Source organism: Marinibactrum halimedae (genome assembly GCF_021234875.1).
Classification (GTDB): domain Bacteria; phylum Pseudomonadota; class Gammaproteobacteria; order Pseudomonadales; family Cellvibrionaceae; genus Marinibactrum; species Marinibactrum halimedae.
Genome location: NZ_JAJQVM010000025.1, coordinates 1 through 87,422, shown reverse-complemented (window position 1 = coordinate 87,422; position 87,422 = coordinate 1). Strand labels below are relative to the sequence as shown.

Sequence of the window (87,422 nt, the reverse complement as noted above, 5' to 3'; positions counted from 1 at the left end):
GAATAGCGGTCCCGTATTTGGTACTCTATCTGATCATCGGATACATTGTATAAGTGCTGAAGTACGAGTACTTTGAACATCAGTAGCTCGTCATAGGCTTTACGACCCGCATTGCTTTTTCGGTTTGACTTTCGTATTTCCTTTAAGGTCGGACGAAAGGCTTCCCAAAATATCAGTTTGTTGAGATGAACTAATGGATCTTTTTCATCTAACTTGCGATACCTGTCATCTAAATCAAAAAAGCCGGGCTGAGACATAGAAGGAAACTCTTGAAATTTTTGAACAGTGAGATTATATCAAAGTTGGGCTATTTTTAGAGGTGCCCTTAAGTGAAATCTTGGATTTTATTTTCTCTCTTAATATTAATAACAGAATGATGAGATTTCCTTGCCATTTCCCTGTTGGTTTATAGGATAAAAAAACGGGTTCGTATAATGGTTTCCATCTTTCCATCCAAGTTGTTCCTGTCACAAAACTTACACGTTTAATAGCAGAGTCTTCAATAACAGAATTGAGAAGATCTTCTAACAATAATTGGCCTGGGCTGAACTCGGAATAGTTTTCATTGTAGCCAATTTTTAACAAATATAGTGTTCCCTTCATATTGACACAAAACTGTGAGGCGATGGGCTGATCATTGAGGTACAGTGTGTTTATTTGTAAATGCCCAGTATCAGCGTAGCCACGTAGTAGTGTCTCATAGTGCTCACGCTTTTTTTTCTGGGAAAAAATGCTGGTACCATTTTTTCCTTTCCAGCCAGTATGCTCGACCTGTAGTAACTCTTGAAATGCGTTATTCAAATCAGAAGCTTGTTGATAAGTTTTAAATTGAAGAGAGCCTTGAGTAAGTGCTTTTTTTCTCAACCGACGTAGATTACGTTTAAAGTTTTTTGAGTATTGCTCCCAAAAGATAGTTGGTGATGGGGTGTCGACATCTAAATATTTGCTGTTGTGACTTATTTTTTTAAAATCGATTTTATGGGGTATGTTTAGTTTTTCGAAGTGAGAGCGCAGAGGTGTATGCTGAAGGCGTAAAAAATAAGAATTAGGGTATGTTCTTTGTATTGAGTGGATAACCAACTCCCAAATGTTGTCGTTGTGGTCGGCGAGTGAATAGATATCACAGATACCCATCTCATTACTATAAAAAAGTTCAACGAATGAAAGTGTGCATCCATATTTTTTTATTCGTCTTCTTTGTAGAGGAATTACAGTATGCAACTGTGAATGACTATATAGGGCAATAAAAAACACACAATGAGGCTTTTTTAACCCTGCTAACTGAGCTTCATACCAATTAGGATGGTGTACAAAATTTGAGCCATGTTGTTTTATAGATGTTCTCCAAGGCTCATAAAGTTGGCGTAAACCATTAATGCCACTAAAGACTTTTGCAGTAAGTGAAGCATCAGCTGTTTTATCAGGTGAAAAAAAGCCAGTATGAGCTTTATTTGTAGGTAACTGTTGTATCATTTGCGCATTCAGTGTCTGAGGTAATGTTTCTTACTTCTGCAATGGGGAGTAACTGTAAATTAATAATGTTGGCTACGTTGTGAGCATGTTGTGCAGAGACCATGCTTATATGCTCTCCTTCTGTTTCCGTAATTTCTAGCTTACCCACAATTATTTTTTTCCAGCCGTAATCTTCCTTTAAGGACTTGAATTTCGAAGTCTCTATGCGATGTTGTGCCTTAATTAGAAATATTTTTGCGAATAAATCTATTTCTTTCTTGTCAAAATAAAACATGGTTTCTTTTAAGAAACTAAATTGTCTTTCTCGTGCCTTCTTTAGGGGTTGGCAGATGCTATTGTCAATACTTGTTAGTATTTTTCGCTCTTTTCTTGCGATTTGTGTTGTAGCATTTTTGATTTTGTAGATGATTTTTTTCCAGTCCATTCTCCATGCGTTGGGCAATACAGAATCCAGCATAAAAACATTTCGTACCACCATGGATTTTTTTTCTAGCTTTTTGGCAATAACAGTGGCCAATATTCCACCGAATGATAGTCCACAGAGACTAAGGTTTGATATGTTGAGTTTTTGTATTTCCAGTACATAACGATCAGCGAGTTTTTCTATGGTTTGTCGGTCTTTATAGGAGTGTTCTTTACGGGAGAATAATTTTTCTTCTGCTTCAATATAGATGGCATGAGCTTCAATGTTGGGGGATAATCGATTAGTGATGTCTTGATAAATATTGATCCCGCAAATAAAAATGAGGGCGGTATGACCATTGCTCTCACGAGCTGCTTTGTTTAATGGAATGCTTGTGCAAAGTGAATGCGCTTCATATTCCTGATGAATGTGTTGATCGAGCTTTAATGAACTCACATAGTTTGAAAAGGTAGAGTATCTAAAGATAAGACCCAAAGACACTTTTTTCCTAACTATGTCTTCAACTCTTTTGGTCAGCATGAATGCTAAAATGGAATGTCCACCCAAATCAAAAAAATCATCTTTATTTGAAATGTGCTTAATATTTAAAGTGTCGCACCATATGTGTCTAATCTCTTCTATGACTTTGTTTGAGTTGCTTTGATGTTCAGTATGGTCAATTTTTTCTTCTGAAATAAAATTCAAAATAGCCTTTCGATCAACTTTACCATTTGTATTAAGAGGAATGTTATTTAGGGTAACTATTCGAGATGGAATCATGTAAGTGGGTAAATGGGTCTTAAGATACTCTCGTAGCGGATGAAAATGGCTAGTCTGTTGATTTTCAGGGAGGATACATAACACTATGATTTGTTCGCCATAATGATCCTCTTGGACTGTAGCAATACATTCTGCAACATTGGGGAAAGCGGACGCAACGGCTTCAATTTCTTGCAGTTCTATACGATAACCTCGTATCTTTACTTGAAAATCGATTCTTCCGATGTACTTGAGCTCTCCGGTTTTGGACATGATGGCTTTATCGCCCGTACGATAATAACGCTGTAAACCATGACCTACGTTTTTCCATACAAATTTGTCATCAGTCTTGTCTTTATCGTTATAGTAACCATCGGCTAAGCCGAGGCCTGCGATCCATAATTCTCCCTCTGTTTCGTGGGGTACAATTTGATCATTGTCAATTATGCAGCAACTGGTGCCTGCAATGGGATATCCAATAGAGACTGTTTTGTCTTGGATTATACGTTTACAAGTAGACCATACGGTAGCCTCTGTTGGCCCATACATATTCCAAAGCTCGTCGGTATACGTTAAAAGCTGAGTGGCTAATTGAGGGTTGAGCTGATCTCCTCCACACAGTATTTTTTTTATTGGTTGAGAGTGTCTCCAGCCGCTTGCCATCATTAGACGAAAGTGGGCTGGTGTCGCTTGCAATAATGTAATGCCGCTGTCTTGTAATTGATTTGCTAGAAGCTCACCATTTTTTATTGTCTGTTCATCAAATAAGTGGATCTCTGCACCGGTTATCAAGGGTAAATATATTTCTAGGGCAGCAATATCAAATGATACTGTGGTCAGAGCGGCTACTTTATCAGTTTCGTTGCATCCTGGTTCATGGGCAACCGCTTGTAAAAAGCGACAAAGGGACTGTTGAGAGACCTGAACACCTTTGGGTTGACCTGTCGAGCCAGAGGTAAAAATGATGTAGGCTGGCAATGAAGGTTGTGACAAGTCAACAGGCGGATAAGCCGAGGTGATTTTTTTAGAAAAACTTTTTTTGTTATGAAGTTGTTCCCGGATGTGTAATGACCGGACAGTGCTCTCTTTTTTCAGTACTAATGAGTGTTCATCATAAATCATTAATGTGGGAGTGGCGGATTCTAAAATCTTTTGGTTTCGGGAAGCGGGATGTGTGGTATCTAAGGGAATATAGGCTGCACCACATCGAAGAACGGCAAGAAAAATAGGAATCAAATCGATAGAGCGCTTTATACAGATAGCAACTCGATCTCCTGGTGATACACCATGGTCAATAAGCGCTAATGCCATTTGATGAGAAACTTGTTGAAGTGTTCCATAATCGTAGGCGTGATTGGAATGATAAACCGCAATTTTTTGAGGCGTTTTTCTGGCTTGTTGATCAAATAAATGAATGACGCTTAATGCTGCTCGTTGGTTCGCTAATGGCGGGGTGGCAATAACACTGTTTTGCTGCTTTTGACGTTTCTCAATCAGATTTGTGTTTATCATTGGTTTTCCAACCGTTTTCTCTGAAGTGCAGAAGTTATCTTGTGCTGTCTATCGTTATTTTTAGAGTTGGATCACATGAAGAATGCCAGATTCTTTGTAAATCAAGTATGGATATTGTTGTTCATAAAGGGTGTTTATTGTGTCCAATGAGTAAATGTATGGTTTGTTCAAACAACTAATCTAGTCAAAAGCTAAAAATACGGCAGCTTTTTTTAAGATAATACTGAATGGTTTGTATTTTTCGATTAATGTTTTTCTCATTGTGCTGGTCGTAGTCTTTATTTCTCATTTTTGATAACTGGTACTAAATTGAACGTTTAGTCTGGAGTGGGTGTGCCATGGCTTGTCATGCTGCATAAAAAGCTCAAAAAATATCGAGAAGATGATGGTGGGGGTAGGAATAAGGGGTGGCATTTTTATATAAATTCAATGGTATATAAGAAAAATTCTATTTGTCTTTGGGTGATATAAGTTTCGGTTTTATAGTGACTCTCATCATATTTCGGTAATTTTTTTGTGAACCATTTATCAAAAAATGCCGGGTAAGCGGCTACTTTTTCCTTTGGAATCGACTTATTCACCGTTTGTCTGTTGTCTCGTGAAAAGGTGAGGGGCTCCCGCTAAGGTTCGAATATCAAATCATTTTATGTTGGATATTCGAATGTTTTCATATCTTCATGCTCACCAAAATTCTTCACACGAACGAGGCTTTACTCTGATTGAGCTCCTGGTTGTGATGGCAATTGCTGGTATTTTACTAGCGATTGGCGTGCCATCCTTTACACAATTAATTCGAAATAATGAGTTGACCTCTGTAACGAATCAAATTCAGGGAGCTTTGACTTTTGCACGCAGTGAAGCCATTAAACAGGGGCAACCCATTATGTTCGGTGCACGTCAAGGTAATTGGGCCAATGGTGTAGTGGTGTGGGAAGATGGTGATGATGATGAGCAGTGGGATGTGGGGGAAGAGCTGCGCCTATGGGAGCCTTTACCGGAGACTTTAGACGTAACGGGGTCTGTTTCTGTAACAGAATTTACCTTTACCGCCCTGGGTGAGGTCGATACTGCGATTGTGCTTGATGTCTGTGATGATCGAGTCGGTGAAAATGGGAGTCAGGTCACGCTTCTTGTTTCAGGTGTGTCGGCGGCATCGGACTTTGTCTGCCCTTAGCTTTATCGCGTTTTTACTCGTGAAAGTATTTTTCATTATGGGTGACTAGAATGAACGTTTTTTCCATACAGTTACGTAAACCTTTTATATCGTCGAAGATTTATCAGCGTGGTGTTACGCTCATTGAAATTCTTGTAACTATCGTGATTTTAGCCGTAGGGATGCTTGGTTTAGCGGCAATGCAAACAATGAGTTTGAAAAATATTAATAATTCACAGTATCGAACCTTAGCAACTATTTATGCCTATGACATGGCTGAGAGAATGCGCTCAAATCAAGCTGGCGTTCAAAATGGTAATTACAATGACATTGAAGGGGAAGAAACGAACCCTAGCTGTTCGCCTTGTTCTTCGGTTCAAATTGCTCAGCTAGATGCATTTCAATGGCAACAAGCTATTCAGCAAGCAGCTGCCGATGGCGGATTACCTGCAGGAGCGTTGGGAACAGTAGAAGATGTGGATTCTATTGCTAATGCTTTTGATATTTCCGTATCGTGGCCTGAACAAACTCAGGATGAGACGGGCAGCGTTATGGATACTCAAGAATATGTTTTTAGGATACAGCTATGAAAAAATACTTTAATTACAGCTGTTTTCAGAAAGCGGAATTATTGAAAAATCAGAATGGTTTAAGCTTAATAGAATTAATGATTGCAATGAGCTTGGGTGTTGTCCTGTTATTTGGCGTATTGCAAATTTTTGATGCAAATCGTGCAAGTGCTAATGTTCAGCAGTCTTTTTCTGAAGTTCAGCAAAGTGGGCGAATGGCTGTTGAATTTTTGGCTCGGGATATTCGCATGGCGGATTATTATGGTTGTTCGCCGGATACTATTTTTAATTGGACTGATATTACCAATCCAGCCGATCCCAATTTTGGGTATATCGTTAATATTGTTAACCAAGCGGGGTTAAATGCCGTGAATGATGCGGTTGGGGTAACGATAGGAACGATAAATGTTGTGGATGGGACGGATGTAATTACGTTAAGAGGTTCAAATGCATTAAGTAATGCCCGAATTCAAGCTCCTTTTATGCCGACAACCTCTGCAGCGCTACAAGTGAATGTAGGTAATGATATTGAGTTAGGTGAAATATTATTGTTAACCGATTGTGAGGATGGAGAGTTGTTTGCCAATACGGCAAATAATGTGCAAACCAGTGGGACACTAACCCATAACTCCGGCAGTATTTCTGGGGTCAGTTATCAAAATACAACTCAAACGTTTAGTAAGACCTATGATGGATCTGCCCAGTTATTGCAGCCCTATGAAAAAATATATTTTGTTGGTGAGAATGTGGTGGGTGGTCAATCCCTTTATCGCGCTTTGAATAATCAAGTGGATGAATTAATCAGAGATGTTGAAGATCTTCAATTTTTATTTGGAGAAGATGTCAATTCTGATGGGTCAGCTGATGTTTTTGGTGATGCGGATGTTATTGGGAATTTAGAAAATGTGGTTTCTGTACGTGCGAATATCACCGTCTCTAATGTGGATGGTGACTTTACACGAAGTTATCCTTTTACGGCAAATATACGTAATCGCAGTTTATAACTTCCATGACAACTGGGTATGGCTATGTCAAGAGTTAGAGTAATTCGTTTTTCGAAAGATAATATTGTCGATTATGGTAAGCAGCGTGGTGTGGCTTTAGCCGTCAGTTTGATTATTTTATTGGTGCTAACCCTGGTGGTGTTGTCGGGAAATCAGAATGTGTTGCTTCAAGAGAAAATGACGGCCAGTGTTCGTGAAGCGCATTTATCCCTGGCTGCAGCCGAAGCAGGCATTGTTGAAGCCGAAAATTTTTTGGGATTGATCATTAATGTTACTGGTTTTACCGATACGGGGGCTAATGGGCTTTATTCTGAAGGTAATGGCCCTATTGATATTTTTGCTGATGCCACATGGCAAGCAGGCCAATTTAGAACGGCAACGGCAATGAATGGTGTTTCTGCTCAGTTTTACATAGAGCATGTGGGTGATATTGAAAACGACGATACCGCTCAAGGATTAAATCTTACCGGATATGGCCAAACTACTGGCGGTGCCTCCTCTGAAATCTTCAAAATAGTCTCACGTTCGACAGGAAGGGATGGTAATTCTGAACGCATTGTGGTGAGTTATTTTGGTGTGAATCTCTAATTAACTTTTAATTTTTCGGCATTTCAATATGTCGTCAAACGTGAAGTTTCTGATTTTTCATTATCTTTGCCTACAGGCAGAGGGTAGTATTATGTTGACAAAAAAATGGTTAAAAATCTCTTCGGTTTTTTCTTTCTCGGTATTCATGACATTCGGCACTTTAAGTAGTGCTGCCGAGTTGACCTTGTCGTCAGATCCGCTGGTTGTGGCATCGGCAGTCCCTCCAAACCTTATGTTTCTTATTGATGATTCGGGCTCCATGACGACAATTGCACCTGCTGCCCCTTTTTCTGAAGGAACGTTTTCCTTTGATTGTCCTGAGCGATTTCAGATTGATCCTTCTTTATATATCGTTACAGGAGGAGATGAAGATAATGATCAAATATTTATTTTGACGAGGACTAGCCCATTTTCCTTTAACCGTAATATTTTTGTATGGGGAACGGATCTAACTCGAAATTCACCTTATGCAGTGAATAAAATGTGCTTTGACCCTAATGCAAATTATGAAGCTAGTTTACAAGGCTTTTATGGAACTTATACGGGTAATTACCTCAACTGGTATTATTCTAATAGCGATCAGACGTCCTTTGATTATTTTTCTGGAGCCGGCGTAAAACCAGAAGCAAAAACTCGTATGGAAGTGGCAAGAGAAGCCGCTATAGATATCATTTCTGGGTTGGATGATATTCGTGTTGGTGTTATGTCATTTAACGGTGGTAGAGGGGCCAACGTGGATGTTGGCCTTACGGATATGACAGACAGCCATCGAACGCGCTTGATCAATGGTGTTAACAGTCTAAGTGCTGGAGGTACCACCCCTCTGGCCGAATCATTGGAAGGTATTGGACGGTATTTTATTCAAGGATTTCAAGATAACCGTTTACGGTTGCATCCTAATAATGGCGCAATTAATAGTTCTGATAATTATGTCTCTGGTAGTAGTATTTTTAATGATACCCCTAGTTATTGGTCTCCTGTTTTAAGGCAAACACAATCGACGCCAACCGCATCTGATCCTATCATTCAGTATTCTTGCCAGAAAAATTTTATTGTGTCTTTAACCGATGGATTACCAACAAGCGATAATGATGTTAGTACCTATTTACAAGGTTATGACGCAACTAGCCCAATTACTGGTGATTATCCAGAAGATGTGGCATTGGCGCTTTATGAAATGGATTTACGTCCGGATTTAGATAATTCCGATGGCTCAGAGGAAATTAATAACATTAAATCTTATTTTATTGGATTTGCCGATCAAGCATTATTGGATAGCCCGTTGCTGCCCAGAGCGGCGACGAATTCCGGTACAACCTATATTACCGCTGAAGATGCGTCGGAATTACAAAGTGCGTTGAACAGTGCCATCTCTGATATTCAAGAACAAATCGGTACACTTGGGTCAGTCGCGTTTAACTCGGCAGAGTTAACGACGGATAGTGCAGTATTCTTGGCGCAGTTTAATACAGCACGTTGGTCGGGAAATCTTTTTGCTTATGAGTTGAGCCAAACAGGAGAGGTGTCTAGTACGGAGTCTTGGGATGCCAGTGATAAAATAGACAGCCAACGCCCAGGAAGTAGAAATATATTGACCTATAACCCCGAAAGTGCGGAAGGGGTTGAATTTAGGTGGGCCAATTTAACGGCGAGTCAGAAGAATGATTTGGGTTATGACGGTTCAGGTTCCAGAGATAATTCACTTGGACGAGATGTCCTACGCTATTTAAGAGGAAATCGAACCTTAGAAGGAAATGATGCAGGTGATCTTCGCATTCGCTCCAGTGTATTGGGTGATATTGTTAATTCTACCCCCGTTTATGTTGGTGCCCCTCAGTTAGATTACCCCAGCTATAGTGATGATAGCCGTTTTGGGGGCAGCGGCGATGACTATAACAGTTTTAGGCAAGGGGTTGCGGCTTCACGAACACCGGTTCTCTATTTTGGGGCGAACGATGGCATGTTGCATGGTGTGGTGGGTAATTTAACCGGGAGCAATGCAGGCCAAGAAGTTATTGCGTACATTCCCAGTCAGCTTTATGACAGTAGCGCTCTTGATACCGGTTTACATTATCTTGCAAATCAAAAGTATGAGCATACATTTTATGTTGACTTAACCCCCAGTATTTCTGATGTCTATATTCCCAGAACCACCAATGGCAGTGAGGCGTGGAGAACCGTCTTGATTGGTGGGTTGAGAGCCGGTGGGAGAGGTATTTTTGCATTGGATGTAACCGACCCTACTGAATTTTCCGATGAGACTTTGGCCGATGAATTGGTACTCTGGGAGTTTGATTCTGATGACAATAATAATCTTGGGTATGTCTACAGCCCTCCAACCATTGCAATGATGCAAAATGGACGTTGGGCAGCCATTTTAGGAAATGGTTACAACAACACTGGTCAAGGTTTTGCCGATTTATTCATTTTGTATTTGGATGGTGGATTAGATGGCGTTTGGACTGAAGGCTCGGATTATCTGCGCATCAGTACTGAATCGAAAGCAACCCGCGTTACGAATGGATTGTCCACTCCTCGTGTTATTGATATAGATGGCGATATGGTGGCAGATCGGATTTATGCCGGAGATCTTGACGGGAATATGTGGGCGTTTGATGTCTCATCTACGAACGATAATAATTGGGGCGTTGCTTCCTCTACGTCTGGAGGTCAATCTCCTTTACCACTGTTCACCGCTAAAAATGACCGTGATCAGCGGCAACCCATTACGGCGGCACCCATTGTTGATTTCAACACTAATGTGACAACTGCTGAGACTGGTCCTAATGCCAATGTCCCTAATGTATTGGTATTTTTTGGTACGGGCCGTTTTATTCAACCTTCAGATGTGAATAACTATACCGATGAGCAAAGTTTTTATGCTGTGTGGGATCGAGGGGCTTTTGAATTAGATCGTTCCACGTTTGCAGAGCGCACGTTGGTTTCCAGTGGTGGCTTACGGACGGTGATGGAACAACCGGCAACGGATGTGAATGGAAATCCTGTAAATGACAACATCCTGAATTGGCAAACTCATAATGGTTGGTTCGTTGACCTCAATATGGGAGGGATTCTTGAGGGAGAAAGGGTCGTTTCCGATGCTTCAATTCGTGGTAGCGTGTTATTTTTCAATACCATTATTCCTGATACGACTGCTTGCTCTGATGGAGGAAGAGGCTGGTTGATGAGTGTGGATTTACTCACAGGTTTGTCCCCTCAGGAAGGAATTTTTGATGTGAATAACGATGGTCAATTTGATTACCCTTATGTAGGTGAGGCATTCTACAATGGGATTCCGAATCAGTCTGGGTTCTTGGGAGGTAGGCAGTACACGCCAGGGTCTGATGGTACGATTCAGGAGCGGCAAGTGAATGTATTTGGCGATGGTAGAGCGGGACGATTGCTGTGGGAAGAGCGTATACCAAATTGATCGCTTGATCGTTTCATAGAGAGAAAAAATCGCGGCAGAGTAGTCGCGATTTTTCAGAACGCTTTATTTTTGTATTTGATTTTAATACTCACATTTAACTCGCACTTACGAGCATTGAATATCCTTCCCATTGCTTCTTTCTTCAATGCCATTGTTGTTGCTGTCGACACCACGATAAACACGCCCGGCTTTATTAATAATCATTGCCCATCCCAAGTCAGGCGTTTTATTTGCTGGGCAGTAAACGAAGGTGCCATTTTGGTTCGCCGTCACTCCTTCACGCGTAAACGTTAAGTAGGTTTTACGTTGGAAAGACGACCAAATGAGCGAGTGCTCTTTTGAGGATAAAGTGAACTCTCTGAGTGGAGTTTCAGCGTTGTCGATACTGCCATTTCGGTTTTTATCCGTAAATACCAAAATGCCATTGGTCCAATCGGTTCCACAGGTGTTGGGAGTTTGTTTAGGGCAGAGGGTGGTGTGTTCTCCTTGAGAAATGGCTTGCATACGAGCAAAGTTCACTGCACTAAGCAGAGCATTATAGCTGATGCTCTGTGTGTTCCTGTCCTGAAATGCTGACCAGCTAGGGAGTGCCATGGAGACCAATATGGTAGCAATGCATAGCGTAAAGAATATTTCGATGAAGGTGTAACCCTGTTGATGTTTCATTTTGACAATCCTTTGTCGAAGGAGGCGACGATAATATTGAGTAATCCAAATTATTTCGTGGTGGTATGAAGCTATTCAATAAAAGGTGCTTTCTGTAAGGAGAAGCATCTCTCCGGTGTGAAAGAATCTTTCCATTATGAAAGGCATCTTTTCGTTATGAAAGTACATTCGTAACCACCGAAAACGTTATAATAAAGAGTTTATAGTTTTTTGGCGCGAAAATCATCACAAAAATAGTCTTTTGTGATGATTCTTTACTCAGTTGAGGATTAATCTTCTTCCAGCCCCAGTTTTTTCAACCGGTAGCGCAAAGAGCGAAAGGTGATCCCTAGGGATTTAGCGGTTGCGGTTCTATTCCAGCGGTTTTGTTCAAGGGCATTGACGAGAATGTCTCGCTCAATATCCGCCAGGTATTCGTCCAAATTCTGAATTTCTGCCACATTGATGTCGGAAGGAGTACTCTTGGGTTGTTGTGAAGGGGGCTCGTTTTTCCGGTTTAGCTGTAAATCATCGATGGTGATGATATCGCCATCACACAAGGTATAAGCTCGCTCTAATATGTTTTCCAATTCACGCACATTGCCCGGAAAAGTGTATTGCTCAAGGGTCGTTAAGGCATTTTTTTGAAGTTGAGCCGGGTTACATTGCATTTCTTCAGCGAACTTTTCTAGGAAGAACTCAGCCAGTAATTGAATATCCCCCTTTCGATCACGCAGTGGCGGTACATCAATTTCTATGACATTGATTCGATAATACAGGTCAGAGCGAAAGTCACCATTGCTGACCGCATTGGCCAGGTTTTTATGAGTCGCACTGAGAATACGCACATCAATTTTAATCTCTTTGGCATCTCCGACCATACGGATGGCTTTTTCTTGAATGGCGCGAAGTAATTTGACTTGCATATCCAATGGGAGGTCTGCCACTTCATCTAAAAATAAAGTGCCGCCATTGGCTGCTTGAAATAACCCTTTTTTGTCTTGATGTGCTCCGGTAAAAGTGCCCTTCTTATGACCAAAAAATTCGCTTTCCATTAAATCGGTGGGAATAGCACCGCAGTTGACAGCAATAAAAGGGCTTTCTGCTCTTGGCCCATGGTTGTGAATGGATCTTGCTACTAGCTCTTTTCCGCTACCGGATTCACCACTGATAAATACGGGTGCTTGTGAGCGCGCGAGTTTTGTAATTTTTTTTCTCAAAACTTTTACGCTTTCGGCCTGGCCCTTAATTAAGTCATCATTTATTGGTGAGTTAGTCGTTGGTTTGCTCATTGAAAGGGCGGTATTCACCAACTGTCGCAATAATTCGAGGTCAACGGGTTTGGTAATGAAGTCAAAAGCACCGGCCTTCATTGCTTCGACAGCGGTATCCATATTTCCATGAGCGGTAAAGACGGCGACGGGAAGGTTTGGGTAATCCGTTTGTAATTCTTTTACGAGATCAATACCGTTACCATCGGGTAATCGCATATCTGTCAGGCAAAAATCATACTGGTTTTCCTGAAGCTTGGTCCGAGCGTTGGTTAAGTTAGGGGACTTATGGGCTTTCACGCCCATTCTTTCAAGGGTAATTTCCAGTAATTCAAGAATGTCCGGTTCGTCATCGATAATGAGTGCTGTGTGTGTCATTCGCTAAAAAACCTGTTGGGCGTGAGCGAAGCTGATTTGAAAATAGCTTTTTGAGACGCCAGTGTGGATGTAATGGAGAGACGCTTGATTAGATTCGCACAATTCACGGCAAATATAGAGTCCTAATCCAGAGCCTGTATTTTCGGTGGTATAAAAAGGTTCAAAAATGTGTGCGATATCCTTTTCATCGACTCCGGGCCCTTCATCAAAAACTTGTATTGCGGTAAATTCGTCGCCGGAAGTTTGTGTCAATAAAATGAGTAATTGTTTTCGACCGGTGGCCATTTCACTATAGCGAATGCCGTTATCAAATAAATTCGTCAGTATTTGTTTGAAGTGATGAGGGTCGATTTTGATGTTGGCAAGAGTGCTATCGGTAATATCATCGCGTAGTGTAATATCACAATCCCCCCCTTCTTGGTATTCACGGATAAATTGTGGAAGCCATTCATTGAGTTGCAGCATTTCTGGTTTGGACTGATTTCGCCGTGATAATTGCAGCGTATTTTCAATGATTTGATTAACGCGTTTGGAGTGATTAACAATAATTTCTGTCAGTCGTTGATTACCATTATCTAAGTCAGGTGTCTCGGCCATGAGCTGAGCGGCATGGCTTATCGCACCAAGTGGGTTTCGTATTTCATGGGCAATACTGGCAGTGAGTTTACCTAGTGAGGCAAGTTTGAGTTTTTGTGCCTCCTGTGCCAATTGTCGGTTGTCTTCAATAAAAATGAGGACGTCCGAATTATCAGTCTCGCCCAAAAAGGCAAAATTGATTCTCACCTCACGATTACTTTCAGGAATATAAATGGGTGTGGTGGCTTTGCGAGGGTTTTTCTTCCATTCGTGAAAACAGTTAAAAAGGATAGGGCACTGGCTGATTGCCTGATAGTGTAAGCTATTCGCATCGTCCAAACCCACAAATTTACATGCGGCATCATTAATGAGTTGCACATAACCTTCAGAGGAAATCACGATCACCCCGGTTCGCATTCGTGAAATGATTTGTTGAGAAATCACTTTGGCGTGGGCTGCTTGTTGAGCCTGTAAGAGTGCTTCAGCACTGCTTTCTCTGATTTTCTGCGTTAAGTACTGAAAAAGCAAAGCGGTGATAAATAGTAAAATGCCCAATGTGCCGGCAGAGAAAACAGAACGGCTTCCGACATCTGTGGTGAGAGCAACAATAGTAGTTTCCAAAAGCACAGACACCGTTGCCATGGCGGCAATAAACACCGTCATTTGTCCTTGGAGGAAAATAGAGCCTGCGGCGACGGTAATAATCAATAAATAGCCAATTCCACTTTGTATGCCACCACTGGCGTGCATCATGAGGACCAGTGCGACAATGTCGATGATGAGCAAAGCGATTAGCCGCGAGAGGCTCGTCTGAGATTGGTAGCGCCACAGCCGAAACAGAGTGCCAATATTAATAATGGAGTAGCCGATGGCAGTGTAAAAGAAGAGCTTTCCATTTTCGCTGCCCAAGACTTGAGTTGCGATTCCCCAGCTGTACATACCTAAAAAAAGAACACCTAAAACGGCCCTATAATAGGTGTATACACGCAGTAGGCCGTAATTTTGGAAAACCACACTATTGAGTTTTTGTGTGAGTTGTTCTTTTTTTGCACGCTCTGAATAAGCGTCAGTCACGATGATTTCCTTCTGTAAAGTAGACGAGTGAAAAATCGTGTTGTAAGGGAACGAGTGGGTGTTTTTCGATCAATGACATAGGCCCAAAGGTAACGTAAACGTGGGTGGTTAAATGGGTTCCAATACGACATAACATAATTTTCACATGGTATAACAATTCTGAGCCAATCGCTGTTGTAATCCGAGGTGTTGTTAACCATATGTGCTTTTGCGCTTCATTGCCTTTTTGCGGACAATGAGCGTAATTTCGATAATGTACCGAAATCTCAAGAATCAAAGCAAATCGAACTCAGCGAATTAACAGTGGAAAGCAGTATGAAAAGATTATCCGTTGTGATGGCCCAGTTGAATTTTATGGTGGGTGATATTCACGGTAATACAGAGAAGGTGATTAATGAAGCAAAGCGTGCGGTGGCAGATCATGGTGCGGATATTATTGTTTTCCCTGAATTAACGTTGACGGGTTATCCACCAGAGGATTTGTTACTGCGGCCCAGTTTAGAAGGGCGTATTGATGAAGCATTAACCTCAATTGCCGAGCAGACCATTCAAGCAACGATTGTATTGGGTTACCCCAAGCGTGTTGCTGGGCGTGTGTTTAATATGGCAGGGGTATGTACGAAGGGGGTATGGGTGGGCGAATACGCTAAACAGTGCTTACCCAACTATCAAGTCTTTGATGAAGAGCGTTATTTTGTTTCGGGTGATCAACCATTGGTGGTCGAGATTAATGGCATACCTACCGCTATTACTGTATGCGAAGACATCTGGCATACCGAACCCATGGCACAAGCAAAACGTGCTGGGGCGAAATTGATGTTGAACCTTAATGCCTCACCGTTTCATCGTGGTAAGTCCCAAGAGCGTCAATCTCTGTTAAAAGTTCGAGCACAAGAGGGCGACATGCCCGTTGTGTATACGAACTTGGTTGGGGGGCAAGATGAGTTGGTGTTTGACGGTGGTTCGAAAGTGGTTTCAGCAGACGGTGAGTTGTTTGCTCAAGCCCCTTTGTTTGCGGAAGGGTTGTTTCCAATTGAGTTGCAAATAGATGAAAACGGGAGCGTTTCGCCGGTTAAACAGCCGCTTTCTACCTTGCCCACTGATTTGGATGCGGTTTACCAGGCATTGGTTTTGGGGGTAAAGGATTATGTGAATAAAAATGGGTTTAAAGGGGTGGTACTGGGGCTGTCAGGTGGGATTGATTCGGCGTTAACCTTGGCCATTGCTGTAGATGCGTTGGGTGCAGACAGAGTTGAGGCGGTGATGATGCCATTTCGTTACACCTCGGACTTATCGAAAAACGATGCGGAAGATGAGGCTCAGCGATTGGGGGTTCGATATCAGTCATTGAGCATAGAACCTATGTATGAGGCGTTTATGGCGACGCTCTCGGAAGAATTTGCCGGAACGGCTATCGATACCACAGAAGAAAACCTTCAGGCTCGGTGTCGAGGCGTTTTGCTGATGGCCATTTCAAACAAAAAAGGCTATCTCGTTTTAACCACTGGCAATAAAAGTGAGATGGCGGTGGGGTATTCCACCTTGTATGGTGATATGGCGGGTGGCTTTGATGTTTTAAAAGACGTGCCCAAAACATTGGTATTTGCGCTTTCTCGTTATCGCAATACGTTAGAAGAAGTCATACCCGTCAGTGTGATTGAGCGACCACCGTCTGCGGAGTTGGCACCGGATCAAAAAGATGAAGACAGCCTGCCGCCTTACGAGGTGTTAGATCAGATTTTGGAGCGGTATATTGAGCAAGACCAAAGTGCAGATACCATTGTGGAAGCCGGTTTTAAGGTAGAGGAAGTGCGACGGGTTCTGCGATTAGTGGATATCAATGAATACAAGCGTCGGCAAGCACCTATTGGAGTGCGAATTACTCAGCGTGGTTTCGGGCGAGACCGTCGGTATCCGATTACCAATGGTTGGAAACTGGGCAGTTAGGAAGCTTTCTCTGACGTAAAAAAAGCGGTCATCAATTGAGACCGCTTTTTTCTATCTGGGTGTTTCTCTTTCTTGATATTTCTCTACCTTGATGTTTCTTTGTCTGCTGAATGTACAGACAGATAAAGTCTACAGTTAAATTAATCAATTAAACCAAAGCTAATGCGATTTAACCAACCGCGCTCTTTTTGCTGTGGTTCATATTTTTCCTGAGCGACTTGGGTATCTTCAAAGTAGATAGTGTTGTAGATCTCACGAGTATCAAACGAGGGAGAAACTGGGCTATCAAACAATCCAAAAGTGACTGTGCTTACCCACGATTTTTCATCTTGCAAGGTGCCGTAGGCATAGTCGAATTGGCCACTTTCCATTAAAGCCGGGTATTCAGGATAGTTGGTGTGCAGAGCGATTAAGTTTTCGCTGGCCAGTTCATCCATACCCAGTAGCTTATAAGCCTGAATCATGACCGCCAGACCATCGGGTACCGCTGGCGTTTGTTGAAAGTTTTCAACCACGTAACGACCACGGTTAGCTGCCGCTAGATAAGCGCCACGTTTGAAATAATAGTTGGCTACGTTGATCTCTGCCCTTGCTAACATGTTGCGTAAATAGATCATGCGTTTGCGCGCGTCCGGCGCGTAGGGGCTGTTGGGGAAGCGCGCGAGCAGTTGGGAGAAGTGCGCGAAGGATTCTCGTGATGCACCCGGGTCACGCTTGGATTGATCAGTAGGAAAGAAGCGGTCAAACGAATTACCGTTGTTGTTAAAGGTAGCGAGCCCTTTAAGGTAGTAGGCGTAATCGACTTGCGGATGCTGTGGGTGAAGGCGAATGAAGCGGTCGGCAGCGGCAATGGCTGCGTCGGGTTGGTAGCTGCGGTAGTAAGCGTAAACCAGTTCCAGTTGGGCTTGTTCGGCGTAATTACCAAAAGGAAAGTTTTCTTCAAGTAATTGCAGGTTGCGGATGGCCGGTTCCCATTGGCTGGCTCTTAACATACGCTGAGCGTTGTCGTAGACCATCTTTTCGGTGGTGTTTGGGTCGACCCCGGACTTATCTTCTTTCTCGTCATCAGACCCGAATATAGAGCAGCCACACATCGCCACTAGGGAGGCCACTAACGCTAATTTTACCAATACACGCATAGATATTTCGCTTATCACTCTACTGTTGACTTCCGAACCGGCGCTTTTTCTACAAATAGAGGAGCTTTCCATTTCGAAATGAGAACACTGCCGGGTTACACTAGCCATTGTTAACCTCATGCAATGCGGCTACAGGGCGCTATTTAAACACAGAGGGTGCCCAGACCAAAGCTTTGTGCGGGTTTGTGTGCCTCTAATGGTTCATCTCGTGCTGCGCCCATTGTGACCTTACACCGACTGTTTAGTTTGTTTTTCGTATGTCTCAACACATTCAAACTCAGGTGATTGTGCCTGATCACTGCTCTGGTCAACGCTTGGATCAAGTGGCAGCGCAATTGTTCCCTGAATTTTCACGATCTCAGCTTCAAAGCTGGATTAAAAACGGTGATCTTACCGTAGATACTCAATCTGCCAGGCCTAAGGATAAGCTTCTCGGTGGTGAGAATTTGCAGTTAGATGCTCAGTTGCAACCCCAAGGAGAGTGGACGCCACAAGCCATTGAGCTGGATATCATTTATGAAGACGATGACATTATCGTCATCAATAAACCCGCCGGGCTGGTGGTACACCCTGCAGCAGGCAACCGAGATGGGACGCTTTTGAATGCCTTATTGGCTCATTGTCCAGAGCAAGAAAATTTACCTAGAGCGGGCATTGTCCATCGCCTCGATAAAGACACCACCGGGCTTATGGTAGTGGCGAAAACACTGCAAGCCCATAACGAGCTGATCACTCAGCTGCAAGAGCGCAGTGTGAGCCGGGAATACGAAGCGGTGGTAATTGGCACAATGACTGGTGGTGGCAAAATCAATGCTCCCATTGGGCGTCACCCCAAACAACGTAAATTGATGGCTGTGGTGAACGTAGGTGGAAAAGAAGCCATTACGCATTATCGTTTACTTAAGCGATTCCCCAATCACACGCATGTGCGAGTCAAGTTGGAAACGGGGCGCACTCATCAAATTCGCGTACATATGGCACACAATCGCCACCCCCTAGTGGGCGACAGTGTTTACGCCGGTCGTTTCAAGATCCCAAAAGGGGCGTCACCTGAGTTGGTGGAGCAATTAAAACGTTTTCCTAGGCAAGCCTTACATGCGGCCCAGTTGGGGTTGTTTCATCCAGAATCGGGTGAATACATGCAATGGCAAGCCCCGTTGCCAGAAGATTTTGATGCGCTTTTATCTGCATTAGTGGACGATGCGGCGCAAGGTGACTCGTTACCATAAAAATTTAAGACGTGAAAAGCGTACATAATAAAAAAACATAGACAGCAAAAAACATAAACAACAAAGGAGATGGGTGTGGCATCCAGCTTAGTGTCAACCGATGAAGCGGGAATAGATGTTGCGGGAATATTGGTACCAGAATGGCCCTTGCCGGCTGGGGTTAAGAGTGTCGTCACCAATCGCAAAGGTGGGGTCAGTGTCGCCCCTTGGGATGCCTTCAACTTGGCCGATCATGTGGGAGACAGTGAGCTTGCTCTACAAAACAATCGGTCGCGTCTGCAGGCTCACATGGGCGAGGCGGTTTCAATACAGTGGCTAAAGCAAGTTCATGGCACTGCGATGATCGAAGCTTCTGCAGACGATACCGTCCGTACCGCAGATGCCGCCTTTACTCAGGAGAGTAACCTTGCCTGTGCAGTATTAACTGCCGATTGTTTACCCGTACTGCTTTGTAATGAAAGCGGGACAGAAATTGCCGCCATTCATGCTGGCTGGCGTGGGCTAGCCAAGGGTATTCTTCGACAGTCCATTGATTCCTTATCCAGTTCCGCCGAATCGTTGATGGTCTTTCTCGGCCCCTGTATTGGCCAAGAGTCTTTCGAGGTAGGGGTGGAGGTTATGGAGGTCTTCTTTGAGTCCGCCACCAGTGATCAACATTTATCTTCTATTGCAAAGGCATTTAAGCCCAGTGCAACCCCCTTGCATTTCTATGGTGATTTGATCGCTTTGGCTCGTGCTGAGTTAGCAGAGCTGGGCATATCCAAAATTTATGGTGGGGACATATGCACTTATAAAAACACGAATTTTTATTCCTATCGGAGAGAGAAAGAAACGGGTCGTTTTATCAGTGCGATTTGGATAGAGCGTTAAAGTGACGGTGACGATAAAGTCATTGAGGGCTAAGTCATAACAGAAAAGGCATGTTTAGGTTTGTCAATAAGGCCGCTTCTAGCGACTTGGCAAGAACTTGATATAATCCGCGCCTAAATTTTTTATGCGCCTTCATAGTACATGTCAACGTGTGTACACAGGTGTGTACACAAAAAGGGTAAATAGAGCGTGTCTTCTGATTTTCTTCAACAAATTCAACAACGTAGAACCTTTGCTATCATCTCGCACCCTGATGCGGGTAAGACCACCATCACCGAAAAGCTGTTGTTGTTCGGAAATGCCATTCAGTTAGCCGGCTCTGTTAAGGGTAAAAAAGGCCCTCATGCGAAGTCCGACTGGATGAGCATGGAGCAAGAGCGTGGTATCTCGGTGACCTCATCGGTCATGCAGTTTCCTTACAAAGAACGCACCGTTAACCTCTTAGATACCCCAGGACACGAAGATTTTTCTGAGGATACCTATCGTACCCTCACGGCAGTGGATTCCGTATTGATGGTGATTGATGGCGCCAAAGGCGTGGAAGATCGCACCATTAAGTTAATGGAGGTTTGTCGTCTTCGGGATACGCCGATTTTGTCTTTTATTAATAAAATGGACCGCGATATTCGTGACCCCATTGACGTTATGGATGAAATCGAAGAGGTTCTGAAAATTTCCGCCGCCCCAATTAACTGGCCTATTGGTATGGGGAAGGAATTTAAAGGGGTGTATAACCTGTATACCGATGTGATTCATGTATTCCAGCAAGGCATGGGGCACACCATTAACGATGACATTCAAATTAAGGGCTTAGATAGTCCAGAAGCGGATGAATTACTAGGTGCATACGCTGAAGATGTGCGCGAAGAAATCGAGCTGGTGCGCGGTGCTACTCATGAGTTTGACATTGAAGAATACCTAGCAGGTCGGATGACTCCGGTGTTCTTTGGAACGGCGTTGGGTAATTTTGGTGTTCGTGAAATGCTCGATGGTTTTGTTGAATGGGCGCCTTCACCGTTAAACCGAGAGACTCGCCAACGTGAGGTGGACGCTAAGGAAGAGAAGTTTTCTGGCTTTGTTTTTAAAATTCAGGCCAATATGGACCCTAAACACAGAGACCGTATAGCGTTTATGCGGGTGTGCTCAGGTAAGTACACGCAAGGCATGAAAATGAAGCATGTGCGCTTAGGGAAAGACGTTAAAATTGCCGATGCGGTGACCTTTTTGGCTGGGGATCGAAGCGCGGTGGATGAGGCTATTTCCGGTGATATTATTGGCCTTCATAACCACGGGACCATCCAAATCGGCGATACTTTCACCCAAGGGGAAGAGTTGAAATTTACCGGTATTCCTCACTTCGCACCGGAACTGTTTCGTCGTATTCGCTTGAAAGATCCGTTAAAAACCAAGCAACTGCAAAAAGGCTTACAGCAGTTGTCGGAAGAGGGCTCTACTCAGGTGTTTTTCCCGGTAAACAATAACGACATTATTGTTGGTGCGGTGGGGGTGCTTCAGTTTGAAGTAGTGGCCTATCGTTTGAAAGACGAATACAAAGTGGAAGCCATTTATGAGCCGGTGAATGTACAAACGGCTCGCTGGATTGAAAGTAGCGATACCAAAGCGATTGACGAAATTAAACGCAAAGCCAGTGACCATATCGCGATAGATGGTGGTGGCCATTTAACCTATCTCGCGCCGACTCGTGTGAACTTGAATTTGGCACAAGAGCGTTATCCTGATGTAGAGTTTTGGTCAACGAGAGAGCATTAATTGATAAACCTGAATTGATCAATTTTAGTTGATAGAAGGCCGCCTTCCTTTGCAAGGCGGTTTATTGAGAAGAAGTGTTGTCACAAGATTTATCCATGACAAAAACTAGGAAGTACACCGTACCATGCTTGGCGATTTGAACAGCATTAAACAGCAAAAAAGAATCAATGTTGCGGATGCTGAAATTCCTGAAAATATGCCAAGAATGGGAAATACATTGAGCCGCTGGTGTGGGCGTACCCTATTGTCACTCATGGGCTGGAAGCTTGTGGGTGAAATACCGAATGAAAAGCAGCTTGTTATTGCGCTTGCACCTCATACGTCAAATTGGGATTTTCTTACCGCCATGCCGTTAATTATGGCGGTGGGGGTGAAAGTCTCCTATTTGATGAAGAAAGAAGCGTTTTTCTGGCCATTCAAAGGCGCTTTTATGGCGCTGGGTGGTATTCCCACCGATCGATCTAAAGGGCGTTCTATCGTCGATCAAATTCAAACGTGGTTTTCCACTCATGAGAAGTGTTGGGTGGCGATTACACCTGAAGGCACCCGCAGTAAAGTGTCACGTTATAAAACGGGTTTTTTGCGTATTGCTCATGGAGTGGATGTCCCGGTTTGGTTTATCGCATGGGATTATTCAACGAAGACGTTTTATTCCCTAAATACCTTCCAAGCAACAGAGCACTATGAGCGAGATGTTGAGCGGATCAAAGCGCAAATCGACGCGCATTTTGTGGCGAAGCGAGTAAAACGGCAGTAACCTTAACGTAGTTAAGACATAAGTAGTTAAGACATAAGTAGTTAAGACATAAGTAGTTAAGACATAAAGGCTTTCTTTTTAAAGTTGTTCGAAAATATCCGTTATCAGTGACTGGCAACTTTTCATATCCACTTTGCCATTGCCCAGCCTCGGGATACGTTTAACGTGCTGTAAGCGATGAAATGTGTCAGATTCACTGGGCATGTCTTTTTTAATTTCCTCGCAAAATTCCCGTAGGCTCGATGTCGCTTCAGAGGTTTCCTCGTTGTCATCATGAAACGCCGTATAATCAATATTGCTTTCAATCAAAATAACAATTTCATCCTGATGTTGTTGGGTTGCCGAAGCATGAGTGAGCGCAACAATTTGATAATTTGGGTCTGCTTTATTTTCGGTGGGGTTTCCAAACTTTGCTAACACTCGGTCAATCGCAACAGAGGTGGCTTCTTCAAGGTGAGACAAGCTAATTGCCTTGTCGTTAATAGTGGCAAACCGTGATTGCCGATCCACAATGGTTAAGAAGCCTTCTGCGGTTAAAAATCCGTAATCTCCGGTTTTGAACCAGCGAATATCGTCGTCATAAATAAAGACATCGTCTTCTGAATTTTTCTCATTGGGTAAACCCTCTTGAGAAGAAACGTAATCTTTCATTACCTGATTACCGGCAACGGTAATTAAACCTTCTTCTCCGGCGGCCAATGGGGAATACGACTCTGGGTCAACGATGCGTACACTGGTGCCGGGGAGGGGTAAGCCTACCGTTTCTTCTCGGTTGCCAAATTGCACCTGCCAAGAATGTAAATCCAATACATTGGGAATGTTAACGCTGATCACCGGGCTGGTTTCGGTGCAGCCATAGCCTTCATAAATGACTTTATTAAATTTTTTCTGAAACGCTTCGCGGGTATGTGGCCGTAACTTATCACTGCCACTGATCACTGCTCGTAATGATTGCAACATAAGTGGGTCGATTTTTTCATTAAACGAAAGTTTGTGAAGCAGTAAATCGGTACTGAATAACAAACTTACTTGATGGCGAGCGATGGCTTTAGCGTGCTCCAGTGTATTGGTTGGGTCTGCCTGACACACCACAGGTATCCCTTCCAGTAGCGGCATTAACGTCGTAACGGTGAAACCAAACGCATGAAAAGGCGGAATATTGGCCAGAATAGAATCTTCTTCTTGAACGTTTAATACGTCGCTAACCTGTTTGCAGTTGGTTAAGACATTGCGGTGAGAAAGTTGTACGCCTTTGGGCGCAGATTCACTGCCGCTCGTGTGAATAATCACAGCGGTATCGTTGGGGCTGGGTAACGGGTCAAAAAAGTTACCCGAAAACATTCTCAGCAATAAAGGATTGGGCATAATGCGAGAAATAGCATCGATAAGCCAAAAGCTGGTTGGGCGGAAGCGTCCGATAAGGTCTTCAATATTGGAAAACACAAACGCCTCTTGCAGTGGTGCAAGAGAAATCCCTTTTTCTTGCAATTGTTCGAGGTATTGATCGCTGGATAACACCATGGTTACCCCGGCTTCTTTTAAGCTTTGAATGGTAAAGTGGGTATCCAAATGGGGGTTAATATTCACCACCACTTCTTGGCTCAGTAAGGCGCCAAAATTCGCGCAGAGGTTAGCGCAGCTTGAGGGTAAAAGAATCCCGATAGACGCCGGTTTGGAGGCCTGGCCTGTGCTGTCTCCTTTGCCTCGGTAACGTCCAGACAACGAACGCGCCACCAATAAACTCAGGACTAACAATTTTCGGTAGCTAACGTGCTCGCCGTCGTAGTCCAGCGCGGCGGTACTGCGGCTAAATCGTCGTGCGGTCATTAGCCACTGTTCAGCTAGAGTGGGGAGGGCGCTGGTGTACTCTTCCCAAGCGGAAATAGACAGCTCGAAGACTTTGGGTTTGAGTTCGGTCGCCGTGGTGCTGATTGGCAATGGTTTACCAAAGGCCACGATCAAGTCACGGCGTCGACCGACGGGTGCGCGGGCCTCTCGTAACTTCGGTGTGGAGCGTGAAAAGCGACTTCCCCACAACCCATGGAGGTAAAACGGCACCACTACGGCTTGTTCGTCGGTGAGCCCTTTGGTGGCTCTTTCAAAACCCGTATGGAATTTGCCCAATTGGCCATTGCGGCTGATTGCCCCTTCTGGGAATAAACATACCACTTCACCGTTGGCCAGCCTTTGGTTTACCGTCTCTAGTGCCTGTTCGCTGTAGCCTTTGGCGATGGGGATGACGTTGAACATACGCAAAATGGGTTTTAACACCGGGTGCTGATAAATGGCTCTGAGCATCACGAAATTCACCGGGCGGGGGCTGGCAATTTGCACTAAAGCCCAATCAATCCAGCTGATGTGATTACCCAATAACAGTACCCCACCGGTAGCGGGAAGGTTACGAAACCCCTCTACTTGAATGCGGTAGCGCTGGCGGAAAAAGGTACCGGCCACAATACGTGCGCAGGAGTGCGGTAAGCGTCGCACTGTATGCCCGGCACCGAAGAACGCCACCACGGCAAGCAGCGCAATAATGTACTGGCTGGGTACGTTCAGTGCGGCCAGCGCGATGGTCAGGAACAAAAAGCCCAACATGCTGACGTTTTGTATCCAGTTATTCCCTGCCAGGACGGTGCCCATTTCCTCTTCGTGGGCGTTGTACTGAATTAAGGCATTTAAGGGAACAATAAACATACCGCCCATCACGCCCACCAATAAAAAGGCCAGCGCCATCGACGTGAGGCTGCCGAGTGTGGGTATCACCAGCAATAAAATCGTAATGCCTGCCGCACCCACCGGGATTAGCCCAGTTTCAATATGGCGTTTCGACATTCGCCCAGCAATGGTCGAGCCGATAATAATCCCCAAACCACTGCAAGCGAGAATGCCCTGTATTTTGAGCGTATTGGTTTCGGCGAGCACTTCTTTAGCAAAAGCGGGAAAGGTGGCCAGTAGCACCTGAGAAATCGCCCAAAACGTGGCCAACCCGATAATGGCCTCCCAAATACTGCGTCGCCCCGTAAGGGTCGATAGGTTACGTTTTAAATAGGTGAGGTTGGCGTAAGACTGAATTGAAAAGGTTTTGGATTCATCCAATTGGCTTTTTTCGGGTAATTTTTGACTAAGCACAAATTCCACCACCGATAACGCCACCAGTAACCAACCGACGGGGGCCACGTGCGTCATGATGTTGCTGGTGTCTTGAATTAGGGGCTTGGGGATTAGAAACTCAAAAAAGCCCGAAAAGACGAACGTGCCTAATAAAATGCCGGTGATGGTAATGGCTTGCACTGCGCCGTTGGCACGGGCTAAGGGCTCTTTGCCTACCAATTCGCGAATGTAGCCGTACTTGGCGGGGCTGTAAATGGCGCTTTGCACAGCCAGCGCCAACGTTAACCCAAAAGCCGCCCAAAACCACCCAGAGTAATAACACACGGTAATCAAGAGGGTAATCACCACAGCGGCGGCAGCGGAAAGCTGCATAACACGATGCTTGGGGTACTTGTCTGAAATAAAACCGGAAGGGGAAAACAGAAGAATGAAAGGCAGCAAAATAAACGCGTTGATAATGGCGGTGAGTACCACCTGTGTGCTGCCATCGTAGACTTTAAAAATGGTGTTTTGGATGAGAATCTTATGGCCAAGATCCACAAACGCATTAAGAAACACAATCGTAACGAACGGCAAAAACCCTTTAAAGTCCAGCAAACGTGGCATAAACATTCTCCTTTGGTCGCCTAGGTTTTTATTTTTATCAATGATGAATTTTTTACGTCTTAAAAATTATATTGTTGAACGTGTGATAACTATCCATAGTTTTAGTTCATTTGAGTCAATCCTAGCCTATTGCGTTGTCTACTAAGTGCGCTACTCGATGGTCTGCTAGATGCCTTACTAAATGGTCTGTTGAACTGTCTGTTTAATAGTCTACAGATTAATAGTCTACTGAATTGATCAGTTCCTCTGAGAACACATCGTTCATTTCATTTGAGCCGGGAATACGGCGGTTTTCACTGGCCCACTCCCCCAAATCAATCAGCTTGCAGCGCTCAGAACAGAAAGGGCGGTTCGGGTGTTTTTCACTCCACTCAATCTTGGTTTGGCAAGTGGGGCATTGTACGAGGGTGGCTTTGTTACTCATGTTAGTTACTCACGTTGCTATTCATGTTCTTACGAGTTGTTCATGAAGGGCTTTTACTTGTTCTGCCAGTGCGTCGAATGAGCCCCTGTTATCCAGAATAAAATCCGCTTGTTTGCAGCGGGCAGTGCGATCTATTTGGCTATCTATGATTTTTTGCACCAATTCTTGGTTACTACCATCACGGTGAACGGTCCGTTGCAGTTGAACTTCGACTGGCACATCCACCACCACGACTTTGTCCACCATTTTCGTTTGCTGAGTTTCAATCAATAAGGGTGAGGCCAATACACAATAATGGGGGTGGTCGGTGTTTAAAAAAGTGCTGATGCGTTGGCGAATTAACGGGTGCAATAATTGTTCAAGCCACGTTTTTTTATCTTTGTTGGTAAAGACTAACTCACGTAAAGCTTTGCGGTTTAACTCGCCATTGTCTAATCGTAAATGCTCACCAAAGTACGCAAAAATACTTTCCAATGCGGGTTCACCGGGCGCAACGACGTCGCGTGCCACATCGTCTGCATCCATCACCGGTATACCGAGTTTAATGAATTGATCAACCACCGCCGACTTACCGCTGCCAATTCCGCCGGTTAATCCAATTTTTAAAGGCTGTAAAGAATTCATAAAATACGTTAAGAATGGATTAGAACTTGGAAACAGGCGACTTCCCTTTCAAGACACGCTGTAAATACGTCCTTGTACGCTCTGCGTCGGCGTCCTGCCGACGAAGGTCTTGAAAGGAAAGCCACCTATTTTATGTTTTTATCAGTATGCGTTCGATATGAAGGTTGGGTTGATGCGGAGTGGGTTTACCCAACCTGCGCCATCTGCAAATAACGGGTAATAATTTCCTCTCCCCACAGTAAAGCAATCCAGCCGGCAATGGCTAAATACGGCCCAAAAGGAATGGGTTTGGCTTTATCGCGGCCTTGCAAGAGTATCGCACCAATACCCAAAATCGCGCCCACAGCAGACGACAGTAAAATAATCAGTACCAAATACTGCCAGCCCATCCAGGCGCCCAACGCGGCCAGTAATTTAAAATCGCCAAAGCCCATGCCTTCTTTTTTGGTAATCAATTTAAACAGCCAATACACCGACCATAGTGATAAATACCCCGCCATCGCCCCATACAGCGAGCTGTGCAAATCCGTAAACAAACCCACACCAAAAAACGCGCCGCTGTTGAGTAAAAGGCCCAACCACATTAACGGTAACGTCATAGAATCTGGCAGTAATTGATGGTCTACATCAATCATCGTCAGGCTGATTAACGTCCAAGTTAATATCAATACCGCCAACAGTTGTGGAGTAAAGCCAAAATACAATGCGGCAAAACCACTCAGTACTCCGGTGGCTAATTCCACCAAGGGGTAGCGTATTGAAATCTTTGTTTTGCACTTACTGCACGCCCCTTTTAAAAACAAATAGCTAATCACGGGGATATTTTCCCAAGGGCGAATTTTATGGCCACACTCTGGGCAGGTGGAGGCGGGGAAAAGTAAATCAAAACGTTCGTTTTTTTCAGGCTTGGGTTGCTCTAATAAATCACAGCATTGATCTCGCCATTCGTCTTCCATCATTTTAGGCAGTCGATAAATCACGACGTTTAAAAAACTGCCAATCAGAAGGCCCAAAATAAAAACCGCTGGTACTAAGACCAGCGGTTGAGAAAGGTAATACGACATGAAGGGGCGTTATCCTATCGGTTGTAGTCGGTATCTATTTTTGTAGTTGTAGTTATAGGACTTGAGTTATACCACTTGGCCCATTTGGAAGATAGGTAAGTACATGGCCACCATCAGTCCTCCCACTAAAACACCCAATATGGCCATAATCATCGGTTCCATTAAAGTGGTTAAGTTATCAACGAGATTATCAACCGACTCTTCATAAAACTGGGCCACTTTGTCGAGCATTTCATCCAAAGCTCCGGATTCTTCACCAATGGCTGTCATTTGTAAGAGCATGGAGGGAAACATATTGGTGGCTCTCATAGAAGCGTTTAACTGAATACCGGTAGAGACTTCGTCTTTTATTTTCAAAGTTGCTTCTGCATAAAGCGCGTTTCCAGTTGCACCTGAAACAGATTCTAGGGCGTCAATTAATGGAACGCCTGCCGCAAAAGTGGTGGAAAGAGTTCGTGCAAAGCGAGCAACGATGGATTCATAAACTATTTTCCCCATAATGGGAACCTTTAATATATATTTATCCACTGCATAAGAGAACGCTTTGGAACGTTTCTTAGCCTCACCAAAACCAAATCCAAAAGCAGTGACACCAACTAAAATAATATGCCACCATTCTTGGACTGACTCGGATAAGCTTAATACAAATAACGTAAATGCCGGTAAGTTTGCTCCAAAGCTAGAGAAAGTTTCTGCAAATTGCGGTACTACTTTTACCAGTAAAATACCGGTAACAATAAATGCGACCACTAAAACAGCGATTGGATAGGTAAGAGCTTTTTTAATCTTAGCCTTCATTTGCTCTGTTTTTTCTTTATAGGTAGCAATCCTATCGAGCATGGTTTCTAGCGCACCGGATTGTTCACCTGATTCCACTAGGTTGCAAAATAACTCGTCGAAGTACTTAGGTTGTTTCCGTAAAGCGGATGCAAAACCGTTACCTGCGGCCACCTCCTCTTTAATTCCTAAAACTAAGGTTCTGAGGCTTGGATTCTCTAAGCCATCAGCAACAATATCAAAGCTTTGTACTAAGGGTACGCCAGCTTTCATCATGGTGGCCATCTGACGAGTAAAAATTGCAATATCGATAGGCTTTATGGGCTTTCCACCATTGCCAAATAAGGGTTTGGCCTTTTTGCGTACCTGCCCAGGTATAATGCCCTTTTTACGCAATTGGGCTTTTACCAATGCTGAGCTGGCGCCTTTGACTTCTCCTTGTATTTTGTTGCCTTTTTTGTCTATGCCTTTGTAGGTAAAAACGCTGTCGGTTGCTGCTGTTGCCATGTGGCTTAATCCTTAGTAACTCGGTTAGCTTCTTCTAGGCTTGTTAATCCCATGGCAGCCTTACGAAGTGCGGAAATACGTAAATTATTAAAGCCTTCCTTGCGTGCTTGGTCGGCAATCTGAATGGAATTACCTCCCTCCATTATAAGGCGAGAAATCTCATCCGTAATGCGAACAACTTCATACACACCAACACGTCCCTTATAACCATTATTGCAACTTTCACACCCAACCGGGTGATAAAGCTCGAATTCTTCTCGGGGGATGCCTATATCATCAAACCCTTCTTCTGTGAGAATGTGGTCAGGAATATCGTCCGCCGGTTTTTTGCACTTACTGCATAAACGACGAGCTAAGCGCTGGGCAATAATCAGACTTACCGAGGTGGCCACGTTAAAGGCAGGTACACCCATATTTAACAGTCGAGTTAACGTTTCTGGGGCGCTGTTGGTATGGAGGGTAGAGAGCACCAAGTGACCGGTTTGTGCAGCTTTAATGGCAATAGAAGCCGTGTCGAGGTCGCGAATCTCCCCGACCATTACAATATCCGGGTCTTGCCGTAGGAATGAGCGTAAGGCTTCAGCAAAAGTCAGCCCCACTTTGGTATTAACGTTAACTTGGTTAATACCCTCTAAGTTAATTTCTACCGGGTCTTCGGCGGTGGAGATATTACGTTCTTCGGTATTCAAAATATTTAGGCCGGTATAGAGCGATACCGTCTTCCCAGAGCCAGTTGGCCCTGTCACCAAAATCATCCCTTGGGGTTGGTTTAAAGCATCCATATACAGTTGTTTTTGATCGTCTTCGTACCCCAGTGCATCAATTCCCAACTTGGCACTGCTGGGGTCGAGAATTCGCAATACGATCTTTTCCCCAAAGAGCGTCGGCAGTGAGTTCACCCGAAAATCGATGGCCCGTGTCTTCGAGATCTTCATTTTAATACGACCATCTTGCGGTACACGCCGCTCAGAGATATCCATTTGTGACATCACTTTTAAACGAGCAGAAATACGAGTCGCCAAGTTACCCGGGGGTTTAGCCACTTCCAGTAATACGCCATCTCGACGAAAACGCACCCGGTAGGTTTTCTCATAAGGCTCAAAATGGATATCTGAAGCGCCAGACTTAATAGCATCTAACAGCACCTTGTTAATAAATTTAACAATGGGGGCTTCATCCACTTCGGCGTCATCGTCTTGTTTATCGTCGTCGCCCCCTTGCACATCTAACGACTCTAACCCTTCTTCGTCTAAATCGCCTAGGGCGTCGCCAATTTTAGAGTCTTCGTCATTCAGGTAAGTCTCAATGGCTCTTTCGAGTTTATCGGGCTCAACTAAGATGGCATCCGTACTTAAGCCGGTATTGAATTTTATTTCGTCAATGGCGTGTAAATTGGTGGGATCAGCAATGCCAATAAATAAACGATTACCACGCTTAAAGAGTGGGAGTGCCTTGTGTTTGGCGATGAGTTTGGAATCCACCAAATCTTTCGGGATGGCGTCTTTTCGTAATACGCTGATATCAAATAAAGGGGAGCCAAACTCTTCAGAAGCCGCTTGGGCCACTTGGGCAGATTTCATAGTGCCAGATTTAACTAGGTGCAACGCCAAAGAGATATTCTCAGCTTTAGCGCCTTCAGTGGCTTTTTGTGCATCTTCGGCAGAAAGGTGACCATCGTTGACTAGGCGTCTGGCAAGGCCGCTTAGCGTTAGCGTAGTTTGATTCATAAGTATCGGCGCATAAAGTGAATTAATGTATTAGGGGCAGCTAATGACCTTAATCTTATAAGGTTTGTTCGTCATAGTTCTACCCTAAAACCAGTGTAGGTGTTTTTACACCGTATAGTTAGTTTAGGTGGTTGTTTGAGGTGCCGCACAAGGTGAATGTGACGTATTTCGTCAGTAATAGACGGCTTTTGAAAGAAAAAAAGGTGGGTATTGGTTGTTTTTGCATGACGAAGGTGGATAACAATGTGTGCAAGCCTTAAAAAATAAGCATTGTAAAAGCTGGCATTGTATTTGTATAAGGCTAGGTAAGCTTGCTTGGGCCAGCGCCTACACCGCAGGTGGTACCAAACCAATATCTTATGAATGTGGAGTTATACACCATGAAACAAGTACAACAAGGTTTTACCTTAATTGAATTGATGATCGTTGTTGCCATTATCGGTATTCTGGCAGCGGTTGCTTTGCCTGCATATCAAGATTACACCGTTCGCGCAAAGATTTCTGAAGGTGCTATTGCGGCTAGCTCCTTAAAACTCGGTGTAACCGATTTGTTTGCGGATGATGGTATGGACGGAATTGCCAGATACTCTGCTGAAGTTGCTGCTGATCAAGCTGCTTTCACAACTGAAAAAATTAGTGCCGTAGCCGTAACTGCCACAACAGGCGCCATTTTAATAACGCTTGGTAACATTAATCAGCTTGGAACGAATAATGTTTTAGCATATGTTCCCACTATTGGTGGTGCAGCTCTATCAAATACAAACTCAGCTGGGACTATTAGATGGGATTGTAATACCACTCAAACAACAATTGAAAACAACTTTTTGCCTGCTGAGTGTCGTAAAGCAGCAGCTACTACAGGACCTTAATTTTGTATAATTGATTAGAGTGGTTTAAAAAAGGGGCCGATAAAGCCCCTTTTGTTTAGTGGGTTTTTGAGGTGCTTGATATATGAGTTCAAAGGCTCAAAGTGTTTGTTTTCGTAACCCTTTTTTTGATAGCTTTTTTGTTGTTATCCTACCTGTTATTGCGATTTCTTCAGCAGTATTTGTCTCAATTAACCCCAGCTATTTTGATTTGGTATTATTGCTAGATCTATCATTGTTAGGCTATCATCACGTCATTTCTACTTATACTCGCTTGGCTGGCTCTTGGGAAAGCAATAAACTAAACAAAGCGCTAACGTTATATTTACCCCCTTTTGTACTATTCGTGGTGTTTTCTCTTGCTTTAATTGGTTCGGTTTGGCTAATCGCTACTGTATATTTGCATTGGCAATGGTGGCACTATACGCGGCAGAGTGAAGGGATTGCGAAATCTATAAAGTACAAGTCACAAAGTACTGAGAGCGGCCCTGTATTATTTCACCGTTTGGTATTTTATATCACACCTATCACCACCTTTGCTTATATGTCTTCTCTACAGCCAGATGCTTTTTTGTATATGGATGTAGTGACATTGCCAATACCTGCCGAGATGGTTTATGGTCTCGCAGCTATTAATATTATTCTGATGATCGCATGGGGGTGTTGGCTTATTTGGGCGCTCTATTCTCAGAAGGTATCTTTAAATTATGCTTTATATCATCTCTCTCATCACGCCATTTTCGTAGTGGCCTATGTGGCGATTTCCAATATAAATTATGGTTGGTTAGCCATTAATATATGGCATAATTTTCAATATATTTTGTTTGTATGGCATTTCAATACAAAAACCATTAACAATACTGTTAACTCGGGTAATAAACTTTTATTTTGGTTATTTAAACCGTCTAGATGGTATCTCTATTTTGGTGTCTGTCTTGTCGCTACGGCGTTATTTTATGGCTTGGTGGATGCGGGTATTTCAGTGTTAACGGTGTATACCACTCTTCCTTTAACTGTTGTTGTGTACATGGCGATTAATTTTCATCACTATGTTGTAGATACTTATATCTGGAAGTTAAGGCAGCCTAAAATTAGATCGGTTATAGCGGCTAGTGCATAGTTTTTTTGTTGGGGCTATCAATTGGTTAGTCGGTTCCCCGGGTAGGATATCCGCTCTTGATGGATTAAGAGCAATTGCTATTCTCTTTGTTTTGCTGCGTCATGGCATTAGGGGAATGGAAGAATGTTGTTTTAAAATACAAGATCAATATTCCACACTCTATCATTTTATGCAGAATGGGTGGGTGGGAGTTGATCTTTTTTTTTGTTTAAGTGGCTTTTTTATTGGTTATCACCTGTTGGGTGTTTGGCCAGATAGAGCATCAATAATAACGTTTTTTGGGAAATATTGGATAAAACGTATTCTTAGAACGTTTCCGCTCTATTATGCGACAATTGCTTTGATCGTGCTCGGTGTTTTTCCGGGAGTGTATTATTCCGGTGATGACCTGTTTTCCGAGATGCAAACTCATATTATTTTTATGCAGGATTATAATGGTACAGAGTTTTTGGCTCCATTGTGGTCGTTAGCAGTAGAAGAAAAATTTTACTTTGTATGCCCTTTTTTGATATGGCTCCTTTTGAAGTTTGATAATAATAGGGTGTTCGTTGTAATTGTTTTACTTTCAATCTCAACTTTACCTCTTCTTTCTCGCTTATTTACTATTCAAAGTTACAGTCCTGGAAATTATCCTGAATTTTTCTGGAGTGTAAGAGCCCCATTTCATATGGCTTTTGATGGATTGGTTTTAGGTTTAATGTGGTCTTGGTTATATCATTGGGATGTGCTCTCTAACTTCTTTAAAAAATACGCTTTGATAGGCTTTTTTTTAGCCTTTTTGATGTTGGTGTCTGTTCTTTGTTACAAAGATTGGATGGCGGTGGGTAATTGGCAGAATACGGCTTGGGTGATTTACTTTATATCGATATTGTGTTGTATGATGGTCAGTTGTGCCAGTTTTTGTAGTGGCTATCTAAATGCTTTTTTAAGTTGTAGGTTCATGCGCTTAATCTCCCGCTTATCATACAGTTTGTATTTATCTCATATGCTTGTTGCCCCTATGGTCGGTAGTTTTTTTCTTGGGGTATTGAATAAAGATTTTGTTCAAGGCTTATTTGGTGAAATTTGGTACGCTCTTTATTTTTTAATTTTTTTGTTCTTTAGCTTTTTGATCGCGTTAATTATGCATATTATGGTAGAGAAGCCTTTTCTTAAGTTGAAGGATGCCATCTCGATGAAGCAATAATACTAGAGTTTTGGTAGTGTTTATCAAGCACCAACAACACAAGGTATTTCCAGCTGATACTCACTCAACACATTTTGCGTATCAACAACCAGCGGTAGCGAAAAAATATTTTCTAAATTTAAATCATCGTGCGGTGTCGCCAACACCCCCGCATCAAATCCCCGAAGATTCTCTTCCGTAATTTCAACGCTTTTCAAATCAAACTGATGGTCCCGCATTTTAGGAAACACCGGTATGTGCGGGTCGCTGTATTGCACATCTGCGCCTTTTGCTCGAAGAATTTCCATAATTTTAATGGCAGGGCTTTCGCGGGCGTCGTCGATGTTCTTTTTGTAGGCAATCCCGAGGATTAATATTTTACTGCCTTTTAACGCTTTGCCTCTGTCGTTTAAGGCGTCCATTAATTTACCGACGACCCACTCGGGCATGGCGCGGTTTATTTCTCCGGCCAATTCAATAAAGCGGGTATTGATTCCGTATTCCTTGGCTTTCCAAGTCAGGTAAAACGGGTCGATGGGTATGCAGTGGCCACCCAAACCGGGGCCGGGGGTGTATTTTGTGAAGCCGAAGGGTTTGGTGGCGGCGGCGTCGATCACTTCATGAATATTAATGCCCATTTTATCCGCCACAATTTTCATTTCATTGACGAGGCCAATATTCACGGCGCGGTGAATATTTTCCAGCAGCTTGGTCATTTCGGCGGCTTTGGTGGAGCTGACCGGCACCACTTGTTGGATGATGGTTTCATAAAAAGCAATGCCATGGCGGTTGCAGGCCTCGGTAATGCCACCGCAGACTTTGGGAATGGTCGCGGTGGAATGGTGTGGGTTGCCTGGGTCTTCCCTTTCGGGGGAATACACAATAAAAATGTCTTCGCCCACCGTTAACTTCATCGATTCCGCCACGGGCACCAGCAATTCTTCCGTGGTGCCGGGGTAGGTGGTGCTTTCCAATATCAGCATCGTGTTGGCGTGCAAGTGGGGTTTTATCGTCTCAAGGGTTTGGGTGATAAAACGCATATCCGGTTCACGATGCCGGTTCAGTGGGGTGGGCAGGCAGAGTATGACAATATCGAGCTCGCCAACGACAGAAAAGTCGGTGGTGTATTGAAAGCCCAGTTGGTTGGCGTTTGCTATGCGGTCGCTTTCCACCGTGCGTAAATAGGTTTGATTATTGGCGAGCTTTTCGATTTTTTCCGGGTCAATATCCAAACCCGTAACGTGTTGGTACCCGGCTTCCACAATGGTCAGTACCAGTGGCAACCCCACGTAGCCTAAACCAATCACACCAATGTGAGCGTGGCGAGCGGCGATTTTTTCTTCCAAAATTGACATCATAAGAGTCGCTTCTTTATTCATTTCAACCTATTGGTTTCTGTATTTTAGGGCCTCTATCCATTCCGACTCTATCCATCAGGGGTCTATCTATTAGAAAGCGCCCGTTAAAAATCCACTCTCATGGACAAGTCCACGGCTTTGCAGTCTTTCGTTAAGGCTCCAATCGATACGTAGTCCACTCCGGTTTCGGCGATGCGGCGTAAGGTTTGGTCGGTTACTCCGCCGGAGGCTTCCAGCTTGGCTTTCTCGGTTCGATTCTGGTTAGCCACGTGGTTGGCGTTAATGTGTACCGCTTCGCGTAAGTCGGCCAAGGTGAAGTTGTCGAGCATGACGATATCGGCCCCGGCATCCAACGCGCATTTCAGCTCTTCGATGTTTTCCACTTCCACCTCTACCGGTTTGCCAGGGGCGTGTTGTTTCGCCGTGGTGATGGCTTCGGCGATACCGCCGCAGGCCGCGATGTGGTTTTCTTTAATTAAGAAGGCATCAAACAACCCGATGCGATGGTTATAACACCCCCCTTGGGTAACGGCGTATTTTTGCGCGGTGCGCAGGCCGGGCAGGGTTTTGCGGGTATCGAGCAATTTAACGTCGGTGCCGTGCACGAGGTCTGAGTAGTAGTGGGCCACGGTGGCGGTGCCAGAGAGCAGTTGCAAAAAATTGAGCGCGGTACGCTCGCCGGTTAATAAGCTGCGGGCATTGCCTTTTAAGGTAAACAGCGTGGTATTGGCTTCCACTTTATCGCCATCGGCCACATTCCAATCAATGGTCACGCCGGTATCGAGCTGATGGAAGGTTTCGTTTACCCAGTCTACCCCGCAAATAACGCAGTCGTCCCGCGTAATCACGGTGGCGGTTGCCTGATTCGACTCGGGTATCAATGCCGCCGTAATGTCACCGTCGCCAATGTCCTCTTTCAGTGCCAGCGCCACGGCGTGGCGGATGTCATCGGGTAAGGTGGTGATGGGGGAGTCTGAACTGCTCATGAAAGGCCTTCTCTACGGTGGCGAAAATGGCGCCAAATCTGAAAAACCGAGCTGCAATGGGGGGTATGTTTATTCTGTATACACCACAGGTCAACACGGACGATACCGGCAATTTTAGCAGTTTATAATAAAGGGGGAAGGGGCTTTGAAGGTGGGGGAGGTGCGTGAAGTCGGGTGAAAATAGGTTGTTTTCCTCAGAGATACTTCGCTCAGATGCCCCCATAAGCCGAAGTTAACCATGCAGGGTTTTCAGTGCATGTTTAGGGTCGGCCTCTACAATACGTAAAAGTGCCTTGGCGGGGCCGGTTGGTTGCCGCCTGCCTTGTTCCCAATTTTCTAACGTTCGTTTGCTTACACCAATTAAGGAAGCAAAGCGCATTTGGGATAATCCCGTCTTTTCACGGATGTGCTTTACTTCCGGCTCAGGAAATTCTGTTACCTTAGCAGCGGCCTTTTTGCCTTGGACGACGTCGTCCATTTCTTGCACACTGGCCAGTAACTCATCAAATATTTCATCTTTCATCTGACCACCTCTCAACGATTGTTTTCAGTGCTTTCTTTTGTTCTGATGTTAGGTCTTCTTGCTCACTTTTCGGGTAGACATACAGCATATAAATTTGTTCATCTTCCGTCATCCAATAGTAAATTGCTCTAACACCACCGCTTTTACCTTTGCCTTCAAGTTTCCAGCGTACTTTTCTCAAGCCGCCGGTGCCTTGAATTATTGTGCCCATACTAGGCCGGTTTACCAAGGCTTCTTGCAATGCTTTGTACTCGTCATCGTTCATCAGTTCTTTGATTCGACGAGTAAACACGCTCGTTTCTATGATAATCATAGAGGTGAGTGTACGTCATTGGCGTATATTTTCAAGTGGAAAGGGCTATGGAGTATGGCGTGACGCTTGCCCACTGCGAGGTTTTTTAGCGGCTAAAAGGGGAAGTGATGACGGTGCCAATAAAAATGCCGCTGCGGATTTGCAAGCGGCATGACATAGGACAGAGCAGCTTTTTTTAATATGCAGCCCTCGGATTACGATTATTGCTGATCAAATTTGCTCTTTACTCCACACGATAGTATTAGCACTATTCCTATTATGAAGCTTCCTAAGCAAATTTTGCCTAAAATACTTAGTAACCCTCTAAATTTTTCCATAAAAATAAAATGATCTATGACCGATAAAATAATCAAAAAAGTTAATATGGAAATAGATATATAAACAATATTTTTTGCTATTTGAAAAATTTTCATCTTTCAGTTATTCACTTTGTTGGCATGTGCAGCTACTATTTACGCCAGCATATGCTCCAGCAAGAGAATTTTCAGCTGTTGATCCTATGCCAGCTGTTACATTGGCCCTTAACGCAGTATTGGTATCTATCATCTTGGGACCTAAGATACCAAGCTTTTCTCCAATACGTCCGAAAAATCCTCGCCTCACCCTAACCATATTCTTGGGAACAAGTACACCAGACATTTTACCAACAATACCACCAGCAACTGCAAAGCTGCCATTGACAATAGAGTTAGGTATATCTACTGTCCCACAATCTAATTTAGACCTAAGGGCGCTGGCTCCTGCTGAAGCGCTAAACCCTAAAAATAAGGAGCCTCCACCACTAATAAATCCCGCCGCTCCAGCCTGTAGTCCATCAAATGCTGCGTCACGAAAACTGTTATCATTTACAAAATATGAATATCCAAATCCCACTACTAAACCGGCTGCACCTCCTACTGTTTGTGGAGTGAAAAAAAGGCCTGTGGGGTCAGAAGAATTTATCGGATTTTGATGTACGTAACTGTAGGTATTCGGCCCATCATAAAGCCCTAATAAATCTGACTGGATATAACGACCACACTCAGCACAATAATCTCGGTTCCAATTATAAGAATACCCCGTCACCGAATCATAATACTGCCCCGGAAAGCGAAGTTTAAAATCAACATCCACTTCATCACTTTCCGCAACGATCGCACCAAACGGCTCATATTCTGCCGACCATACCACACGTTGTTCAGCATTAGTAATCCGCTGGGGGGTGCCGAGGTGGTTGGTGTGGATGTAGTAGAGGTTTTCGGCGCCATTGTTTTCGTAGGTGGCCAGTGCGATTAATTCGGCGCCAAAATAAACGTATTCCCGCAGGGTTTGACCAGTGGCATCGGTGATGGCGATAAGTTGGCCGTTTTCATCGTAGTGATGATACGTTGCCACGCCATTGGTTTCCCATTTCACCCGTTGGCCCATGGCATTGTGGGTGACGGTTTGGGTTTGAGTGCCTTTGTTAAATTCCACCGGGCGATTATTGACGCCGTATTCGATGGTGAGCGGTGTGCCGTCTTGGGTGTCTTCGAGGGTGTTGCCGTTGGCGTCGTGCTCGAAGGTGCGGGTGGTTAGCTCGCCGTTGTTATCGATTTCGACGGTTTTTAATTGATTGGCGTTGTCGGCATAGGTATAACGTTCGCTTCGAACTTGCTCATTGTGAGTGTGGGTTAATTCGATGCGATTACCGACACCATCGTAATCAAAACTTTGCGTGCCGTAGAGATTGCCTTCGGCGGTGCTGAGTCGATCTAATCGGTCGTAATCGAAAATTTCGTTGTGCTCACCATTGGCATCGGCAATGCTGGTGATGTTGTTGGTGAGGTCATACACGTAATTGCGCGCCAGTGTGGTGGCGTTGCCTTCAATCACGAGGTTTTCTAAGCGGTAATCCAAATCGTAATTGAGGGCTTTGGTTAAGCCGTTGCCGTATTCGAAATGGTTGACGGGGCCGAAAGGTTGGTAACGGGCGCGGCTAAGTAACGATTGCTCATCGCTTAAAGCCGAAGTTTGTGTGGTGAGTTGATTAACTCGCCCTTGAGCATCGTAACCAATATTGATTACTCGGCCCGACGGGTAACGAGTTTGAATTTTCTGCCCTGCTGCATTGTAAGCGTATTCAGTGTGATATTCGTGATTGCCTATTTTTAGTTGTTTTTCGGTAAGTAAACCAAGATGGTTGTAACGGTACTCTGTCGAGCCAGCCTCATCGATTACGTTGGTTAATTGGCCGATGCCAAGGTTACCGTTTTCGGTTTGATCATAACGGTAGATAATATTTTGGCTAGCATCACTGGGGTAAAGAATATCGGTTAAACGATTTAATGCATCGTAACGATATTCGGTGCGAATGCCGTTGGCGTTGGTTTCTGCGATTTGATTGCCAGCGTTATCGTACTCAAAAACCGTGGTGCCGGTATCGGGGCTGATTAATTCAATTAAATCGCCAAAGCCGTTGTAGCGGTATTCGGTTTTTAAGCCACGCTGATCGGTCACGCTGGTGATGCGATCTTGCGCGTCGTAAGAATACGTAATTTCACCGCCGTCGGCGTCGGTGGTTTTTTGAAGGCGATTTAAGGCATCAAACGCTTGGGCCGTGGTATGCGCTTTGGCGTTGGTATTTTCAACGGGGTTGTTATTGCCATCATAACGAATATCGGTACTTTGGCCGTGGTTGCCCGTCGTGGTCATTAAACGGCTTAACCCATCGAACACTTGAGTGTGGCGATAATGCAAAGTGCTAGAGTGATCTTGAATGGTTTGTTCAAGAATATTGCCTTCGGTATCTAACGTTAATTCGATGCGATTGCCGTCGCCATCGGCCATCGCCGTTAAACGACGGTTGGGGTCGTATTCGTAATGAATGATGGCGCCGCTGGGCTGAATCGCAGTAATTAAATTACCGTTGAGGTCGTATTGATATTCAGTGGTGTTTTCAAGCTCGGTATCGACGGCCGTTATCACATGCGTTAAACGCTGCACCGCATCGTACATAAAACGATGTTGAATGCCGTTTTCATCTTGCAGCAATGTCACGTTGCCGTGGGCATCGTATTCCAGGTAGTCCACTGTGTGCCCAAGGGCGTTGCGCATTTGTTGTAAATCTCCCGCCTTATGAGTCGCGCTGGCGGTGTCGTAATAAGTGTAAGTGGTGGTGGCGTTATCAAAAGTGCGTGTGCGAGTTAACGGGTTGCCCAAGGCATCATACGTAAATACCCATTCGCGCGCGGCAGTGGCAGGGTCAAGTTCAGCATCAAAGGCATTTTCGCCATTTAGGTCTTGTGTTGCTTGTTGTACCTCACGGCACAATAACGGCAACACTTCATCCCCAAATGGGGCGGGGCTGCATGAGGCGATGTCGTTATTGTTAAAGGGGTCTGGCTGACCATTGTAGACGTAAGTGGTCATCACCCCCGGCGCGGCCACCGCAGTGGGTTTTAATAAATTCAAATCCCATTGGGTGGTGGTTTTTACGGCGCCTGCGGGTAAAGTGACACGGCCTAAAAACGTGCCTCGGCTACGTGGGGGCAACCCCTCAACGCGAGTTTGTTCAAAGCCGTGAATGGAGTGATACGCGTATTCTGAGATATTGCCGTTAGCATCGGTTTTTTTTGTGATGCGGCCTTCGGTGTCGTAGGTGTAGCGGGTGTGGGTTCGTGAGTTACTGATACTCGCATCAGTGGCGGGCACGCGTTTTTCTGTTAAACGACGGGTGCCATCTTCTAGGGCCGAATTAAAAGACCATCTTTCTGAAAGCCCTAAGCTATTCTGAATGGTGTAACTTCTAGATGTACCGGTTAAACCAGAAATAGAAATTTTATTTGCACCATTAAATCCCTCGGTGGAGATAGCTCGACTATTCGAAGAGTTATAGTAATAAGTGCCAATACGATTACCGAAAGAATCAAATTTACCCGTAAGGTAACGAGCCCGATCAGTATTGCTGGGGTCGCCACCAAAGTCTGGTTCATTGTAGGTATAACGAATTGATTTGCCATCTGGCCATGTTACGGTATCAATTAAGCTGTAATTTACCGCACTTTCGTCTTCTCCAACGTAACGGTAATGAATAAAACCCCCGGTGGGTAGCTGGACTTGCTTTAATTGACGATGTTGGCTGTAGTGGTAAACCAGCGAGCGGCCTGTGTGATCAGTTTTTTGTTTTAATAAACGATTTTCGTATTGGTATTTTACGAAGCCACCATTTAATTCATAGGTTGCTAACGGAAAGCCTTTTTCATCAAAATAGGTGCGGTTACCGTTGCGGTGATTAAGTAGCCATTCGGCATTCGGTTCGGCATCAATGCTAATGGGTTTAACTTCTAAACGACCATTGTGGCCACCTTGTGGCTTATAACTATTTCCTTGTTTTTGGAAGTTGATAAATTCCCCATTTAACCAAACGTAAATCGACTCTCCTAAATAATAGGAACGGCAGATTTTTCTGGGAACTCTGACTATGTCATAAATTTCAGGTGTACTTAAATCGTACTCAGTAGTTACATACGTCGTACAGTATGAAAGAGCATCAGATTCATTGGCAAAACGGCTTAATACTAAACGAGGCTCGGTTTTAAAATTCCACCCTTGATGCTGATTACGATAAGAACGCTGTAAATTTAATAAACCGGTTTTTGATTGATAATCCGTTTCGAATTCGTATTTATCACCAGAGGCCACGTCAATAGGGTTACCCATTCGGCACGATTGATACTCTTGGCGTTCGCACCATTGTGTCCGACTATCATCATCATTTTGTTCGGTAACTTTTGAGAACCCTTCGGGGCAAACATTCCAATGCCGAATACCAAGGCGTCCCCATTCTATTTCGAAATTTTCTCGTTTATTGTAAATTGTTCCATGATGGCCATATAAGTCATACTCAACTGCTTTTCCGTTGATAATTCTAGCGCCTTCTGTTGCCCAGTAATTTTCAAGACGATACCAGTTGCAACCCCAATCTCCATCTGTATTGCCACTATGACGTTGCATACAAGCATCAAAGTTTGTTTGATCATTGGCATTTCGGTGAGCAATTAGTTCATCAATGCTAAAATGTTGAGTACTATCTCCAATAATCGAATAAATTTCTATCGGCTCAATTCGGTTAGTATCGGCACTGATATGGCCCGATAACCCGATGAACATCATCATCGAGAAAAATAAAAAAAGTCGTTTCATAAAAAGAAAACCCTACGCTATCCGTAATAAACCCTTCCCACCCATCAAGTCGAGCATACACGAAGAGTATGCTCAGGCTGGTATTGTGAATGTATATTTAATCAGGGGCGGTTTTGTACACAAAAAGATCGATAAGATCAACCAAGAAAAGACTCTGAGCGCCATGGATTTTTCAAGCGATTAATTCATTTGAGAACAGGCGGGCGGGGGTTTTCTTTTTTGATTATTTTTTAAACTAAAAAAAGAGAGAAGTTTAGAAGCAACATGGCTATTCACGCCAAGGTGGTTGCAAAGTGGTCAAGTTAAAGTACGTAGACTAAAAAGAAACCATTTTGATAAGTTATGTAAAGAAATCTGAAGATTTCTTTAGTGGGCCTCATGCGAAGTGTTATGCCTGAAGGGCGTATAGATGTGGCTTGGGTATTGATATTGTATTGTATGAGAGTGATTTGTTGTTATTTTTACCGTTTTTATTTGCGCATTAAAAATTTAAATCCTACTCTTAAAACCCGTACTGCTCAAAATCAAACAATGTAATTTTGTTGGGTAGAGCAGTAATGTCTCATAAAATTTCTATTACAAGTGTTGATGGCTTACTTTGGTGTCAATGGCATCAAAGTGTATTTTTCTAGTTCAATCGTGAAGTGCCTCTTGGATGTCCTTGGTAATGAGTGTCACAGCTTTGTGACTTTTTTGTTGCTGTACATTGATATTTTCAATACTTAATTTAAGGGGGTGTTTTTATGAATAAGCAAAAATGTTTTGATACTTTTTCTCTTTCTGTTGCGGCAGTAATATCAATAACTCTGTCGGTGTCGGTTAATGCGCAAGTAATCAATAAAGTGGAGTTAGATGGCCGTTATAGTTCTGGTGCTGCTATTGCCGATATCGATGGGGATGGTGACCTCGATTTAATTATTGCAGGCAGGAAAGATGAATTGCATTCAGATACGATTGTTTACAAAAATAACGGCAGTGGTACTTTTACAGCGAATGCATCTGAGAATATTCCTGTTACGTGGTTTGCCACCATCGAAGCAGAAGACTTGAATAATGATGGACTTATTGATGTATTCATGAGTGCAAGGTCTATTCGGTTTCGAAGCATTATTAATGCTTTCCTTGGTGATGGGGAAGGTGAATTTACTGCCCAGGATAATCGATTTATTCGTCTGCCAACTGCCTCTAAAATGCGATTGGGTGATTATGATGGGGATGGAGATTTTGATGTTTTGGTTTTCGGTATTTACGGATTCCCAGACAGACGCACACAGCTTTACGAAAATGATGGTTCAGGGAAATATTCGCTGGTTACCGATTCCTTTTTTGATGGCGTGAATGGGGATGCATTATTTGGGGATTTTGATTCTGATGGTGACGAAGATATTCTCCTTGCAGGGTTGCGAGCCCTTGGTGCGAGTGCGGACGATATTGTTGGGCAATTTTATGAGAATCGTATGGGAAGATATTCTGTAGAAAATGAGCGTGCTTTTGAGCCCGTGAGTTTCGCGGTAATGGACAGTGGTGATATTGATGGTGATGGCGACCTTGATATTGTTGTGTCGGGATTGGATATCAATAATAATCATACAACAGTGCTTTACACTAACGATGGCTTAGGAAATTTTCGACGTGTTTTCAATGGTAATATTGCTCAATTAGTGTATGGGGATGTTACCTTTGCGGATGTTGATAACGACGATGATTTAGATCTTCTGCAAATGGGGCGTAATGAGCGCGGTGCGAGTCAGACTTTTCTTTATTTAAATAACGGCAGAGGCATTTTCACTCCTTATAACCGAGTTTCTTTCGAGGGGCTTGAGAGGGGGACGATTGATGTTGCCGATATTAACGGAAACGGAACGCCAGACGTATTGTTTACAGGCATTAATAATCGAGACAGAGCGAAATCGACGATTTATTTTGATGTTATGGAGTAGATGTTCAACTGACAATATTTTAGTTTAAAGGTTGGCGTTTTGAAGGTGGCGCCATTAAAAATGGAGGATTATCGCATGGATGCTGGTTTGGTCGTGGTTTGAAATATTATTTTTTGCATTTTCTGCCTTCAATACTTTCCCCCAGTTTTACTCTCCACTCGGAATATCTTTTTTCTTCTTTCGATTTTTCCTCCTTTCGTCAGTGTGATAGAAGTTTATATTTTAGTGGCGCATAAAATTTCAATCAATTATGTGTGCCAAAATAAAGGCTCATATTTTTAAATATGTCTTTATGGCGTAATATTATTTTCTTTCTATTGGTGGTTGAATATTTTAAGAGAGTGATATGGAACCTTTTTCTCCTTCCGATTTAAAAACCATTTTGCATTCAAAACGAGCCAATTTATATTACTTGGAGCATTGTCGAGTATTGGTAAATAGCGGGCGTGTTGAATATTTAACTGAGCAAGGAAAAAACGAACTGTATTGGAATATTCCTATTGCCAATACGACGTCTATTTTGCTGGGCACCGGTACATCCATTACGCAGGCGGCAATGCGGGAATTGGCTAAAGCAGGAGTATTGGTTGGGTTTTGCGGGGGTGGGGGAACCCCTTTGTTTTCCGCGAATGAATGTGAAATGCCGATCTCTTGGTTAACCCCACAAAGTGAATATCGCCCAACCGAGTATGTGCAGCAATGGGCAAAATTTTGGTTTGATGAAGACAAACGCTTGGAAGCCGCAAAACGATTGCAAATAGGTCGACTCACTTTTTTAAAAAAGCAATGGTGCGAGAGTGGTGTTATTGACCGCAGTTCATTTTTGTTTGAAAGGGAATCGTTAGATCGCATCATTCAAACAACGACAAAGAATATTCAGGAAGCGCTCTCTGTTACAGAGCTATTAGCCAACGAAGGCCGTTGTACAAAACAATTGTATAAATTAGCGGCGCAAGCTGTGGAATATAACGATTTTACGCGTCAACAACGGGGAATTGACCCTGCTAATCGATTGTTGGATCACGGTAATTATCTTGCCTATGGGTTGGCGGCCACAGCCACTTGGGTGTTAGGTATTCCTCATGGGTTTGCCATTTTGCATGGCAAAACGCGACGTGGTGGTTTGGTGTTTGATGTGGCCGATTTAATTAAAGATGCATTAATTTTACCTCAGGCATTTATGAGTGCCCTCTCTGGTGATGAAGATAATCAATTTCGTCAAAAGTGTTTACAGCATTTTCGTAAAACAGATGCGTTGGATTTTATGATTGACGAATTAAAATCGCTCGCCGCTGATATGAGCGGTGAAACATCATGAATATTTTGATTGTTTCTCAATGCAATAAGCGTGCTTTGCTCGAAACCCGACGTATTGTCGATCAATTTGCAGAGCGCTGTGGAGATCGTGTTTGGCAAACCGCCATTACTCACGAAGGGTTAAAAACATTAAGGCAGCTATTGCGTAAAACGGCTAGGCGAAACACAGCGGTGGCCTGTCATTGGGTACGGGGGAAGAATAATACGGAGCTGCTCTGGTTAGTTGGGAATGCAGCAAAGTTTAATGACCAAGGGCGTGTACCCACGAACACCACTGAACGCTTGATTTTACGAGCCCATACAGAAAATCAATGGCACACCTTAGAAGATATCGCTTTATTAGCCGCTATTGCCGCTTTATTTCATGATTTTGGTAAGGCTAATGTGCTTTTTCAGAAAAAACTCAGAGCCAAAGTGTATCAACTTACCTCCGAGCCTTATCGGCATGAGTGGGTATCGTTACGCTTATTTGAGGCATTTGTGTTGCGTCTTACCACGAAAGTGTCTGGCACGTTGCTGGATCAGCACTGGCTGGAAGCGCTGGCGAATATTACTACCCATGACGAGGCGGATTTATTAGATCATCTTAAAAAAGACGATGGAGGCAAAACGCCACAACCGAGCCCTTTTAAACGATTACCACCGTTGGCGCAGGCGGTGGGGTGGTTGATTCTCACTCATCATCGTTTACCTAAAGCACCAACAAACGGTGATTCTCGGTCTGTCGATTATATGGATTCTTACTTGACGAAGGCACTTCGGCCAAATTGGATTTCTCCACAATTAATGGCGCGATTATGGAAAGAAGACGAGTTTGAAAAGGTATGGCAGTTTAGTAAAGGTACACCGTTGCAAAGTCATGCATGGTGCGCTCGTGCGCGAAAAGTGGCAGAAAGAGCCCTTAAACGGTCGAGTTTTTATCAATCCTCTTCATGGATGAATGATGTTTTTACTTTGCATATGGCGCGGATGAGTTTAATGCTGTCTGATCATCATTTTTCTTCGTTGGCCAGTGAGAAAAAATATTGGAGCACACTGTACCGAGATAAACAATATAAAGTATTTGCTAACACCCAACCCAATCGAACACTTAATCAACGACTGGATGAACACTTGGTGGGTGTGTATCGAACCAGTTTGCAGTGGGTGCGATTTTTGCCCCTTTTACGGCAATCGTTACCGTCTATTACACGTCATTCGAGTTTGAAAAAACGCGTCACGGATAAGCGATTTCTTTGGCAGAATAAAGCCTATGATTTAGCCAGAAATCTCAGGGAGCAGGTGGCAACGCAAGGTTTTTTTGGACTCAATATGGCCTCTACTGGTAAAGGAAAAACTTTTGCTAACGCTAAGATTATGTATGGCTTGGCGGATGAAAAATTAGGGTGTCGATTTTCCGTGGCATTGGGTTTGCGAACTTTAACCTTGCAAACTGGCGATGCCTATCGTGATTTTTTATCGTTAGATGACGATGACCTTGCGGTATTAATTGGTTCACAGGCGGTATTGCAATTGCACAATTTGGCTGAAGAATCGAAGCAAAAAATTGAGGATAAAGACGCTAAAAGTAAGCCCTCCGAAAATAATACCATTGAAAAGTGCCCCGGTTCGGAATCGGCGAATGAGTGGTTTGATGAATCGACTTATGTGAAATACGAAGGTGCGGTAGGTGATGGTATTTTGGGGCAATGGTTGGGGCGACAAGGTAAGGTCAATCAGTTGGTGAGTGCGCCTGTGTTGGTAAGCACCATCGATCATTTAATGCCGGCAACGGAGTCGTACAAGGGCGGGCGACATATTGCACCGATGTTGCGATTGCTCACATCCGATGTGGTATTCGATGAGCCGGATGATTTTTCAGCGGAAGATTTACCCGCGTTATCTCGTTTGGTGTATTGGGCCGGTTTACTAGGGGCCAAGATCGTATTGTCGTCGGCAACACTGCCGCCTTCCATTGTCGAAGCCTTATTTTTAGCGTATCAATCTGGGCGAATGGCGTTTAATCGTGCTCGGGGAGAAGTTGCTCAACAAAATGCTTCTTCGATTACCTGCGCTTGGTTTGATGAATTTTCCAGTGAGGCGATGACGGTTAAGAATAAAGATGATTTTTGTCAGAGCCATCAAACTTTTATTCAGAAGCGCGCCGAGTTTTTAGAAAAGGCGCCAGCGCAACGGTTGGCTGAAATTGTTTCTGTTTCCGACCTTGTGCAGATGCCGAATCATAATGCGCTTTCAAGCGAAGGCGATTCAGGAGTATTTGAGCGAGTCGCAAATCGTATTTATCGCAGTATTCTAGCGTTGCATCAGCGTCACTTTGTGGTTCACCCTACCCAAAAAACTAAACTCAGTATTGGGTTGGTACGCATGGCCAATATTAATCCGCTAGTGGCGGTGGCAAAGCGGTTGATTGGTTTGAGTCCGCCGAAAGGCACGCAACTTCATTACTGTGTTTATCACAGCCAGCTCTTGTTATTGCATCGTTCCAAGCTTGAGCAGCAGTTAGATACAGTACTCAATCGCAAGAAAGACGATGCTGTTTGGTCTCATCCGTGTATTCAAGAGGCGATTGATCGGCACCCTGAAGATGAGCATATTTTTGTTGTGCTGGGCTCACCCGTAACCGAGGTGGGTCGAGATCACTCTTATGACTGGGCGGTGGTCGAGCCTTCCTCAATGCGATCCATTATTCAATTGGCGGGGCGAGTATTGCGGCACAGTGTTCATATTCCTAATTCTCCGAATATTCATTTGTTTAATGAAAATGTAAAAGCACTTCGGTTGGAAAATACATCGAACTCCTCTTCTTTGAGAGGCTCCTTTGTTTTCTCGCGGCCAGGATTTGAATCTTCTTATTATCAGTTGTCATCGAAGCAATTAACGAGTGCATTGAATGAAGATCAATACCGCGTTATTAATTCCGTACCTCGATTATGTGAGCGAGAAACTTTATACCCAACAGAAAATCTAGTGGATTTGGAGCACGCTTATTTGAAAGTAATGTTACTAGAGAACGCAGAAAGGCCGCTTTATGCCGCACGCTGGTGGCAACACCCGGCCCATTGGACATATGAATTACAGCGTCAAACCCCTTTTCGACACTCGACGCCAGATGTGCAGTACGCGTATGTAATAGACGATGAGCTGAGCGACCCGGTTATGCATTATTGGCACTCTAATGGTGAGTTGAAATCGTGTTCTTATCAGTTTGTTCATGAAGCTAATACCGTGCAGTGTGCCAATGGCGTCAGTTTTTGGGGAGCAGTAGATTACCTTGAGGCGTTATATCGGTTGTATGACAACAGCGAAAGCGACTTAAAAGCCCTGAGTGTGCGTTTTGGTAGTGTGACACTACCTGAGCTAAGCGATGAAGCGAAATGGGCATTCTGTTCAGTGATGGGGTTTTACAAGCCCCTAGAATAGGGGCTTGTAAAGCTGCCTGTTCGGCAGTGAAGATATCTCTTTTCTCTTTAAATGTAGCTACATTTTCTTAGCTGCTTATTCAGCAGTGGTATGATAATGGTGAAAACTGAGAGTAAAATCAAATAGTTACTTCTCCTTTTATCTATTTTAGTCCATGTAAATACAATTATATAGATACATGATTGACCATGTAACTTCAATTATATAGATTGTAAGTGTTGATGTTTTGATCGGGGTGGGATATCTTAGGTTTATATCAATTGAACTTGAAAGGGTCTGTAATGAAACGAAAGAAAAGCTCTTCTGCTGGAAGGTGGATTAAAATTGGTATTCAAATAATGGTAGTTAAAGTGGCTTCCATGCTGTTTTCGTTATTGGTCGGCACTTTGCCGTTTGATGATTTTTATATTGCACCTGAGTTTTATGCAGAAAATATGCGCATGGCTGCATTATAAGTTCGATTTTTAGGTTTATGAAATGCAGTCAAGGTTAGTGGTTTTTGTTTAATCTCTATCGGTTAAATTTCCCGTTGCTTGCAGCGGGACAGTTTATAAATGGGGTTTTAGCAATGTTTGGCAGAAGACAAGATCATATAAGAACAGAAGAAAAGTATCGACTGCTAAGGGAGATAACTTATGAATCTGTTATGGAGGAATATCCTGGAGTTGTTGCAAAAGGAATTACGATGCAATCTGCTTATATGGCAGATAAATGGAGTGAAGTAGTAAGTGACTCTGCCCGAAAGCAAAGAGCGCCTTGGGAGTGGGTAAAAGAATTTCCTTACTATCAAAGTCGCCCAAATCGATTCGAAATATCTCTTTGGGGTAATAATGAATTGGGTGCCCTATGTTATGGGCAAACCTCTGTTAGAGGTACGAAGGTCAGAATGAACCTTATTGAATCGACACCTGTCCGTCCAAGCCCTTTGGGTATGAGAGCTTTACCTATTTTATCATTTGCGGCTGCCATATTTGCGGACATTGTGGGTGCGGATGAGTTATGGATACTAGACCCTGATCCTCGTCTTGAAAATTTGTATATGGATGAAGGCTTTGAATCTAGGTCTATTTATCATGGAAGACGGGTAGGGCAAAGGAGAATTTTATAATGCTTGATCCAACCACAAAAGAGGGGCGTGAGGAAATTGAACGTCGAATTAAAAAGCGGAAAAGGGAAGCAAGTGAGGCCCGAGAGCGAGCGCAGAAAGATATAGAGTCAGAGCCTTCTGGAAAGTTAACTTCTCCAAATGAGTTGGATTTAATGAGGGATAGGAAAAGTGAATAGTAAAAACCCTGCGGAAGAAAAAATGAAAATTAAGCAAAATTTAAAATCTAAGAAATTTGAAATTAAAAAGTCGGCACTAAAGATAGAGGAAGCTATAAAGAAAATTAAAAAGTGATGTTCGTTGAGTGGTTTGTAGTCTATAAAAAATCTTAGAAATCTATAAGAAGAAAATTTTGGGGTGCGATTTGGAAGAAAAAATACTTTTATTACAAAAATCCGTTATAGAATACATCGAAAAACGCAAGTTGGATAAGCTTGAAAAATTAGAAAAAGAATCGACAAAAGCAATAAAAAATGCCGCGCCGGAGATGCTGGCAAGTGTTGAGGCAGAAGCTCAAGAAAAGCGTCACGCACTTGAAGCCGCTTTTCAGCCAGCGGTATGGTTAGGTGATGCCGCAGAGCGGGCGAAGCAACTGAATGTCGTTACTCATGGAATTAAATATCTTCATTCTGATGCGAAAGGCTCCAGTTGGTTTTCACCTGGTAGTGAAGACAATACGCGTTATGTGAGTACCGCATCCATTCCACAACCAGAATTAGATATTGTTGGTAATGCAGCGGCGCTGGATGTAGGCAAACTTTTGCAGCTTACGGTTGAAAACCTTAGCGTTATGGATGTGATTCGAGAAAAGCAAGCTGTCTTATTTGACGGAATTGCCGAATCGGAGGCTCAAGCTCATGAATGGATAGAAAAGTTTGGTGCCGTCATCTCTGCAACGAATCCATCTACGCATAAATTGGCTAAGCAGGTTTATTGGCCTATTGATGAAGGTTATCATTTGTTATGCCCGTTATATGCTACTTCACTGACTCATGCCATTTACGAAAAAATCCAATCTTCTCGATTTAGTGAAACCTCGAAAGAGCGCCGTAAAGCACGCAAGAAAAACCAGTATGCTGAAGGTGATGATCATAATTATGTGAATGTGGCTGTCCAGACGTTTGGGGGTACGAAACCGCAAAATATTTCTCAGTTAAATTCTTCTCGTGGTGGCAAATCATATTTGTTTTCTTGTGCGCCTCCGCAGTGGGAAACGCAAAATCAACCCCCGTATCGCGTTCGCAGTGTTTTTAATGGCCCTCTTTACCCAATTTTGTCTGGGCCAATCTACGGGTTGAGAAAATTTCTAGAGGCGAACTTCGATGCTCGTTCAACATACCCTATTCGACAAGAGTGTGCGCGGCGTATCATTCATATTATCGATTTGGTTATTGGCTACACACAGGAGTTAAAGCAATTCTCCCCTGGGTGGAGCGCCCACCCAGATTGTCGATTATTGCGTCATCAACGTTTGTGGTTAGATCAACGACGCTACCTTTCGGATGAAAAGTTTGCTCATGAGTTTGATCAAAAAACATGGCAAGCGAAGGTGGCAGAAGATTTTTCACGTTTTCTTAATAAGCAATTGGAAAAAGGCAAAAAATTGGCCATGAGCGACGTGGAATTTGTACAGTGGAAAGTATTGAGTGAACAAGAATTTCGCTTAATTACCGATGATATTAAAGAAACGCCGATGTGGAATAGAGGGAATTCGTAATGGAATCATTGGTTGTATTACCTCATCTACATGTTCAAAATGCCAATGCGATAGCCGGCATTACTTGGGGGTTTCCTGCTGTCACCCAATTTTTAGGGTTTACTCATGCACTTCAGCGGCGATTGAGACAATCGCTAAAAGAGGCTTTCCCCTCAGATGCAGCATGGCTCACTTCGGTTGATGAAATTGTTTTCCAAGGGTGTGCAATAATTTGTCATCATACGCAGCATCACGCTTATCAGCCTACGCCCTATTCAGACTCGTTTTTTTCATTAACCCGTAACCCGTTAACCAAAGACGGTAAAACGGCCGCATTTAATGAAGAAGGTCGTATGCATATGGAAATTACGTTAGTGATTGCCGCTGTGGGCACAGAAAATTTTGACGATGAAGAAGAGGCGATTTTCACTAAAGTATTGACAAGTGTAGTGCCGACCATGCGTTTGGCCGGTGGAATCATTACTGGTTGGCAACCGCCTAAAATATTGCACAATGCCCAAGCCTCTTTCCATAATGAAAAAGAGAACAAACAGTTTTTAAGGTCATTATTGCCTGGTTTTGTTTTGGTGAGTCGGCAGGATATTTTAGAAAAACATACGCAGAAATTTGGCGGTGATGCATTGGAGGCGTGGTTGGATTTTTCTCGGCTGACCTATCGTGCCACAGAAAAGTCACCAGAAGTTGATGTGCAAGAAGAAAGCACTGCGGAGAAAAAAAGAGACAATCAGGAGAAAGGGGATACCCAATGGGAGTTGCAACAGCAGTATGGTGGTTGGATAAAACCCATTGCGGTTGGGTATCGTTCGATGTCGCCATTGTATGAGCCGGGAAGTATTTGTAATGCAAGAGACACTGCCACGTCCACTCGATTTGTTGAGTCGATTTATTCTTTAGGGCAATGGATGAGTCCTCACCGAATGATGGAAGTATCGCATTTATTTTGGCAATACGATTACGATGAAGGTTCTCATAGCTATATTTGTTCAAATGCTTATCAAGAACCGCCAGTGCCAGATGACATTGACCAAGCCGTAATTGAACCTGTTGTTGATTAATAACGAATAGAACATTCATTATAAAAGTGATTGAAGGAGACTTAAGATGGCTACCTTAAAAGTGGCTTCTGTATTGGCGTTTGAGCGAAAATTGGCAAATTCAGACGCCGAAATGTTTGCAGGGTGTTGGAAAGAAAATGTGCAAGAAATGTTTGCTGACAACGCTTGGCAACCCATTTCATTGCAAGAAAAATCGGTACGAGGCACGATTTCGAATCGACAAAAAAATGCCATTATGAGTGACCCGGCTAAATTGGATCAGGAAGTACAAAAAGCGAATTTACAAACGGTGGATGTCGCCGCTTTACCCTTTGATACCGACACCTTAAAAGTCAAATTTACCCTTAGAGTGTTGGGAAATTTGGCAATACCTTCTGCGTGTAATGACCCGGCCTATCAAGAAAAGCTAGAAGCGACAATTAATCACTATATTGAAACTGAAGCGTTTACAGAATTGGCCTATCGCTATGCTACGAATTTGGCCAATGGTCGATTCCTGTGGCGTAACCGGGTAGGGGCAGATGCAGTTTGTATTCGTATACAGTGTGCCACAACCGGTAAAGAATGGGTATTTGATGGTCTGTCTTTTTCTCTGCGGAATTTCTCTGAACGGAATACGGATTTGGCAGCCTTATCGGAATCCATTCGTTTAGGTCTGTTGGAAGAAAAGCCGTGTTTTTTAACGGTGGAAGCGTTTGTAAAAATTGGTCCGGGGCAAGAAGTCTTTCCATCCCAAGAACTTATTTTGGATGATAAAAGCCGCAAGAGTAAAGTGCTTTATCATGTTAATAATATTGCGGCCATGCACTCTCAAAAAATTGGCAACGCTCTACGTACCATCGATGATTGGTATCCTAATTCTGATGAGTTCGGTCCAATTTCTGTTGAGCCGTTTGGTTCGGTGACGAGTCGTGGGCAAGCCTTTCGTCAGCCAAAACAGAAAGTCGATTTTTATACCTTGTTTGATCAATGGGTGACAAAAGACAAAGCGCCCGAGATTGAGCAACAGCATTATGTGATTGCCACGTTAATTCGTGGTGGAGTATTTGGTGGTAAAAGTGAGTAGGGGAGCGTATGGATTATTATACTGATATTACGCTCATACCAGATCCTGACTTTTTACCACCGATGTTAATGAGTGCGTTGTTTAATAAATTTCATCGTGGGTTAGTTAGCCAAGGCCTTGGTAAAATTGGTGTAAGTTTTCCTAAATTAAAGACGCATCTAGGGGAAGTTTTACGTCTTCATGGCACGGTTGAAGCACTGGATGGCTTTATGGCTCAACCGTGGCTGACAGGAATGCGCGATCATTGTCGAGTGGGTGAGATATTGCCTGTTCCCGATTCTTGTGAGTATGTAACGGTGAGCCGAGTGCAGAGTAAAAGCAACGTTGATCGATTGCGTCGACGAGCACAAAAGCGGCATGGGTATACTGAGCAGGAAGCTCAAGAGCGCATACCCGATGGCGTGGAAGAGGCACTATCACTTCCTTTCGTGAGGGTTTCTAGTCAATCTACTGGCCAGCGTTTTTGTTTGTTTATCCAACAGACAATATCGCAACAGAAGTCAGAGTCTGGCAAGTTCAGTGCCTACGGGCTTTCTTCTAGCACGACTGTCCCTTGGTTCTAACCCTTTTTTTAGCCATAAATATAAGTTATTGATATTTATGGCTTTTTCTTTTGCTTGTAAAAAGAGGGTAATTCAAGCCATAAACGCAATAGTTCTTTAACAATCAGATAGTTAGCAATGCTATACTCTAGTTCACTGCCGAATAGGCAGCTCAGAAAAAACCATCGTGCCGATGGCTGGCAATGTACTTTGTTCACTGCCGAATAGGCAGCTCAGAAAAAACGGATCGATGGGCCATGGGCGTACCAAGTGTTCACTGCCGAATAGGCAGCTCAGAAAGCGCACGCCTACGCAAAATCGGCATCGATATCGTTCACTGCCGAATAGGCAGCTCAGAAAACTCTATCCGCTTTTGACTCAACAGAACAACTGTTCACTGCCGAATAGGCAGCTCAGAAAGACACGCTTGCCCGGCGGCACTTCAGGCGGGGGTTCACTGCCGAATAGGCAGCTCAGAAAGTCCGCCCGTCGAAACGAATTTGAAAACCTGTGTTCACTGCCGAATAGGCAGCTCAGAAATCGCCCCGGCGCATACTCGCGGCTAGATAGGTGTTCACTGCCGAATAGGCAGCTCAGAAATCTAACGGCGTATTGCCTTCAAAGCTGGGGTTGTTCACTGCCGAATAGGCAGCTCAGAAAAAGCGGCAGCCATTCAACCGTCACCACCTTATGTTCACTGCCGAATAGGCAGCTCAGAAAGTACTCCAAACGCAGGACATTGGCCGCCGATAGTTCACTGCCGAATAGGCAGCTCAGAAAAACGGAGTTTTGCAGCTACAAAGAGTTTAAAAGTTCACTGCCGAATAGGCAGCTCAGAAAGAGATTTAATGAGGGGCAGCTCTGAATAATGGGTTCACTGCCGAATAGGCAGCTCAGAAAGGGTGCGGATTTATTTATGGGTTTATTTTTATGTTCACTGCCGAATAGGCAGCTCAGAAAGGACGGTTCGCGGGGCCAGGTCGTCGGTGTGAGTTCACTGCCGAATAGGCAGCTCAGAAACGCAGCGTCAGCGTGCGGCGGCGCTGAAGATGGTTCACTGCCGAATAGGCAGCTCAGAAATCATTTTCGAAGCCTCCTAATTTTCGCTGCGCGTTCACTGCCGAATAGGCAGCTCAGAAACGCTAAACGAACCGGGGATTACTAGGTCTAAGGGTTCACTGCCGAATAGGCAGCTCAGAAAAGACTCCGACACCGGCGAAAAAGTGACATTGTGTTCACTGCCGAATAGGCAGCTCAGAAACTTCAGAGCCTTCGAAAGCTTTATTTCTGTTTGTTCACTGCCGAATAGGCAGCTCAGAAAACTCCGTGAAAAAGCCGATTTTGAGAATCTGCGTTCACTGCCGAATAGGCAGCTCAGAAAGTCTTGGGGAAATATTTTCCGGAAATATAATAGTTCACTGCCGAATAGGCAGCTCAGAAAATTAGATCAAGTCGCAAGTTGTTGTAATAGTCGTTCACTGCCGAATAGGCAGCTCAGAAAATAGAAGAATCCACCACGGAACTCTCCACCACGTTCACTGCCGAATAGGCAGCTCAGAAAGTAAAACAAATTGATCCATGGTCACGTTATGAGTTCACTGCCGAATAGGCAGCTCAGAAAGCCGAGGTTGCACAGTGGAGGGAGTCCCTAGGTGTTCACTGCCGAATAGGCAGCTCAGAAATCAGGGGGCTAATGGTGGAGCAAGTTGGTTTTGTTCACTGCCGAATAGGCAGCTCAGAAACAATCCACCAATGGTGGCGGTGGCTCGCAACAGTTCACTGCCGAATAGGCAGCTCAGAAAATCAGGCGGCAAGCAAGATCAAAAGCATTTCTGTTCACTGCCGAATAGGCAGCTCAGAAAACCGGAATCACAATCCGGCAGTTTTTCATTACGTTCACTGCCGAATAGGCAGCTCAGAAAAACGTTTGGAACGAAGACGAAGAAACCATTGTGTTCACTGCCGAATAGGCAGCTCAGAAATCCATGACTTTACCGATTAATTGTTGTGTAGCGTTCACTGCCGAATAGGCAGCTCAGAAAGCAGCGTAGCGAGGACACGGCCCCTTTACAGGGTTCACTGCCGAATAGGCAGCTCAGAAAAAAAGATGATCAGTAACGGTATTTATTCACCCGTTCACTGCCGAATAGGCAGCTCAGAAATCTTAAAAACAGCGAGCAGCGGTTTCACAAATGTTCACTGCCGAATAGGCAGCTCAGAAATATTTGTTCAGAGTCTCGTTCCTGCCGGTGCGGTTCACTGCCGAATAGGCAGCTCAGAAATCTTGCGCTTTTCGCGGGCCTCTTGATGACGTGTTCACTGCCGAATAGGCAGCTCAGAAACGGCACAAATCTTAAATTAAGTGTATGGCTCTGTTCACTGCCGAATAGGCAGCTCAGAAAAGCTCCTGTGGGACTATTTCCGATACCAAAACGTTCACTGCCGAATAGGCAGCTCAGAAATTGAAGAGTTGCAAATGCTTAGACATGAAAAAGTTCACTGCCGAATAGGCAGCTCAGAAAACCGGCTTTTCAATCTCAGCGTAACACGCCGCGTTCACTGCCGAATAGGCAGCTCAGAAAGTGACACTTTCAATAGCTCTCTCACCAAAGCCGTTCACTGCCGAATAGGCAGCTCAGAAAAAACTGCGCGAGGCCACCTGATCTTTTCGCTGGTTCACTGCCGAATAGGCAGCTCAGAAATCAGAATGGACTTTTTTAATATTGGTCGTACAGTTCACTGCCGAATAGGCAGCTCAGAAAGTCCACCCTTGATCAGGCGCCCATGTTGAGACGTTCACTGCCGAATAGGCAGCTCAGAAACAGTACGCAAACATTTGTAGTGCTTGTTCATTGTTCACTGCCGAATAGGCAGTTAAAAAATTAGTTCAGGGAGAGTACCTTACCATTTACAAAGTTGTCATTAAATTAAACATAAGCTGCGCTTAGTCCAACTTTTATTTTGTGAAAAAACAGTACAATTTTTCTCTTATTGTACTTAATCGTCTTAATTAAAAAGTCATTATGTTGGTTGAAATCAGTGTCATAAAGGACGGGTGCACGATGGGTAAAGCTTGTGAGGATAAGTGCGTTGGTCAGGTTATTGCTGCCACTATTACGTTAAATGGAATGCCGAGTTATGTTGAAGACCAAAAGGCCATTCAACAGGTCTTATCGAAAGCGATTAAAAAAGCACAAAAAGTAGCTGAGGAGGACGCCGCCCGAAAACAGAATGAAGGTATTCCAACTTTATCAAGCGATGTGAACAGGGAAATTCAGATTGAGGAGATATTAAGCACCGCAAGCTCAGAAGAGCGAGCAGAGATGATCGACAATGGCGTGATGTGCGCGATAAGCTGCTGTTGTGATCGCAACCCTGCGAAGGGAGTAGGAGACCAAAACTTAAAGCAGCAATGTGTTGATGGTGTCTTGAAAGAAGCAGATAAAGCCATGAATTACAAAAGCCGCTATAAGTCTGAAATTTGGTGGAATATGAATATGGAAACCACAGGAATACCCACCCCTTTCATGCATAGGGATAAAAACGGCGCGGATACCACAGAACCTTCTCACTTCCCAATGGGGAGGATTAAAGAGATAGAGGGCTTTGAGCCGAGTCAGGGTTATTTACGTCGAACCGATGTGGTTATCGTGTCTGATTCGGAAAGACCGCCGGGTGAAGACAATATTGATAGTGTAGTTGAGATGAAGTTCGGTAAAGATTCGAGGGATTTCAAGCAAGATCAAGCTTACATTGAAATAGCGGGAGGCAAGGACAAATACCAAGTCTACCGAATTGGTGAAGAACCTGAAGAAGATGAAGAGCGTTTATGTAATTGCCATTCACCGATGCTCCCCCTTGAATGAATTCTGTACTTAAGGAGATAAAATGTCAGTATCACCAAAAGAGCTTAGCCTCAAACCATTGGTCTATTTTGAACGTAGCGGTGAACCGGCAGCTGTTCTTGGGCTCTCTATGACTTTCTATTTTGGCGCCCAAGGAAAGCGTGAGCGTCGTTTAGGTCTTATAAAAGCACTTGAACAGTTTTGCCAGCAGTCGGAAGGTCAACTCTGTCAGTACATGATTGATGGCGATAAAAGTTATCGAAAGCTAAACCACGGAGAGCGGCCAGATTTAACATTGCTATCTCCAATGGTGGATGAAAAGCCCGATTTTCAATTTAATGCGGGTAGCGCTTTGGAGGGAATAGCATCACCTTGGTCAACAGTATCTTTGGCCCTTAAGGTAATGCGAATTAACCGCTTAGGTTATTTGTTGTTGACTTATCCTTTGTCTATTTTGGATCAAATAGGGAGTAATGGTTTTATTCGTCAATTTGCAACGATTTGTAATGATCTGGAAGTTGAGCACGCTTATGCTGGGCTGAGTCCCGTTTTTCCTCATGGAGTTGGTGGTCAAAATGCAGCGTGCAAGCTGATAGGCAATACACTAATGAATTATCCTGGACTAGATGCGTCTGATTTAAATACAACCGCTCTAGGTTTCGGCGATGGAATTAAGTCTATCAATTTCTTAACGGCGGTCTCCCATCGTTTACTCGAAAAAGCCGGTGGTGCTCAGGCTATTTTACCGGGCCTTGACTCAAGAATTTGGCACTGTGACTACAGTAACGGTATTATTTTTCAAGCTGGTGAGAAACCAGAGCTTGGTTCGTTGAATCACCCTCCCGCTGCTTATGTGGCCTTGGGTAAGGCGCTAAAAGGTGTCCGTGCAGATTTCAATAAAACCATGTTTTATGATCCTGAAGGTAAAGACCATAAAGCCTTTAGTCAGCGTTGGTTGAGTCGATTTGATGGATAAGAGAAGGAGATAGATACGCCCATTAATGGCGTATCTATTGTAAGGTGAGCTTTGTTTTTATATAGGAATGGGGTGAAAAAACAGAAGGTGAAAAATTACATCACTCGCTGACCCGGTTTTGCCCCTTCGTGGGGTTCGAGTAAATAGATTTCTTTCCCACCCGGCCCAGCAGCTAGAACCATGCCTTCACTCACGCCGAATTTCATTTTACGTGGTGCAAGGTTGGCCACCATCACGGTGAGTTTGCCTTCTAAATCTTCCGGTTGATACGCACTTTTAATACCCGAGAAGACGTTGCGGGTTTCGCCGCCTAAATCCAACGTTAAACGCAATAATTTATTGGCACCTTCAACGTGTTCGGCTTTGGCAATTAAGGCCACGCGCAAGTCTACTTTAGCAAAGTCATCAAATTGAATTTCATCGGCTAGGGGCTCTTCTGCCAATGGGCCGGTAGCTTTGGGTTGGGTTTCCATTGTTTTTAAGGCTTCTTTAGAGGCGTCTACCATGGCGTCGACTTTTTCTTTCTCGATACGGGTTAATAATGGTTTAAATTTATTAATGGTGCTATTGGTTCTGAATTGAGGTGCGCTTTCCCAGGTGAGGGTTTCACCTAAGAAGGCTTCTGCACGCTCAGTCAATGTTGGTACAACGGGTTTTAAGAAGGCAATTAATGCGCGGAACATGTTAATGCCTTGGGTGCAAACGGCGACGACTTTATCTTCGTTGCCGTCTTCTTTGGCCAGTGCCCAAGGTGCTTGTTCGGCAATGTATTCGTTGGCTGCATCCGCCAAGGCCATAATTTCGCGCACGGCTTTGGAGAATTCCCGTTGCTCAAAGGCATCAGCAATGGTTTTTTCGCCGTCGATAAATTGCTGCCATAATGGTTCGTTATCGATATTGCTCGATAAATTTCCGCCGGATTTTTGAATAAATTTGGCGGTACGGCTGGCGATGTTAACGAGTTTACCCACTAAGTCTGAATTGACCTTTTGGATAAAGTCTTCCAAGTTTAAGTCAATGTCATCAACGCGGGCGGTTAATTTACTGGCGAAGTAATAGCGCAAGTATTCTGGATTTAAATGATCTAAATAGCTGCGAGCATTAATAAAGGTGCCGCGCGACTTGGACATTTTGCTGTTATTAACGGTTAAAAAGCCGTGTACATTTACTTTCGTTGGCGTGCGGAAATCCGCCGAGTGCAACATGGCTGGCCAAAACAGCGCATGGAAATTCACGATGTCTTTACCGATAAAATGATAAAGCTCGGCGGTGGAATCTTTCGCCCAGTAGTCGTCGAAATTTAATCCGTCGGTACGATCACATAAGTTTTTGAAACTGGCCATGTAACCAATAGGAGCGTCTAGCCAGACATAAAAATATTTGCCGGGCTCGCCGGGGATTTCAAAACCAAAATACGGTGCATCGCGGGAGATGTCCCATTCTTGTAAACCGCTGTCGAGCCATTCGGCCAACTTATTGGCCACTTCTTCTTGTAGGTGGCCTGCACGAGTCCATTCTTTTAAGAAACTTTCAAACTCTGGCAATTTAAAGAAAAAGTGTTCAGATTCTTTTTCGATGGGAGTGGCACCACTGATGGCCGAAATTGGGTTGATCAGTTCGGTGGGGGAATAGGTTGCGCCACAGGCTTCGCAGTTATCACCGTATTGGTCGGGCGCTTTGCATTTCGGGCAGGTGCCTTTGATGTAGCGGTCGGCCAGAAACAGATTTTTTTCGGGGTCATAGGCTTGAGTGATGCTGCGTGTGGCAATGTGACCATTGGCTTTTAGGCGCTCGTAAATTAACCCTGAAAGTTCACGGTTTTCTTCTGAGTGCGTCGAATAGAAATTGTCGAAGCCAATACCAAAATCGGCAAAGTCTTTTTCGTGTTCGGCTTTGACGTTGGCAATTTGTTCTTCCGATGAAATGCCGTTTTGTTCAGCTTTGAGCATGATGGCGGTGCCGTGGGCATCGTCGGCACACACATAGGTGCATTGGTGGCCCCGCATTTTTTGGAAGCGCACCCAGATGTCGGTTTGAATGTATTCCACTAAATGACCAAGATGGATAGAGCCATTGGCGTAGGGAAGGGCACTGGTCACCAAGATTTTTCGGGGCTGTGTCATAGGGCTTCCAATTTATACAGTATTAAGTGAATCGGGTTAACACGTTACTGGGTAACGCTGTTATTGAGTAAAGCTTTTTGGCGGGCGACTATACCACAACCTTGCATTTGATTTGAGGGTGGGCTGGCCCAATCATAAGGTTAAATTTGGGTGCTTTTGTTCCCAAAAGCCAGATTGTTCGGTGTAAGCCAAGAGGTGGCTTAACCGCCCTAAAACAGGAGTATTAATCGCATGTCTGTACCGTCTGATTCGAATTCCCCTCGTGTTGATGAAGCTCAGCTTTGGAAAGCCTTGGAAGGTGTGTATGTTGAAGATTTTGATGCCAATATTGTGGAGGCAGGCATCATTGATCAGCTGCGCATCGATGATGATCAAGAGGAGGAGAAAAGCAAAATCAATGTGGTGTTGAAGATGCCTTACGCTGGCAATTCGGAAATTCGTAATTTAGCCCAAGCGGTGTGGAATACGCTGTATCAACTGCCAGGTGTGGAAGCCCTTGGAGTGGATTTGGATATGGAGATTCCTCATGGCCCTGAAAATAAAGAGCTGCCGTTTTTAGCGGGGGTAAAGCATGTGATTGCGGTGGCGTCGGGTAAGGGTGGCGTGGGCAAATCTACGACAGCGGTGAATATTGCTTATGGGCTTGCTGCTGAAGGGGCGTCGGTGGGCATTTTGGATGCCGATATTTATGGCCCTTCTATCCCGCATATGCTGGGGTTGGGTGACAAGCGCCCAGAGATGGTGGACGGCAAAATTTTCAAACCGTTGGAGGCCCATGGCGTGAAAGCCATGTCGATGGGCTTTTTGGTAACGGAGCAAACCCCGATGGTCTGGCGGGGGCCAATGGCCAGCGGGGCATTGCAACAAATTTTGACGCAAACCGACTGGGGTGAGTTGGATTATTTGATTGTGGATATGCCACCGGGCACGGGAGACATTCAATTAACGTTGGCTCAAAAAATTGCCTTAAGTGGTGCGGTGATTGTGACCACGCCGCAGAATATTGCCTTGCTGGATGCGCAAAAAGGCATTGAGATGTTCCGCAAAGTGGATGTGCCGGTATTGGGGGTGGTGGAAAATATGTCGACCCATATTTGCTCTCAATGTGGTCATGAAGAGCCGATTTTTGGCACCGGCGGTGGCGATCGTATTGCCGAAGGCTACGAGACACGTTTATTAGGTCAATTGCCGTTGTCGCTGAAGATTCGTGATCAGGCGGATAAAGGGAAACCCGTGGTAGTGTCGAATCCATCGTCGGAGTGGGCGGAGTCTTATCGTAAAGTGGCTCGACGTGTGGGTGCTCAGGTGGCGATGAATTCCATGGCGGCGAGCTCTTTGAGTTTGGAAATTACGGATGAATAGCTTGGCTACATCCAATTCGATAATTCGAAACCAATACCAATACTTTCTGTACTGACGTCATAGTCGATTAAGCTTTCACCGTATCCGCTGAAGGCTTTTACAAACCCATCGATACGGGGAGTAAGAGGAAAGCTCCAAGTCATTTCAACAGAGCCACGATTATCAGAGCGTAAATTATTTCTCACAATCATACTGATTTCTTGTTGGCCGAATTTGTAGGCAGTACCGAAATCAAAATGGCCCACATAAAATTCCAAGTCGGGGTTGTCATCACCAGAGGGGTCTCCTTCAAATTTGTCTTCGTCTTCTGGGATGCGGTACCAAGGGCGCAGTGAGAGGGCTAAGTTTTCACGCTCCCAAACGGTTTGCGCAATGATGCGGTTCCAACTGCGTGATAAATCGCCACTGCGTCCGTTAGATTGGTGGTTAAAGCCAATTAAGTTGAACACATTTCGAAAGCCAAACAACTCATAGTCGTTTTGAAAAGACAGCAGAATTTCGGGCTCATGATTGGTTTCGCGAAATGGAGCGGAAATATCACTGTTGTAAGCCTGCCAAAATGAGCGGTTGGTGTAGGCAACCATGATGTCGCCGCTGGTGCCGAATATATTTTGTGCAGCGATGACTTTTAAGCTCAGTTGAAACTGAAATTCCGTTGAATCCAATTCACTGCCATAAATTTCATCAAACGGTTCATTATTGGGGGAAGGGTTGAACACAAATGGCAGGGCATAGTTTGGGTTATGCGGTGATAGCGCAAAAGGGTTCGCCATGGCTTTTTGTTCAAGTTGTATACGGCGTTGAACCAGACCAGGCTTGGTGTGATCTGTTTGGCGTGTGGTAACCGCTCCCTCTTTATTCGTCTCTTCAATCACTGTTTCTTCAATCACTGCCTTTTCAATGGCGTTAGTACCTTTAGAGGTTGAGGGTTCACATAATGCCCTGATTTCGGCGGCAGTCATGTTGTCTGAGGCGCGGTTGAGCGCATTTTCTAGACAGTTTTCTTCGAATTGATCGACAGCTGCCGGATTGGCTGGTGGTTCAGTAGCCCATACGGAAGTACTTAGGCTGGCAAGAGTCAGGCTGGCAAGAGTCAGGTTGGCAATAGAAAGTACTGTGGTAAGCCATTGTCTAATATGCATGATTGTTCTTAATGCCCCTTGATGTGTGGGTTATCGTTATCCTTATTGGTGAATATTCTTCCTACTCACTTCGTATTGTGTTCTTTTATAGCAGTTTGTTTTATTGCATTGGAAATATCGCCGCTGAAATGATTATGATGAGAATTATAGCGACAGCCTGGAGATTGACGTATTCATCTTGCGCCTTATGAAGCGGTAGTTCTGTTGGTTCGCACAGTGGGTGTGTCTTTTTTCTCGTTGTAAATTTTTTTGTTGGGCGAAAACCAGTATCATCCGAATCTTAGAGAAGCGATTTATACAGTATGAATTGTCACCATAGAGATAGCCATTGCGTAAATGGTTGGTATGTATGGTGGGTATGAACAGTGGGCATGGATAGCCACCGTATAAATAGTATCAATATTGGTCGTACACGCAGTGGTAGTACACTCAGTGGTAGTACAATGCTAGAGGCAGTCAATGAGTATTAAGTCAGATAAGTGGATTCGGCGTATGGCCGAAAATGAGGGCATGATTGAGCCTTTTGAGGCGGGACAAATCCGTTATGACGAAAAAGGTGAGCGCTTGATTTCTTACGGCACATCCAGTTACGGATACGATGTTCGTTGTGCCAATGAGTTTAAAATTTTCACGAACGTGCATTCTACGACGGTAGACCCAAAGCATTTTGATGAAAATAGCTTTGTGGATATTCAAAGTGATGTTTGCATCATTCCTCCAAACTCTTTCGCTTTGGCGCGTACGGTAGAGTATTTTCGTATTCCACGTACGGTACTGACCGTGTGCTTGGGTAAATCCACTTACGCTCGTTGCGGCATTATCGTGAATGTCACACCACTAGAACCCGAGTGGGAAGGTCATGTGACACTGGAGTTCTCCAACACTACGCCACTGCCGGCGAAAATTTACGCCAATGAAGGCGTTGCACAAATGTTGTTCTATGAGTCGGACGAAGTGTGTGATACCTCTTATGCCGATAGAGGAGGTAAGTACCAGGGCCAGCGTGGTGTAACGTTACCGAAAACCTAATTCTATTGGGGCCAATAAATCCGACACAAGAAGGTTGTCATGCAATACCAATGTGCACACTGTAAAAAAGTGTTTCGTGAGCAGGAAGCCAAAGTAGAAAACTGGGCAGATAATCAAAGTAATATGATTTGCCCTCATTGTGATGTGGCATTGTTGCCTGGTACTCGACAACCACCAACACTAAAAGAGCGCTTTCAAAAGATCAGTGTTAAGCATTTATCTTTTTGTGTTGCTTTTATGTTGGGTTTACTGTTTTTGGAGCGACGTGCCGGATTACCGCCATTATTTCCTTACATTGCAACACTGTTGGCGGCGTTGGGTGTGGTGATTCACGGTTGGTTTCAAGCCGACGGGCCTGAGCCGACTCAAACGGTGGATTTAATGATGGATAAATCCAGTGGTGGCAACGTTTATGAGTTTAACCCTTCTCGCTCAGGGTCTGATCATACTCATTAGAGGCGTGAGTACGGTTTTTTTATGATGGAACAATTAGCCATTTCTTCGACCCTGTCCATTGCGTTAAATGAAATTGAATTTCATGCAATGCGGTCTCAAGGTGCAGGTGGCCAAAACGTAAACAAAGTTTCCAGCGCCATTCATCTGCGTTTTAATATTCGTGCTTCCAGTTTACCGGAATGGGTGAAACATCGAGTGCTGGCTCGCAAAGATCAGCGTATTACCAGTGACGGTATTATCGTGATTAAAGCGCAGCAATTTCGTACTCAAGAAAAAAATCGTCGAGATGCCCTGGAGCGTTTGCAGGCCATTTTGCAATCCGCATTGCATATTCCCATTACTCGTATTGCCACCAAGCCCACTAAGGCCTCGAAACAAAGACGGCTCGATAGTAAATCTCGCCGCAGTGCCATCAAAAGCAAGCGCGGGCGTGTGACAAAACAGTCTGATTGGTAAACTTGTATGGAAATAGAGTCCACTATTGAATTGAGTTTGAGTGCTGAATTGGATTTGAGCACCGCATTGGATTCCATCGCTCAAGAGTTAGAACAAAATGGCTATGCCGTAATCGACCAACTTTTTCCAGAATCGGTATTGGAAAAACTAGAGGCAGATTTACAATACCACCTGAATAGTAATGCGTTAACGCCCGCCGGCATTGGCAGAGAAGGTGATTTTCAAACCAATACTTCCATACGTGGTGATAGCACGTATTGGCTAGAAGAGTCTCATGCCGCTGCTGCTGAATATTTTGCATTTATGGAGCAACTGCGCCACCTAGCGAATCGATATTTTTATCTTGGGTTGTTTCGCTATGAGTGCCATTACGCCCTGTATCCCACGGGTGCGTTTTATCAAAAACATTTGGATGCCTTTAAAGGGCGTTCGAATCGCCGGTTATCCACCGTCTTTTATTTAAATCGAGATTGGCCAGAGGGGGCGGGTGGTGAATTGCTACTGTATCCACCTGTGGAAGGAAGTCATTGGCAGTGTTGTCATGATCAGTCTTGTTATGATCAGAGCTTTCGAAATATTGAAAGTGAGCCATTGAGTGAAAAGCCAATAAATGAAGCACCCATAAAAGTAATTCGGCCTGAATTTGGTCGATTGGTGGTTTTTTTCAGTGAAGATTTCCCCCATGAAGTTCAGGTGGCAAAAAAAGAACGAATGAGCTTAACCGGGTGGTTTAGGGTGAATGATTAAACGTCATTAATGAGGGATAATTATGATCGCCAAAGTGCTTGGGTACAGCATCGGTGCACTTTTTATCGTTATCTTATTGGCGCCCATTCCTCTGTCGATTTGGTTCATTGTCGATCGTATTTCATTGTTAACTTCTGCTACACCCGCCCGCGCTATCATCGAAGAGTGTTATCGTCATCGTCGTTCTGGTACAAATGCCAAAGTATCTTGGGGGCCGGTTGCCGTTACGGTAGAAGGGTTAAAGGTAAAAGGGGATTTTAAATGGAGCAAGAAAAAATGGTGTGAATCCACTATTGGTGATGAAGTGACGGTTCTTTTACACCCAACGGATAAAAATAAACACCGCATTCATACTTTTTTCCAATTTTGGTTTTTGCCTCTAGTGATGACGCTCATTTGTATTGTGTTTTATCCGCTTTCGTATCGGGCAAAAAAGCGCAAAGATGCGGAAAAGAAGGCAGTCGAAGAGAGTAAAGAATAGAGCGTTAAATAAATAGAGCATTAATTGAGAGGGAGTAGCCACCGAGGTCAGTGGCTATATATTTATTGCTCCACAAACGCACGCTCAATCACATAATGCGCTTGCTGTCCGTGGCGGCTTTCGGTGAACCCTCGCTCATCCAGAATAGCGCAGGTGTCTTTTAACATGCTTGGGCTGCCGCAAATCATGAAGCGATCATCTTCCAAATTCATGGCCGGTAAACCGATGTCATCAAAGAGTTTGCCGCTGGTCATTAAATCAGTCAGTCGCCCTTCGTTGTGATAAGACTCTCGCGTTACCGTTGGGTAGTAAATCAGTTTCTCTTTAATGACTTCGCCGAAAAACTCGTTTTGGGGCAACTGATTTTTAATTAAATCTTGGTAGGCCAACTCAGAAACGGTACGCACGCCGTGTACCAATACGACTTTTTCATATAGCTCATAAATTTCTGGGTCACGAATAATGCTCATAAAAGGCGCAAGGCCGGTACCTGTGCTCAGCAAGTACAAGTTTTTACCTGGCAATAAGTGCCCAGGTACTAATGTTCCGGTTGGTTTGGTGCTAATTAAGATTTGGTCACCCGGTGCAATGTTTTGCAGGCGAGAGGTTAATGGGCCATCGGGCACTTTAATGCTGAAGAATTCCAGCTCTTCTTCATAATTAGGGCTGGCAATACTGTAGGCACGCATCAGTGGTTTGCCTTCCACTTCTAATCCGACCATCACAAAATGGCCATTTTCAAAACGAAGGGATGAACCACGGCTGGTACGAAAACTGAATAAGCTTTCATTCCAGTGGTGAACGTGGGTAACGGTTTCTGTAATCAATTTTGCCATGAATAATGTTCTCACTCTGAATTCGGTTGATTGCCGCTTTCTATGAGTACCCATGAGTGAATGCCGTTTGGCTGAACAGGGGTTTGTGCGGCGAGATAGTGCTCTTTGGGCGCCTTTGTGAGCGCTTCTCCATCGTTGGGAGTAGATTATGTTCAACTCCCTATCCAGTAAAATGAATATGTTTGCTTTTGTTTATCGGTTTTGTAGATTAAAATAGAGAGGTATACCGTTAGGGTTTCTCATAGCCTCAAGGCATGAGAGGGCCTCAGTCTAATTAAGGAGGAGGTTGTGCACTTTACGCTTCGACAGTTGCAGGTTTTTTTGGCTACGGCTCAGTTTGAAAACATTACGCGTGCGGCGGACAGTTTGGCTATGTCTCAATCGGCTGCCAGCAGTGCGTTAAAAGAGCTGGAGACGCAATACAATGTGCGATTATTTGATCGTGCAGGAAAACGATTGAAATTGAATGAGCTGGGCCGCTTGCTGAGACCTCAGGCGGAAGCCTTGTTGGCGCAAGCACAAGATATGGAACAGGCTTTCGCTAAACACCAAAAGCCGGGTGATTTGAATATTGGGGCTACGCTTACCATCGGTAACTACATTGCGGTGGGCTTAATGGCCGAGTATATGGCTCAGAACCCAGGGGCTAAAGTCAACTTGGAAGTGGCGAATACGCAAACCATCGTGGATAAAGTGCTGCACTTTGAATTGGATATGGGGCTTATCGAAGGGGAGCTGAACCACAGTGATTTGGATGTGTATGAATGGATGGACGATGACTTGGTCATTTTCACGGCCCCTGATCATCCACTCGCGCAACGTGAAACCGTCACTGATGAAGACTTACTGGCAGAACAGTGGATTGTTCGTGAGCCAGGGTCTGGAACACGCCAAGCGTTCGACAGAGCCATGCATGGTATTTTGCCAGAGTTGACCATTCGCTTAGAGCTACAACACACCGAAGCCATTAAACGTGCTGTTCAAGAGGGTTTGGGAGTGGGTTGCTTGTCTGAGATAACCCTTCAGGAAGCCTTTGGGCGGAAGTCTTTAGTGCCGATTGCGGTTCCTCACCGACAGTGGGATCGTAAATTTTATTTTATTTTGCATCGTCATAAATATCGCAGTGCGGGCATTGAGCGTTGGTTGGACCTGTGTCGAAAATCCATTGTCGTCGGTAACGAAAAATAGTCGTCGGTAACGAAAAATAGTCGTCGGTAACGAAAAATAATTGTCGATAACAAGAAATAAAAGTAATAGCGTGTTATGAGTAAAGTTTGTACGGATGCCTCTGTGGCCAATGCAGTAATGGATACAATAAAAGTTGATGTGTTAATTATCGGTGCGGGTGCTGCCGGTTTAATGTGTGCTGCCAAAGCGGGTGCTCGTGGTCGATCTGTTATGGTGGTGGACCACGCCAATAAAGTTGGAAAGAAAATCCTGATGTCCGGTGGTGGCCGTTGTAATTTCACCAATATGTACACAGAGCCCAATAATTTTTTATCCGATAATGAACATTTTTGTAAATCCGCATTATCGCGGTATACCCAGTGGGATTTTATTGAATTGGTGAGTAAGCACGAGATCCCTTACCACGAGAAAAAGCTTGGGCAATTATTTTGTGATAATAAAGCCTCGGATATTGTTCACATGCTATTGAAAGAGTGTGAAGAAGCCGGAGCACAAGTAGAAACACGCTGTACGGTTCATGAAATATCGGTAAATAAAGATATGGGAGAACAGGGCAGCCGTTATAGAGTCAGCACCTCTTTGGGCGAGATTGATTGCCAATCTTTGGTGGTGGCAACCGGGGGCCTTTCCATTCCCACCATGGGCGCCACAGGGTTTGGTTACGATATCGCTCAACAATTTGAGTTAACCTTAAAGCCGAGAACGGCGGCTTTAGTTCCGTTTACGTTAAGCAAGGCGATGCTAGAGCGCTTATCTGTATTGAGCGGAAGTTCGATAGATATTTCCGTGTCTTGCAATAATACGGTTTTTAGAGAAAACCTATTATTTACTCATCGAGGCTTAAGTGGCCCAGCCATTTTGCAAATCTCGTCGTATTGGAAACCCGGAGATGAAGTATTTATTAATTTATTACCGGATATCGATGTTGACCAATGGTTGTATCAAAAACAACAAGAACGCCCGAAGGCAGAATTAAAAACCATTGTGTCTGAAAAAATGACAAAACAAATGGCGCAGGTGCTGACGGATTGGTGGTGCCCCAGTGTACCGATGAATCAATTGAGCACAAAAAAGCTTAAGTCGTTTGCTGAACAGTTAAGCCATTGGATGCTCATCCCCGCCGGAATCGAAGGCTATCGTACGGCAGAGGTCACTTTAGGGGGCGTGGATACCGATGAACTTTCCTCAAAAACCATGGAAGTAAAAAAACAAAAAGGCTTATTTTTTATCGGAGAAGTAGTGGATGTAACAGGGCATTTGGGCGGGTTTAATTTTCAATGGGCGTGGGCGTCCGCTGCGGCGGCAGCGGAATTTGTGTAGTGTGAGTGTTACCTGTTATTGAGCGCTGGTTTATTATTAAACCAGCGTTTATAGGCTCTCCGGTAACTGCGTATATCTGAGTAACCGAGTAGCTCTGATATTTTCTGATGATCCATGTTCTTTCTCATAAGTTCAGCAGTTAGCTCTGACAGCACCCTATCGGAAATACTCCTGAAATTCGTATTTGCTAAGTTAAGTCGTCTTCTTAGTGTGGGGGCGCTCATGGCTAAAATCTCGGCAACTTTTTGCTGGCTCAGTATGCCGTTTCGAATGGCTTTCTCCACTTCAAAAATAAGGTACTTATCTGACAAGTTATTAATGGTTGAGGTGGACAGAATATGACGTAGATAGCCGGGAATAGCTTGGAGCTTTATCTCGTTTAAACTTGCTTTTTTTAGTGTTTTTTGTGAATGAGTATTTTTAAAAATCAATTCATATTGTGAATGCTCATAATGAATTGGGCATTTAAACGCACTTAATAATTTGCTGTTACGAATGGGTTGTTTTCTTTTGGTATAAAAAGCAGAAAGCTCAAGAGTAAAATTAGATAAATAACAGAGAGTGATATAGAGCTGTAATAAGGCGAGTTCGATAATCAGTGGGTTTTCGTCTTTTTGATAATGAAAGCTCTCATCATTGACTATATACTTAGTGAAGTCGCTACAACAAGTTACAAAATTGTAATCTCCTCCATGAGCGACATTAAACGCTTGGGCGACGAAGAACAATGCCTCTTTAACAGAAGTACAACGCAGAACACCGGAATAAACAAAGTCATTTGTTCCACGCTTAAGTGGCCGTTGCGAAAAACCAAAGCTTTCTTCATTACTTTTATCAAAAAAATGATTGCATAAGTCGAAACAAGCCTTTAAATCTACGGTGGTGGAAACAGTTTGGTTTTCTTTTTTGGAGTTTTTTTCAGAATTTTTTGTTGCAGATGAAAGTATCTTGTTGAATTCTTGTCGACAAAGATAAAAGTATTTTTCGGAACTCATGGAATTTACCTCTCCTTTTGTTTTAACAGTAGATGATTTCCATTCAATCTATGTGTTGATCTGCACAGTTTCTGACCGGAAAGTCATGCGGTATTCCAGTGCTGTGATCAGATCTGTTCACTCCTAATTAATCAGAAGTGTCATTCATCTTACCAGTTTTTCACATTAGAATAAACTTGATTTACGCACTTAGAAGAAAGTCGATTAAACCTCCATTAAGCGATATAGGGAAAATCGTAAAGTTGATGCTTGCTCTGATCTTCCCCTTCCGTAAATAGCATCATAATAAAAATTACTGTAATACTCAGAGAATTTTTCCTCAAAATCAGCACTTAAGTGGATTTTTACTTGATTGTGTTGGGGAGGTCTATTTTTTGATATATCGGATGATATACATGTATGAGCTCTTCTCAATTTTATTGGATTGGTTTTTGTACATGTTTCTCTTGTTCTTTCTAAGGTGCATCGTTCTGTGAACAAAAGGAATTATTTAGAAGGAGACGATAAGGAAGTGATGGTTTAAGGGTAGATGCCTATATAAAGGTTTTTTTCAATCAAAATTAAAGACCTGTTGACAATATTTCTTCATAAGTTATTTCAAACAAGTAGCCGCTCCTAGATTTTTTAGGGGTGTGGTTATGTTGTTCTATTTTATTAATGTTTAACAATATGAATTAAGGGTGAACTTATAATGAGTTACATCAAAAATACACTGTATTTTATGAGTATGCTGGTCGTGAGTATTGGTGCTCTCGATGCCAGAGCTCAAAGTAGTAACACAGAATCAATTGCCACTAGAACTTACACAAAACCGGGGTGCTCCTGGAACCGAATTGCGAATACTCCTCTTTATAATCTTTTTTGTGATGGAAAAGCCATTGCTACACGAGGTAACATTTCTCCTACATGGCCTTGTCAAGTGAATCTGCTGCCGAGTGCTGTGGGTTACACTAAAAGTGGTAGCTGTAATAACTATTCAATCAGTCGGATAAAACCAATACAGAACTTCAAAATCACAGGGTTAAAATACGAAAACCGTGATGGAAAAAGTATTGACACTAATGGTCAGTGGGATTTTTCTTGGACCCCATTGCCTGTTAACTGGCGAGAGAAAATAGAAAAGAAAGTCGCAGGCGGAGCATGGCAGGAATTTAGGCCAATGTCCGGTGATCGCTATGAAAACCGAGTAGAACATGAATTTCGCATCCGAGCGTGTGAAGGCAGTAGTACGAGCCGATGCAGTGAGTACACGTATTGGCCACGTCCTGTGGTTTCAATTCGTTTGCCCTTAGATCAAAACATAGAAATATTTGCAACACCTGAAGGTGGAAGCAGTATTGGGGCCGCTGCACTGAATGTGACTTGGGAAGAGGTCGAGCATGCCAATTATTATGAACTACAGCAGGCGAGTGTGGATGCGAATAATATACAAGGAGATTGGGTAGCGGTGTACGCTGGCGAAAATATGAGCTTTAGTGCTGAGGTTGGAGAAGATAAAGCGATACCCGAGTATGGCCGCTATGTTTACCAAGTAAAAGCTTGCAATATCATTTCTCAATCTGATTTAAACGATAATTGTACGGATTATCATCTGTCGAATGAAAGTGCAATTCTAGAGGCCTTACCAGATACCCCAACATTGCGCAGCAGCGTTGGTCAAATCACTAAAGCTCATCAATTTGAACTCAGATGGAATGCCGTTGATGAAAATATTACCTACTTTTTAAGTCAATATTTTCAAGGGGATGGTGAAGAGTCATATTCGTTAATCACTGAATATCCAGCAAGCAGTGGGCTGGCGTTAGCGGTAAATACTAACGGGCTAGATGGTCGTCATGGTTTTTCAATAAAAGCGTGCTTTGACCAAGCTGCAGTTTATTGCTCACAAGAATCCACTATTTATCGAGTTGATATTGTGGATGAATCAAAAGACTACCCTATCGCCGATACGCCTTTGTATCCTCAGGTGCCTCGAATTGTCAGCGGTCCTTACACGGTTACGTGGAAAGATGTACCTTATGCAAGCCATTATTTACTGCAAGAAAGCGTTGACTATGGGCAGTGGCGTGAGGTAGTTAGGGCGGATGTGCTTTCATTTGGTAGATTGCCAGAGCTCGATCATACCTATGGTTATCGAATTGCGGCATGTAACCCTGATGATCTCAACCATATGGATCAAGAGAACCCGCTTAAGTACTGTTCTGAATTCTCTCCGGCGGTGTATACCACCTATGAAAACGATTTGTCGTTGAATTTCAGAAAGCGACTTTACTATTCCTATGCTGATACCGATACGCTCAAGGATGAAGCCGCTTTCCGATTCTTGGAACTCATGTATCGTTGGGATAATGAAGAAAGAGCATTATGGATCGATTTTGACGGCGAAAATTCTACAAGCTTCGAGACACTTTATGGTCAGCGTGAGCGTAATCGCGCAGACGTTGTAGAGTCTGACGTCAAGGAAGTTATGTTGGATGAGGAAAATGCCAACAGTGAGAGTTTGAAAATACTGCTCTTGGATATTCTGTATGATCGAGCCGTTGGCGATATTATGGAAGCCAATTTGCTTATCGATCAGGCTCGTATTGTACGTTTGCGAGAGCCGAATCAGTACGATACAGGAGATATCTTGCGTGATGAGCGGGCCCATTATCATAATGCTTATGAAATATTAAATAAGTCATTCGGCAAGTTAAAAAGTTTCACAGAGGCGCATTCAGAATTATTTAAAGAGTTTACGCCTACAAGAGCGTTAAATAGCCCTGTGTATAGAAGGGCGGAAGATGATTTGGCGCTACCGGTTCTGGACGAGGACGATGATGGGCAGATTGATCGTGTTATCGGGCGTTTTACCGGCTACAAAGAGGTTGTGCTGGCCTATGAGTTAATGACAAAACTGGCGAACACCAAAGCCTCCGTCACGAAGCTCGATATATTAGAAGGCCAGATAGACAGTACCAATAGCTATATTGCTGAATTGGAGACACTGATTTCTGATTTGGAGAAATTCGAAACCGAATTTGATGCACTCTTTCAGTCACCCGCCATTGATGAGATATCCGATGATATTTCGGCGGTATCTGCGGCAGTGAATAGTTTTACTCGTTCCATCGAGAATTTGCGAAGTACGTTAAGTTGGTTGGAAGGTAAAACAGATTTGATTGGTTTTGGTGATGATGCGATTGCCATCTTTCATGACCCCAACGCTCCAGAAAAATTCTCTTTCGATATTTTAAGGGAGCGCATCTCTGGTTCCGGTTACCTCAATCGTGCTATTCAAAGCGAATTGAGGGCAACAGAGAGCTACGACAACTACCGGTATACCAATGATCGAGTGGCGGATACTTTCTTCGCACGGCATCAAATCTTAAACAATCGTTTCCAAGAGATTACCGGCCTTGAGTTGTGTGAGGGAGAATTGTGTGAAGAGATCTGCTCTGATAAAGATCCTGAGCAATGTACCTTTGCTGATTTATTCACAGCAGAGAGTTTAATTCAGCAGCAGAAGGACGTCATTGACCAAACAACGCTGTCTGTAGAGAGTCAGAATACTCGCTTTGATAATTTGCTTGCATCAATTGAGATCAAGACAAAAGAGCTTGAAAGTCTGAGTGATCTAGACAATAAAATGGCAAATGTAATGATGTCTTATGGGAATAAGCAAATTGCGTTATCCAAAGACATTGAGCGTATTCAAAACAGAAAAAATAAAGTTGCTTCGTTGATATCGGCGGCAACCAGCGTGGTGAGTGGTGGCTTCTCTGCAAGTATCCTTAAAAATTTTACCGGGAGTGATAAAACTGCTAAGAAAAAAAGTGCCATCGGTCTGACCAATTCAATTGGTAGTCTTGCAGGAAGCTTAACCAGTTTATTTTCAGGAAATAAACAACAGAAGTTACGGGAAGAAAAAGAGCGATTAGCACTTGAAGAACGTGTAGAACTTCATCGGTTAAACGGAGAGAAAACCCGTGTGGCGGGTGCGGCACACATTAAGCAAATGTGGTTGGAAGCGAATCTTATTCTGATTGACATCAAAGCGGCTGAAGTTCGACAGCAAGTTGAAATTAATCGGTTGGCGAAATTACTATTGGAAGCGGCAGATCTTTTACAGAAAAATTATAAATTAAAGACGGAGGTGGCAAGTCGCTTTTTTGCTGATCCAATTCATTATTCTCGACTAACTGAGTATATGGAAGAAGCGGAGTTTTTCTTCGAGCGTGCTCAGTTTGAAATGGTGTTGGCAGTGAATGCAATAGAGCATCATTGGATGGAGGAGTTTGATCAAGACTACTTCGATAGAAGCTCTATATATCGTGCGCGATCAGCAAAAGAACTCAGTAATATATGGACGGCGATGCAGTCATTTCATGACTACAAAGGGACGCTGATCTTGCAGCCCAGTGAGTCTATATTTTCCATCAAACACGATCACTTTGGGCTAGGCTTTGGGCTAGACGAAAATAAGGCCTTTCAAGCTACACTTAAAGCGCTAAAGAGAGAAGACAGTCGTTTTATTACCCTCACTGGTATTAACACCGCGAAGAGTAAAGGGGGGAATGCTACACGTTTCTACCGTGGACCGGAAATTTCTGAGCATCCATCCATTGACGATGAATATTGCGTTCAATATGCAGGAACCTACCTCGATAAGATTGTGAGTGTTAGTGTCGAAATTGATGGAGAAATGGAAGGAAATTATACCGAAGGCTTCTTAACCTATGGTGACCATAGTTTTTTTAGAACGCCCTACGTAGCAAATGAAGTGGTGGAATCTGAATCGGAAGAAGGTGAGTCGAACTATGTTTTACCGGATGATGTGAGAACGTTTTCTTCAGATACTTGGTTTTATGATGGTGGCAATAACTGGGTGAAAAGACGTCCGGCGACCGCACTTATTTCCGCAAATAAAACGGAACAAATTGCCTTTCCAACCCAAACTTTCAAAGAGCGAAGTGTTGCGGCAACCGGTTGGCGATTGAGCCTTCGAGTAGAAGACGATAACAATGATACTATTGTAGATTTAGATGCTATCCGAGATATTAATATTATCTTTAATCATCGGTACGCCAATCGAGTTCTCCCCGGTAATCCGGTGGGTTGTCCATTGTTACTCCGTGCGCCATAAATATTGTCCCTTTCATGCCTCTGCCATTGCAGAGGCAAATTTTTTCTCCATTGAATAACATAACCGTCGTCGAGAAAGATGATGGTGATTATTAAGGTGTTTTTGTGAAAAAAATTCTTTTAAGTACGATGGTGCTTGCAAGTGTGCAGGCATCATGGGCGGTTGATAATTCCGGATTAAAGCCCACATTAATTAATTTACCAGATGGGCCTGGCAGTATTTCAGGTCTGGGTGCGGCGTTTTCGCCTTCTCTTAATACCGGGACCAGCTCGCAGTCGTTAAGTTTTACGCTTCCACCTGGTAAAGCGGGGTTTCAACCGTCGTTAAGCCTTGATTACAACAGTGGTTTTGCCAATGGTATTGCAGGCTTGGGTAGAGATCTCTCCATTCCGATGATCAAACGTTTAACAGATAAAGGACTTCCGACTTACACACAATGGCCATCAGGCGACAATATAGATAATGATAAAGATGGCGATATTGATGAGCTAGATGAGTTTGACGAATTTATTTTTTCGAGTGGAAGTAAGCTGGTGCTTGTGGATGGAGAGAAGCGTCTGTATAGAACTGAAGTGGACGAATCGAAAACCATATTTGAATACAACGATAGCGGTTGGATCGCGCATCAGCCAAATGGTATGAAGTTGTTCTTTAGCGTAAATGAAAACAGCGTTATTGCGGAAGGAAAAAATGTCTTTCAATGGAATGTCACCGCCATGGAGGATGTATCGGGTAATCGTATAGAATATATTTACAGTTCTTTGGATGAGACGAAACAACGGTATCTAACCGAAATTCGCTACAATCAAGATATGAATGTCGTATTTAATTACGATGTCCGCCCAGATGCGATAACGAACTTCACAGCCGGTTTTGAGGTGAACACGCGCTATCGACTTGCGAGTGTTGCCATGAGACAAGGTGAACGGCAATTACGGCGTTATACGCTTGATTATGCACCAAGTTCACGTTGGACGAATGTATCAATGCTCACACGCGTGACGCTACTAGGTAGCGATGATGCCACTGAATTTCCAGCAACCACTTATACCTACACTCCGTTTGACCCGGAAAAAAAACGTGTTGTATCACAGAGCCAACAGCCTAATCGCTATCTTGGTAATGGTAATATTGACTTTGTTGACCTTAATGCGGATGCACTGCCAGACGTCATTAGCACGTCTCCTCGTCGCCATGAGTATTGGTTAAATCAGGGGGGGGATGAAAACGGGCAAATTCGTTGGTCGCAAGGAAAGAGTATGAATCGATCGGTGAATGCATCGTTAACCGATAGTTTTGCATCTTTAGCGGATATTGATGGCGATGGCCGAGTGGACTTATTGCGGACGGATACTCGTGAAAATGCCTATTATTATAAAATTGATGAGTCATTAAGTTGGAAATACTCTGGGGATTTCGGCCTCTTTACAGGAAAACTAAAGGGTGAAAATACACGCTTAATGGACATAAACCACGATAAGCGAATTGATCTTGTCGAAACGGTCAAAGATCGACGCGGTCGTTTTTCGGGTCATCGAGTGTGGCTGAACTTAGGTGATAATCAATGGACTGATGGTGCAGATATTCCGCATACCCCTGATGTTCGCTATACGACGTTTGATTCCGCGTCTACCCACCTTGCAGATATGAATGGAGACGGACTACAGGATTTGGTATATGTAGAGGAAGACCGTTTGCGGTATTTTCCAGGGCGAGGGCTTTATGGTTTTGATCAGCCTGTGGAGTATTCTAATTTTCCTGCAGGGCGTTTTGATGAAACCAAATTTCAACTCGCTGACCTCAATAGTGATGGAAAAAGTGACCTCATTTATTTTCGAGGGGATAATGCAACGATTTGGTTTAACCTTGGGTTAGATGCCGAAGATAATGCTCGTTGGTCTGCAAAAATAGACGTTTCATCTCCGGATGGACGTGGTGAAGACTTTCGACTGTTGGATATAAATGGCAATGGTTCAGTGGATATTGTTTGGTTAAAGGAAGGTAAAGGATTTAACTATGTGGATTTTTCTCCAGAAGAGCAGCCTTATCAAATAAAAGCGATCAAGAATGGCCTTGGCAGCACAACTACCATTGAATACGTCGCGGTGGTTGAGGAGATGTTACGAGATCAATCACAGGGACAAGAATGGTCAAAAGTCATTCCTTTTGGAATGCAAGTCGTGAAAGGTATTTCGATCACAGATGGGTTGTCTGCTCAAAAGCAGCGTCGTGTATTTCAATACCATGATGCCTATTATGACAGTGAAGATAAAACATTCCGTGGATTTGAATCCAGTGAAGATTGGGTTATTGGGGATACTGAGAGTCATAAAAATTCAACACCTTCTCTCGTCAATCATCATAAATACCATACGGGTGCGATAGAACGTGCTCTTCGAGGCAAGCTAACATCAACCGAAGCCAGAGCAGAAGATGGCAGTGTCTTTAGTCATGAACAAACTCAATGGTTGGTAAAAGAGATTGCCGAAAATGTGTTGGACACTTCTGAGCGGGTTACCTTCGCTGTTCCATCCGAACGTCAGGTAGATTATATCGAACAAGGTCGTGCTGAACCGGTAAGGCTGGCGTGGGCGTACGAGTATGACGACTACGGAAATACTCTTCGTGTGGAAGAAAAAGGTCGGCTTGATGCGGGGTGGGATGATGAGCGTACAACCATTATCCAATATTCGTCGTCTTACGCCAGTGGTCTTGAGCGATGGTTATTAAATTTACCAGTAGAGACGCAAGTGTTGGATAGTCAGGGAAAACTGGTGAAGAAAACACAGTTTTTTTATGACGATGAAAGCTTCTCTGGCACTAACCTAGGGGAATTTAAACGCGGCTTATTAACGTTACAAAAAGAGTGGGTACAACCGGATATTTCTGATAAAACCATTGCGATACAACGTCAGCGATATGATCAATTTGGTAATGTGGTAGCCGTCTACGACCCGCTTTGGGGGCAGGCGCCAGGTCACTGGATGGAAGTGACCTATGATAATTATTATAAGACTTTTCCGGTAACCGAAACTATTGATACCGGAGCCCTTCGTTTAACCGCAAGCGCAACCTATGATACAGGGTTTGGGCAGGTATTATCGTCAATAGATTTTAATGGTCAGGCTACTTCGTTTGAGTATGATGCACTTGGGCGCTTAAAGAAGATGGTTAAGCCGGGAGATAGTGCTGAATTTCCTACGATCTCCTACGATTACCAAATGGCTCAGCCTCTTTCAAACGATCGCACCATTAATTGGATTGAAACACGACAACGAGAATCAGCCGGTGGCGGAACAATTGATTCGCGCAGTTTTATGGATGGCTTAGGACGTAACGTGATGACACGTTCGGAGTCCAGTAACGCTGGTGAAGTTATTGTCACAGATCATGTACGTTTTGATAGTCGAGGCAATGCGATAGAAAGTTTCTCTCCGTATTTTTCTAAGGGGCTTTCATTTAGTGAAGCCGGGACTAACGCTTCGGTTTTAGTCAGCTATGATGCCCTGGGTCGTGCACTCAGAACATATCAGCCGCAATTAGCGTCAGAACAAGAACGCCGATATTCAGAAATCACCTATTTGCCTTCAGCGACGCGTCTACAAGATGAAGAACAAACTCATCCAGCATCGCCACATTATGGTCGTTTCAAACTGGCTGTTTACGATGGTTTATTAACGGAAGGGCAGGGAAGACTCAGACAATTACACGAAGAAGTCGCCATTACTGATAAGGGCGATCCTGGGGCGCCAACCCTTTGGACGACGTATTACGATTACGATGCACTCGGGAACTTTACTCAACTGACCGATGCGCAAGGGAACAAGCGTGAAATGGCTTTTGATGCGCTCGGGCGAAATTATTTCACTAATGATCCTAATCGTGGATACCAATGGGTCAGTTATGATGATGCGGGTAATGCAGTCGGTATCAAAGATGCCCGTGGCCGTGTTGTGGTAATGAACTATGATGGTGTGAATCGCTTGGCCGGTACCTTTTATGATTTAAACGATGAAGAGTTAGCGGCAACTGGTGCACAATCGTTGGCGCCTTATCAGTCTTGGTCCTCAGTTGGCAAGCTTCCTTCCCGGTCTGCGAACGAACGCTATCAGTACGACGTTAATGGGATTGAATCTGAACCTGGTGCATTGCTGCGTGGTCGGTTATCAACCGTTTGGCATGAAGCGGGATACAAAGCGTTTAGTTATGACACTCGCGGTAATTTAATTCGCCAGCATCAACTAATTGGCGAAAAAGTCGGAAATGATTTTCAATTTGCTAGAACTTTTACGCAAACTTATCAATTTGATAGTGCGGATCGGCTGACGCAAAAGCGCTTTTCTGATGGGACACAGGTAAGCTATCAATACAATGCTCGGGGACTGTTATCACGAGTGCCTGGTGTTATCAGCGATATTCAATATGCTGCCAGCGGCCAGCCGACAACTATGTCTTACGCCAATGGTATACAGAGTGATTGGCAATATGATAATCGTCAACGATTAGCTGCGATACATGACCGACGTCTTGATGATAATATTTCACTTAGAGCGTTGCAGTATTCGTTTGATGGAGTGTCTAACCTATTACAAATTGAAGATGTTCAACCCGAAGCCAGTGCCGCTCAATTATTTAATGAAGTGGGTAAAAGTTTCTCGGGAAATAAAAAAGAATTCGACCTAGGTGGGGAATATGCGTATGACGATGTATATCGACTGACACAAGCCCAAAAGCCAACTCAATGGGGAGCTCGGGAATTTAGATACGATCGTATTGGTAATTTATTGACGCAGTCTACTCAAGAGGCCACTCGGGGGAGCTTTACGCCTTCACCAAAAGTCGAGACTTTACTGTATGCAAACAGCCAAAACGATGATCAATCATTGAGCTGGAATCGTTTAGGTCGCGCACCAAAAGATGGACCTGGGCCTCATGCCATGACAGCAGTGCAGAATAATTGGGGGACAGTAAACCGTTGGTTTTATGACCAAAACGGCAATGTGAGAAATCAAGGTGGAACCCGTTATAATTGGGATGACCGTAATAGACTGGTGCAAGCGACACAAAATAACGCCATCACGAAGTATGTTTATGATGAGAATAACCTTCAAAAATTAAAAATAACGGAGGGTAGCGACGGTCAGTTAACGCGAAACTATTATATAGACGAAAACAGCGAAGTGAAAAACGGTGGGCTTGTGAAATACGTTTCTGTATTGGGTCGCAAAGTCGCGCAGACTTCACAAGCTGGAGGCGAGTTTATTCCCGAGTCGTATTTTCTGGCCAATCATACAGGTTCTACGGAATTACAGCTAAATGAACTGGGTACGGTAACTAATTTATTTGCTTATGAACCTTATGGAAAAATACGCGCACAAGCAGGCGATGATACGGCAACGGATTATCTCTTTCTTAATCGTGAACATGATAATACCACTGGGCTGGATTATTTGGAGCAGAGACATTTAATGGCACATCGTGCTCGCTTTATCTCGCCTGACCCGATATTTGCCCTGCCCGAACGCTTCTCGGATCCTCAACATTGGTCTCCTTATAGCTATGGTAGAGGAAATCCTTTGCGATATGTTGATCCTACTGGTGAAGCAGCATGCCCATCACCTTGCTTAAATGGACCTGCGAGAATAAAAATTAATTCTTGGATGAGCTTTACTCCTGAGCAAGTGCATAGGTTACCTGGTCTCCTACCGATGGTGAAACAAGTAAATGTGACGACCGGGCCAATAACACCTAGCTCATATTCTACAAGCTATACATATGGTTTTTATCTTCAATATAAACGCTCTGAAGTACCAGGAAATCACATTTGGCCGGCAATAACAGGAGATATTAAAACTGATTTCAATACGGTGAACTATGAGTATGTAGAAGTAAGTTTTACTGAAACTGTTTCTTTGAAAAATGGCTCATGGCAAAAAAGTATTGAACAACATGAGGATAGATCAAACGACGTATATTTCGGTAATGACCTGAGTAATGTTTGGGCAAAGCATAACTTATATGAGCATAATTTTGGCTCATGGGTAGCTTGGACTAATCCAGATTCAGGAACTAACGTATGGAAAATGCTTAAACTTGCTGGTGATGCAAGCAAAATGCGGCCGGGTGCAGGGAAATTGCATACTACTACGTGGGGTATTTCTCAAGCTGACAAACGATATCCCGGGAGTCCACCACTCAATGCCCTTGAAATTTTAGATAATTAATGATCAAAAAGAAACTGAATATTTTATCTTATATTTTAATGGAGAAAATTAATGCAACATTTGAATAAATAATTATCCAGATTTTCCTTAAAAAATATAATTTAGCAATGCGGCTGAAGAGTACACATTTTCAGCTGCATTGCTATTTTAAAGAGTAATTACATGATAACAAGTTATATAGCTCGCGTATTTTACTTTACTGTTTAGTAAAACTCTCCCACCACCAGCTCCCCCACCGAATAACATTCATCGATAACCACAAGCTCCACAGTAACATCATCAACCGATAGACAATCATTGGTGCGCTAACGACGATGGCAGTTGGGAACTCATTTGCCTGGCTGAAGTCTTGATAAAAAATATAACGGAATGCGCTGCTGTTGTTGCCGATTACTTTCATTTCGGGTGAGCCGAGTAATCCCATAGGTACAGCACTCATCACAAACAGTGCTGTGATTAAGGTGAGAAAGATCATCCCGGCCTGGATAAGACGAAGGTGTTTTTGCGAAAATTGATTGGTATTCAATTGCATTTTCCACGCTACAGCGAAGAAAAAGAGCGCGGCGATAAGGGTTCCTACACTGTTTGTAGTGGATAAGCCCAACCCTAAAATCATCCATCCTAATAATGTTACCGGGATAGGCCATCCGAGCGCGCGAGCCAAAAAGTGAAGGGCGATGGCTCCGAGAATAATCACACAAAGTACACCCCAATACAGCATTGCCGGCCCGAGGTCTGGCCCGGTTAAATACAGCGTCCAGCGATCTCTGGGTGCTTCATAAACAATATCAATATTGGTCGCTTGTGTGGGTAGAGCCACCTGTGGTGTGGTTTGAATCCATTGTATTGGTGTGTTTTGTTGGAATTCTATGGCAACACGTTGTTTACCGGGTCTAAGTGGAATTCGGATTTCATTATCTTTAGGAATATTGAGTGAGCGGTTGTCATGAGACAGAGACATGACTTTGCTCTCATCCGGAAGATTGAACGTAAAGGTTTCACCAAGGCTGGCTCTGATTTCAAGTTCGAGTTTACTCACTTGTACATTCTCACCCGCTTGAAAGACTAAATCAGCAGACTCAATGGTATACGTCGCCCCTTTTATTCCTGATGGGCGGTTAATGGTGGCTTGCAATGTTTCGCCGGGCCATGGTCGCCAAAGCTGGTGAGTAGCTTCGTCCTCAGGCTTAATAGGTGGTATTCCTTCATAATGAATTCGCCACAAGGAGCTGGGTAAAAAGTGCCACACTTCGACGTAAGTATCGGTATTGGCAGCGGTAAGCACTATCGTTTCACTATGTTGTAATAATGATGTCCAGAGTGCTTCTTCTTGATTGGCTCGAAAATGCAAAGTGACCTGTTTGTCTTGGATATCCAAATGACTGGATAATGGGTTTTCGTTATCCAATAATGGCAAGGAAATAGAAAAGGCTTCAGTATGGGGCGCCACGCGTGTGACTTCGGTTTCCACTTTCCAATCTTTATCAAAGATAAATGTCCGCTTTAATTTAACAAACGGTTTGACGGGCGCAGGTGTCAGTGTGGATTGGCCCGTATGTGTCGATGCCGTGATGCGTTGAAAAGAGAGGGTTCCACTGGGGATTCGACCGTCGATTATTCCTTCAACATTCCACCCTTTTGCTGTGAGTTTGAAATTGTGAATGGGTAAGGGCAATGATAAGGAAGCGGAGTCACCTTTTAATTCACCGGTTATGATTAATTGATAATGGCCTCTTCTAAGGTAAGTACTTAATGCATTTTTAGAGCGTACTAAGGGAGCTTTTATTTTATCTTTCAAAAAGCGACGATGAGATGTTTCTTTTTCTATTAATTCAACATCCAATAAATGCACACCTCTATTGCCATTGGGTAGCGGTAGTTCGATATTGGTATCTGCGTACACCTCTGCGGTAAGGCTAAATGTGTCTTCCGTAATGGTGAGTGAGCCATCATTTAATGAAACACAATGAGGTAAACACGCTGGGGCTTGCAAAATATCCTGTTTGAGTTCTTCCAGCAGATATTGTGGTGGAAATTCTTCTGCATAAGAGGGGAATGATTGCAAACTGAGCAAAGCCGTTAACGCAATACACAATAAAGCACCCACAATGCAGGGTGTTGATGAGCCTGTTATTGATGAGCCTGGCGTCGATAATGAAGCAGGAGTGCTCTCGGTGTTGTCATCGCTCGTATGCTTCTTGTTTGGGCTTGGGTTATCGTCGTTAGGATGTGTGTTTTGATGAAACCGTAATAGGGGTTTTATACGATAGGCTAAAATAAGGCTAAATCCGATAATAAGAAAAATATTGAGTACTCGCCATAAGCGCGTTGCCCATGGGGGGGAATAAATAACGCTAATATTCGTATCGCTGGATACAAGGCTGTCACTTTTAAATAACGTTCGGTTCCATAACCATGTGGGTAATCCCGGGCCTGTTTGCACACGATCGCTGTCGCGAGTGACGTATCGTGGTCCGTATTGTTGTTTTACGCCGGTTACAACCACTTCTTCTAACGAGGGTTCTGCTAATGTGATATCCGCACTTTGGGAGGAAAAACGATGGCGCTTTGGTGTGTATTGAGTCGAGTCACCGTATCGATTCACCAGTTTATGTTCCAATGATGGGTAAATTGCCAATCGAAATCCGTCTACCGAAAAATTGATAATACTTAGGAGTAATAATGCAAAAATGCCACCGCACAGGTAGGAGGTGGCCACCAATATTTTCTGCGTCGCTTTAGAGAGTATGGCCAACAAGAGTAATAATACGGCAAATAGTGCGATGGGGGCGCCGCTGGTGTGATAGGTGAGTATCAACGTGAAGGCAGCCAAAACAGCGGCTTTATTTCCGAGCAATTTTTGGGTGGTGGCGAGGATAATTAATACCAAAAAAATGTCCCATAAATCCCATTGGCTTGACCATGTGCCACGAATTGTCGATACCCCACTAGCATGAAGGACTTGCCAACCAGGGGGAGTATGAAGCGTTGCGGTGAGTGAGTCAGTGTTGGTGTTCCAGCCGGTGGCAGAAAAATTTCCAATATCATCAATTTCGGTAACGGCGTCGAGATTAAAATAAGAGTCTCGAATTTCAATACCTTGTTGACCATTAAACTCGGTAATTAACACCGGTTGTTCATCCACCACCGCACGACCAAGTTGTGTATCCGGTTGCGCATCTATTCGCCAATCTTGAAACGTTTCTCCTTCTAATTGTTCGCGTGCAATGAGCCCGTTGCCATCAAAACGAAGCCATAGGTCTCGAGTCGCTGCAATTTTATTGGCCGCTGGGGAGTGATTGCCACGAAACTCCGTTGTCATTGTTAAGGTAATATCAGGAGTAAGTCGATAAGTGGGCAATGCAGACCAATCTTCAGGAATATCCACTTGGCTGGTATCAATGCTATTCGCTCCAGTCAGTTGCACTTGTCGGAATTCGGAATTGGATGAAAAACTTAAATACTCGGTAGCCGGCCATAAAGGAGAGCGAGGATGAGTTTTAAAGGTTTGGGTATTTTCCAAATAACGGGCGGCAACGTGAATAACATGCTCACCGGGTGTGATTTGTAATGTAATGTCGCCATTGCCTTCAATACGTGCAGGAATAGGGGAGTCGATCTCCATTACTTCAAGCCCATCCCAAAGGAGTTGTCCGACCGTAATTTCCCGTGGGGAACCGCTGGCGGAGATAATCAACTCCGTTAACAAAACCAAAGGAATGCCATCTTCTAATGCCCGGTAAACTTCAATGTGAGTTTCTTCCGGTGCCAGTTTCTCTTCTGTATTCTCCTGAGAAAGGACAATGTTATTGTGTTTTCGATCTAAAATTCGTGTTTGACCGTTTTCTATCCAATACACCAATGCGATAACCGAGGGCACCGCAAGCGTGGTAGGTCGGCGTTGCCATTGGAGTTCCCCGGTAATCGTGTACTTACCTTGCGGGCACCTCTAAAAATAGCCCAACTTTGATATAATCTCACTGTTCAAAAATTTCAAGAGTTTCCTTCTATGTCTCAGCCCGGCTTTTTTGATTTAGATGACAGGTATCGCAAGTTAGATGAAAAAGATCCATT

Annotated in this window: 60 protein-coding genes and 1 CRISPR repeat array; of the genes, 37 read left to right on the top strand and 23 right to left on the bottom strand. The window is 43.8% G+C overall.

Features of this window, described 5'->3' with window-relative positions; genetic code table 11:
- The 3 genes from LU351_RS14665 to LU351_RS14655 all read right to left on the bottom strand — a co-directional run.
- On the bottom strand, window positions 1-257 hold a 257-nt coding region (locus LU351_RS14665), incomplete at its 3' end, for a transposase (RefSeq protein ID WP_232593637.1).
- Between the two features lie 34 nt (window positions 258-291).
- Window positions 292-1,473, bottom strand: coding sequence for a GNAT family N-acetyltransferase (locus tag LU351_RS14660; RefSeq protein ID WP_232594840.1), 1,182 nt, complete (start codon window positions 1,471-1,473; stop codon window positions 292-294).
- Window positions 1,448-4,147, bottom strand: a complete 2,700-nt coding sequence (locus LU351_RS14655; protein WP_232594839.1) for a non-ribosomal peptide synthetase — start codon at window positions 4,145-4,147, stop codon at window positions 1,448-1,450. The genes LU351_RS14660 and LU351_RS14655 overlap by 26 nt, the downstream gene beginning before the upstream one ends.
- A gap of 661 nt (window positions 4,148-4,808) precedes the next feature.
- Between LU351_RS14655 and LU351_RS14650 the strand changes: the two genes are divergently transcribed.
- The 5 genes from LU351_RS14650 (at window position 4,809) to LU351_RS14630 (ending at window position 10,891) form a co-directional block, all read left to right on the top strand.
- Window positions 4,809-5,321 (top strand): GspH/FimT family pseudopilin, encoded by a 513-nt coding sequence (locus LU351_RS14650; protein ID WP_232594838.1) that lies wholly within the window; start codon window positions 4,809-4,811, stop codon window positions 5,319-5,321.
- 50 nt (window positions 5,322-5,371) lie between these two features.
- Window positions 5,372-5,890 carry a type IV pilus modification protein PilV gene (pilV, locus tag LU351_RS14645; RefSeq protein ID WP_232594837.1) on the top strand — a complete coding sequence of 173 codons (519 nt, stop codon included), beginning with the start codon at window positions 5,372-5,374 and terminating at the stop codon, window positions 5,888-5,890.
- Window positions 5,887-6,873, top strand: a complete 987-nt coding sequence (locus LU351_RS14640; protein ID WP_232594836.1) for a PilW family protein — start codon at window positions 5,887-5,889, stop codon at window positions 6,871-6,873. The genes pilV and LU351_RS14640 overlap by 4 nt, the downstream gene beginning before the upstream one ends.
- A gap of 24 nt (window positions 6,874-6,897) precedes the next feature.
- On the top strand, window positions 6,898-7,461 hold the full coding sequence (locus LU351_RS14635; protein ID WP_232594835.1) for a pilus assembly PilX family protein: 564 nt from the start codon (window positions 6,898-6,900) through the stop codon (window positions 7,459-7,461).
- 91 nt (window positions 7,462-7,552) lie between these two features.
- Entirely contained in the window at window positions 7,553-10,891 is a 3,339-nt protein-coding gene (locus LU351_RS14630) for a PilC/PilY family type IV pilus protein (protein WP_232594834.1), read from the top strand.
- A 105-nt stretch (window positions 10,892-10,996) separates the two neighbouring features.
- Here LU351_RS14630 and LU351_RS14625 read toward each other — a convergent pair whose 3' ends face one another.
- From LU351_RS14625 to LU351_RS20955, 3 genes are all read right to left on the bottom strand, one after another.
- On the bottom strand, window positions 10,997-11,557 hold the full coding sequence (locus tag LU351_RS14625) for a GspH/FimT family pseudopilin (RefSeq protein WP_232594833.1): 561 nt from the start codon (window positions 11,555-11,557) through the stop codon (window positions 10,997-10,999).
- A 269-nt stretch (window positions 11,558-11,826) separates the two neighbouring features.
- On the bottom strand, window positions 11,827-13,185 hold the full coding sequence (locus tag LU351_RS14620) for a sigma-54-dependent transcriptional regulator (protein ID WP_232594832.1): 1,359 nt from the start codon (window positions 13,183-13,185) through the stop codon (window positions 11,827-11,829).
- A 3-nt stretch (window positions 13,186-13,188) separates the two neighbouring features.
- Window positions 13,189-14,835, bottom strand: coding sequence for a sensor histidine kinase (locus tag LU351_RS20955; RefSeq protein WP_232594831.1), 1,647 nt, complete (start codon window positions 14,833-14,835; stop codon window positions 13,189-13,191).
- A gap of 315 nt (window positions 14,836-15,150) precedes the next feature.
- Here LU351_RS20955 and LU351_RS14610 point away from each other — a divergent pair, with 315 nt between their 5' ends.
- Complete coding sequence (locus LU351_RS14610; protein WP_232594830.1) at window positions 15,151-16,782, top strand: NAD+ synthase; 1,632 nt, start codon at window positions 15,151-15,153, stop codon at window positions 16,780-16,782.
- 140 nt (window positions 16,783-16,922) lie between these two features.
- Here the strand turns inward: LU351_RS14610 and LU351_RS14605 are convergent, their stop codons facing one another.
- Complete coding sequence (locus LU351_RS14605; protein ID WP_232594841.1) at window positions 16,923-17,921, bottom strand: outer membrane protein assembly factor BamD; 999 nt, start codon at window positions 17,919-17,921, stop codon at window positions 16,923-16,925.
- Between the two features lie 257 nt (window positions 17,922-18,178).
- On the opposite strand from LU351_RS14605, the gene rluD reads away from it, so the two are divergent.
- The 4 genes from rluD to LU351_RS14585 all read left to right on the top strand — a co-directional run bounded on the left by rluD (window position 18,179) and on the right by LU351_RS14585 (window position 22,547).
- Entirely contained in the window at window positions 18,179-19,150 is a 972-nt protein-coding gene (gene rluD / locus LU351_RS14600) for a 23S rRNA pseudouridine(1911/1915/1917) synthase RluD (protein ID WP_232594829.1), read from the top strand.
- Window positions 19,151-19,225: 75 nt separating this feature from the next.
- Window positions 19,226-20,020 (top strand): peptidoglycan editing factor PgeF, encoded by a 795-nt coding sequence (pgeF, locus tag LU351_RS14595; RefSeq protein ID WP_232594828.1) that lies wholly within the window; start codon window positions 19,226-19,228, stop codon window positions 20,018-20,020.
- A gap of 189 nt (window positions 20,021-20,209) precedes the next feature.
- Complete coding sequence (locus LU351_RS14590) at window positions 20,210-21,790, top strand: peptide chain release factor 3 (protein WP_232594827.1); 1,581 nt, start codon at window positions 20,210-20,212, stop codon at window positions 21,788-21,790.
- 124 nt (window positions 21,791-21,914) lie between these two features.
- Window positions 21,915-22,547, top strand: coding sequence for a 1-acyl-sn-glycerol-3-phosphate acyltransferase (locus LU351_RS14585; RefSeq protein WP_232594826.1), 633 nt, complete (start codon window positions 21,915-21,917; stop codon window positions 22,545-22,547).
- Window positions 22,548-22,625: 78 nt separating this feature from the next.
- Here LU351_RS14585 and LU351_RS14580 read toward each other — a convergent pair whose 3' ends face one another.
- The 6 genes from LU351_RS14580 to pilB all read right to left on the bottom strand — a co-directional run bounded on the left by LU351_RS14580 (window position 22,626) and on the right by pilB (window position 31,387).
- On the bottom strand, window positions 22,626-26,264 hold the full coding sequence (locus tag LU351_RS14580) for an acyl-[ACP]--phospholipid O-acyltransferase (RefSeq protein ID WP_232594825.1): 3,639 nt from the start codon (window positions 26,262-26,264) through the stop codon (window positions 22,626-22,628).
- A 217-nt stretch (window positions 26,265-26,481) separates the two neighbouring features.
- Window positions 26,482-26,688: a DNA gyrase inhibitor YacG gene (gene yacG, locus LU351_RS14575; protein ID WP_232594824.1), complete on the bottom strand. Its 207-nt coding sequence runs from the start codon at window positions 26,686-26,688 to the stop codon at window positions 26,482-26,484.
- Window positions 26,689-26,709: 21 nt separating this feature from the next.
- On the bottom strand, window positions 26,710-27,312 hold the full coding sequence (coaE, locus tag LU351_RS14570; protein WP_232594823.1) for a dephospho-CoA kinase: 603 nt from the start codon (window positions 27,310-27,312) through the stop codon (window positions 26,710-26,712).
- 185 nt (window positions 27,313-27,497) lie between these two features.
- Entirely contained in the window at window positions 27,498-28,376 is an 879-nt protein-coding gene (locus tag LU351_RS14565) for a prepilin peptidase (RefSeq protein WP_232594822.1), read from the bottom strand.
- 66 nt (window positions 28,377-28,442) lie between these two features.
- Window positions 28,443-29,660, bottom strand: coding sequence for a type II secretion system F family protein (locus LU351_RS14560; RefSeq protein WP_232594821.1), 1,218 nt, complete (start codon window positions 29,658-29,660; stop codon window positions 28,443-28,445).
- 5 nt (window positions 29,661-29,665) lie between these two features.
- Entirely contained in the window at window positions 29,666-31,387 is a 1,722-nt protein-coding gene (pilB, locus tag LU351_RS14555) for a type IV-A pilus assembly ATPase PilB (RefSeq protein ID WP_232594820.1), read from the bottom strand.
- Window positions 31,388-31,767: 380 nt separating this feature from the next.
- Here pilB and LU351_RS14550 point away from each other — a divergent pair, with 380 nt between their 5' ends.
- The 3 genes from LU351_RS14550 to LU351_RS14540 all read left to right on the top strand — a co-directional run bounded on the left by LU351_RS14550 (window position 31,768) and on the right by LU351_RS14540 (window position 34,559).
- A complete protein-coding gene (locus tag LU351_RS14550) occupies window positions 31,768-32,256 on the top strand; it encodes a pilin (protein ID WP_232594819.1) in 489 nt (162 codons plus the stop codon).
- 82 nt (window positions 32,257-32,338) lie between these two features.
- Entirely contained in the window at window positions 32,339-33,373 is a 1,035-nt protein-coding gene (locus tag LU351_RS14545) for a hypothetical protein (protein ID WP_232594818.1), read from the top strand.
- Window positions 33,366-34,559: an acyltransferase family protein gene (locus LU351_RS14540; RefSeq protein ID WP_232594817.1), complete on the top strand. Its 1,194-nt coding sequence runs from the start codon at window positions 33,366-33,368 to the stop codon at window positions 34,557-34,559. The genes LU351_RS14545 and LU351_RS14540 overlap by 8 nt, the downstream gene beginning before the upstream one ends.
- Before the next feature lie 23 nt (window positions 34,560-34,582).
- On the opposite strand, the gene LU351_RS14535 is transcribed toward LU351_RS14540, so the two are convergent.
- The 4 genes from LU351_RS14535 to LU351_RS14520 form a co-directional block, all read right to left on the bottom strand.
- Window positions 34,583-35,896 carry a nucleotide sugar dehydrogenase gene (locus LU351_RS14535; RefSeq protein WP_269783472.1) on the bottom strand — a complete coding sequence of 438 codons (1,314 nt, stop codon included), beginning with the start codon at window positions 35,894-35,896 and terminating at the stop codon, window positions 34,583-34,585.
- A gap of 104 nt (window positions 35,897-36,000) precedes the next feature.
- Window positions 36,001-36,882: a carboxylating nicotinate-nucleotide diphosphorylase gene (nadC, locus tag LU351_RS14530; RefSeq protein ID WP_232594815.1), complete on the bottom strand. Its 882-nt coding sequence runs from the start codon at window positions 36,880-36,882 to the stop codon at window positions 36,001-36,003.
- Between the two features lie 232 nt (window positions 36,883-37,114).
- Complete coding sequence (gene nadS, locus LU351_RS14525; RefSeq protein ID WP_232594814.1) at window positions 37,115-37,405, bottom strand: NadS family protein; 291 nt, start codon at window positions 37,403-37,405, stop codon at window positions 37,115-37,117.
- Window positions 37,395-37,697, bottom strand: coding sequence for a type II toxin-antitoxin system RelE/ParE family toxin (locus LU351_RS14520; RefSeq protein ID WP_232594813.1), 303 nt, complete (start codon window positions 37,695-37,697; stop codon window positions 37,395-37,397). The genes nadS and LU351_RS14520 overlap by 11 nt, the downstream gene beginning before the upstream one ends.
- A gap of 10 nt (window positions 37,698-37,707) precedes the next feature.
- Between LU351_RS14520 and LU351_RS14515 the strand changes: the two genes are divergently transcribed.
- Complete coding sequence (locus tag LU351_RS14515) at window positions 37,708-37,872, top strand: hypothetical protein (protein ID WP_232594812.1); 165 nt, start codon at window positions 37,708-37,710, stop codon at window positions 37,870-37,872.
- Between the two features lie 266 nt (window positions 37,873-38,138).
- Here LU351_RS14515 and LU351_RS14510 read toward each other — a convergent pair whose 3' ends face one another.
- The gene (locus LU351_RS14510) at window positions 38,139-42,881 is read right to left on the bottom strand and encodes an RHS repeat-associated core domain-containing protein (RefSeq protein WP_232594811.1); all 4,743 of its coding nucleotides are present in this window, start codon (window positions 42,879-42,881) and stop codon (window positions 38,139-38,141) included.
- A 743-nt stretch (window positions 42,882-43,624) separates the two neighbouring features.
- Between LU351_RS14510 and LU351_RS14505 the strand changes: the two genes are divergently transcribed.
- From LU351_RS14505 to LU351_RS14450, 13 genes are all read left to right on the top strand, one after another.
- Window positions 43,625-44,821, top strand: coding sequence for an FG-GAP repeat domain-containing protein (locus LU351_RS14505; RefSeq protein ID WP_232594810.1), 1,197 nt, complete (start codon window positions 43,625-43,627; stop codon window positions 44,819-44,821).
- Between the two features lie 346 nt (window positions 44,822-45,167).
- Window positions 45,168-46,139 carry a type I-F CRISPR-associated endonuclease Cas1f gene (gene cas1f / locus LU351_RS14500; protein WP_232594809.1) on the top strand — a complete coding sequence of 324 codons (972 nt, stop codon included), beginning with the start codon at window positions 45,168-45,170 and terminating at the stop codon, window positions 46,137-46,139.
- Window positions 46,136-49,558 carry a type I-F CRISPR-associated helicase Cas3f gene (gene cas3f / locus LU351_RS14495; protein ID WP_232594808.1) on the top strand — a complete coding sequence of 1,141 codons (3,423 nt, stop codon included), beginning with the start codon at window positions 46,136-46,138 and terminating at the stop codon, window positions 49,556-49,558. The genes cas1f and cas3f overlap by 4 nt, the downstream gene beginning before the upstream one ends.
- A gap of 281 nt (window positions 49,559-49,839) precedes the next feature.
- Complete coding sequence (locus LU351_RS14490; protein ID WP_232594807.1) at window positions 49,840-50,013, top strand: hypothetical protein; 174 nt, start codon at window positions 49,840-49,842, stop codon at window positions 50,011-50,013.
- A gap of 44 nt (window positions 50,014-50,057) precedes the next feature.
- Entirely contained in the window at window positions 50,058-50,666 is a 609-nt protein-coding gene (locus LU351_RS14485) for a hypothetical protein (RefSeq protein ID WP_232594806.1), read from the top strand.
- The gene (locus tag LU351_RS14480) at window positions 50,666-50,842 is read left to right on the top strand and encodes a hypothetical protein (protein ID WP_232594805.1); all 177 of its coding nucleotides are present in this window, start codon (window positions 50,666-50,668) and stop codon (window positions 50,840-50,842) included. Before LU351_RS14485 ends, LU351_RS14480 begins: the two co-directional genes overlap by 1 nt.
- Window positions 50,835-50,957: a hypothetical protein gene (locus tag LU351_RS20755; protein ID WP_269783470.1), complete on the top strand. Its 123-nt coding sequence runs from the start codon at window positions 50,835-50,837 to the stop codon at window positions 50,955-50,957. The genes LU351_RS14480 and LU351_RS20755 overlap by 8 nt, the downstream gene beginning before the upstream one ends.
- Window positions 50,958-51,027: 70 nt before the next feature.
- The gene (csy1, locus tag LU351_RS14475) at window positions 51,028-52,380 is read left to right on the top strand and encodes a type I-F CRISPR-associated protein Csy1 (protein ID WP_232594804.1); all 1,353 of its coding nucleotides are present in this window, start codon (window positions 51,028-51,030) and stop codon (window positions 52,378-52,380) included.
- Window positions 52,380-53,435, top strand: a complete 1,056-nt coding sequence (gene csy2 / locus LU351_RS14470; RefSeq protein ID WP_232594803.1) for a type I-F CRISPR-associated protein Csy2 — start codon at window positions 52,380-52,382, stop codon at window positions 53,433-53,435. Before csy1 ends, csy2 begins: the two co-directional genes overlap by 1 nt.
- Window positions 53,436-53,481: 46 nt before the next feature.
- On the top strand, window positions 53,482-54,501 hold the full coding sequence (gene csy3 / locus LU351_RS14465; protein ID WP_232594802.1) for a type I-F CRISPR-associated protein Csy3: 1,020 nt from the start codon (window positions 53,482-53,484) through the stop codon (window positions 54,499-54,501).
- An 8-nt stretch (window positions 54,502-54,509) separates the two neighbouring features.
- On the top strand, window positions 54,510-55,064 hold the full coding sequence (gene cas6f, locus LU351_RS14460) for a type I-F CRISPR-associated endoribonuclease Cas6/Csy4 (RefSeq protein ID WP_232594801.1): 555 nt from the start codon (window positions 54,510-54,512) through the stop codon (window positions 55,062-55,064).
- 130 nt (window positions 55,065-55,194) lie between these two features.
- Window positions 55,195-57,925: direct repeats of the CRISPR family, unit length 28 nt; unit sequence GTTCACTGCCGAATAGGCAGCTCAGAAA.
- 180 nt (window positions 57,926-58,105) lie between these two features.
- Complete coding sequence (locus LU351_RS14455; RefSeq protein WP_232594800.1) at window positions 58,106-58,909, top strand: hypothetical protein; 804 nt, start codon at window positions 58,106-58,108, stop codon at window positions 58,907-58,909.
- Window positions 58,910-58,931: 22 nt separating this feature from the next.
- Complete coding sequence (locus LU351_RS14450; RefSeq protein WP_232594799.1) at window positions 58,932-59,864, top strand: type VI immunity family protein; 933 nt, start codon at window positions 58,932-58,934, stop codon at window positions 59,862-59,864.
- A gap of 95 nt (window positions 59,865-59,959) precedes the next feature.
- On the opposite strand, the gene metG is transcribed toward LU351_RS14450, so the two are convergent.
- On the bottom strand, window positions 59,960-61,987 hold the full coding sequence (metG, locus tag LU351_RS14445; protein WP_232594798.1) for a methionine--tRNA ligase: 2,028 nt from the start codon (window positions 61,985-61,987) through the stop codon (window positions 59,960-59,962).
- 231 nt (window positions 61,988-62,218) lie between these two features.
- Between metG and apbC the strand changes: the two genes are divergently transcribed.
- Window positions 62,219-63,349, top strand: coding sequence for an iron-sulfur cluster carrier protein ApbC (gene apbC, locus LU351_RS14440; protein ID WP_232594797.1), 1,131 nt, complete (start codon window positions 62,219-62,221; stop codon window positions 63,347-63,349).
- A gap of 5 nt (window positions 63,350-63,354) precedes the next feature.
- Here apbC and LU351_RS14435 read toward each other — a convergent pair whose 3' ends face one another.
- Complete coding sequence (locus tag LU351_RS14435; protein WP_232594796.1) at window positions 63,355-64,491, bottom strand: phospholipase A; 1,137 nt, start codon at window positions 64,489-64,491, stop codon at window positions 63,355-63,357.
- Between the two features lie 459 nt (window positions 64,492-64,950).
- On the opposite strand from LU351_RS14435, the gene dcd reads away from it, so the two are divergent.
- Genes dcd through LU351_RS14410 form a run of 5 tightly spaced genes read left to right on the top strand, consistent with a single transcriptional unit; the run spans window position 64,951 to window position 67,660 of the window.
- Entirely contained in the window at window positions 64,951-65,520 is a 570-nt protein-coding gene (gene dcd, locus LU351_RS14430) for a dCTP deaminase (protein WP_232594795.1), read from the top strand.
- Window positions 65,521-65,559: 39 nt separating this feature from the next.
- The gene (locus tag LU351_RS14425) at window positions 65,560-65,976 is read left to right on the top strand and encodes a hypothetical protein (RefSeq protein WP_232594794.1); all 417 of its coding nucleotides are present in this window, start codon (window positions 65,560-65,562) and stop codon (window positions 65,974-65,976) included.
- A gap of 21 nt (window positions 65,977-65,997) precedes the next feature.
- Window positions 65,998-66,432: an alternative ribosome rescue aminoacyl-tRNA hydrolase ArfB gene (gene arfB / locus LU351_RS14420; RefSeq protein WP_232594793.1), complete on the top strand. Its 435-nt coding sequence runs from the start codon at window positions 65,998-66,000 to the stop codon at window positions 66,430-66,432.
- Between the two features lie 6 nt (window positions 66,433-66,438).
- Window positions 66,439-67,179 (top strand): 2OG-Fe(II) oxygenase, encoded by a 741-nt coding sequence (locus tag LU351_RS14415; protein WP_232594792.1) that lies wholly within the window; start codon window positions 66,439-66,441, stop codon window positions 67,177-67,179.
- A gap of 22 nt (window positions 67,180-67,201) precedes the next feature.
- Window positions 67,202-67,660, top strand: a complete 459-nt coding sequence (locus tag LU351_RS14410) for a DUF3592 domain-containing protein (protein WP_232594791.1) — start codon at window positions 67,202-67,204, stop codon at window positions 67,658-67,660.
- Window positions 67,661-67,722: 62 nt separating this feature from the next.
- Here LU351_RS14410 and LU351_RS14405 read toward each other — a convergent pair whose 3' ends face one another.
- Window positions 67,723-68,496: a ferredoxin--NADP reductase gene (locus tag LU351_RS14405; protein WP_232594790.1), complete on the bottom strand. Its 774-nt coding sequence runs from the start codon at window positions 68,494-68,496 to the stop codon at window positions 67,723-67,725.
- Window positions 68,497-68,784: 288 nt separating this feature from the next.
- Here LU351_RS14405 and LU351_RS14400 point away from each other — a divergent pair, with 288 nt between their 5' ends.
- A complete protein-coding gene (locus LU351_RS14400) occupies window positions 68,785-69,684 on the top strand; it encodes a LysR family transcriptional regulator (protein ID WP_232594789.1) in 900 nt (299 codons plus the stop codon).
- A 75-nt stretch (window positions 69,685-69,759) separates the two neighbouring features.
- Window positions 69,760-71,004, top strand: a complete 1,245-nt coding sequence (locus LU351_RS14395; RefSeq protein ID WP_232594788.1) for a BaiN/RdsA family NAD(P)/FAD-dependent oxidoreductase — start codon at window positions 69,760-69,762, stop codon at window positions 71,002-71,004.
- Between the two features lie 8 nt (window positions 71,005-71,012).
- Here LU351_RS14395 and LU351_RS14390 read toward each other — a convergent pair whose 3' ends face one another.
- Window positions 71,013-71,999, bottom strand: a complete 987-nt coding sequence (locus LU351_RS14390) for a helix-turn-helix domain-containing protein (RefSeq protein WP_232594787.1) — start codon at window positions 71,997-71,999, stop codon at window positions 71,013-71,015.
- A gap of 691 nt (window positions 72,000-72,690) precedes the next feature.
- On the opposite strand from LU351_RS14390, the gene LU351_RS14385 reads away from it, so the two are divergent.
- A complete protein-coding gene (locus tag LU351_RS14385) occupies window positions 72,691-77,124 on the top strand; it encodes a hypothetical protein (RefSeq protein WP_232594786.1) in 4,434 nt (1,477 codons plus the stop codon).
- Window positions 77,125-77,228: 104 nt separating this feature from the next.
- Entirely contained in the window at window positions 77,229-83,348 is a 6,120-nt protein-coding gene (locus tag LU351_RS14380) for a toxin TcdB middle/N-terminal domain-containing protein (protein WP_232594785.1), read from the top strand.
- Window positions 83,349-83,544: 196 nt separating this feature from the next.
- Here the strand turns inward: LU351_RS14380 and LU351_RS14375 are convergent, their stop codons facing one another.
- Window positions 83,545-87,228 (bottom strand): hypothetical protein, encoded by a 3,684-nt coding sequence (locus LU351_RS14375; protein WP_232594784.1) that lies wholly within the window; start codon window positions 87,226-87,228, stop codon window positions 83,545-83,547.
- Window positions 87,229-87,422: the final 194 nt, after the last annotated feature.

Coding starts and splice junctions, on each gene's coding strand:
- LU351_RS14630 (WP_232594834.1), top strand. CDS start 7,553: ATGTTGACAAAAAAATGGTTAAAAATCTCTTCGGTTTTTTCTTTCTCG.
- LU351_RS14640 (WP_232594836.1), top strand. CDS start 5,887: ATGAAAAAATACTTTAATTACAGCTGTTTTCAGAAAGCGGAATTATTG.
- pilB (WP_232594820.1), bottom strand. CDS start 31,387: ATGAATCAAACTACGCTAACGCTAAGCGGCCTTGCCAGACGCCTAGTC.
- LU351_RS14625 (WP_232594833.1), bottom strand. CDS start 11,557: ATGAAACATCAACAGGGTTACACCTTCATCGAAATATTCTTTACGCTA.
- nadS (WP_232594814.1), bottom strand. CDS start 37,405: ATGAAAGATGAAATATTTGATGAGTTACTGGCCAGTGTGCAAGAAATG.
- apbC (WP_232594797.1), top strand. CDS start 62,219: ATGTCTGTACCGTCTGATTCGAATTCCCCTCGTGTTGATGAAGCTCAG.
- LU351_RS14505 (WP_232594810.1), top strand. CDS start 43,625: ATGAATAAGCAAAAATGTTTTGATACTTTTTCTCTTTCTGTTGCGGCA.
- LU351_RS14560 (WP_232594821.1), bottom strand. CDS start 29,660: ATGGCAACAGCAGCAACCGACAGCGTTTTTACCTACAAAGGCATAGAC.
- coaE (WP_232594823.1), bottom strand. CDS start 27,312: ATGAATTCTTTACAGCCTTTAAAAATTGGATTAACCGGCGGAATTGGC.
- LU351_RS14510 (WP_232594811.1), bottom strand. CDS start 42,881: ATGAAACGACTTTTTTTATTTTTCTCGATGATGATGTTCATCGGGTTA.
- LU351_RS14490 (WP_232594807.1), top strand. CDS start 49,840: ATGAAACGAAAGAAAAGCTCTTCTGCTGGAAGGTGGATTAAAATTGGT.
- yacG (WP_232594824.1), bottom strand. CDS start 26,688: ATGAGTAACAAAGCCACCCTCGTACAATGCCCCACTTGCCAAACCAAG.
- LU351_RS14655 (WP_232594839.1), bottom strand. CDS start 4,147: ATGATAAACACAAATCTGATTGAGAAACGTCAAAAGCAGCAAAACAGT.
- LU351_RS14545 (WP_232594818.1), top strand. CDS start 32,339: ATGAGTTCAAAGGCTCAAAGTGTTTGTTTTCGTAACCCTTTTTTTGAT.
- LU351_RS14565 (WP_232594822.1), bottom strand. CDS start 28,376: ATGTCGTATTACCTTTCTCAACCGCTGGTCTTAGTACCAGCGGTTTTT.
- metG (WP_232594798.1), bottom strand. CDS start 61,987: ATGACACAGCCCCGAAAAATCTTGGTGACCAGTGCCCTTCCCTACGCC.
- LU351_RS14605 (WP_232594841.1), bottom strand. CDS start 17,921: ATGCGTGTATTGGTAAAATTAGCGTTAGTGGCCTCCCTAGTGGCGATG.
- LU351_RS14455 (WP_232594800.1), top strand. CDS start 58,106: ATGGGTAAAGCTTGTGAGGATAAGTGCGTTGGTCAGGTTATTGCTGCC.
- cas1f (WP_232594809.1), top strand. CDS start 45,168: ATGGAACCTTTTTCTCCTTCCGATTTAAAAACCATTTTGCATTCAAAA.
- csy3 (WP_232594802.1), top strand. CDS start 53,482: ATGGCTACCTTAAAAGTGGCTTCTGTATTGGCGTTTGAGCGAAAATTG.
- LU351_RS14390 (WP_232594787.1), bottom strand. CDS start 71,999: ATGAGTTCCGAAAAATACTTTTATCTTTGTCGACAAGAATTCAACAAG.
- LU351_RS14450 (WP_232594799.1), top strand. CDS start 58,932: ATGTCAGTATCACCAAAAGAGCTTAGCCTCAAACCATTGGTCTATTTT.
- nadC (WP_232594815.1), bottom strand. CDS start 36,882: ATGAGCAGTTCAGACTCCCCCATCACCACCTTACCCGATGACATCCGC.
- rluD (WP_232594829.1), top strand. CDS start 18,179: ATGTCTCAACACATTCAAACTCAGGTGATTGTGCCTGATCACTGCTCT.
- LU351_RS14610 (WP_232594830.1), top strand. CDS start 15,151: ATGAAAAGATTATCCGTTGTGATGGCCCAGTTGAATTTTATGGTGGGT.
- LU351_RS14580 (WP_232594825.1), bottom strand. CDS start 26,264: ATGCCACGTTTGCTGGACTTTAAAGGGTTTTTGCCGTTCGTTACGATT.
- LU351_RS14480 (WP_232594805.1), top strand. CDS start 50,666: ATGCTTGATCCAACCACAAAAGAGGGGCGTGAGGAAATTGAACGTCGA.
- LU351_RS14385 (WP_232594786.1), top strand. CDS start 72,691: ATGAGTTACATCAAAAATACACTGTATTTTATGAGTATGCTGGTCGTG.
- LU351_RS14515 (WP_232594812.1), top strand. CDS start 37,708: ATGATAATCATAGAGGTGAGTGTACGTCATTGGCGTATATTTTCAAGT.
- cas6f (WP_232594801.1), top strand. CDS start 54,510: ATGGATTATTATACTGATATTACGCTCATACCAGATCCTGACTTTTTA.
- LU351_RS14660 (WP_232594840.1), bottom strand. CDS start 1,473: ATGATACAACAGTTACCTACAAATAAAGCTCATACTGGCTTTTTTTCA.
- LU351_RS14635 (WP_232594835.1), top strand. CDS start 6,898: ATGTCAAGAGTTAGAGTAATTCGTTTTTCGAAAGATAATATTGTCGAT.
- LU351_RS14405 (WP_232594790.1), bottom strand. CDS start 68,496: ATGGCAAAATTGATTACAGAAACCGTTACCCACGTTCACCACTGGAAT.
- LU351_RS14410 (WP_232594791.1), top strand. CDS start 67,202: ATGATCGCCAAAGTGCTTGGGTACAGCATCGGTGCACTTTTTATCGTT.
- LU351_RS14585 (WP_232594826.1), top strand. CDS start 21,915: ATGCTTGGCGATTTGAACAGCATTAAACAGCAAAAAAGAATCAATGTT.
- LU351_RS14550 (WP_232594819.1), top strand. CDS start 31,768: ATGAAACAAGTACAACAAGGTTTTACCTTAATTGAATTGATGATCGTT.
- LU351_RS14435 (WP_232594796.1), bottom strand. CDS start 64,491: ATGCATATTAGACAATGGCTTACCACAGTACTTTCTATTGCCAACCTG.
- arfB (WP_232594793.1), top strand. CDS start 65,998: ATGATGGAACAATTAGCCATTTCTTCGACCCTGTCCATTGCGTTAAAT.
- LU351_RS14535 (WP_269783472.1), bottom strand. CDS start 35,896: ATGATGTCAATTTTGGAAGAAAAAATCGCCGCTCGCCACGCTCACATT.
- LU351_RS14650 (WP_232594838.1), top strand. CDS start 4,809: ATGTTTTCATATCTTCATGCTCACCAAAATTCTTCACACGAACGAGGC.
- csy2 (WP_232594803.1), top strand. CDS start 52,380: ATGGAATCATTGGTTGTATTACCTCATCTACATGTTCAAAATGCCAAT.
- LU351_RS14395 (WP_232594788.1), top strand. CDS start 69,760: ATGAGTAAAGTTTGTACGGATGCCTCTGTGGCCAATGCAGTAATGGAT.
- LU351_RS14620 (WP_232594832.1), bottom strand. CDS start 13,185: ATGACACACACAGCACTCATTATCGATGACGAACCGGACATTCTTGAA.
- cas3f (WP_232594808.1), top strand. CDS start 46,136: ATGAATATTTTGATTGTTTCTCAATGCAATAAGCGTGCTTTGCTCGAA.
- LU351_RS14415 (WP_232594792.1), top strand. CDS start 66,439: ATGGAAATAGAGTCCACTATTGAATTGAGTTTGAGTGCTGAATTGGAT.
- LU351_RS14425 (WP_232594794.1), top strand. CDS start 65,560: ATGCAATACCAATGTGCACACTGTAAAAAAGTGTTTCGTGAGCAGGAA.
- pilV (WP_232594837.1), top strand. CDS start 5,372: ATGAACGTTTTTTCCATACAGTTACGTAAACCTTTTATATCGTCGAAG.
- dcd (WP_232594795.1), top strand. CDS start 64,951: ATGAGTATTAAGTCAGATAAGTGGATTCGGCGTATGGCCGAAAATGAG.